The organism is Adhaeribacter sp. (genome assembly GCF_057359045.1).
Window position 1 is genome coordinate 1 of sequence record NZ_JBMQUD010000040.1, and the last position, 83,306, is coordinate 83,306.

72 protein-coding genes and 1 tRNA gene are annotated in these 83,306 nt (G+C 42.8%); 34 read left to right on the forward strand and 39 right to left on the reverse strand.

Going from position 1 to position 83,306, the window contains the following annotated elements; translation table 11 throughout:
• Positions 1 to 248 precede the first annotated feature (248 nt).
• Positions 249 to 869: a phosphoribosylanthranilate isomerase gene (gene trpF / locus ACO1R6_RS06760; protein WP_486263294.1), complete on the forward strand. Its 621-nt coding sequence runs from the start codon at positions 249 to 251 to the stop codon at positions 867 to 869.
• A 53-nt stretch (positions 870 to 922) separates the two neighbouring features.
• Here trpF and trmB read toward each other — a convergent pair whose 3' ends face one another.
• From trmB to holA, 9 genes are all read right to left on the reverse strand, one after another.
• Positions 923 to 1,585 carry a tRNA (guanosine(46)-N7)-methyltransferase TrmB gene (gene trmB, locus ACO1R6_RS06765; RefSeq protein WP_486263295.1) on the reverse strand — a complete coding sequence of 221 codons (663 nt, stop codon included), beginning with the start codon at positions 1,583 to 1,585 and terminating at the stop codon, positions 923 to 925.
• Positions 1,586 to 1,589: 4 nt separating this feature from the next.
• Complete coding sequence (locus tag ACO1R6_RS06770) at positions 1,590 to 2,855, reverse strand: bifunctional folylpolyglutamate synthase/dihydrofolate synthase (protein WP_486263297.1); 1,266 nt, start codon at positions 2,853 to 2,855, stop codon at positions 1,590 to 1,592.
• Between the two features lie 50 nt (positions 2,856 to 2,905).
• Complete coding sequence (locus tag ACO1R6_RS06775) at positions 2,906 to 3,778, reverse strand: energy transducer TonB (RefSeq protein WP_486263299.1); 873 nt, start codon at positions 3,776 to 3,778, stop codon at positions 2,906 to 2,908.
• A 2-nt stretch (positions 3,779 to 3,780) separates the two neighbouring features.
• A complete protein-coding gene (locus tag ACO1R6_RS06780; RefSeq protein ID WP_486263301.1) occupies positions 3,781 to 4,182 on the reverse strand; it encodes an ExbD/TolR family protein in 402 nt (133 codons plus the stop codon).
• Between the two features lie 3 nt (positions 4,183 to 4,185).
• Entirely contained in the window at positions 4,186 to 4,896 is a 711-nt protein-coding gene (locus ACO1R6_RS06785) for a MotA/TolQ/ExbB proton channel family protein (protein ID WP_486263303.1), read from the reverse strand.
• 1 nt (position 4,897) lies between these two features.
• Positions 4,898 to 6,118 (reverse strand): HU domain-containing protein, encoded by a 1,221-nt coding sequence (locus ACO1R6_RS06790; protein WP_486263305.1) that lies wholly within the window; start codon positions 6,116 to 6,118, stop codon positions 4,898 to 4,900.
• Between the two features lie 11 nt (positions 6,119 to 6,129).
• Complete coding sequence (locus ACO1R6_RS06795; protein WP_486263307.1) at positions 6,130 to 7,833, reverse strand: TonB-dependent receptor; 1,704 nt, start codon at positions 7,831 to 7,833, stop codon at positions 6,130 to 6,132.
• Between the two features lie 33 nt (positions 7,834 to 7,866).
• Entirely contained in the window at positions 7,867 to 10,899 is a 3,033-nt protein-coding gene (locus ACO1R6_RS06800) for a tetratricopeptide repeat protein (protein ID WP_486263309.1), read from the reverse strand.
• A gap of 183 nt (positions 10,900 to 11,082) precedes the next feature.
• Positions 11,083 to 12,126, reverse strand: a complete 1,044-nt coding sequence (gene holA, locus ACO1R6_RS06805) for a DNA polymerase III subunit delta (RefSeq protein ID WP_486263312.1) — start codon at positions 12,124 to 12,126, stop codon at positions 11,083 to 11,085.
• Positions 12,127 to 12,326: 200 nt separating this feature from the next.
• Between holA and tyrS the strand changes: the two genes are divergently transcribed.
• Positions 12,327 to 13,631 (forward strand): tyrosine--tRNA ligase, encoded by a 1,305-nt coding sequence (tyrS, locus tag ACO1R6_RS06810; protein WP_486263314.1) that lies wholly within the window; start codon positions 12,327 to 12,329, stop codon positions 13,629 to 13,631.
• A 96-nt stretch (positions 13,632 to 13,727) separates the two neighbouring features.
• Here the strand turns inward: tyrS and ACO1R6_RS06815 are convergent, their stop codons facing one another.
• Both ACO1R6_RS06815 and ACO1R6_RS06820 read right to left on the reverse strand, forming a co-directional pair.
• Positions 13,728 to 13,928: a histone H1 gene (locus ACO1R6_RS06815; protein ID WP_486263316.1), complete on the reverse strand. Its 201-nt coding sequence runs from the start codon at positions 13,926 to 13,928 to the stop codon at positions 13,728 to 13,730.
• A gap of 96 nt (positions 13,929 to 14,024) precedes the next feature.
• Positions 14,025 to 15,269: an aminotransferase class I/II-fold pyridoxal phosphate-dependent enzyme gene (locus ACO1R6_RS06820; protein ID WP_486263318.1), complete on the reverse strand. Its 1,245-nt coding sequence runs from the start codon at positions 15,267 to 15,269 to the stop codon at positions 14,025 to 14,027.
• 204 nt (positions 15,270 to 15,473) lie between these two features.
• Between ACO1R6_RS06820 and accC the strand changes: the two genes are divergently transcribed.
• The gene (gene accC, locus ACO1R6_RS06825; RefSeq protein ID WP_486263320.1) at positions 15,474 to 16,976 is read left to right on the forward strand and encodes an acetyl-CoA carboxylase biotin carboxylase subunit; all 1,503 of its coding nucleotides are present in this window, start codon (positions 15,474 to 15,476) and stop codon (positions 16,974 to 16,976) included.
• 2 nt (positions 16,977 to 16,978) lie between these two features.
• Here the strand turns inward: accC and bshB1 are convergent, their stop codons facing one another.
• The 8 genes from bshB1 to ACO1R6_RS06865 all read right to left on the reverse strand — a co-directional run bounded on the left by bshB1 (position 16,979) and on the right by ACO1R6_RS06865 (position 25,609).
• The gene (gene bshB1 / locus ACO1R6_RS06830; protein ID WP_486263322.1) at positions 16,979 to 17,698 is read right to left on the reverse strand and encodes a bacillithiol biosynthesis deacetylase BshB1; all 720 of its coding nucleotides are present in this window, start codon (positions 17,696 to 17,698) and stop codon (positions 16,979 to 16,981) included.
• 5 nt (positions 17,699 to 17,703) lie between these two features.
• Complete coding sequence (locus ACO1R6_RS06835) at positions 17,704 to 18,768, reverse strand: peptidoglycan DD-metalloendopeptidase family protein (protein WP_486263324.1); 1,065 nt, start codon at positions 18,766 to 18,768, stop codon at positions 17,704 to 17,706.
• Between the two features lie 121 nt (positions 18,769 to 18,889).
• Positions 18,890 to 19,828, reverse strand: coding sequence for a thioredoxin-disulfide reductase (gene trxB / locus ACO1R6_RS06840; protein ID WP_486263326.1), 939 nt, complete (start codon positions 19,826 to 19,828; stop codon positions 18,890 to 18,892).
• Between the two features lie 182 nt (positions 19,829 to 20,010).
• A complete protein-coding gene (locus ACO1R6_RS06845) occupies positions 20,011 to 20,874 on the reverse strand; it encodes a sigma-70 family RNA polymerase sigma factor (protein ID WP_026464485.1) in 864 nt (287 codons plus the stop codon).
• A 222-nt stretch (positions 20,875 to 21,096) separates the two neighbouring features.
• Complete coding sequence (gene pnp, locus ACO1R6_RS06850; protein ID WP_486263329.1) at positions 21,097 to 23,238, reverse strand: polyribonucleotide nucleotidyltransferase; 2,142 nt, start codon at positions 23,236 to 23,238, stop codon at positions 21,097 to 21,099.
• Positions 23,239 to 23,347: 109 nt separating this feature from the next.
• Complete coding sequence (gene rpsO, locus ACO1R6_RS06855) at positions 23,348 to 23,623, reverse strand: 30S ribosomal protein S15 (protein WP_486263331.1); 276 nt, start codon at positions 23,621 to 23,623, stop codon at positions 23,348 to 23,350.
• A 104-nt stretch (positions 23,624 to 23,727) separates the two neighbouring features.
• A complete protein-coding gene (locus ACO1R6_RS06860; RefSeq protein ID WP_486263332.1) occupies positions 23,728 to 25,146 on the reverse strand; it encodes an LptF/LptG family permease in 1,419 nt (472 codons plus the stop codon).
• A gap of 67 nt (positions 25,147 to 25,213) precedes the next feature.
• The gene (locus tag ACO1R6_RS06865) at positions 25,214 to 25,609 is read right to left on the reverse strand and encodes an START-like domain-containing protein (RefSeq protein ID WP_486263333.1); all 396 of its coding nucleotides are present in this window, start codon (positions 25,607 to 25,609) and stop codon (positions 25,214 to 25,216) included.
• A gap of 113 nt (positions 25,610 to 25,722) precedes the next feature.
• On the opposite strand from ACO1R6_RS06865, the gene ACO1R6_RS06870 reads away from it, so the two are divergent.
• Positions 25,723 to 25,796, forward strand: a tRNA-Met gene (locus tag ACO1R6_RS06870).
• Between the two features lie 138 nt (positions 25,797 to 25,934).
• Here the strand turns inward: ACO1R6_RS06870 and rplT are convergent.
• The 8 genes from rplT to ACO1R6_RS06910 all read right to left on the reverse strand — a co-directional run bounded on the left by rplT (position 25,935) and on the right by ACO1R6_RS06910 (position 36,209).
• Positions 25,935 to 26,279, reverse strand: a complete 345-nt coding sequence (gene rplT, locus ACO1R6_RS06875) for a 50S ribosomal protein L20 (protein WP_486263335.1) — start codon at positions 26,277 to 26,279, stop codon at positions 25,935 to 25,937.
• Between the two features lie 71 nt (positions 26,280 to 26,350).
• Entirely contained in the window at positions 26,351 to 26,545 is a 195-nt protein-coding gene (rpmI, locus tag ACO1R6_RS06880) for a 50S ribosomal protein L35 (protein ID WP_486263337.1), read from the reverse strand.
• Positions 26,546 to 26,607: 62 nt separating this feature from the next.
• Complete coding sequence (gene infC / locus ACO1R6_RS06885) at positions 26,608 to 27,138, reverse strand: translation initiation factor IF-3 (RefSeq protein ID WP_486263338.1); 531 nt, start codon at positions 27,136 to 27,138, stop codon at positions 26,608 to 26,610.
• A gap of 102 nt (positions 27,139 to 27,240) precedes the next feature.
• Complete coding sequence (thrS, locus tag ACO1R6_RS06890; protein WP_486263340.1) at positions 27,241 to 29,181, reverse strand: threonine--tRNA ligase; 1,941 nt, start codon at positions 29,179 to 29,181, stop codon at positions 27,241 to 27,243.
• Entirely contained in the window at positions 29,174 to 30,298 is a 1,125-nt protein-coding gene (locus ACO1R6_RS06895; protein ID WP_486263342.1) for a tetratricopeptide repeat protein, read from the reverse strand. Before ACO1R6_RS06895 ends, thrS begins: the two co-directional genes overlap by 8 nt.
• 489 nt (positions 30,299 to 30,787) lie before the next feature.
• A complete protein-coding gene (locus ACO1R6_RS06900) occupies positions 30,788 to 31,573 on the reverse strand; it encodes a tetratricopeptide repeat protein (RefSeq protein WP_486263344.1) in 786 nt (261 codons plus the stop codon).
• A 45-nt stretch (positions 31,574 to 31,618) separates the two neighbouring features.
• Entirely contained in the window at positions 31,619 to 34,342 is a 2,724-nt protein-coding gene (locus ACO1R6_RS06905) for a DNA gyrase/topoisomerase IV subunit A (protein WP_486263346.1), read from the reverse strand.
• Positions 34,335 to 36,209 carry a DNA topoisomerase IV subunit B gene (locus ACO1R6_RS06910; RefSeq protein WP_486263348.1) on the reverse strand — a complete coding sequence of 625 codons (1,875 nt, stop codon included), beginning with the start codon at positions 36,207 to 36,209 and terminating at the stop codon, positions 34,335 to 34,337. The genes ACO1R6_RS06905 and ACO1R6_RS06910 overlap by 8 nt, the downstream gene beginning before the upstream one ends.
• Positions 36,210 to 36,545: 336 nt before the next feature.
• Between ACO1R6_RS06910 and ACO1R6_RS06915 the strand changes: the two genes are divergently transcribed.
• From ACO1R6_RS06915 to ACO1R6_RS06925, 3 genes are all read left to right on the forward strand, one after another.
• Entirely contained in the window at positions 36,546 to 37,667 is a 1,122-nt protein-coding gene (locus ACO1R6_RS06915; RefSeq protein ID WP_486263350.1) for an AI-2E family transporter, read from the forward strand.
• 146 nt (positions 37,668 to 37,813) lie between these two features.
• Positions 37,814 to 38,287 carry a ferritin-like domain-containing protein gene (locus ACO1R6_RS06920; RefSeq protein ID WP_486263351.1) on the forward strand — a complete coding sequence of 158 codons (474 nt, stop codon included), beginning with the start codon at positions 37,814 to 37,816 and terminating at the stop codon, positions 38,285 to 38,287.
• A gap of 275 nt (positions 38,288 to 38,562) precedes the next feature.
• A complete protein-coding gene (locus tag ACO1R6_RS06925) occupies positions 38,563 to 39,963 on the forward strand; it encodes an exonuclease domain-containing protein (RefSeq protein WP_486263352.1) in 1,401 nt (466 codons plus the stop codon).
• A gap of 30 nt (positions 39,964 to 39,993) precedes the next feature.
• Here the strand turns inward: ACO1R6_RS06925 and ACO1R6_RS06930 are convergent, their stop codons facing one another.
• Positions 39,994 to 41,529 carry a hypothetical protein gene (locus tag ACO1R6_RS06930; protein WP_486263354.1) on the reverse strand — a complete coding sequence of 512 codons (1,536 nt, stop codon included), beginning with the start codon at positions 41,527 to 41,529 and terminating at the stop codon, positions 39,994 to 39,996.
• A gap of 376 nt (positions 41,530 to 41,905) precedes the next feature.
• On the opposite strand from ACO1R6_RS06930, the gene ACO1R6_RS06935 reads away from it, so the two are divergent.
• A complete protein-coding gene (locus ACO1R6_RS06935) occupies positions 41,906 to 43,402 on the forward strand; it encodes a hypothetical protein (RefSeq protein ID WP_486263356.1) in 1,497 nt (498 codons plus the stop codon).
• 105 nt (positions 43,403 to 43,507) lie between these two features.
• On the opposite strand, the gene ACO1R6_RS06940 is transcribed toward ACO1R6_RS06935, so the two are convergent.
• Positions 43,508 to 44,599 (reverse strand): DNA topoisomerase IB, encoded by a 1,092-nt coding sequence (locus ACO1R6_RS06940; protein ID WP_486263358.1) that lies wholly within the window; start codon positions 44,597 to 44,599, stop codon positions 43,508 to 43,510.
• 366 nt (positions 44,600 to 44,965) lie between these two features.
• On the opposite strand from ACO1R6_RS06940, the gene ACO1R6_RS06945 reads away from it, so the two are divergent.
• Both ACO1R6_RS06945 and ACO1R6_RS06950 read left to right on the forward strand, forming a co-directional pair.
• Positions 44,966 to 45,793 (forward strand): M48 family metalloprotease, encoded by an 828-nt coding sequence (locus ACO1R6_RS06945; protein ID WP_486263360.1) that lies wholly within the window; start codon positions 44,966 to 44,968, stop codon positions 45,791 to 45,793.
• A gap of 92 nt (positions 45,794 to 45,885) precedes the next feature.
• Positions 45,886 to 47,040, forward strand: a complete 1,155-nt coding sequence (locus ACO1R6_RS06950) for an App1 family protein phosphatidate phosphatase (RefSeq protein WP_486263362.1) — start codon at positions 45,886 to 45,888, stop codon at positions 47,038 to 47,040.
• 1 nt (position 47,041) lies between these two features.
• Here ACO1R6_RS06950 and mtgA read toward each other — a convergent pair whose 3' ends face one another.
• A complete protein-coding gene (gene mtgA / locus ACO1R6_RS06955; RefSeq protein WP_486263364.1) occupies positions 47,042 to 47,764 on the reverse strand; it encodes a monofunctional biosynthetic peptidoglycan transglycosylase in 723 nt (240 codons plus the stop codon).
• A gap of 374 nt (positions 47,765 to 48,138) precedes the next feature.
• Here mtgA and ACO1R6_RS06960 point away from each other — a divergent pair, with 374 nt between their 5' ends.
• Both ACO1R6_RS06960 and ACO1R6_RS06965 read left to right on the forward strand, forming a co-directional pair.
• A complete protein-coding gene (locus ACO1R6_RS06960) occupies positions 48,139 to 48,774 on the forward strand; it encodes an LON peptidase substrate-binding domain-containing protein (RefSeq protein ID WP_486263366.1) in 636 nt (211 codons plus the stop codon).
• Positions 48,775 to 48,819: 45 nt separating this feature from the next.
• Positions 48,820 to 50,010 carry a metallophosphoesterase gene (locus tag ACO1R6_RS06965; RefSeq protein WP_486263368.1) on the forward strand — a complete coding sequence of 397 codons (1,191 nt, stop codon included), beginning with the start codon at positions 48,820 to 48,822 and terminating at the stop codon, positions 50,008 to 50,010.
• A 175-nt stretch (positions 50,011 to 50,185) separates the two neighbouring features.
• On the opposite strand, the gene ACO1R6_RS06970 is transcribed toward ACO1R6_RS06965, so the two are convergent.
• Positions 50,186 to 51,124, reverse strand: coding sequence for a diacylglycerol/lipid kinase family protein (locus ACO1R6_RS06970; protein WP_486263370.1), 939 nt, complete (start codon positions 51,122 to 51,124; stop codon positions 50,186 to 50,188).
• A gap of 21 nt (positions 51,125 to 51,145) precedes the next feature.
• Positions 51,146 to 51,955, reverse strand: a complete 810-nt coding sequence (locus ACO1R6_RS06975; protein ID WP_486263372.1) for a M48 family metalloprotease — start codon at positions 51,953 to 51,955, stop codon at positions 51,146 to 51,148.
• 236 nt (positions 51,956 to 52,191) lie between these two features.
• On the opposite strand from ACO1R6_RS06975, the gene ACO1R6_RS06980 reads away from it, so the two are divergent.
• The gene (locus ACO1R6_RS06980; protein WP_486263374.1) at positions 52,192 to 52,386 is read left to right on the forward strand and encodes a hypothetical protein; all 195 of its coding nucleotides are present in this window, start codon (positions 52,192 to 52,194) and stop codon (positions 52,384 to 52,386) included.
• 74 nt (positions 52,387 to 52,460) lie between these two features.
• Here the strand turns inward: ACO1R6_RS06980 and ACO1R6_RS06985 are convergent, their stop codons facing one another.
• Positions 52,461 to 53,306, reverse strand: a complete 846-nt coding sequence (locus ACO1R6_RS06985; protein WP_486263375.1) for a murein L,D-transpeptidase catalytic domain family protein — start codon at positions 53,304 to 53,306, stop codon at positions 52,461 to 52,463.
• A gap of 171 nt (positions 53,307 to 53,477) precedes the next feature.
• On the opposite strand from ACO1R6_RS06985, the gene ACO1R6_RS06990 reads away from it, so the two are divergent.
• Positions 53,478 to 53,882 (forward strand): hypothetical protein, encoded by a 405-nt coding sequence (locus tag ACO1R6_RS06990; RefSeq protein ID WP_486263377.1) that lies wholly within the window; start codon positions 53,478 to 53,480, stop codon positions 53,880 to 53,882.
• Between the two features lie 61 nt (positions 53,883 to 53,943).
• Here ACO1R6_RS06990 and ACO1R6_RS06995 read toward each other — a convergent pair whose 3' ends face one another.
• The 3 genes from ACO1R6_RS06995 to ACO1R6_RS07005 form a co-directional block, all read right to left on the reverse strand.
• Positions 53,944 to 54,537 carry a hypothetical protein gene (locus ACO1R6_RS06995; protein ID WP_486263379.1) on the reverse strand — a complete coding sequence of 198 codons (594 nt, stop codon included), beginning with the start codon at positions 54,535 to 54,537 and terminating at the stop codon, positions 53,944 to 53,946.
• Between the two features lie 455 nt (positions 54,538 to 54,992).
• A complete protein-coding gene (locus ACO1R6_RS07000) occupies positions 54,993 to 56,597 on the reverse strand; it encodes a hypothetical protein (protein ID WP_486263381.1) in 1,605 nt (534 codons plus the stop codon).
• 502 nt (positions 56,598 to 57,099) lie between these two features.
• Complete coding sequence (locus tag ACO1R6_RS07005) at positions 57,100 to 57,582, reverse strand: DUF4199 domain-containing protein (RefSeq protein WP_486263382.1); 483 nt, start codon at positions 57,580 to 57,582, stop codon at positions 57,100 to 57,102.
• A 331-nt stretch (positions 57,583 to 57,913) separates the two neighbouring features.
• On the opposite strand from ACO1R6_RS07005, the gene ACO1R6_RS07010 reads away from it, so the two are divergent.
• Complete coding sequence (locus ACO1R6_RS07010) at positions 57,914 to 59,530, forward strand: ABC-F family ATP-binding cassette domain-containing protein (RefSeq protein WP_486263383.1); 1,617 nt, start codon at positions 57,914 to 57,916, stop codon at positions 59,528 to 59,530.
• A 187-nt stretch (positions 59,531 to 59,717) separates the two neighbouring features.
• The gene (locus ACO1R6_RS07015) at positions 59,718 to 60,461 is read left to right on the forward strand and encodes a hypothetical protein (RefSeq protein ID WP_486263385.1); all 744 of its coding nucleotides are present in this window, start codon (positions 59,718 to 59,720) and stop codon (positions 60,459 to 60,461) included.
• A gap of 168 nt (positions 60,462 to 60,629) precedes the next feature.
• Here the strand turns inward: ACO1R6_RS07015 and ACO1R6_RS07020 are convergent, their stop codons facing one another.
• Together ACO1R6_RS07020 and ACO1R6_RS07025 are read right to left on the reverse strand one after the other, a co-directional pair.
• On the reverse strand, positions 60,630 to 60,785 hold the full coding sequence (locus tag ACO1R6_RS07020; protein WP_486263387.1) for a lmo0937 family membrane protein: 156 nt from the start codon (positions 60,783 to 60,785) through the stop codon (positions 60,630 to 60,632).
• A 65-nt stretch (positions 60,786 to 60,850) separates the two neighbouring features.
• A complete protein-coding gene (locus tag ACO1R6_RS07025) occupies positions 60,851 to 61,003 on the reverse strand; it encodes a lmo0937 family membrane protein (RefSeq protein WP_486263389.1) in 153 nt (50 codons plus the stop codon).
• A 308-nt stretch (positions 61,004 to 61,311) separates the two neighbouring features.
• Between ACO1R6_RS07025 and ACO1R6_RS07030 the strand changes: the two genes are divergently transcribed.
• Together ACO1R6_RS07030 and ACO1R6_RS07035 are read left to right on the forward strand one after the other, a co-directional pair.
• Positions 61,312 to 62,205 carry a 3-hydroxybutyryl-CoA dehydrogenase gene (locus tag ACO1R6_RS07030; RefSeq protein ID WP_486263425.1) on the forward strand — a complete coding sequence of 298 codons (894 nt, stop codon included), beginning with the start codon at positions 61,312 to 61,314 and terminating at the stop codon, positions 62,203 to 62,205.
• A 14-nt stretch (positions 62,206 to 62,219) separates the two neighbouring features.
• Positions 62,220 to 64,391 (forward strand): outer membrane protein assembly factor BamB family protein, encoded by a 2,172-nt coding sequence (locus tag ACO1R6_RS07035; protein ID WP_486263391.1) that lies wholly within the window; start codon positions 62,220 to 62,222, stop codon positions 64,389 to 64,391.
• A gap of 199 nt (positions 64,392 to 64,590) precedes the next feature.
• Here the strand turns inward: ACO1R6_RS07035 and ACO1R6_RS07040 are convergent, their stop codons facing one another.
• The gene (locus tag ACO1R6_RS07040; RefSeq protein WP_486263393.1) at positions 64,591 to 65,403 is read right to left on the reverse strand and encodes a 2,3,4,5-tetrahydropyridine-2,6-dicarboxylate N-succinyltransferase; all 813 of its coding nucleotides are present in this window, start codon (positions 65,401 to 65,403) and stop codon (positions 64,591 to 64,593) included.
• A gap of 58 nt (positions 65,404 to 65,461) precedes the next feature.
• On the opposite strand from ACO1R6_RS07040, the gene ACO1R6_RS07045 reads away from it, so the two are divergent.
• The 16 genes from ACO1R6_RS07045 to ACO1R6_RS07120 all read left to right on the forward strand — a co-directional run.
• Positions 65,462 to 66,622 (forward strand): glycosyltransferase family protein, encoded by a 1,161-nt coding sequence (locus ACO1R6_RS07045; RefSeq protein ID WP_486263395.1) that lies wholly within the window; start codon positions 65,462 to 65,464, stop codon positions 66,620 to 66,622.
• 68 nt (positions 66,623 to 66,690) lie between these two features.
• Positions 66,691 to 67,689: a 3-oxoacyl-ACP synthase III family protein gene (locus ACO1R6_RS07050; protein WP_486263396.1), complete on the forward strand. Its 999-nt coding sequence runs from the start codon at positions 66,691 to 66,693 to the stop codon at positions 67,687 to 67,689.
• Positions 67,690 to 67,808: 119 nt separating this feature from the next.
• The gene (locus ACO1R6_RS07055) at positions 67,809 to 68,465 is read left to right on the forward strand and encodes a metal-dependent transcriptional regulator (RefSeq protein WP_486263398.1); all 657 of its coding nucleotides are present in this window, start codon (positions 67,809 to 67,811) and stop codon (positions 68,463 to 68,465) included.
• A 44-nt stretch (positions 68,466 to 68,509) separates the two neighbouring features.
• A complete protein-coding gene (locus ACO1R6_RS07060) occupies positions 68,510 to 70,390 on the forward strand; it encodes an Nramp family divalent metal transporter (RefSeq protein WP_486263399.1) in 1,881 nt (626 codons plus the stop codon).
• Positions 70,391 to 70,535: 145 nt separating this feature from the next.
• On the forward strand, positions 70,536 to 71,072 hold the full coding sequence (locus tag ACO1R6_RS07065) for a thioredoxin family protein (RefSeq protein WP_486263401.1): 537 nt from the start codon (positions 70,536 to 70,538) through the stop codon (positions 71,070 to 71,072).
• Positions 71,073 to 71,081: 9 nt separating this feature from the next.
• Positions 71,082 to 72,464: a tRNA uridine-5-carboxymethylaminomethyl(34) synthesis GTPase MnmE gene (gene mnmE / locus ACO1R6_RS07070; RefSeq protein ID WP_486263403.1), complete on the forward strand. Its 1,383-nt coding sequence runs from the start codon at positions 71,082 to 71,084 to the stop codon at positions 72,462 to 72,464.
• 427 nt (positions 72,465 to 72,891) lie between these two features.
• Complete coding sequence (locus tag ACO1R6_RS07075) at positions 72,892 to 73,401, forward strand: transposase (RefSeq protein ID WP_486263404.1); 510 nt, start codon at positions 72,892 to 72,894, stop codon at positions 73,399 to 73,401.
• Positions 73,402 to 73,921: 520 nt separating this feature from the next.
• On the forward strand, positions 73,922 to 74,245 hold the full coding sequence (locus ACO1R6_RS07080) for a metalloregulator ArsR/SmtB family transcription factor (protein ID WP_486263406.1): 324 nt from the start codon (positions 73,922 to 73,924) through the stop codon (positions 74,243 to 74,245).
• 6 nt (positions 74,246 to 74,251) lie between these two features.
• Positions 74,252 to 74,716 (forward strand): SRPBCC domain-containing protein, encoded by a 465-nt coding sequence (locus ACO1R6_RS07085; protein ID WP_486263408.1) that lies wholly within the window; start codon positions 74,252 to 74,254, stop codon positions 74,714 to 74,716.
• 4 nt (positions 74,717 to 74,720) lie between these two features.
• Complete coding sequence (locus tag ACO1R6_RS07090; RefSeq protein WP_486263410.1) at positions 74,721 to 75,104, forward strand: DoxX family protein; 384 nt, start codon at positions 74,721 to 74,723, stop codon at positions 75,102 to 75,104.
• A 7-nt stretch (positions 75,105 to 75,111) separates the two neighbouring features.
• On the forward strand, positions 75,112 to 75,690 hold the full coding sequence (locus tag ACO1R6_RS07095; protein WP_486263412.1) for a YdeI/OmpD-associated family protein: 579 nt from the start codon (positions 75,112 to 75,114) through the stop codon (positions 75,688 to 75,690).
• 101 nt (positions 75,691 to 75,791) lie between these two features.
• Complete coding sequence (locus ACO1R6_RS07100; protein ID WP_486263414.1) at positions 75,792 to 76,529, forward strand: hypothetical protein; 738 nt, start codon at positions 75,792 to 75,794, stop codon at positions 76,527 to 76,529.
• A 213-nt stretch (positions 76,530 to 76,742) separates the two neighbouring features.
• Positions 76,743 to 77,318 (forward strand): RNA polymerase sigma factor, encoded by a 576-nt coding sequence (locus tag ACO1R6_RS07105; RefSeq protein ID WP_486263416.1) that lies wholly within the window; start codon positions 76,743 to 76,745, stop codon positions 77,316 to 77,318.
• 137 nt (positions 77,319 to 77,455) lie between these two features.
• A complete protein-coding gene (locus tag ACO1R6_RS07110; RefSeq protein ID WP_486263418.1) occupies positions 77,456 to 78,493 on the forward strand; it encodes a FecR family protein in 1,038 nt (345 codons plus the stop codon).
• 303 nt (positions 78,494 to 78,796) lie between these two features.
• Positions 78,797 to 82,111 (forward strand): SusC/RagA family TonB-linked outer membrane protein, encoded by a 3,315-nt coding sequence (locus tag ACO1R6_RS07115; RefSeq protein ID WP_486263421.1) that lies wholly within the window; start codon positions 78,797 to 78,799, stop codon positions 82,109 to 82,111.
• A 50-nt stretch (positions 82,112 to 82,161) separates the two neighbouring features.
• A partial coding sequence (locus tag ACO1R6_RS07120; protein WP_486263423.1) for a RagB/SusD family nutrient uptake outer membrane protein occupies positions 82,162 to 83,306 on the forward strand: 1,145 nt, incomplete at its 3' end.

Genomic DNA, 83,306 nt, shown 5'->3' on the forward strand with positions numbered 1-83,306 from the left:
GAAAGAGATAAATAAAACATCTTGGAACCATTTTAATCCTATTACAATTGGTATAACTGTAAATATTGAAAGTGGTCAGAAGAGCTTTATTATCCGACTTCGCAGGGCTAAATGGTAGCTAATCTGCTAAATCTTAACTAAAGCAACTTTAGAATAGTTTCTGCAGAAAGGATATAATGTTAGGCTTTACTTTTATATTTGCCGGAGTAAAGTACCAAAACAAAGTTTAACTTAACCTAAATAAATCTATGGCGCTCAAAACCTTAGTAGCTGTTAATAACATTTCTAATTTAAGTGATGCCCGGTATTGTGCCGGCATGGGCGTAGACATTATTAGCTTTTGTTTAAGCGAAGGGCAACCCAGTTACACGTCGCCTGCGGCCGTGAAGGAAATGGCGGGCTGGGTAGCCGGAGTAAAAATTACCGGGCAGTTTGTAAACGAATCTACCGAAGAAATTAACCAATTGGTAAGTGAGTGCGGTCTGCAACTGGTGCAGTTAAATGCTGATTATTTACTCGACGAGTTAACAGAAATTTCGGTGCCGGTAATTTTACGGGTTAAAATTAACAAAGACACTGATGCCACCGAGTTAACCGATTTTTTAAAGTTATACCAGCAGAACGTCCATTATTTTTTACTTTCATCCGATGACTTTACATCTATCGACGAAACTAATAATAAATTCCTGACCAGCTTATCCGAACAATTTCCTCTTTTATTAGGTTTTGGCATACATAAAGCAAATTTACTTCTAATTTTGGAAAATATTAAGCCAGCGGGTATTGCCCTGCAAGGCGGCGAGGAAATTAAACCGGGACTAAAAAATTACGATGAGTTAGAAGAAATATTTGAGGCGTTGGAAGATTAATCAATTTTTTTTTAGACAAATTGTAGCCAAACCCAACCAGTAAAACCACTTACCTATTTTAACGGATTGGTATACTGCAAATATTTAATAGTTAAGCCTTCGGCTAGGAAACGCTTCTCGTAATTGGTTTGAATATTTAGTGTATGATGCTGCAAATCAGAACTGTAGAGATCGTGGGTATAAATTAAATCTGGTGTTTGCCGAACTTTGAGCAATTCTAATGTATATTCAAATAAATCGTCGTTATCGGTTTTGAAATGAATGATACCACCGGGTTTAACTAAACTTTCGTACAGATTTAAATAACGCGTTGAAGTAAGCCTTTTTTTAACATCGCCTTTTTTAGGCCGGGGATCCGGGAAGGTGATCCAAATTTCGCTAATTTCACCTTCCGCAAAATTTTCGGACAGGTGTTCGATAAAATTACGCAGGAACGCCGCATTGGATAATCCGCTTTCTTCGGCAATGGTGCTCCCCTTCCAAAGCCTGGAACCTTTAATATCTACGCCAATAAAGTTTTTGTTCGGAAACAAAGTGGCCATACCAATCGTGTAATCGCCTTTACCGCATCCAATTTCTACTATCAGGTCGTGCTCGTTGCCAAAATATTCCTTTGCCCATTTGCCTTTTAAATGGGTAAAAGCTTCGTCGCCGGCCTGAATAACGTTACTCCGCTCCGAAATTATTTTAAATCGTTCTAACTTAGATCGTCCCATTATTTTAAAGATTCGTTAGCTCAGCCACCACAAAGGTGCTACCGCCAATAAAAATTATATCGTTGTTATTTGCTTCAGCCTGTGCTGCCGCATAAGCTGCATTTACATTAGGGTAAATATTGCCGTATAAACCCACTTGGGCAGCTATTTGAGCTAGTTCTGAAGCTGGTAAAGCCCGCGGAATATCGGCCTGACAAAAATAATATTTATAATGCGGCGGCAGTAAAGCCAAAACCGGTTTTACATCTTTATCTTTTACCATCCCGAACACCAGGTGTACAACGGGAGCACCGTACCGCTCCAGTTGCTTTACTATTTGCCGGATGCCATCTTCGTTGTGCCCGGTATCACAAATAGTTAAGGGTTGGGTGTTTAAAATTTGCCAGCGCCCTTTAAATCCGGTTAAAGCGTTTACTTCCTTTAAACCCAGGTGCAACGCTTCTGCGGAAATCTTAAACCCTTTTTGCTGCAAAATTTCCGTTACTTTAATTACACCGGGTAAATTAAATTTTTGATAATCTCCCGCTAAGCCTAGTTCATACTGAACAGATTCAGGAGCATTCGTTTTATTAACCGCCACTATCTGGCAATCTATGCGGGATGCTACCGGTTGCACGGTTATTTCCTGATCGGCAAAAAATAACGGGGCCTGCTTTACGGCAGCTTTTTCCCTAAATACAGCGGCCACTTCCGGCTGAAATTTACTAATCACCACCGGAACCTCGGGTTTAATAATACCGGCTTTTTCAGCCGCAATACTGGGGAGGTCGTTGCCCAAAAGATTCTGGTGATCGAGGCTAATATTCGTGATTAAAGAAACCAGGGGCGTAATAATGTTGGTAGAATCTAACCGGCCACCCAACCCTACTTCAATCACAGCAATATCTACCTGGCTATCGGCAAAATATTTAAACGCCAGAGCCACCGTCATTTCAAAGAAAGAGGGCTGTACTTCTTTAAATAATGGCTGATATTGGGTTACAAAATCTACGATATAATCTTCCGGAATATCTATTCCGTTTATTTTAATGCGCTCGGTAAAAGATTTTAAATGCGGCGACGTGTAGAGCCCGGTTTTGTAACCCGCTGCCTGCAGAATAGCAGCCAACATATTGCTACTACTGCCTTTGCCATTGGTACCGGCAATGTGAATGGCAGGAAAACGTAGGTGCGGATTACCCACTGCCCCGACCAAAGCCACCGTTTTATCTAAGCCTTTGTTAAATGCACTGCTCCCTACCCGCTGAAACATGGGCAGTTGGCTATACATATATTCAAGACATTCAGGGTAAGTCAAAGGAAGAAATAAGATTTATTAACTTAGCGGGAGCGAATAATAAAAGTAATGGTACCGGTAGCGCCCCGATCGTTGGGCGTTTGGGCACTGGTCCGGCTAAAGGAGGTTTTATACACTTCGTCGCGGTACCATTTAACTACCTGCGGCGACACGTTGCTTTCTACTACCTGTACAGATTCAATTTCGCCGTCGGCATCAATGGTAATCCGAAAAACGACTTTACCACTTTCATTTTCGTAAGGGTCGTCTTTGGGTTTGATATCGTAACGCCAGCCCGGCATATTCAGGCTGGGGCCACCGGCACCACCACCAGGTTTGCCATAGAGGCTTTTAGCATCAACTTTACCTTTAGGGTCGCCTTTATCGCCCACGGCATTGTTGTCGTCGCCGTTGTTATTACCAGTGGCCTTGTTGCTGGTACCAGCCGTGCCGGTACCAGCATTATCAGTAACAGTTTTGCCGGGGTACAATGACTTTGGTTTTTCTACCGCTTTTACTTCTTCTTTAGGCGGCTCCGGTTTTGCTTTTACTTCTTCTTTTTTAAAAGATACCGGGTTGTCATTATCGGTGGTAAGAGCTTGTTGGGGCTCAGCTTTTACCGCAGTTTTCTGGGGCTGCACTTCAGGTTTAACTGGTTCGGGTGCTTTGGCTGCCGGCCGGCTATCTTCCCGGTTTGGCGACTCGTTGGCAACGGCTGTAGTTTGTACATCGCCGCTACCTACAGCTTCGGTACCAAAGTTCATTTCAATACCAAACTCCGGCGTAGGCGGATTAGGTGCGCGCCAAGCCATTATATAAAATAACAGCAATAACAGCAACGCATGAAAAATCACGCTGATTGCCATTGCTATTCTTTTATCTTTTTGTTCTTGTGCGTGAGCCTGTGTGCCTACCATATTTATTCTGTTGGCAATGTAGCCAAAGTAACTTTAGCTTTTAATTTAGTAGCAATGCCCGCTACCTTTACTAAATGTTCTACCGGTACGGTTTTGTCTACGTGTAATACAACAACGCCTTCGTTGGGAGTAGTTCCCGACAATAAACTTACCAGCTCCGGTTCTATGTTTTCGTAGCTGGTAGGCTTATCGTTTACAAAATATTTTAAATCCGGCGTTATGGTTACGCTTATTTTTTGCATAACGATGGTAGAGGCCGCGCTGGACGGCAAACTCACCGGTAAACCCGAAGGTGTAACAAAATTAGAAGTCAGCATGAAAAATATCAACAACAGAAATATAATATCTGTCATCGACGACATACTGAATTCCGGGTTAACTTTATTCTTTGAGCGAAAATTCATTTTCTATAATTGGGGCTCCTGTAACAAATCCATAAATTCAATGGCACTGTATTCCATAGCGTGCACAATTTTATCTATTTTAGATACGAGGTAGTTATAACCCACATAAGCCGGTAAACCGATAATTAAGCCGGTGGCAGTAGTTACCATTGCTTCATAAATACCACTGGAAAGCAACTTAGGGCTAACCGAGCCCTCAGCCTGGGCTATAGCAATGAATGCCTGAATCATACCGGTAACGGTTCCTAAGAAACCCAGCATAGGGGCAGCACCCGCTACGGTAGCCAAAGCCGATAAATTTTTCTCGAGATAACTTACTTCTATTTTACCCACGTTTTCGATAGCTGCCTCAATATCTTTCAGGGGATTTCCAATGCGGGAAATACCTTTTTGTAACATGCGTGATACCGGGCTATTGGTTTGAGCACATAATAACTTAGCCCCGTTAATGTCGCCGGCTAATACCATATTTTTAATCCTATCTACGAAACTGAGCGAACTGGCCGATTCGGCTTTTTTAAGAGACAAGAATCGCTCTACAAAAATATAAATGGCAAAAAGCGATAAAATTAAAAGCGGAATCATCGCCCAGCCACCACTCATGGCCAGATCTAACAAAGAAACCGATTCGGGTACACCGGCCGTTCCTGCTTCGGCAGTAGTGGTGGTGTCGGTTGGGGTAGTCGTAAATTGAAGCAGCAGATTTAAAAGCATATTAATAATTTAGAATCCAAATATTTTTTCCGTATTTACTTTTAAGTTGGGGCAAATAAGCAAGCGCTTCTTCTTTGTTACCGAAATCGGCAATAGAAACCCGGTAAAGTTTACTACCGGCAAATGGTAAAATAACTTTACCCTGTGCACCGTGCCGGTTAGCTACCTTGCGACTGTATTGGGCATTTTGCAAAGTAGAATACCCTCCGGCAATTACATAATACCGTTCGGTTTTGGTTTTAATGGTAGTAGCAATTTTACTGCCAACTGTTTCGGTAGGTACTACCGTTTTGGCTGTTATTTCATTTTTATTAGTTGCTATTGTTGCGGTATTAGCTGCAGGTGTTGCGGTAACCGAAGAAGTATTTTCTTTAACCACAGCGTTACTGGCCGGTGCAGGTACATTCCCAGTTAAAGTTGCTTCTGTAGGAGTTGCATTATCTGTAAAGCCTGGTTCTGTTGTTTTAACCTCTATTGCCGGCGTAGGTGCTGCCACCGGCGCTTCGAAATCCTGTTCGGTGCTGGCCGAAAAATCTTCGGTATAAAAACCTTCGTCTTCTTTGGGCTGGTTGTTATTTACAGCCTGGTTAAAAAAGGTAAACGGATTGAGTGAACTCTGGCTGTAATCGTTTTGTAAAGAAAGTACGTATAGCGCGGTAGCACTTAAACCCGCAATGGCCATTACCGCTACCGAGTCGTATACCCGCCGTAACCGCCGGCTCCAGGCTTTTTGCGGAGTAGCGGCCGGTACCGGTGTATTCTTTTCTTTTATAAAAGTACGTAAGCTTTCGGTTACATCCGGTGCCGGTACCGGACGAGAAATGATTTCGGGCAATCCAAAGCTATGATTCGAAAAATTTTCGACCGGCAGGTACTCGAATTGTAATTTTTGCTCCTGGTTGTACCGGAAAAGGCCGATACCTTTCATTTCGTACTGCTGGTTTGCCTGCAAAGCTTCCTGCATTTTTTGTACGTAGCGGGTTACCTGCGCCTGCGCTTCCTCGGCCGGCAATTTATTATCGTAGGCCAATGTGCTGATGAGCAGCCCATCGTTAAGCTTTAATTTTTCGTTAAAGGCTATCCGCTTCGACGGAGGAGAAAAAGTATGTTTTACCGGATGCACCCGCGCTGACGCATAATGCGTTATTAAACCGCCAAAATCCGGAATAATGACACAATCGTGGTCAAACAATAACTTATGAATTTGCTCCTCTACCATCATTGTTTTTAAATTTAAAAAATATAGGACGCTCCAAACAGCAACTGAATTCCTTTGTTGGGATAGTTTACAAACCGTTGGTATTGGTTACCCAGCAGATTGTTTCCCATTACAAATGTTGAAAATTTATTTGAGAATCTATAATCTACTTTCAAATTAAAGTCTACAATATTGTCGGTTTCCTTTAAAACCAGGTAATCCAGCCCCTCGGCATTGCGGCGGGTAACCTGCCCAAAGGTACTGCTGATGTAATATAAATCGGTGTGAAAGAATATTTTATCGGCGTAGTTGTAGCTACCAAAAATATTGGTTTGGAAATTAGGCCGGTGAAAAGGTTTTACCAACAAGTCGGTGGTATAACCATTGTATTCGGTTTTAAAACCTAAGCGCACCTTTTCTGAATAATTGTAAGTAAGCTCGCCCAGAATATTAATTACTTTGGTGGTGCCGTTATCGTACTGAATATCGAATTTGGTAGAATCGGTAGCACTGTTGTTAAAGAAATATAAGTTGCGGAAACTCTGGTAAGCCGCTTTACCGGTAAAACTGAAGTTTTTACCTACGTTACCGGTTATACCACCATAAAAATCCAGAATTTTATTTACATCGGCTACAGCCACATTCTGGTTTAAATACGGGTTCTCCTGGGTTAAATCATACAGGGTGGTCCGCTGCAGATCGCCTTCTACGCCACCAAAAATCTGAAGCTGGTCATCTACAATTTCGTAACCTAAACGTACCGAAGGGTAAAAGTTGAAGTTACGCGCGTTGTTTACATCGTCGTTGGTATAGGCTATTACAGCTCCCAAAGATAATTTTACCAAATCCGAAACACTCTCGTAAGAAGGGCGCAGGCGTAGGTAACTGCGGCTAATATTTTCGGCATCGCGGTAACCCACAAAAGAAGCCTGGGCATCTACGTTAAATTTAGCGGCATCATCTATTTTATAACCTATGCCAATATTGGTGGTAATATTTGATTCTTTCGCATCGAAACGGTTATTAAAATATTTAATACCAATACCCGCCTGGTACTCTAAATCGCTTTTGGCCAGTTTGTTGTTAAAGTAAATACCGGCTCCAACCCGGTTAAAGGTTTGCTTAATGGTATCTACATCTACTTTCTCAATAGCAGGCGAATAGCCATAAAAATTGTAACGGTCGTGCCCGTAAAACAAATTTCCCCCTATCGTTACATCGCGGGTGTAAGACTCTCCGGATAAATCTATGGAGGAATTGCTCACGCTGGAATTTTTGCCATCTACCGGCCCCCGGGTAGATGCTACGTGGCTTACATCTACCCCGTAGGCATATTGATTATCGCGTTTGTTATGAAAATATCCTTTTAAGTACGCGGTGTTGTAATTACCCAAAGCGGCTTTCAGGTAATTGCCGTACAGGGGCGGCAAATCATCTTGCTTTATGGTAAGCACCCGCATGGGCATATTTAAGCTCAGGTCGGTTAATTTATAATCGGCAAAGCGGTAAGTTACCTGCCGGGGCTTTTTTTCGGGCGGATTAATCCGGAATTTTTCGTAGTTCCGAACGGCTTCGGGTAGTTCATTTACCCGGTTTTTTTCCACTACAATTTCGGCATCTTCTAATTTATTGTTTTCGCCCCAACCGGTTTGCTGCGCAGTAGCCGGCAAGGCATAGCTTAAACCAATGCCGCAAAAAGTTATTAAGGTAATTTTTCTGAAATTAAATTTATTCATCATAATGCTAGCGCTTAGCTAATTTTTTAGGCCCGATTAATTGGTGGTATTTGCCGGTGTTGGCGTTACTACCGGTGCTTTTAAGGTTTCCAATTTCGCTTTGGCCTCGTCTACTAACTCTTTAATGGTGGCATTTTCAATAATGGAGTTAAGTGTAGCTTCGGCCTGGAAATTTTCCTTCTGGGCAATGTACACATCGGCAATTAACAAGAACGATTTTACCAGCCAATAATCGTAATTAGCGAAAGCCGTTCCTACTTTTTGCCCGGCCTCTAATGCTTCTTTATATTTGTTTTGCTTGTAATAAATTTCAGCAATAGAATATTGGGCCTCAGCGCCATTCACATCAGTAGCCGAAGTAGCCGTTGAGGTAAATTCTTTTAATGCTTCATCCAGGTTATTTTGCGCGTATGACGCTTTTCCTTTGTGTAACAGAGCCGAGTTGTATGCATTTAAAGAAGCATTCCCCATTGCAATTAATTCGTCGGCCACACGGCGGGTATTCTGATAATCGTTCGTTAAGAAGTAGCTGCGCATCATACCCATAAGGGCATTGGCCTGCTCTTTTTTATTAGCCGATACCTCTCGCAAACGACCATAAACTTTAATGGCCTCAGCGTAATTCTGGTTATCAAATTCCAGATCGGCGGTACGTTGCAGCGCCCGGTTTAAATATTCAGAGCGGTTTTCAGTAACTACCTGCCGGAACTGGGCAAGCGCTGCTTCCCGGTTGTTAGATTTTAAGTAGGCATCGGCCAGGAAATAACGGGCATCGCCGGCAAAAGCGCTATTCGGGTACGTTTTGATGTAGTTATCGAGCTTGGTAATGGCCTGTGCGTATTTTTCGTTAAAATACAATGATTTAGCTGCTTCAAACTCAATACTTTCTATGGCATCGCTCTGCGGATTGGCCGCTTTAAATCGCGCCAGATAAGGCTCAATGGCTTCGCTTTGGTTATTGGCACTTAAAGTTTCCTGTAAACTAAGCAAGGCGCTAGAAGCTGCTTTAGACGATGGATATTCGTCGAGCACCCGTTTAAAATCGGCAATAGCTTCGTTAGGTTTTTTTAGGTTGTTGTACGCCAAGCCTCTTTTTTGCAAAGCAAAAGGCACAAGCCGGCTGGAATTGCGGTTCTGAATTAAATCGGTAAAGCCCGAAATAGCCGTAGCATAACTGCCGGCTTCAAAGTCGAGTAACGCTTTCTGGTAAACGCCTTCATCGGCATACTGCGATTTTGGGAATTTAGCCAATAAACTGCGTAAGCTTTCGGCGGCTTCGGCCCGCTTACCCGTAAGACCATAAATAACGCCTTTCTGAAAATAAGCATAATCCTGATCTATAGCGTTTTGGGCAATGGCTTTGTCGTAATAATTTAAAGCCTGCGGATAATCTTTGGCAATATAATAGCAGTCGGCGAGCCGGATTAAGGCATCGTTTACATTCGGGTTGGTGGCTTTTACGGCATCGTCGGAAATAAATGCTCTAAAATGCGTTAAAGCTTTGTCGTACTGTTTGCTGTTGTAATATGCGTAGCCAATGCCGTAGCGGGTTTTCAGGTAATAATCGGTTTTATTCGCGTTCGTAGTCCGGAAAACCGCGCCATAGCTATTAATGGCATCGTTGTAACGTTGGGCAATCGAAAAAGCTTCGCCTTTCAGGAAATAACTCGCCGCTTTTATTTCGTTGTCGTACGGATGTTGCAACGACTTATCGAGCAATGTTACGGCATCCTGAAAGCGGCTATCGTTGTAAAAATTGATGGCCTGGTAGTAAGTAACCCGCTGGTACGTTTGGTTAATGCGTTCGCTCCGGTTACTCAGGGCCTCAATGTGCCGGATTGCCTCACTGTAATTATTTGAGTTCAGGTAAGATTCGCTTAATATATCATCGGCTTCGGAAGCAAATTTAGATTTGGGGAATTTTTTGTTAAACTCCGCCATGGCATTAATTACTTCGCTAAAGTTACCCGTTTCGTAGTTCAGCTGGGCATATTTCAGGTAGGCCGCTTCGGTTACCTGTTTGTCAAACTCCTGCCGGCGCGCCTGGTCGAAAGCGGTTAAGGCAAATTGTTTGTTATCTTCTTTTAAATAACTAAGACCCAAATGAAAAGCAGCGTTCTGACCAACGGCATCTTTCTGGCTGGCTACATTTTTGAGGTTATTAACGGCGCTTTTATAATCGCCTACTTTGTAATCGGTAAAACCAATTTTGTACTGCAGGGTTTTATCTAAAGTGCGTTTGCCTTTGGCGTATTCTTTAAAATATTTATTCGCGTTTTTATAATCGTTCTGCTGAAAATAAGCATCTCCGACCAAAGCCCTGATTTCGTCGGCATTTTGGGGCAAAGGTTTATTATTTAATGATTTTTCGCCGTAAGCAATTACCTCTTTCATATTACCTTCTTTGTAAATGATTTCGGTAAGCATGTAAGGCACAATGGGGCGATAGGCCTCGTTCTTTTCGGCTACTTGTAAGTCTTTTTTAGCGCCAGCATAATCGCCGTCGCGGTAAGCTAGGTAACCCGCATAATAATTAGAGGCATACACGTAATCATGCTCTCCGGTTTTATTCCGGTCGAACAAGGGCTTGGCCTTTTTAAAATCTTTTTTGGTAAAGTACGAATACGCTAACTTAAACTCGGCTTCTTTGGCTTGTTTATTATCCAGGCGGTTGGTGGGTACTTTCTCTAAATATTCTACCGCTTTGTCGTAATTCTTTTTGTTAAAGTAAAATATACCCAGTTCGTAATAAGCCAGCGAAGCTTTGGGGTGCGTGGGGTGCGTATTGGCGAAATCCAGAATTAAATTTTCGGCATCGTTGTGCAGCAGGTATAAACCACTTACCGCGTAATAATATTGGGCATCGGCCGTGCGGGTATCATCATGGTTGGCTTTTACGTAACGGGCAAAAGCCTGCTGCGCTGCCCGGTACTGCTGCCGATCGAACAACTCGAGCCCTTCCTGGAAAAAACGTTCTTTAGAAGTATAGGCCTGGGTGTGCTGGGCTTCGGCAAAATGAGCACCTCCCACCAACGCCGAGGTGATGATTAACTTATGGAATTTATTCATACCAATATTTAAAACCTGTTTTGATCAGGTTGTCTGAGCTTTCAAAAATAATAAAAAAACGGACGGGGTAAGTAGTTTTATCCGGAAATTACAAAAGACTTACGCAGTTATAGCCAAAGCTACAACCAGCATTTGATTTTTGGGGTGCGCTTTAATAACGCCGGCCCCTAAATTTTTATTGAGTTATACCGCCAAAACTTCTTCGGGCACCGGATGCAATATTTTAAATATTAATTCCCTTAAAATATCTCCGTCCGACTGGTTACCGCCCGTAATACCTTTGGCTTGTAAATCGGCGTGCCGGATAAAACCTATAACTTGCACCGTACGGGCATAATTATATATGCGCATAGCCTGAACATACTCTTTTACCAGAAAACTGCGGTTACCTAAACTCTTGCTAATGGCCGCTTCGGATTTATCGGGCGCCGCGTGCAAACACAATAATTTGGCAAAGAAGCTAAACAGCAGCGTTATACTGGGTATTAAAGGATTGTTTTTGGGGTTTGCCTCAAAATAATTAACAATGCGGTTAGCTTTAAGCACATCCTGGTTAATAAGCGCTGTTTGCAGTTCAAAAATGTTGTAATCTTTGCTAATGCCTACATTCTCCTGCACCAAATGCTCGGTAATGGTTTGTCCTTCTTTCAGGTTTAGAGCCAGCTTGTCTATTTCATTGGCTAAGCGCGAAATATCGGCGCCAATGTATTCGCTTAAAAGTAATACAGCTTTAGGGTTTATCTGCAAACCTTTGTTTTTCAGGTAGCTGTTTATCCAGCCGGGCACCTGGTTATCGTAAAGTTTTTTGGTAGTAAGCAGTACGGCGTGCTTGTTTACCGTTTTGGCAAAAGCTTTGCGGCCATCGAGAACCTTGTGCTTGTAGCAAAAAACCAATACCGTAGAAGGCAACGGGTTCTGGAAATAAGCTTCTAACTGCTTTATACCAGCTTCTTTGTCAATATCAGCGGTAGCCTGGGCTTCTTTTACAATTACCACCTGGCGTTCGGCCATCATGGGGTAGCGCTTGGCTTGCAGCAAAATAGTGGCTACATCTACATCTTTGCCGTACAAAACTACCTGGTTAAAACCTTTTTCGCTTTCCGAAAGCACATTGGCTTCAATATAATCGGCAATTAAATCAATATAATACGGCTCTTCGCCCTGCAAAAAGTAGATGGGCGCGTATTGCTTGTTCTTTAATTTAACTAAAATTTCATCGGCAGTCATAAAACAAAAATACGGCAGCTTACCCGAAGGTACAAGTAAAGAATTTTTCCGGGCCCGGATATTTCAGCAATTATGTGAATCCGGAAGCCCGCAGCAATTCTACAGGCAATAATTATTCCAAGCCTGAATATTTGTAATATCTTTGCGCAAATTTAAAATTATAGCAAAACAGCCTCTAAGGGCTGTCTCATAAATTAAGTATGAACCTGATAAGTGAATTAAAATGGCGCGGCATGCTGCACGATTTCATGCCTGGCACCGAAGAACAACTGGCTAAAGAAATGACCACCGGATATATTGGTTTCGATCCAACTGCCGCTTCTTTACACATCGGGAATTTGGCTACCATTATGTTGTTGGTGCACTTGCAGCGGGCCGGCCATAAACCTGTTGCCCTGGTAGGCGGCGCCACTGGTATGATCGGCGACCCTTCCGGTAAATCGGCCGAGCGGAATTTATTATCGGAAGAAGTTTTACAAGCCAACCAGGCTGGTATTCACAAGCAGCTTACCAAGTTTTTGGATTTTGATTGCGGTGCCAACTCGGCCGAAATGGTTAATAATTACGACTGGTTTAAAGAGTTTAGCTTCCTGGGCTTTTTGCGCGAAGTAGGCAAACACATTACCGTTAACTACATGATGAGCAAAGATTCGGTGAAAAAACGGATTAATGCCGACGAAGAAGGCGACCGGGCCGAAGGTCTCTCCTACACCGAATTTGCTTATCAGTTAATTCAGGGTTATGATTTTTATCATTTATATAAGAACAAAAACGTACGCCTGCAAATGGGTGCCTCTGACCAATGGGGCAATATTACCACGGGTACTGAGTTAATCCGGCGCATAGACGGCGGCAAAGCTTTTGCTTTGGTAGGTAAATTGGTTACAAAATCAGATGGTACCAAGTTTGGCAAATCCGAAGGCGGTAATGTTTGGCTCGACCCGGCTTTAACGTCGCCTTACCAGTTTTACCAGTTCTGGCTGAACCTGGCCGACGAGGAGGCTAAAAAGCTGATTAAAGTGTATACCCTTTTGCCGCAGGAAGAAATTGAAGCTTTAATAGTTCAGCACGACGAAGCACCGCATTTACGGACCTTGCAAAAAGCATTAGCCAAAGACGTAACTACCCGGGTACACTCGGCCGAAGATTACCTGGCCGCGGTAGAAGCCTCCGAAATATTATTTGGCAAAGGCGATATTAGTGCACTTAAAAAATTATCGGAAGAGATGCTGCTGGCCGTTTTTGAAGGGGTGCCACTCGTAAACATAAATAGAGCAGATTATGCCGACGCCGCTACCGTAACGGATTTACTCGCTGATGCGTCACAAAACCAGATTTTTGAATCGAAAGGCGAGGCCAAACGCATGATTCAGAACGGCGGTGTAAGCATTAACCGGCAAAAGGTTTCGTTAAGCGATGCTGGACAGGCCTACGAGCTATTGCACAACAAATACCTGGTGGTACAAAAAGGAAAGAAAAATTATTACTTGGTACAAGTAGGCTAATAAAAAAACCTCTCTGGCTGTTTAAAAGCAACCAGAGAGGTTTCTAAAGAAAGGGTAACTTATTTAGTTACGCCATAGGAAAAAGTTCACTGAAAACTACTTCGCTTTGTCGCCTTCGGCGCCATTGGCGTTTTTCATGTCCTGAACTTCTTTGCGGAGTTCTTGGGCTAAGTTTTTCAGATCCTGCATACCTTTACGCACCCGGGTGCCCGCTGCAGAATTACCTTTCTCATAGAACTTCTCGAAATCAGCCTCAAGTGACATTACTAAATCTCGAACTTTACTAAACTTGTTCATTAGGTTTGTTTTATGTGTGGAACATGTATTTGATCGCTCTAATATAGTAAAAATCTAATTGGGAGCAAAAAAAACGCTTTTTTTTAGCGATTTTAATTACAAAACAGGTACCGCCGTTGCTTTAGAGTACAATCCTTGGTCTAATTTCTGGGATATACTCTCAAAAGCAGTAATTGTTTCCTCAACATCGGCCAAAGAATGGGCTGCCGTAGGAATTAAACGAAGCATGATTACATCCTTAGGAACTACCGGATAAACCACTATGGAACAGAAAATATTATAGTTTTCGCGTAAATCGAGGGTGAGAGCGGTAGCATCCGGAATCTGGCCTTTTAAGATTACCGGCGTTACGCAAGATTGGGTAGTACCAATATTAAAGCCGCGGCTACGTAAACCGTTTTGCAGGGCATAAGTAATTTCCCACAATTTATCTTTTAGCTGGGGCTGGGTACGCAACAACTCCAAACGCTTAAGGGCGCCAATAACCAAAGGCATGGGCAAAGACTTGGCAAATATTTGCGACCGCATGTTGTAGCGCAAATATTCAATCACCTGCTCCGGTCCGGCTACAAAAGCCCCAATGCTGGCCATTGATTTGGCAAACGTAGAGAAGTAAACATCAATGCCATCCTGTACGCCAAAGTGCTCGCCGGTACCGGCACCGGTTTTACCCTGTGTACCAAAACCGTGGGCATCATCAATAAACAACCGGAAATCGTATTTTTCTTTTAAAGCAATAATTTCAGGCAAATTACCCAGGTTACCCGACATACCAAACACACCTTCGGTTATAACCAAAATAGCGCCTCCTGTTTCCGCAACCATTTTACTGGCGCGTTGCAGTTGCTTCTCCAGGTTATCCATGTTGTTGTGGGTATAAACAAAGCGTTTACCCTGGTGCAACCGTACACCATCTATAATACAGGCATGCGATTCGGCATCGTATACAATCACGTCGTGGCGATCTACCAACGCATCTATTATAGAAATAACGCCTTGGTAGCCAAAATTTAAAAGTAAAGCATCTTCTTTCTGCACAAAGGCAGCCAGTTCTGATTCTAGTAATTCGTGCTGGGTAGAGTTCCCCGACATAATACGGGCGCCCATGGGCGTAGCCATACCCCACTGGGCGGCGGCTTCAGCATCTATTTTACGAACTTCAGGGTGATTTGCCAAACCCAGATAATTATTCAAGCTCCAGGTTAAAACCGGTTTACCTCTAAAATTCATCCGGGGCTGAATTTCTCCTTCGAGTTTGGGGAAAGTAAAATAACCGTGGGCGTAATGTGAATGACTTCCTAAGGGGCCGCGGTTGGCCAATAATTTTTGAAATAAATCCACTATCTTTCTTATTAAATGAAGAAATTAAATAAAGTTAATACTTTAAAGGAAAGTACAGCTCCATTTTTATCGCGACAAATTTAAGGAATATCTGCTCATATCCAATCTAAACTGCCGGGCAATTATACTAATTTGTAGTAGCCGTGGTTTTTAGTTTCGCCGGAAAAGTGTTTCTTTGGCAGCAAAAATATTTTGGAAGCAGGCATGAAAAGCATAAATAAAATATTGGTGGCTAACCGGGGCGAAATTGCTTTACGGGTAATGCGTTCAGCGAAAGAAATGGGCATTAAAACGGTGGCCATTTACAGCGATGCCGACCGGAATGCCCGCCACGTACAATATGCCGACGAAGCGGTCTGGGTGGGTGGGTCTAAATCGGCGGACTCTTACCTGAAAATAGATGCCATTCTGGCTGCCTGTAAAAAATTAAAAGTAGATGCGGTGCATCCGAGCTACGGCTTTTTATCAGAAAACGCCGAGTTTGCTAGCGCGGTAGCGGCCGCCGGAATAATTTTTATCGGTCCCCGGCCAGATTCTATTAGTCTGATGGGGAGTAAGCTGGCCGCAAAAGCGGCAGTAGCCCAATACCATATACCCATGGTACCAGGTACCGAAACCGCCATTACCGACGTAGCCGAAGCACAAAAAATTGCGGCAGAAGTTGGTTTCCCTATTTTGATTAAAGCCAGTGCCGGGGGCGGCGGCAAGGGGATGCGCATTGTTAACGATGCCGACTCATTTACCGAAAGTATGCAATTAGCCGTTAACGAAGCACTTTCGGCATTTGGCGATGGCTCTGTTTTTATTGAGAAATATATTGGTTCGCCGCGCCACATCGAAATACAGGTACTCGGCGACGAACATGGCCACCTGGTACACCTGTTTGAGCGTGAATGCTCTATTCAGCGGCGCCATCAGAAAGTAATTGAAGAAGCGCCATCGGCGGTACTTACCCCGGCCTTAAGAGACGAAATGGGTAAATGCGCCGTTAAAGTTGCCCAGGCTTGTAATTACGTAGGGGCCGGCACAGTAGAATTTTTACTCGACGAAAACCATAACTTCTATTTCCTGGAAATGAATACCCGGTTACAGGTAGAGCACCCGGTTACCGAATTTATTACCGGCTTAGATTTAGTAAAAGAGCAAATAAAAATTGCCCAGGGCCAGCCTTTATCTTTCGGGCAGGAAGATTTAAAAATTAACGGCCACGCCATAGAGCTCCGGGTTTATGCCGAAGATCCGCAAAATAATTTTTTACCGGATATTGGCACCCTAACCACTTACAAAACGCCGCAAGGTCCGGGCGTGCGGGTAGACGATGCTTTTAGCGAAGGAATGGCTATTCCTATCTTTTACGATCCCATGATCGCCAAATTGATTACGTACGGACAGGATAGGTCCGAAGCAATTGCCCGCATGGTCCGGGCCATAGAAGAGTACGAAATTACCGGTATTCAGAATACTTTGGCCTTCGGGAAATTTGTAATGACACACGAGGCTTTCCGCTCTGGCAACTTCGACACCAAATTTATTCAGAATTATTTTGAACCAACCCTTTTAGCCCCTGCTCCTGCCGACGATGAAATGCAATTAGCCGGCGTATTGGCTGCATTTATTTACAGCCAGTCATCTGCTAATGTAGCAACCAGTACAACCGAAACCGGACCGGTTACTTCTAACTGGCGCAAAAACAGAACGCTGTTTTAGCTTTAAATTAAATCAAAAAGGTTGCGTACGCCAATATTGCGCTCTTTGGTAAACCCTTCGCCAAAGGTAACACCAATGGAGTGCCCCATTTCCCGGGCGCGGGCTTCAACAAAATTCAGAAAATCCGGCCCTGATATATACGTATTGGGGCTGGTATTTTCGGGATCAAAAAACTGCGATTTAAAGGCTTTAATAGTTTTTACCTTTTGCTCCCAAAAGTCGGTTATATCTACCACCAAATCGGGCTTAATAAAGCGGTCTTGTATATAATGGTAAACAACTTTCGGTCGCCAGGCTTCCTGTTCCTGCCCAGCGGCATCGTAAGTTTTTATCTGTTTTAAACCGGCTAAAAAACAAGCATCCGAAGCCAAAGCCGATCCGCGGCCGTGGTCCGGGTGCCGATCATGAATGGCATTCATTAAAACAATTTCGGGCCGGAATTGCCGCACGACCTTTACAAGCTCTAACTGATGTTCCCGATCGTTCATGAAAAAACCATCAGCTAAATTTAAGTTTACCCGCGCATGCAGCCCTAATAGCTGCGAAGCCACAGCCGATTCCTGGGCTCTGATTTCAGGTGTACCCCGGGTGCCTAGTTCGCCTTGGGTTAAATCAGCTACACCAACTTTTTTACCGGCTTGGATATGGGCCAGAATGGTACCAGAACAGCCTAATTCTACATCATCGGGGTGAGAGGCAAAGGCCAGAATATCAAGTTTCATTTTAATTATTTAATTCGGATGCTGCGGCCAGGCCGCAAAGTTGTTCGGGCAGAAATGCCATTTAACCGGGTTAATTGACTTACACTTACCCCGTAGCGTTTAGCAATGCCGCTGAGCGTATCGCCGCTGCGAATTTTATGCGAAACGACCGACCGGGTACGCACTTTTTTGGCCTGGTTGTAATAATTAAACAACGATGCAGTTACAGTAAATTGCTCCGACATTAAAGCATAATCGGGAAAATCGTATAACCGCTCCGGATCCAGGGGATTGCCTTGATAGCGTACTTCAAAATGCAAATGCGAGCCGGTACTGCGGCCGGTGTTACCGCCCCAGCCAATTAACTCGCCGGCTTTCACGTACTGACCTACTTGCACCAAACCTTGTTTTAAATGGCCATACAGGGTTTCTAAACCATTATAATGTCTTACTACCAGGTAATTACCATAACCGCCGCCATCGTATTTAGAAATACGTACTACGCCATCAAAAGCAGCGCGTACAGAATCGCCGGTTTCTAAATCCAAATCAGTACCGTAATGCCAGCGATATCCCCTAAATCCAAAATCAGAGGTTATAGGAGTAGTAATCAGGGGCATTTTGCTGAACCGCTTATTTTGAGCATCTACTAATTTTAAAGGAATTTCCTCTTTAATATTGCGGCCATCCATTTGGTAAGGATTTATATTGCGGGTATCCCAAATGGCATAATAACCGGCCACTTTTATCCAGGTACTGTCTACTAACACTTGCTCCGACATTTCTACAATACTTTGCTGCCCCAAATCTAAGGTAGAGGTATCTTCGCTTACAATAGACAGCTTTTTGGCCGGGTTAAAAGGAACTGATTTATTCGCGTCAGATTTACTGTCCGGAAATTCTTCGTACTTCAGTAAAATGGTGGTATCGGGCCGGACGTATTTTATTTCGGGCGATTTTACCTTGAAAAAATCTTTTGATTTAGAATTATTTTTGTTGCTGCCTTTTTTTTGGGCATACCCCGTTAAGGTGCCCAGCAGCAAAAATAAGAGGATAAATAAATATTTTAATTTTGTTTTACTCAATAACATCAGACTTTAAATTTAGCAGCGCCCCGGCCTTATTTAAAAGGCCGGGTTTATGGGTAATTAACCCTTTGCAGCTATTTTTATTGCTTAAAGTTTCGTTAAACCGCTTATCTGCGGCAATTGGTTAGTGTATTTCTTTGGCGGCTAAGTAGCGTTCGGCGTCCAGAGCGGCCATGCAGCCCGTGCCGGCGGCCGTTACAGCTTGCCGGTACACAAAATCCTGCACATCGCCGCAGGCAAATATTCCATCAATATTGGTTTGAGAAGTACCCGGTATGGTGCGTAAATAACCATTTTCGTCGTGGTTAATGTACTCTCTGAATATTTTAGAATTTGGTTCGTGGCCAATAGCCACAAAAAAGCCGGTTACCGGAATTTGCTGCGCGGTTTGGGTCTCCAGATTTTTAACCCTTACTCCCTCCACAGCGTGCTCGCCCAGAATTTCTTCTGTAACAGAGTTCCACAATATTTCTATTTTAGGATTGTTTTTAACCCGGTTTTGCATAATCTGCGACGCGCGCATTTCACTACGGCGCACAATCATGTAAACTTTAGAACATAAGTTAGACAGGTAGGTAGCTTCTTCGCAGGCGGTATCGCCGGCCCCCACAATGGCTACTTCTTGGTTGCGGTAAAAGAAGCCATCGCAAACGGCACAAGCCGAAACACCGTTGCCGTTCAGGCGAGCCTCCGATTCAATGCCTAACCACTTGGCCGAGGCCCCGGTGGCAATAATAACGGTATGTGCTTCTAAGGTAATATTATCATCGATGGTTACTTTATGGGGCTGACCGGAAAAATCGACGGCCGTGGCAATACCATACCGGATATCGGTACCAAACCGGAGTGCCTGGGCTTTAAAGTCTTCCATCATCTGAGGACCGTTTATGCCATTGGCGTAACCCGGATAATTTTCTACATCATTGGTTATGGTTAGTTGCCCGCCGGGTTGTAAGCCCTGGTACATTACCGGCTGCAGACCGGCCCGGGCCGCATAAATGGCAGCCGTATAGCCAGCAGGTCCGGAACCTATAATCAGACATTTAATGACTTGGGAATCCATGAGAATTAAGGTGTTTTTTTGTGGGTGCAATATTACAAAATATTCGGCAGCTTATTTACCTGCTTTTCTTTTTGCCAGTAGCCCCTCTTTCAGAAAAATAAATATACTAAACGGGCTAAGAATAATAGCCCAATAAAAAAGCCTTAACGGAAGGTTAAGGCTTTTAATTTTATTTTTGATAATTAGCCTAAATAAGGTTTTAAGGCTTTACTGCGGGATGTATGACGTAACCGGCGGATCGCTTTTTCTTTTATTTGCCGTACCCGTTCGCGGGTCAGGTTAAATTTCTCTCCAATTTCTTCGAGGGTTAAAGAATGCTCCCCGTTTAATCCAAAGTATAAGGTTATAACATCGGCTTCGCGTTTGGTCAAAGTTGATAAGGCCCGTTGTACTTCTTTACGTAATGAATCATTCATCAGGCCAGTATCCGGCGATTCTTCATCTTCATTTTCCAGTACATCTAATAACCGGTTTTCTTCGCCTTGTACAAAGGGGGCATCTACCGATACGTGACGACCAGAAATTTTAAGTGTATCTACTACTTCTGAAGTAGTTAATTCCAGCACTTCGGCAATTTCTTCAGGCGATGGTTCGCGCTCAAATTTTTGCTCCAGTTCAGAGAACGATTTTGAGATTTTATTTAAAGAACCTACCCGGTTTAAAGGTAAACGCACAATCCGCGACTGCTCGGCCAAAGCCTGCAAAATAGATTGGCGAATCCACCATACGGCATAAGATATAAATTTAAAACCACGGGTTTCATCAAAACGTTTAGCCGCTTTAATTAAGCCTAAGTTGCCTTCGTTAATTAAATCGCCTAAAGATAAACCTTGGTTCTGATATTGTTTGGCTACCGATACCACAAAGCGTAAGTTGGCTTTGGTTAATTTTTCCAACGCAAACTGGTCTCCTTCTTTAATGCGTTGGGCTAATGTAACTTCTTCGTCGGGAGTAAGCAAATCAACCTTGCCAATCTCTTGCAAATATTTATCCAGCGACTGGCTTTCCCGGTTGGTAATTTGTTTACTTATTTTAAGCTGTCTCATTTAGCGTATCTTTGAAATAATTCTATATTAATCTTTTACTTTCAGTTAGTTACCTATAAAGCTTTGTATTTAAACCGGACCAAACCAGGCAGAAGAAAAGTCTCTTCTGCATACAAAACCCTAATGTTAGAAACCAGCATCTGTTTTAATTCAGATGCCGGTCTTTGTAATGTTCTATTTGCTAACTGCTTTTCTACTTAAATTAGTTCGCTAATGCCCAGCTTAATTTTTTTGGCCGGCATTTTCCGGTTTCGGCAATAAAGCTTTCCGAGACAATTTGAATTTACCGGTTTTCTTATCGATATCCATCAGCTTCACTTTTATTTCTTCCCCTACTTCCAGTACTCCTTCCAGCGATTCCAGGCGTTCCCACTTTACTTCAGAAATGTGCAGCAGGCCATCTTTGCCCGCCATAAACTCTACAAAAGCACCGTACGGCTGAATAGATTTAACTTTACCTTCGTACACTTCCCCTATTTCGGGAACTGCCACAATGGCTTTTATTTTCCGAACGGCTTCCTGCATATTGTCGAGGTTAACGGCAAAGATATTTACGTATCCTTTTTCGTTTTTCTCTTCAATCTGGATGGTAGCACCAGTATCTTTCTGAATTTGCTGAATTACTTTTCCGCCCGGTCCGATAATTGCCCCAATAAATTCTTTGTCTACAATTAAGTTATGCGAACGTGGTGTATGAGGTTTGTAATCCAGATTAGGTTCGGCAATGGTTTTGGCCATCTCGCCTAAAATATGTAATCGGCCTTGTTTAGCCTGGGTTAAAGCTTGCGACAACACATCGTTGCTTAAGCTTAAAACCTTGATATCCATTTGGCAGGCAGTAATACCTTTTGCCGTACCGGCCACTTTAAAGTCCATATCGCCTAAATGGTCTTCATCGCCCAGAATATCCGATAATACGGCAAATTTACCGGTTTCGGTATCGGTAATCAAACCCATTGCAATACCAGCTACTGGTCCTTTTACTTGCACACCGGCATCCATCAGGGCTAAACTACCCGCACAAACGGTAGCCATAGAAGAAGAACCGTTCGATTCCAGAATATCCGATACAATCCGGATGGTATAGGGGTTTTCTTCTTCATTGGGCAACACTTTGCGTAAAGCCCGCATCGCCAGATTACCGTGGCCTACTTCGCGCCGGCCGGGTCCGCGGTTGGGTTTTACTTCGCCGGTAGAAAACGCCGGGAAATTATAGTGCAGAATAAATTTATTGTAGCCCGAGAACATCGCGCCATCAATCATCTGCTCGTCTAATTTAGTACCTAAGGTTACCGTGGTTAAAGATTGTGTTTCGCCGCGCGTAAAAACAGCCGATCCGTGGGTAGAAGGCAAATAATTTACTTCTGACCAAATCGGCCGAATTTCATCCAGCTTACGACCATCTAAACGCACGCGCTCATTTAAAACTACATTACGCACTGCTGCTTTTTCGGCATCGTGGTAATATTTAGAAACAAGCTCTTCGTTTACTTCCTGGTCGGCGCTTAAAGATTCCAGGTACTCTTTTTTAATGGCGCCAAAAGCTTTTTTCCGTTCGGCTTTTACCGGGTTAGCACTGTTGGCTACTTGGTAAGCTTTTTCGTAAGCAAATTGGTAAATTTCGTTCTTTAGATTTTCATCGTTGGTCTCGTGCGAATATTCACGCTTTTCGGTAGCGCCCACTTCCTGGGCAAATTCTACCTGAGCCCGGCACTGATCTTTGATAGCTTCGTGCGCAAACTGAATGGCGGCGAGCATTTCTTCTTCTGAAACCTCGTTCATTTCGCCTTCCACCATGGCCACACCTTCTATTGATCCGCCCACGATTAAGTCAATATCAGCCCGGCCTAAATCAGTTAAAGTAGGATTGATAATAAACTGCCCTTCAATACGTGCTACCCTAACTTCAGAAATAGGACCATTAAACGGAATATCGGAAACCGAAATGGCAGCCGAAGCCGCTAAAGCAGCCAAAGCATCCGGTAAAATTTCGGTATCAGCCGAAATTAAGCTAATCAGCACCTGGGTTTCGGCATGATAATCGTCCGGAAACATTGGGCGCAATACCCGGTCAACTAAACGGCTAATTAAAATTTCATAATCCGATAAGCGGGCTTCGCGTTTTAAAAACCCACCGGGAATTTTACCAGAAGAAGCAAATTTCTCCTGATAATCTACCGACAAAGGCAAAAAGTCTACGCCGGCACGAGCTTCTTTAGCCGATACTACCGTAGCCAGCAACATGGTATTACCCATTTTCACGACTACGGACCCATCGGCCTGTTTGGCTAGTTTTCCGGTTTCCAGGGTAATTTCCCGACCGTCGGCTAGCCTTATAGTTTTATTTACTACTTTATAAGACATTCTACATTAAATTAATAAACCAGGCAGGCGCCTGGCAAAGAAGTGATGGAGGAAAAAAGAAAAGGTCTAAAAAATATTAGGGAATCCGTGTAATGAATTCCCTAATATATTATTTTCTGATACCTAATTCGACTATAATAGCCCGGTATCTTTCAATATCAGTTTTAGATAAATAATTTAATAATCTTCTGCGCTTACCAACCAGCTTAAGCAAACCTAAACGAGTAGAAAAATCTTTTTTATTTTCTTTCAGATGCTCTGTCAGGTGGTTTATACGGTGGGTAAACAGACCGATTTGTGATTCTGGAGAACCGGTATCAGTTTTAGATTTACTTAAACTGTTTTTTTCAAAAATTTCTTGTTTCGCTTCAGTTGTTAATTTCATCGGGTATTACTACTTATCAAACTATTTCCGAGTATTTTTATATAAGCCGCAAAGATACAAATTTGTTTCATTATTATAAAGTTTTTTACAAATCTTTACAAGCATTATATATTCTTTTTTTTCAGCCGGAGACTTAATTTACGCCAGAAATCAATTTCGAGCAAGTTAGAATCGTTACGGGCCTGGTATAAAAAGAAAAAGCCAACCGGTAATAAAATCATGTTGGCCGCCCACATACCAGCCGGCACAATTACCAATCCTTCACGCCCCCATTTTTCACCTAAAATGGTGAGCACGTAGTAAATTATAAAAAATAAAATAGAAATAATTACCGGCATACCTAAGCCACCTTTCTTAATAATGGCTCCTAACGGCGCGCCAATTAAAAACATAATAAGGCAAGCCGCCGATTGGGTATATTTTTTAAAAATTTCGATTTCATAATTATTGGCATCGCGGTACGTTACTTTCTGCGATTCGGTAGAAGTGGTGGTAAAACTCCGGATATTGCGGGCTTTATTAGCTGCTTGGGCATATACATCACGCGAAATGGGGGGTATTTCGCGTTTAGCTACTTTGGCCTTTACAATGGGTTTGGCACGCCGGGCAGAATCGATGGGCAAGTACGTATAATACGGGCTAATCTGGTAACTCATGGCTTTCTTTTCCAGCCGCAGCTTGGTCCGGAGCGAGTCGGTTACATGCTTCAGTTCTTTTGTGTTCATCATCATCTTGCTGCCCTTGAACAATTCTTCGCGGGTACGGTCAAGGTTAAAAGATGATAAATTAAAAAGGATTTTTTGCGAATTAAATTTTTGCCGGAAAAAACCAGCGCCGCTATTACCGGGAGCAGTCATGGAACCTTGTGCCTCTTCGGCAAACATTTGCCCGTTAAATAAATCCAGCGCCAGAAACTGGTCGTTAAATTTGGTATACATCCGCCCTGAATCGGCCAAAATAACATTTCGGTTGCCATTCGCTTGCGAATGGTCGTAAATCATTACGCCTTTTAAGGTTGAGCCGTCATCAAATTTTTTATCGACCTTAATGCTGTAGCCCGGTATGCCGTTATAAAATATTTTTTCTCTGATATCTAACGAGGGTTTCTTTTGCCGGATATCCCACAACAAGCTATAAGCTTTCAGGTTTGCTTTGGGTACAATATTTTCGTTAAAGAAGAATGCCCCCACCGACAATAGCACCGCTATAAAAAACACCGGCCTTAAAATGCGCAGCAACGAAATGCCGGAAGTTTTAATAGCAGTAAGTTCGTGGTGCTCGCCCAGGTTACCAAACGTCATGAGCGACGACAGCAATACCGCCAGCGGCAAGGCTACCGGCACCATGTTTAAGCTAAAATAGCCCAATAATTGCAAAATAATACCCCCACCCAAATCTTTACCCACCAGGTCATCGAGGTATTTAAGCATGTATTGGGTTAGTAAAATAAATTCTACTACCGCAAACGTTAAGAAAAAAGGACCTAAAAAAGATTTTACAATTAATTTATCTAACTTTTTCATGTAAAGTTAAAGCAACATAATATTGCTGGGTTTAAACAGGCTTTTCCGCTATATAATCAAACGAAAATCAACCGCCAATAATTTCACGCAAACCCACAATTAACCCGTCCCATAATTCTGCCATTTCTTCCATATCTTCTTCTTCGGAATAGTCGATTACCCGCAAATACTGTTCTTGTGTCAGTTCGCTGGTCTCAATGGTAAAGTCCATATAATTGGGATCGGGCTCATGCTTTTTGCCATCGGCTAAGAACACAAACCGTACCGATTTATTTGTGCGATGACTATTCATTTCGGCAAAATGGTTTTGATTGTCCCAAACAAAGTTATAGTGTTTATCTTCATCAATCATAACTTTATCGCAAAACCATTGTTCTAACCCGCTCGGGGAGCTCAGGTACGGATAAATCATTCGGGGAGATGCATTGATAGGATACTCGCAGACAAATTTATGCTTATTCATAGCATGTAATTTAAGGTGTAGGGTAACAGATGATTACGGATTTTAGTAATTTTTTTTACGCTAAAAGTTGGGTACTTATTATCTTATTTATACATTTGCACTCCCAATTACACGGCGGGGTAGCTCAGTTGGTTAGAGCACAGGATTCATAACCCTGAGGTCAGGGGTTCAACTCCCCTCCCCGCTACACAAGCCTTAAGTTTATAACTTAAGGCTTTTTTTATTTTTGGTAATATATAAATACTAAAATATCGCAGCAACAAATTTGCCTATAATAAAAAAAGCTTAGCAGATAGCTAAGCTTTTTTTATTATAGAAGATAAAGTTATTTAACTTTCTCAATTATGCCTTTAAAAGCAGCCGGATGATTTAAAGCTAAATCGGCTAGCACTTTTCGGTTAAGGTTGATGTTGGCTTTTTTGAGACCACCCATTAATTGGGAATAAGATAAACCGTATTCCCGCGCGCCAGCATTAATACGCTGAATCCATAAAGCCCGGAAATCTCTTTTTTTCGCTTTCCGATCGCGGTAAGCATAAACTAAACCTTTTTCAATGGCATTCTTGGCAACCGTCCAAACGTTTTTCCGACGTCCGAAGTAACCCTTTGCCAGTTTCATAATCCGCTTTCTTTTATGTCGGGCAGCTACGACATTGACTGATCTTGGCATTTTAATTTAATTTTTGGAGATTGGTGATTCCATGGGAATTCTTTTTACCAGGCCCCGGGTGAAAAATAATTTTAGATGTTAAGCATGGCTTTAACACGTTTTTCGTCGGCTTCACTTACCAGACCTACGTGGGTTAAAGCTCTTTTCTGCTTAGTTGTTTTCTTCGTCAGGATGTGGCTTTTAAAAGCGTGTTTACGCTTAATCTTGCCTGTGCCCGTTAAAGAAAACCGCTTTTTTGCACCAGATTTAGTTTTAACTTTTGGCATTATTTAGAAATTTAAGAATTAATGAGAACTCTTACCCGGCAAAAAATTAACCGGGGCAATATTTATTTTTTTGGTTTCGGACTCAGGAATAAAAACATACGTTTACCTTCCAGCTTGGGCAGTTGCTCTACTTTGGCTACCTCTTCCAGGGCCTGGGCAAACTTCAACAGCAGTACTTCACCTCTTTCTTTAAATACAATGGTACGGCCTACAAAGTGCACATAAGCTTTAACTTTGGCACCATCTTCTAAAAAGGCACGGGCATGTTTTACTTTAAATTCAAAGTCGTGGTCATCGGTATTGGGGCCAAAGCGGATTTCTTTTGTTACCACTTTCTGGGTTTTGGCCTTCATTTCCCGCTGTTTCTTCTTTAAGTCGTATTTAAACTTAGAGTAATCAACAATACGACAAACCGGCGGCTCCGCTTTCGGTGAAATTTCTACTAAATCCAGGTTTTGCTCACGAGCCAAGCGTAATGCTTCATCGGTAGCATAAACCCCGGTTTCTATATTATCACCAACCAATCTTACCTGCCGAGCCAGAATCTTATTATTGATTTTGTAAGGCTCCTCAACAACTCCCCGTTGCGGCATCCGCTTGTTTGTATTTGTATTGATAATTTTGTCTCCTTTAAATAACGGTTTTACAATGAAGGTGCAAATATCGCACTTATAAAATTATTTTAAAAATAATTTCTAATTTTTACTTAAAATATCCGCTACCATGCTTTTAAAATCGGCAATAAAAGCATCTACCGAAATACTGCCCATGTCGCCCTGGCCGTGCTTACGTACTGATACCTCGTTATTTTCCTGCTCTTTTTCGCCTACAATAATCATGTAAGGCACCTTCTTTACTTCGGCATCGCGTATTTTACGACCTATTTTTTCGTCGCGCGAATCGATGAAGCCCCGGATATCTTCCTGCAATAAACGTTGGTATACAACTTCGGCGTATTCGTGGTATTTTTCAGAAATCGGCAAAATGGCAAACTGATCCGGACTTAACCAAATCGGGAAATTACCGCCACAATGTTCTATTAATACAGCCACAAACCGCTCTAAAGAGCCAAAAGGTGCCCGGTGCAGCATTACCGGCCGTTGTTTGGTATTGTCTGGGGCAGTATATTCTAACTGGAAACGTTCGGGCAAATTATAATCTACCTGAATGGTACCCAGCTGCCATTTCCGGCCCAAAGCATCTTTTACCATAAAGTCTAGCTTAGGTCCGTAAAAAGCGGCTTCGCCTAACTCGGTAACTGTAGGCAAACCTTTTTCCTGCGATGCTTCAATAATTGCGCTTTCGGCTTTCGCCCAGGCTTCGTCGGTTCCAATGTATTTTGCTTTATTTTCTGGGTCGCGCAACGATATTTGGGCGGTATAATCGGTAAAACCTAAAGCCTTAAATACATATAAAACCAGATCTATTACTTTTATAAACTCTTCTTTTACTTGGTCCGGCCGACAGAAAATATGTGCATCATCTTGGGTAAAGCCCCGTACGCGGGTTAAACCGTGCAATTCCCCGCTTTGTTCGTAACGGTATACGGTACCAAACTCTGCTAAACGCAAAGGTAAATCGCGGTAAGAACGGGGTTTGGTTTTGTAAATTTCACAATGGTGCGGGCAGTTCATGGGTTTAAGCAGGAACTCCTCCCCTTCGTTGGGTGTACGGATGGGTTGGAAAGAATCGGCACCGTATTTTTCGTAGTGACCAGAAGTAATGTAAAGCTCTTTGCTGCCGATGTGGGGCGTTACTACCTGCTGGTAACCAGCCCGGGTTTGGGCTTTGCGCATAAAATTTTCCAAGCGCTCGCGTAACATTGTGCCTTTGGGTAACCACAAAGGTAAACCCATCCCTACTTTTTCGGAGAAGGCAAATAATTCCAGTTCGCGACCCAGTTTACGGTGGTCGCGGCGTTTGGCCTCTTCCAGGCGCTCCAGGTATTCGGTAAGTTCTTTTTGTTTCGGGAAAGTAATGGCGTATACGCGGGTTAGCTGTTCCCGTTTTTCGTCGCCGCGCCAGTAAGCACCAGCCACATTCATGAGTTTGGCGGGTTTAATAAAGCCGGTATTCGGAATGTGTGGCCCGCGGCAAAGATCAACAAAATTGCCTTGGGAATAAAAGGTAATCTGGCCGTCTTCTAAACCTTCGAGCAAATCCAGTTTGTATTGGTCGCCTTTTTGGGTAAAATATTCAATGGCTTCGGCTTTAGGTACCGGCTTACGTATATAATCGCTTTTTTGGCGGGCCAGTTCCAGCATTTTTTGTTCAATAGCCCCAAAATCGTCTTGCGATAAAATGCGGCCACCCAAATCTATATCGTAATAAAAGCCGTTTTCAATAGCCGGACCAATGCCAAATTTTACGCCGGGGTACAAAGCTTCTAATGCTTCGGCCATTAAGTGCGCCGAAGAATGCCAGTAAGTAGCTTTACCTTCTTCATCGTTCCAGGTAAGCAGTTGCACGGGAGCATCATTTTCTATTGGCCGGTTAAGGTCCCAAACCTGGTTATTTACTTTAACGGCTAAAACATTTCGGGCCAAGCCTTCACTGATACTGGCGGCAATTTCCATACCGGTTACCCCAGCATTATACTGTCTTACCGAGCCGTCAGGCAATGTGATGTTAATCATTGATAATTATATTATAATTAGTAGTATCTCTAAAATTAAAATTGGGGTACCGCAAGCGGTTTACACTGTCGCGCTTTATTTTATACAAAGCATAATTAGAACGGCGTACGCCCCACATGGTACGGACATCGTTTGGCTTCCGCCGTAATATTTTATAATATTCGGCTAACGCCTCTTTGTACCGCCCTGTTTTTTCGTAACTCTCGGCCAATATTTCGGACACCATGGGCAAATTAGGCGCATTGGTTTTAACCTGGGTCATTTGGGCCGCGGCACCCGTAAAGTTGGCACGTTTATAATCCAGCAAACCTAATTGGTAACGGGCCAGGTACAAACCGGGGTCCTGCTGAATGGCCTGGCCAAAACAAACGTAAGCACTATCTGCTTTTTTAAGGCCACTATACCGCAATCCGCGCTGGTACCACAAAAACCCATTGGTACTATCCAGGCGGGCAGCGTTTTGTATATACCGGTTGGCTACTTCATAATTAAACTGCGCATTATATATACTACTCAGTTGCAGATACGGAAATACGAAATCCGGTGCCGCTCTTATGGTCCGGCGGTACAGCACCACCGCCGAAGCGGTATCGCCTAAAGAAGCCCGGGCAAGCCCTTTATAATATAAGCCAAAAGAATTATCCGGATCTTCGTTTAATACCTGGTTAACTTTATCCAATGCTTCGGCAAAACGTTTCTTCTTCAGAAGCAATTCTGCTTGCAACAAATAATTGTTCGGGTCTTTTAAACCTAAACTCTCTGCTTCATCGGCTAAGGCCAAAGCTTGGGTTAAGCGGTCACTCTCCCGCAATATTACTGCTTTCCAGAAATAAAACTCCTCCTGGTTGTGGTTTAACCGAATGGCCTGGTCAATATCGGTTAAAGCCTGTTCCAGTTCTTTTTGCTGCAAGTAAATTTTAGCCCTCTTGGCATAAAGTCCCGCATTATTCTGGTTTTGCCGCAACGCCTGGTTTAAATCGGCAAGTTTTATTTCGCCGGCCGTTATCCGGTTCAGGTTTACCATGGGATCCCGGTTAACCACCTCCGTAGTACAAGCCGACAACAGCAGCCAAAAAATGGCGTTCAGCCAAAAAATACTTTTTTGTGCACTGCTCATACCTATAACCAAAACGCAAAAATATTATTAATTCTGTTATATCCACAAAATAATATTAGGCCATACCTTATCAAAGCTGTAAAAGCAAACTATAAAACCACACCTTAACTGCCGCAAACACCTTATAATAAGGCATGGTTGTTTACATATTAAAGCCGGGCACTTTGCACTTCAGGTAAACCCTAACAAAACTTGTTTGGTGTTTTGGTAAAAGGTAAAATACCAGCCCGGATATTTCTGCCGGCAAGTAAATAGATGACTAAGTGGTAATAATATTACCTGCGGTGTTTTAGCCTTTTTTAGAGTTTTTACTAAACAAATTCTGTCCAAATGTAACCCTTAACCAATAAGCTATGCCTGGATAATATTAGGGAAGGAATATTTCTGAAAGCCGGAGAAAGAAAAGCTTTAAATTTATTACTAAATAGCTATCGGCCAAATGATAAAGGTGAAAATGGAGAGGCTAAAATATAAAAAGTAAAAGACTTTTTATGCTGGCTGTACGCCGTAGGAGTTCAGCAAGGCTTTGCACCGGCGGCTTAGTTCTAAATCGTCGGCGGTAACAAGTTCCAGCTTTACTGCTTTTTCCAGAATAGCAACGCTTTTTTCCTTGTCTTTCATATCGCGGTAAATAATGGCCAGGTCGTAATAACTGCTGATGTTCTGGGGATTAAAAAAAATAGCTTTTTGCAAAGCCTCTATGGCGTTATAGTTACTCGCGCCAACCGGTACACCACCAATAATTAATTTAGAAGCCGTACATTCTAGCACGTTTAAATTGGCCGCTTTGTAGTGCCAGCGCCCCATTAGCTGCCAGGCGGCAGCGTGTTGCGGGTTTATGGCTAAGGCTTTATCAAGATGCTTTTTTATGGTTTTGAGGTTGATAATCCGCTCTTTTAAACCTGTAACCATGGAAAGGTTGTTTAAGGAAGCCGCCATCACATAATGGGCATCGGCACCCATAGGGTTTACTTCCAGAGCTTTTTCGGCGTGTTCTTTGGCTGCTGTAAAAAACTGCAGCTTTTGGGTTTCATCGGTATAGCGCGAACCTATGCGTAAATCCAACAGACAAATTTTATAAAGCGCTTCGTAACTGTTGGGTTGTTCTTTTAAAACTAACTGAAATTTTTTCAGGGCTTCACCATCTTTATTTTCCAGATAAAGTTGGTTCGCTTCTTTTAAGAGCTCGTCAGAAGGTAAAGAGGCAAATACCTGGCTAGCAAAAGCCAGCCAGGTAAAGGCGCCTATAAATGCAATCTTAAACTTTGTAGACATATCAATTTATCCAGCCCTAAAAGTTAAATATGATTAAATCAATTTTTAAAATAAATTTAACTGCCTTTTTTCTTTCTTTGGCTTCTCGTCGGTTTCATCTATATTACTCATTTCCAGAGAATAGGTTGCTTCTTTTTCTACAATTACTTGTTTTTCAGCGGGCAGGTTTACCAATACTGGGTTTGGTACTTTTTTCACTTGCTTTGCCGGAGCAACCGGTTTAACTTCTTCTTCCGGATTATCCAGAATCTGGATGTTATGTAATTTAAAGTAATTTAATTTATTACCAGTTGCTTTCCAACCTTTTACATCAATAAAAATATTTAAATTAATGGTTTCGGTAATTTTTTCGCCTTTTTTATCTTTCTGGTACTTCACTTCGGCCATTGGTTCCGCTTGCGTTGAAAGGGCTACCAATTTAGAACCCTTTGAATCGTTCAGGTACGAGAATTTCTTGCCCACTGTGCTGGTCTCGATGCGGAAACGTTTAACGTAATAGTTTTTATTCTCGCCATCGTAATGTACCGCCGTAATTACTTTCTCGGGATCAAACTTCTCGATGATCTCAATATTCTGCACATCGTAGTGGTTTGTTAGTTCAAACGTAGTTTGCTCGTACGTTCCGTCTTTATACAGCACCAAAATGGTATCTTCGGTATTGAAGCTGCCCAGGTACCGGCCACGCGATTCAGTATTTAAACGACCAATAACCTCGTCGTAGTATATTTCGCGACCACCCAGCGTCGATTCGCCCCGGCTTTTCTGTACCACTTTTTTAACCGGGTACTTAGTAACCATGTTACCCTGTGAGCCTTTGCCTTTAATCATCAGCTCAGCAAAATCGTAATCGAAAGCTTTAATGCGAGCGGTAGCAGTTGGCACCAGGTTAAGAGTTACTACTTCCGATTCGCTGTTGGGATTGGCGGTTAAATAATGAACCTTAGAACCTTTATTGCCTTTGGTTAAATCATATTCCTTATCGCGGGTAATACCGTTTACCGAAAAGCGTTTGGCGTACGAAATACCCGTTTTACCATCTACGTAAATCATGTTGTACACCATGTGTTCATCATTTTTATTGTAGATACCAGCGTAAATAATATCCTTGCCCACAAACGTTTTTTCGGCAATTTTGGTAACCCTAAACTTCCCGTCTTTCGTGATGGCAATAATATCATCCATATCAGAGCAATCGCAGACAAATACCGCCTTCTCGTCCTTTTTAAGATTATACCCCACGAAACCATCAGCAGCATTTACATATAATTTCTGATTGGCTATGGCTACTTTCTGCGCCGATACCACATCAAACGTCCGGATTTGCGTTTTGCGGTCCCGGCCGGCACCGTATTTTTTCAATAAATTCTCGAAGTAAGCAATGGCAAACCGGACAATATTGGCCAGGTTATCTTTTGTCTCCTCCATCTCCTCTTCCAGTTTTTTAATATATTCATCAGCTTTAAAAGAGTCGAATTTTGATATGCGTTTAATCCGGATTTCGGTTAGGCGAATAATATCGTCTTGGGTAACCTCGCGGCGCAACAGGGGCTTAAACGGATTTAAACCTGTATCAATGGTGCTTAAAACATCTTCCCAGGTTTCGCATTCTTCAATATCGCGGTAAATACGATTCTCGATAAATATTTTCTCCAGCGACGACATGTGCCATTTCTGGTCCAGTTCTGCCAGTTTTATTTCGAGTTCGCGCTGCAGTAAATCTACCGTTTTCTGGGTCGATATTTTCAGCACGTCGTCTACCGCCATAAAGTGCGGCTTATCCTCGATAATGACGCAGGTATTCGGCGAGATTGAGATTTCGCAATCTGTAAAGGCGTATAGCGCATCAATGGTTAAATCGGGCGATACCCCAGGCGGCAATTGCACGTGAATTTCTACGTTAGCCGCTGTATTATCAATTACCTTTTTAATCTTTATTTTATTGTTCTCACTCGCTTTTACAATCGACTCCATTAAAGCCGTTGTTGTAGTACCATAAGGCACATCGCGAATTATTAACAAGGTTTTATCTACCTTTTCAATGGTGGCCCGAATGCGGATGCGCGAGCCACGGGCACCGCCTTTATAATCGGTTACGTCTACCATCCCGCCGGTTGGGAAATCGGGAAACAGCTGCGTCGGCTTTTTCTTCAGCACATCAATAGAAGCTTTTATTAGCTCCTTAAAGTTGTGCGGCATTATTTTGGTAGATAAACCTACGGCAATACCTTCTACGCCTTGCGCCAATAACAGCGGAAACTTAACCGGTAAGGTTACCGGTTCGTTTTTCCGGCCGTCGTAAGAAGCCTGCCAAACAGTGGTATCGGGATTGTACACTACATCTAAGGCAAACTTAGACAAGCGGGCCTCAATATAACGGGCTGCCGCCGCGCTATCGCCGGTACGCACATCGCCCCAGTTACCCTGCGTTTCGATTAATAAGTCTTTCTGGCCCAGGTTTACAATGGCATCGCCAATAGAAGCATCGCCGTGCGGGTGATACTGCATGGTTTGCCCGATTACGTTGGCTACTTTGTTAAAGCGGCCGTCATCCATTTCTTTCATGGCGTGCAGAATACGGCGCTGCACGGGTTTTAAGCCGTCTTCAATAGCCGGTACCGCCCGCTCCAGAATTACATAAGAAGCATAATCGAGAAACCAGTTTTGGTATAGCCCATCAATGGCAGTTACTTCGTGTATTTTCTCGTCCCCATCAAACGGCTCTTCGTCGTTCAATAATGCGTCGTTCTCGTTTTCTATATCGTTAAGCATAAACTTCCTCCTCTACGTCCTCAACAATGTCTTTCTCCACTTTAAGGTTATCAATAATAAAATTCTGGCGTTCCGGTGTATTCTTGCCCATAAAATAGCTTAATATTTTCGGGATAGAATTATCGGCATTTAAAATAACCGGTTCCAGCCGGATATTGTCGCCAATAAATTTACCAAACTCGTCCGGCGAAATCTCGCCTAAACCTTTAAAGCGGGTAATTTCCGGATTCTTGCCAAGTTTTTTAATGGCGGCTTGCTTCTCGGTTTCGTTGTAGCAGTAAATGGTTTCTTTTTTATTGCGCACCCGGAACAAAGGCGTTTCCAGAATAAATAAATGACCATTTTTTACCAAATCCGGGAAGAATTGCAGGAAAAAAGTCATCATCAGCAAACGAATGTGCATGCCGTCTACGTCGGCATCGGTGGCAATTACCACGCGGTTGTAACGCAAATCTTCGAGGCTTTCTTCAATATTTAAAGCGTGCTGCAACAAGTTAAATTCCTCGTTTTCGTACACTACTTTTTTCTTCAGGCCAAAGCAGTTGAGTGGTTTACCCCGTAAGCTAAACACCGCTTCGGTATCTACATTACGCGATTTGGTAATAGACCCACTCGCCGAGTCGCCCTCCGTAATGAATAAAGTAGAAAGCAGGTGCTTTTCGTTTTGCTCATCAGAAAAGTGTACGCGGCAATCGCGCAGCTTGCGGTTATGTAAATTTGCTTTTTTAGCCCGTTGGTTCGCTAGCTTTTTAATGCCAGCCATATCTTTCCGTTCCCGTTCGCTTTGCTCAATGCGGCGTTTCATGGCATCGGCAACCGTGGGGTTTTTGTGCAGAAAGTTATCTAAATGCTCTTTAACAAAGTCGTTAATGTAACCGCGCACCGTTGGGCCGTCGTGAGCCATGGCAATAGAGCCCAGCTTGGTTTTGGTTTGCGATTCGAAAACCGGCTCCTGCACCCTTATACTAATAGCCCCAATAATAGAGGCCCGCACATCCGATGCTTCGTAATCTTTCTTAAAAAATTCTTTAACGGTCCGGGCAATCGCTTCGCGGAAAGCGGCTAAGTGCGTACCGCCTTGCGTAGTATATTGGCCGTTTACAAAAGAATAATATTCTTCGCCGTATTCGTCGCCGTGGCTTAAAGCTAATTCAATATCATCACCCTTCAGGTGAATAATAGGATAACGCAGCGCCTCTACATCGGTTTTATGCGACAGTAAATCCCTTAACCCGTTTTCGGAGAAATATTTCTGGCCGTTGAAATTTATGGTTAAACCGGCGTTCAGGTAAACATAATTCCGGATTTGGTTTTCCAAATATTCCGGAATAAAGCGGTAATTCTTAAAAATGGTATCGTCGGGTGCAAACGTTACTGTGGTGCCGTTGCGCTGGGTTGTTTCTATAACCGGGTGATCGTGGATTAATTCGCCGCGCTCAAATTCGGCTACTTTCATTTGCCCGTCGCGTACTGATTGTACTTTAAAATAACTGGCCAGGGCGTTGGTAGCTTTGGTACCTACCCCGTTTAAACCAACTGATTTCTGGAACGCTTTGCTGTCGTATTTACCACCAGTATTAATTTTGCTTACGCAGTCGATTACTTTGCCTAGCGGAATACCCCGGCCATAATCGCGCACCTGCACCTTATGTTCCGAAATTTTAATTTCAATGGTTTTACCATTGCCCATCACGAATTCGTCGATGGAATTATCAATTATTTCTTTTACTAAAATATAAATACCGTCGTCCTGGCTGGACCCGTCGCCGAGCTTACCAATGTACATACCCGGCCGCAAGCGGATGTGCTCCCGCCAGTCGAGTGAGCGGATACTGTCTTCGGTATAAGCGTTATTTACCTCTGCCATTCGTTAAAAAAGGGTAATATTTTAAATTATTTAAAACTAAAGGTAAGAATTTAATCTGAGATGAAAAATTAGAGAAACGGCCATATACTGCCGGTTTACGTAGAGATTCACATAACTTTTTTATTTTGGTTTTACCTTTATTTTGGTATAAATGTAACCATTTTAACCTTACGCTGGTTCAATAAAAACTATTAAAATTAGGTAAATACTAAAAAAAAGAGCAAATATTAATTACTAAATTCGTGGGCAAAAAAGCAATACCTGCCCTAATATTGTTGTCTAATAAATTACATTTACATTATTCTATAGAAATATTATTCCTTTCTTAAAATCTACATGGAAATAAAATTACCTAATTATTTTAAGTATACGGTCATTATGTTGGGCCTTATCTTATTACTTTATTTGCTCCAGACTTTTCAGTCGATCTTGGTGCCGCTTTGTTTTTCTTTGCTGTTTGCCTTATTGCTACTGCCCATATCGGAGCGCTTAGAACGAAAAATGCCCCGGGTTTTTGCTATTTTAATTAGCATTATATTGGTTATACTTATTATTAGCGTACTTATCTGGCTGCTTTCTATGCAGATCATGAGTTTCTCCTCAGAAATGCAAAATATTGCCGATAAACTATTGGTGTTTGTTAATAAAGTGCAGCAGTTTTTATTTCAGCATTTCGGCATTCAGCCCACCTCTAAAAACGAGCTTTTATCTAAAAACTTAACAACCCTGCAGGAAACCGGAACCCGCTTTGTGGGCAGCACCATATCGATAACCACCGGGGCACTAAGTGTGGTAACATTAATCCCGATTTATATTTTTTGTATGCTGTATTACCGCGACCATTTCCGGCGGTTTATTTTCCAGTGTATTTCGCGCGAAGAACGCGATGCGTTTATAACCACTATGGATAATATCCAGAAAGTAGTGGCCAGTTATATATCGGGTTTAATGATTGTAATCGTGATTGTGGCCATACTAAATACCATTGGTTTGGTTATAATGGGCGTACCTTATGCTATTTTCTTTGGCGCTTTTGCCTCTATCCTAACCATTATTCCTTATATCGGGATTTTGATTGGGGCCTTGCTGCCGGCTTTATTTACACTGGTACAAACCGGCTCTTTACTAAATGCTTTAATCGTAATTGGGATATTTACTTTTGTGCAGTTTTTAGAAGGCAATTTTATAACGCCCAACATTACTGGTTCTAAAGTAAGTATAAACCCCTTTGCGGCTATCCTGGCTTTAATTATTGGCGGCGAAGTGTGGGGGGCTACCGGTATGATTTTGTCGATACCACTCATTGCTATCTTAAAAGTGGTTTTTGATGCCTACGAACCTTTACATCCGCTGGGTTTTCTGCTCGGCGACGTAAACCAGGACTCGAGTAAACCTGGCTTTTTCTCGAATGTACTAACCAAAATAAAGAACCGGTTTAAATCTGATAAAACGGCGTAAGCCAAAGCAAGCCGTACGTATAAATAACTGTTAGTTAAGTTTAATTGTAACTAATTCCAAAAGTTGTCAGTATATATTTAACATTCCTGCACAACCAATTTAATACCATTAACCGGGTTGTTCAGGTAAACGAACTGAATAAAACTATGGAAAATAACTTTGAAGAAAAAAACCTCCGCGCCATTAGCGACCTGGTTGAAACCTGCCGGGACGGCATGAAGGGATACGAAACCGCTGCGGAACACGTAGAAAACCCGCAGTTAAAATCGGAGTTTAGCCGTTTGGCGCAGCAAAGAGCTTCTTTTGTGAACGAACTGGAAAACCAGGCACGCCAATATGGTTTAGAACCCCGGCAAGAAAGTACCGTGGAAGGAGCCGTTATGGAAGCTGCCGGTGCCGTTCATCGGGGTTGGATTAATCTTAAATCTGCGATAACCGGTAACAGCACCAACGCTATTTTAAATGAATGCGAAAATGGTGATGCCGCCGCCCTTAAAACCTACGAAACAGCCCTGGAAGTAGATACGTTGCCCGTGGATGTGCGTAATGTAATTGAACGACAGCACCACGACATTCTGGAAGCTAAAAACCGCATAACTACTTTAAAAACGACCATTTAAACCTAGCATATAGTATAAGTTTAGTGTTTGTTAGAAAAAAGCAGCCAGCAAGGCTGCTTTTTTTTGTTTAAACTTTTGAAATTTAGCAGCTGCTAAATAAATTAGTATTGCTAAAACATGAAACCGTTTTACCCGCTTTTCTGTTTAGTAAATGCTCCCGGGCAATATTTTAGCACTTCTATTAAATGTCTTTAAAAATCTAATTTCTAGGCATTATAAAAAGGTAGCCGAAAGAGCCTGGCGTGCCAGAAAAATATTAAACGTAAACACAGGTTTTGTACGCAGTTATAGATATTGAAACCACCGGGGGGCAACCGGCGCAGGATAAAATTACCGAAATCGCTATTTTTATTCATAATGGCCAGCAAATTGTAGACCGTTACCACACTTTAATAAACCCGGAGCGGCCCATTCCTTTTTTTATTACCCAACTTACCGGCATAACCGACGACATGGTAAAAGATGCTCCTAAGTTTCATGAAGTAGCCAAAGACATTGTGCAATTTACCGAAGGCAAAATATTTGTGGCCCACAACGTGCGGTTCGATTATTCTTTTGTTAAAAAAGAGTTTGGCGATTTAGGTTATAATTACCAGCGCAAAACCTTGTGTACGGTACGTTTAAGCCGTTCTTTAATTCCGGGTTTGCCTTCTTACAGCCTGGGCAAGCTTTGCCGGAGCCTAAACATAGATTTACAAATGCGGCACCGGGCCATTGGCGACGCCCAAGCCACCGCTGTGTTGTTTGATAAATTATTAAAAATCAACCAGCCAGAGGTAGATGCCACTACCGATGTACAGGAAAAAAGCAAGAAATTGATTTCTTCGGCGGTTAAAACATCTTTGCTGCCGCCCCAAATAACCAAAGAACAGGTAGATGCCCTGCCTGATGCGGCCGGCGTGTATTATTTTTACGACAATACCGGCGAAGTTATTTACGTGGGTAAAAGTATCAATATCCGCAAACGCATTATTCAGCACTTTAACATTGATTACAAAAGCAAAAAATCGATTGAGTTTAAAAACAGAATTGCCGATATTACTTATGAACTAACCGGCAGCGAACTGGTAGCTTTGCTTTTTGAATCGGACGAAATAAAACGGCTGAAGCCGCACTATAACCGCCAGCAACGCCGCAGTATTTTTAGCTCCGGTATTTACGTTTACTTCGACCAAAATGGCTATAAGCGCCTGACCTACGATAAAGTAAGCAGCGACCGCATACCTTTAATTGCACTATCAAACCATCATAAATCCAAAAGCTTTTTATTTCATAAAGTAGAGAAATTTAACCTCTGCCAGAAAATGTGCAACCTGTATAAATCTAAAGGCGCTTGCTTCGATTACCAGGTGCACCGGTGCCAGGGCGCCTGCGTAGGCAAAGAAACGCCGGAAGAATACAACGCGCGGGTAGATGCAGCCATAGAATCCTTTAGTTTTGAGCACAACAGCTTTGTACTCATTGGCAAAGGCCGGGAACCCCACGAAAAATCAGTAGTTTGTATTGAGAACAACCGGTATTTAGGCTTTGGCTACATCGATGAAACTTTTTCGGCAACGGGTCTGCCCGATTTTAAAGCCGCCATTAAACGCTACAACGATAACAAAGATGTGCAGCAAATAATACGGGGCTACATGCGCACCAACATGCCCGATAAATTAATTGTTTTTAATTAGTGCGCTGGCAATAGAACAATTATTAGTAAATTAATGCAGCCGGTGGCGCAGTAACCAGCCTTCGCCGCTAAACTCCTTGGCTTGGGGCTGATAATGCTTTATTACCCGCGTGCGGCGGCCGGCTTTTATCTTATTACCATCGGCGCTGTCGTAAATCCATAATTTACGCCGCAGGCTTTTTCCCGTCGATTTATCCTGGATGCTATCCTGCCCTTCGCCATCGTAAATGCTGATTTTAACGCCTCGGGGCACCTCTCCTTTTATTGTAAAAACATCATCGCCGCCTAAGCCATAGATCTTAATTGCTTTTGTTTCGGACCGGTTAAAAATACGTTCGCCTATTTTAAGGCCGCTACAATGGTTTTTAGAAATGGAGTAAACCGAAATTTTGGTTTCCTTTTTATTCAAACGTTCAATTCTAAATTCCTCGGCTTTATCGGTGCCCGCCAGCAAAACCTCTTTGTTTATTATCTGATAAAATTTATCGGCAATAGCGGGTAATTGTTCGCGGCGGGCTTTTAGTTTTTGCTCAAACGCAGCTCCGGTTAAATTATATATTTGTTCTGGCCACACGTGCGTCGCGTTGGCAATGGCTTCATCGGTTAAATGTTGTTTTAAGCTATCTGCTACCTGTTTAAAATCTTCGCGGGTAAGGTACGTAAGCAAAGTTTCATCGAGCGGTAAAGCACTTTTGTTTAAGCCTTTAACATGCCGGATTTTTGGTCCAAAGGTTTGGTAATTGGTTTTGATTTTGCTGCCCAGCCAGGTTAAAAGCCCATCGTTAAACTTAAAAAAAGCATGGTCGCGGTCACGCGGAATGGCTTGGAGTACCGTTACGTTTTCGTGCTCAAAATTTGCCCAACGCCACTGATCTTCGCGCCGGCTCCAATCGCCGAGCCACATATCAAACAACCGGGCTTTTAAAAATTGCCGGCTGTCTACCTGCACACAGGCATCGTTTATTTTATTTTTCAGGGCCTTGGCCGAGCCATAAACTTTTACCGAATTCCCAAAGCTGCTTACCTTCGATTGGTCGCCATCAGGGCGTTCTTCAATAATGGCCAGCATACCGGCAAATTCGCTCCGGAATTCACCTAAAGCCGCATCGTTGGGTACTATAATTAGCCGGGGATTGGTATGGTAAACGCCGGCGGCCTGCGCCAGTACTGGCACAATTAAGGCACCATACGGATGAATAACGCTGGTTTGGTCTTGCATTAATTTGGCAATAAAGGTACGCTGCAAACGAAGCGGCAATGCTTTTACCGGGTTTTTATCAACCGAACGGATTACATACTGGTACCCATCTGGGTTTTCGAGCCGCAGATTTTTTGTCTGAAAACTGCCGCCCTTTTTAATTGGGTGCAAGCCGCCAGCTTCAGCTTGCAAATTTATTACCGGAGCTTCTACCGGCGTGGCCCAAACCTGCCGGTAATGCTTGCCCCAGATTAACTGGTGCAGTTTGCTGCGTTGGTATTTAGTACTGGCCACTACCTGCCGCACAGAATCTGGTAAAGTTACCGATGAAGTTAAATAACAACTGGAGGTTCTATTTCGGGCTTTCAAATGAGTTATTCCAACACCAAACAAAGCGAAAAGCAGAAACCAAAATAATAAAAACTTATGTAGAGCCGGTTTGTTCAAGTAAGTAAATACAATCATTATTTATATATAATATTTATTATACTTAATTTTATAGAATAGGTTTATTCCCGCGCCCAGCAAAATAGTATGTTCGGTTTAGTCAAATCTGGCACCAATTAATATTTTCAAAATCAAATAATTAATATTCAATTCTTTATAAAAACAGATTAAATTATTCGCTTGCGCCGGAAAATTATTTAAACTTTATACGTACGTAGTTATTGGTATACAGCAGAACCATTTGGGTTTAACTACTTAACATTCACCTGTAGGTATTAGCGCTTCCTTAAATAAATTTATGTTTTATAAATTTTTGATTGGCTTATATATTTTTATTCTGGCTGGCTGTTCTGCCCGGCCATTTAGTCAGCAGGATGCTCGTTATACTGGTTCGAGGGCTGATGCGCTGGCTCCGAAAAAAAGCAATTTGGTGCTGGTACAAGCCAGTACCAATTACCAGCGTAGCAAATTGCACCAATTAATCTGGGGCAAACATTACCGGCAGGTTTGGGCCGCCCCGGTACCAGTACCTGTTCTGGACCTGAATAATTTACCACAGAAACTTAGTCCCCTGAAATTAGGCGGTGGTCTTCAGACGACCAGTTTAAGTTTAACCGATCCGCAGGGCCGCACGTTTACGCTCCGGACGCTCGAAAAAGATCCAAGTAAATCTTTACCGCCGCGGTTAAATAAAACCTTTATCAGCAATATTATGCGGGATCAAACTTCGGCCATGAACCCGTACGGGGCATTTACGGTACCAGTACTGGCCCAGGCGGCCGGCGTTTTTCATACCAATCCGAAGCCTTACTATGTGCCACTTACCGCCCCAGGCCTGGGCACTTACCAGGAAAAATTTGCCGGCAAGCTTACCATGCTGGAAGAAAAATTTGAAAATAAAATTGACCTGACACCGGCATTTGGTGCTGCCGTAGCTGTTTTGTCTACCGAAGAACTATTTAAGCAATTAGATGAGTCGGCGCGGCACCAGGTAGACCAGAAAGCCATGGCCAAAGCCCGCTTACTGGATGTAATTATTGGCGATTGGGACCGCCACGAAGGTCAATGGACCTGGGCCCAATACACGGCTCCCCAAGGTGGAGCTCTATATAAACCTATTCCAAAAGACCGCGATTACGCTTATTACCGCTACGCAGACGGGGCGCTGACCTGGCTTTTAAGTCGCCGGCTACTCGCTGGCCATATTAAACCTTTTATTCATAATATTCCGGATGTAGGTGGGCTGGTATACAAAGGCCGCGCCCTGGACGAACGGTTATTAAATAGTTTATCGGCAAAAGATTGGCAAACTATTGCGGCCGAAATGCAAGCGGCCCTAACCAATGATGTGCTGCAAAAAGCAATGCAGATTTTTCCAGATACAATTTATAATTTAGAAGGCGAAAAAACTTTTAAGTACCTGCAAAAAAGAGTGAACCAGCTACCGGCAAACGCCCAGGAATATTACCGCACTTTAGCAAGACACGTAAAAGTGATGGGCTCAAACCAGAAAGAAAAATTTGTGGTGAGTGGCCTACCAAATAAAACTACTTTGGTCCAGGTTTTTACCACACCAACTACTCCGGGTACGGCGCCGATTTTGCTTTACCAAAGAACCTTTACCCGCAGAGAAACCAAATCTATTACGCTGGATGGGCTTGGCGACGCCGATGAATACGCCTTAGAAGGCGACCCGAAAAAAATACCTAAAATTACCATAATGTGGCAACCTGCCGAAGATTCTTTTTCGGGTAAAATCAAAAGCCGGAAATTTAAACTCCAGGAAAAGAAATAATTAGGGACTCTTATTTAAACCATCATCCCATTATTTTCTCCGGCATTCATCTAGATACATGAAGCAAAATGCGACTGATTGGGTACTAAATTTATCGTAAAACAATTATTTCTTTTGGCTTTCAGCCGCTACATTTTTTAGCATCGCCAATACCAGTTTTTCGGCGGCAGAAAGAAAAGGGTCTTCGGGGCCGGTAGCATCGTGGGTTTTAAGGTAATCGAATAATTGATCGTTGGTAAATAATTGTACCACCTGCGGATGCACGTAATATTTACTGCAAACCGTTGGGGTATTGCCCAAGCCTTTGGCCACTTGCTTTAAAGCTTCTTTTACCGTTTTTTCCTTTTTTTCTTCCGGGTTTTCGTCGAGTAAATTTTCGAGGCATTTCACCATTAATACGGTGCCGCCCCAGGTGCGGAAATCTTTGGCTGTAAAATCCTGCTGGCTGATTTCCTGGATATATTCATTTACATCGCCCGATTCCAGCGTTTGCCGATTGCCGTCTTCGTCGTAATACTGAAACAAATCGTAGCCCGGTATGTCTTTGCATTTTTTTACCAGTTGGGCCAAGCGTTTGTCTTTTATATCAATTTCGTGTTCTACGCCTTTTTTGCCCACAAAACTAAACCTGATATTGGCCCCGTCAATCTGTACGTGTTTGTCGCGCAGGGTGGTTAAACCGTAAGATTTATTCTCTTTCGCGTAATACCGGTTGCCAATCCGGATTAAAGAATTATCGAGCAGATTAAGTACAATAGCGGCAATTTTGCGTTTGCTTAGATCTTTCAAAGCCAAATCGGCCTGAATATTTTCGCGGAGTTTAGGCAAGCTTTCGCCAAAGGCTATCATCCGGCCAAATTTAGTCAGGCTGCGGGCGTCGCGCCACTTGGGGTGGTAAATATATTGCTTACGGCCTTTCTGGTCGCGGCCGGTAGCTTGGATGTGGCCATTCGGCGATGGACAAATCCAAACGTCAGTCCAGGCGGGCGGTATTTTAAGGTTTTGAATACGCGTAATAATTTTTTCGTCGGCAATAGGTGCCCCTTTGGTATCAAAGTAGGTAAAAGCTTTGTCTGTTGCCTGCCTGGTTAAGCCTTTACCGGTGTCGGGCATGTAACGTAAACCGGCTACCGAGGCCGTACTTTCCGGATCAGCGTGCAAGGCGTGTACATCTAACTCCGCTAAATTATTTTGCATATATAGATTTAATTATAAAATCAGTTTAGTTTATTAAACCGCTTCCGGATTAAAAAGTTATTATTTAAGCAGAATATCTGGACCGGTAAATTAAGTTTTATTTTAAGCCTGCTCCTAAAAGTGATAATAGGCTTTAAACCAGTATAATTCGGGCATTTGCCTCTTAAAATATTTTTTCTAAAATTAATAGTCTAAATATTCTTCGTAAACCAAGAGCCGTTTACCGAAACAATTCTCTTAAAATTTTTCAATTCATATTTCAGGTATTTTCGTAAAAAGCAGCAAAGATTCCCGGATGAATATTAATTTCGCGGCCAAGTTTAGCGGGTCTTTCTCTCTGGCCCTATTTTTATTAATTGACTTACTATGAAAAAAAATTATTTATTGCCCCTGCCCTATTCTTTAGGTTTGCTTTTCTTGATTTTGCTCCTGTCGGGTTGCGCCAAAGACAAAAATGGCGACCGCCTTTTATTTTCTATTGACGATGACATTGCTTTGGGTGCACAGGTAGCGCGTACCGTAGACTCTACATACCGGGCCAATGGGCAATTAATCGAAAGAAATAATACCCGTTATGCTACTGCTTACCAGCACCTCGACCGGATTGTTAACCGCATTTTAAATTCCGGACAGGTAGCTTACCGCAATGAGTTTGCCTGGGATACCAAAATTATTAAAGATGATAAGGTACTGAACGCTTTTGCTACGCCCGGCGGCCATATTTACGTTTACTCCGGGTTAATTAAATACCTGGATACCGAAGATCAGTTTGCCGGTGTGCTGGGCCACGAAATTGCCCACGCCGATAAAAGACATACCACCAAACAATTACAAACCCAATACGGACTAACTTTATTATTGGCCATAACTTTAGGGCAAAACCAAGGCTCGCTTACCCAAATTGCTACCAGCCTAACCACCTTAAAGTTTGGGCGCGATGCCGAGCGCGAAGCCGATGATTTTTCGGTGGTTTATTTAGGTGGCACCAATTATTATGCTTGCAATGGCGCCGCCGGCTTTTTCGAGAAAATACTACAGGAAAACCAGGGCGCGCGTACCCCGGAATTTTTAAGCACGCACCCCGACCCAGGCAACCGGGTACAGGCCATCAACAACAAAGCCCAATCTCAAAATTGCAGTACCAAACCGTCGGGTTCAACGGCCTACGCTCAGTTTAAGAGTAGCCTTAATTAGTAACCAAAAAATTAAGAATAGAGTAAATCCCGGTATACCACCGGGATTTTTTATTTCCGGCATATACCTAAACTGCTTTAAGCTTGTTTTTTATGCAAAAAAAATTCACTCAGATTGCGGCCTCTATCGAAGATAAAATCGATGATGTTATCTTTAATTTGCGCCGGCGGTTAAATTTATTTCAGCCTTTGCAAATTGTAATGTACCGCAGCTATGGTACGCGCAACCGCCTGTATGTAAAAGGCCGGATATTGGCCGACAAAGGCATAACAGCATCGGATGTAAAAGACAATGTTTTTCACAACCTCCTGAACATGTACCGCCGGTTTGAAAGCGACGAGATTCCGAATGCCCGTTTAAAAGTGATGTTTCAGGAGCAGGAATATTTTACTACTTCTGACGAAGAAGGCTATTTTGTGATTAACCTGGAGCCGGGCACGCCTCTGGAACCAACGAGTATCTGGCATAAGGTAACGGTAGAGTTAATAGATGCGCCCTTGGAAGTTCCGGCTGGTTTATCGGCGCAAGCCGAAGTATTGGTACCACCCGTTGATGCTGAATATGGCATAATCAGCGATATAGATGATACCATCGTTAAAACGGGTGCGACAAATATGCTGGCCATGTCGCGGAACGTGCTCTTAAATAATGCCCATACCCGCTTGCCGTTTGCCGGCGTGAGTGCCTTTTATAAAACGTTGCAGTTGGGTCAAAATGGCAAACGCAATAATCCGTTTTTTTACGTATCCAGCAGCCCCTGGAACAATTACGATTTACTCCACGATTTTTTAACCATTAACCAAATTCCCGAAGGACCAATTCTGTTGCGCGATTTTGGTTTAGCTAAAAACAAACTTTTCCGGAGCGACCACATGGGGCACAAGTTTAAAGAAATAGAAAATATTTTAATGACTTACCCCGAGTTGAACTTTGTGCTCATCGGCGATAGTGGCCAGGAAGATGCCAATATTTACCGTGAAGTAGTTAAAAAATTTCCGAACCGGATTTTGTGTATTTACATTAGAGATGTGCAACTGCCCGACCGTACCAAAATGGTGGTAGAGGTATCGGAGGAATTAAAGAAAGGCAAAGTAGAGATGTTGCTCGTAAACGATACCGTAGAAGCGGCCGAACACGCGGCAGAAAACGGCTTAATTTACGCGAGCGAAATTCCGGCCATTGCAGTTGAAAAAGAAAAAGACAAAAGTCCTGAACCTGACATCCCGACCGGCACCAAACCCGCTTAATTTATTCTTTGGCTGTGTTTGTAATGGCTTTAATATAGGTTATGCCGCCCAGTTGTTTCATGCTGCGCAATACCCGCCGCCGCTTTTTCAGGATGGCCGCAGACGGATTCTTAACCGAATATTTTATTGGGTTGGGCAACACCGAAGCAATTAAAGCGGCTTGTGAGGAAGTTAAATCGGCGGGTTCTTTTTTAAAGAATTTTTCGGAGGCGGCCCCAATGCCAAATACCTGATCGCCCATTTCGGCAATATTCAGGTAAACTTCCATTATCCTTTTTTTACTCCAGAAAAGCTCAATTAAAAAAGTAAAATACGCCTCCACGCCTTTGCGCAAATAACTGCGGCCGTGCCACAAAAAAACATTTTTAGCTACCTGCTGACTAATGGTGCTACCGCCGGCTATACGCTTGCCTTTCTGGTTACTTTTAAAAGCCCCTTTCATGGCATTAAAGTCAAAACCGTTGTGCTCCAAAAAAAGCTGGTCTTCGGCGGCAATCAAGGCCAAAGGCACCTTCGCCGATACGTCTTCGATGGCTACATATTTATAAGCAATTTTATTATTGGGCAAGTCTTTTTTGCCGGCTTCGGCTCTTTTTTTAAACATGTGCAGGGTAGCCGGCGGTGGTAACCATTTATAAACCAGCACCCACAAAATACTTGTTAAGAACAAGGCCAAAAACAACTTAAGCAACAGGAAACCAATATCTTTTAAATCTATTTTCATACCTGGCAAAACGGTTTTTTAAGCAGCTATACTGGTCTTATTCAATTAATGGTCTGGTTTAAAGTAGGGGCAAATTTAAGCTTTAAATTTTTCCTTTTACTGCCGGTTCATTAAAACTGTTTAGCATTATAATTTAAAAAACGATGAAAGTGCCAGGGTAAGGTTAACACCGCTCATTGTTTAATCTACCTGGGCAAACAACCGACGAGAGCCGCTGTTAAATATTAAAGATAATTGGTTATATACATGTGTAATCTTAATGGCCCGTATAATTCTTTTTTCCGGTACCCAAACCCAAACCAAGGGTATGAAAACTGGTAAAGAATATCTTTTTTTGTAACTTAAGCTTTTATCGTTTACTAAGTTTATTATTAATGCCCCGATTTCTGCCTTTATTTCCTTTAAACCTGGTTGTGTTTCCGGGCGAGAAGCTAAACCTGCACATATTTGAACCCCGTTACAAACAACTGGTAAACGAATGCTATGCCGCCCAAACTACTTTTGGTATTCCGGTTTTTCTGAACAACCAGGTAGCGGGCTTTGGTACCGAGGTAAAAATTCTGGCAATTGAAAAAACCCATACCAACGGCGAAATGGATATTAAAACACAGGGTTTGGGAATAATCCGGATATTAGATTTTTTTAAACAGGCACCCAATAAATTTTACCCGGCCGGCACCGTAGAAGATGTACCCATTCAAAAAGAAGAAGATGCTTTTTTAAAGCAGAAAATTACCGAAAGTATCCGGCAACTTTACAGCATTTTGGGTATTAATAAAATATTACTAACGCTGCCCAACCAATACCAGATTTTTGACATTGCTCACCATGTTGGTTTAACCACCGAACAAGAATACGAATTGCTGCAATGCCCCGATGAAATAAGCCGGCAGGAATTTGTATGGCTCCATTTACAAAAAATAATGCCGGTAATTCTGGAAACCGAAAGGTTGAAAGAACGCGTAAAAATGAATGGTCATTTTAAAAATATATTACCGCCCAACTTTTAAGCCCATTTTAAGGTATGAGGTAGCATAGCCAAGCCATTCCCTTGCATGGATTATTACTATTATTACCTTCTGTTAATATTTCTGATTATTTGCGGCGGATTTTTGGTAGCGTATTTAATTGAACGAAAACACCGTCGGCAACCTTATTTCCGGTACCCGGCCGATAACCAACCCGCCCACTTGCAGGATATACCCAAGCCCATTCATTCGGTGGCATTGCTCGGCGACCCCGGTAGTATTTCTGATGCAGAAAATGACCCCATATTAGGGTTGATCCGGCAATGGATGGAGCTAACTGGTAAAGAAGGTACATTGGTAATATTAGGCGATAATATTTACCCCACGGGTTTACCCCCCACCCCAGGTTTAAGGCGCGAACAGGCTATTCGTAAAATAATGGCCCAACTGCAGGTTTTTAAACAACATGCCGGTCGGGTTATTTATTTAAGCGGTAACCACGACTGGAACAAGGGCCGCTCCAACGGCTTTAACTACTTACTAGAGCAACAAAACTTTATTATAAAAGAACTAAATAAGCCCGATGCTTATTTACCTTTAGAAGGCTGTCCGGGACCGGTAGAACGGGAATTAGCGCCGGGGCTGCGGTTAATTGTTATCAATACGCAATGGTGGGTACAACGGGGTTTACGGCCGATTGGTAAAAACTTTAACTGCACCGTAGAAACTGAAGATCAGTTTTTCCTGGAACTAAAAGCCTTGTTAGACAAATACCGCCACGAGCAAATTATTCTGGCGGCGCACCATCCTTTGTACAGCAATGCCCAACACGGTGGCAAATCTACGGTAAAGCAACACGTTTTTCCATTAACGGCGGCGCACAAAAAGCTGTATGTACCGCTACCGGTAGCGGGGTCTTTGTACCCGGTTTATCGGCGCTATTTTGGGGCTTATGAAGATATGGCCCACCCCCGGTACCGGCGATTGCGTAAAAAATTATTAAAGCTGCTGCATACGCACCAAAATATTATTTACGCCGCCGGCCACGACCATAACCTGCAATATTTTCAGGTAAAAGGAAACCATTATTTGGTAAGCGGCTCCGGCTCTAAAACAGCTTTTGTGAAAAAAGGCGGTAAAGCCACTTTTACCCACGAGCACAAAGGCTTATTTACCGTTGATTATTATAGTCCGGATAAAGTCTGGTTGCGTTGTTTAGAACCGCCAACCCTGCTTGCCGCTAACCAGGAAGTTATTTTTCAGAAGAAAATCGTATAAATAGTAACAGGGCTTTCCGAAGAATATTTTTGGTCGGCAACCAGTTAAATTCTTTTGGAATAACGGCATCGGCAGAAATATTCATTTATTTTAATGCAAGATATAAAGTAGCATTTAACTTTTAAATAGCCCAGCATATCCTATGGGAGCTACCCAAAGAGATATGCTGTTTATGTTACTGAGTTTGCACTTCTTCTTCTACTTCTTTTTCGAGTTTTACATCGGGGGGCATAAGTACCGGTAAGCTTTTGGGGTGCATCCGGACTTCTAATATATCGTCTAATTCCACAGGTTCACCATCTATCTGCAACACATCATCGGGGCTTTTCTCTATAGTGGCCCATTTGCATTTTAAAATCCGGGAATAGACTGAATGCTGAATGCGCTCGGTATATAAACTTACGAGTAAACCTACCGCCGCTGCTTTTGGGAAAGGCTCTATAAGACAAATCTCAAAGTAACCGTCGTTAATTACCCCCGTTGGATTTATGCGGGCATTGCTGCCAAAGGCATTGGCGTTGGCAATAGTAACCATAAAAGCTTCACCTTCATAATATTCGGCATCGGTCTTGATTTTATACTTGTGGGGTTTATAGTTCAGGTATTCCTGCAATGCAATCCAGACGTAAGCGCCGGGGCCACGGGTTTCACCATCATTAAATTTCTTCACAATTAAGGCATTAAAACCCAAGTCGCTCAAATGAAAAACCGTTTGCCCATTAACATCCAACGAGTCAATTTTATTGATGGTACCTTCGCGAATTAAGGCAATGGCTGCTTCCAAATCTTGCGGAATACCGATATCTTTAGATAAACCATTACCAGAACCTAAAGGAATAATGCCCAACGGAATATTGCCATGGTTTAAAATATTGGCTACCAAACTAACAGTACCATCGCCGCCAATGGCTACCACCACATCGGGCTGCATTTTCCCAATGTGCTTTTTGATTTCGGCTTCGTCGTGGTTGCCGGTGGTGTTATAAAATTGTATTTCCAGGTTTTGTGTTTCGCAATAATGCTCCAATCTGGCTTGTACATCTTCTTTTTCGATATCACCCGAAATAGGATTGAGTACAAACAGGAGCTTCCGGAAATGAGGCGTATGTGCCATATTACCTAATATACTTTAATATTATTTAATTAACCCAGATGGTAAACCCTCCGGAAACTCGTTCTGTATAGCCGCTTCAATCCGGGCAATGCGGTTTTCAGGATTGGGATGGGTCTGGAAGAATTCTACCCCACCACCGCCGTTGCGGTTAGCACCTAATATTTGCATTACCCCCACCATGGCCTGCGGATCGTAGCCCGCTTCGGTTGTAAAGCGCACGGCCCAAGTATCTGATTCTAATTCATCATCGCGACCGTATTTTAACGTCATCAGCTTAGCAATGGCCGCGGCCGCTACAGCCCCGGATACACTGGCGGGCCGGTCCGGATCGTAGGTTGCAATGCCGGCGGCCCCGGATAAACCTTGGGTAAGTTTGGCTTTTGCTAACTGTTCGGCAGAGTGGCGGGCAATAACATGCCCTACTTCGTGGCCCAACACGCCGGCCAACTGCCCTTCGGTTTGGAGTTGTTTTAATAACCCGGCCGTAATAAATATTTGTCCACCGGGTAAGGCAAACGCGTTCAGGGTATTTTCGTCGGCGAGTAAATGAAAGTCAAATTTATAAGGGCTGGTGCCGGCTTTGGTTTGCGCTACTAACCGTTGCCCGATTTCTTTTACCTTGGCGGTTGCATTTTGGTCGGGATGTAAACCACCGTACTGCGCCGCCATTTGGGGAGCCGCTTGTAAGCCCAGGGCAATTTCCTGGTCAACGGTCATATCTATGTGCTGGGTTTCCCCGGTTATCTCATTTTTCTCTCTTTTACACCAATACGATATTAAAGAAAAGCCCGCAATGAGTAAGGCTATTACGTATTTTAAACCACCTCTCATATTATTCCATAGTAATTTATACAGATGGTCTAACGCTAAAAACATACCATAGTTACAAGCTAATATTTAAAACCTTTTTTGCCCTAAATCCGGCATTTTAACCACTGCTAAAAAGAGGATTGAGGTTAAAAAAAATTATAATTAAAAAAGAACTATATACCCAATAAAAAATTTAACGTAAAACAACTTGTGATTTTAAAAATCAAGGCAAAACTTAAAAGAATAAAACTATGAATATGAAAAGAACTTTTGGCGCTATCCTAACTATTCTGGGAATAATAGGGATTATTTGGGGCGCCTACGGCTTTATGACCGGTGGTGGCAGTGGCATACCAGGTGGTAAATTTAATTCGCTTATTCCGTTTGTAGTGGGTATAATATTTTTGTTTCCGGGTATTGGTTTGGTTAAAGGCACCAAAGACGCCGCTTAAACCAATATTTTAAAACAAAAAGCCCGCTGAAATAACTTTCAGCGGGCTTTTTGTTTGTAATTAGGTAATTACCCCTAAATGCTGGCTACTTTTAAGTTGTTTTCCGACGCATACTGGGTTAAGGCAATATCTTTATTTAAGTAAACCGAATTATACGAGTCTACTCCGCCATCAATAAACAGGCAAGTCCGGTTCTTGATGGTAGTTATAATGGCATCATTTAAGTCGGTAGGTACCGCCGGACAACCGTGGCTGCGCCCCAATCGTCCTTGTTTTTTTATAAAATCTTTACTTACGTAATCGGCGCCGTGTACCACAATGGCTCTTTGCATGGCGTTGGAATTAAACCCGGTGTCGCGGCCTTCTAATTTTAAAGATAAGCCGTGCTTGCCATAATACGTATTTGCCGTAACATAAAAACCTAAACTACTTTGGTGCGAATTTTCTTTATTTGAAAAAGCTACCGCCATATCGGCGCCGCTGCCTTGCCCGTGGGCCACCAAAGAATGGAACAAAAGCTTTTGGTCTTTTAAGTCAATTATCCAAAGGCGCTTTTGTTTACTCGATTTCGTAAAATCAATAATCGATAATATAGATTTGCTGGGAGCTAGCTGCTTGGCGTGTTTCAGGTTTTGGTAACCGATCAGGGCTTTGCGATACAAGCTTAATTTAAGGCCTGTTCCCCGTAAATCCATGCGATCAAAGCTATCTTCTACGTAATCGTCGAAAGCTTCTTCTATGGCTTTGGTTAAATTGGTATTAGTTGTGGTTTCAGGTTCTGCAACTTTACCGGCCTTTAAAGTAAATGCTGTTTCTGGCGCAGCAGTTTTTTCTATAGACAAACCCGGACTATAGCTTACAGCGGGCATGGTAAAGGCAAAAAGTGAAAAGCTGGTGAAAAATAAGATATATCTTCTCATATAACAAGCTAAAGCGGCGTACTTTGTGAACGTACAAAACTCTTTAAATTGTTCCGGGAACAGATTTTTTGAAGCATTTTAGGTATAATTCTTTAACTATATCCCATCTTTACGGGTAAATACCCAGCCCGCAAAGCCGGGGTTAGTAATGTGTTATTTAAAGTTAAGAAAATGCCTGGTATTCGCCTAAATTTTTTATTCTTATATTTAGTACTAACTGTAACTACATTTTTTTTTATTAGTTGCGGCCGTCAAAATATAGATATCAAAGGTTTCGACCAGTTGGCCTGGCGTAAAGATGTACGTAGTTGCCAGAACATTAGACCCAGTTTATTGCCTGCGCTCCAAAGTGGTATTCCCCAATTAATGGGCTTGAGCCATACCCAAATAATAGCTATTTTGGGTAAACCCGAAGGAAACTCTTTGGAAAAAAGCGGCGAAAGGGTTTATTACTATTTTGTAGAACCGGGCCAGCATTGTCAGAATAACAGTACCGTTAATGCAAATAAAATTTTAATCCGGTTCGATGCCTTGGATCGGGTATACAAAGTACGCCTGGCTGATCCTTTAAAATAATTTACCTATTGGTTTTAAGTAAAAAAAGAAGCGCAACTAAAATAATTGCGCTTCTTTTTTACTATTCCATATTTTTATTCTTCTTGTTTTTACCCCGGTCTTTTCGCTTTTCGCCGGTTGCTTTATTTACATTATCAGTATTGTTCAGCATCTGGGGTTTATTCGGCTCGGTGTTCTGATTCTGGTTCACGTTTTCATTGGTATTTACTGCCCCCCCATTAACCGATGTTCCGGTAGCCGCGCCACCTTCCAGCGAAGACCCACCGTAACCGGTTGCCTGGTAGCCCGGACTAGTGGCGCCCCGGCCCTGCGATTCCAGGTAGGCGGTAAATTGCTTTTGAGAAACAGTTTGGGCTAACTGGTCTTCAAAGCTTTTATCGATGGTTTTAATACGGCTTTTAAGCGCTGTAGCATCGTTGGCATACATATTATTGGCTTCGCGCAGCTGTTCGTTGCGGGCCCGGCTTAAATCGCGGAAACGAATATATTGCCCCTCATTAAGCTGTAATTGGTTGGCCATTTGGCGAATTTCATTATCGGTACTAACCCTGGTTGTATAGCCGGCGGTACTGGTGTTTGCAGCAGTGGTTCCAGTTTGGGCCGATACCACCAGCACACTCATGGCAAATGCAGTACTTAAGAATATCCTTTTCATAATCGTAAGCTTTATGTTTACTTTCATTTTATCAAATTCAAATTCTGTGCCTAATCTCTATATTTTACTGTATAGATTAAAATATTAAGTCTGGGCTACAACAGCCCTATATTTTATACGAATTTGATTCTGAAGGGGACAATAAAAAACAGAAAAAAACGCCTTAACAGCTAAATTTTAAACATTTTTTAAAAATATACCTATTAAATAGTAAACGCTTTGGTCGGTTTTAATAATTAATCCGCAAAAAAATTAACTACATAAATATCAAGTATTTAGCTACACAAAACCAATACCGCCAATCTGACATATTAAGCTGACGTTTATGTAGTTAACTTTTTATTTCAGGAAAAGAATAAATTAACTCTAGCTTAGTTGTACATAAACTGGCTACTGCTGAATAATTTCCAGATTGATTATCGGATTTAATAAAAGCTAGATAGTTATTTCAGGAGCTAAGGAATTGGTTTAAACCCATGGTAAAGGTAAAGTGCGCCATAAGTCCAGTTGGGGCCTTTTAAACCCGGATAATTGTAGCGGTCCATCATCAGGGCAATATACTTTACCGGGTAGCCATCGGGTAAGGTTACAAGGTTGGGCCAAACCCGCGTGCCGGCTTTTTCGTCCCAAGGCGGTAAATCCATTTGCAAAGTACCGGCGGGCTTTAAATCCGGATAGGTATAAATAAATATTTTTCTGTCGGCACTGCCCGAAAAGCAATACCAGCGGTTGCCTACTTTTTGCATGGAGGTACCCGTAGAATTCGATTGCACCGGTCCGGCAATGCGCTGGTAAACCCCATCCCATTGTTTTGACTCTAATATCACGGCCTTGTACCCGTTTATATTTTCGCAGGTAAGCATCCGCCATTTTTTGGCTGCCGCATCGTACAGCACATGCGAATCTTCTATATCGCCTACAATGTTGGTGGGTTTGGCTTTCATTACTGAAAAACCAAAACGCGGGTCTACTTTGCTTTCAATGGCCCAGATCTGTTTTTTTTCTGTTTTTGGATTGGCCGCAAAAGAAAAGCCGGTAGTAAAGCCACGCCACACCTGCTGATCGTCGTCGTAAAAAATATGCGACGAAATTTCGTTGCGTAAAATTCCGTCTTCGCGGTCAAACACAATAATCCCTTCCATTTTTAAATCAAAAGTTGTGGGATTCAGGCTAAATACGCCTTGCAAATGGTGGTCGAGGGCGCGGCCGCGCAGCGAGAGCGTATACCACAAGCGGCCTTTATCTAAATAAGGCGTGCCATCTTTATGCGTAATAACCCGGATATCTGCCTGGCCCAACCCGGTTGTAAGAGCAGCCTGCGCCTGGGTTATTCCTATTTCGCCGTTCTCTACCCGAAACAAAACCCGCGCCTGATAACTTTGTATAATCTTTTTTTGGCGTAAATCCAGATCTTGGTTAAAATTAGCCTGGGCCACACACACCGGTAAGCCCGTATCCTGGATAAAAACGTTCAGGCCACTGCCCAGCATTTGCAGTATTAAGGTTACTGGCCTGGCGGAGGCCGGAACGGGATTAATTAAAATAGATTTTTCCTGAATTAAAACCCCGTTGCGTATTATATGCAATTGGGCATCGGTAAAACGGCCGCCATTAAATTGCAGGAACACCATAAACCGCTCGGAACTACTGGCATTGGTGAATTCAAAACCCAACGCGCCCTTGCCTTTTAACGAAGCTACCTGCACCGAATAGGTAGCAAACGGATTACAGCCCCCTAACCAAATGCCGGTTTCGGTATATTTCTCTGATTTTAAAAGAAGCCGGTCTTTACTTACTGAAATATTGGCTGAGTCGGGGCTGTACACTTTTTGGGGATGCATGGATGCCAGACCAACCAGATTGGCTGGATCTAATTTTGCCAGCAAAATTGCTTGCTTTGGATCAAACACCAGCCTTTGAACGCCTTGCCGCACAAAATTTATTTCGGCGGGATTAATAGCTGCTTCTTTTTTTTGGGCAGAACTATCAGGAGAGGCCCAGGCCAGTACAAACAACAGGAAAAGAACTCTTAAGATAACCAGAACACCAGATAGTTGCATCTTTTGAAGGATAGTTTTGCCGGCAATTTAGCAAAAGAATATTCTTTTTACCGGCAACCTGGTTAATCAGTAAAGCTAGCTTTATAGCTAAAGGACTTTAGATAATGTAAATTTTATTCAAACAGGTCCTTCTGAAAGAACTTCCATACTTTCAGAAGAATATTAACGGCAAGTAATAGATTAAATTCCTCCGGAAGAACCGTGATGCAGGGTAAAGCTGTTCCTTCTTTTCTTTATCTAATAGGTCTTAGGCAGAAATACTGATGCCAATATCAAAGTTTAAACAGGCTTAATATATTTAAAAAATAATAAAACAAGGAATACATGGCCAAGAAGGTATAAAGGCTAACCAAATTAATACACTATAAGCTTATAAACAAATTGCAAGTAAAGTCTACATCAGCAGCAAAAAGGCATAAAAAAAGCCGGTAGTAAGCACCGGCATTAAATGAAATTTTATTGAAGTGATTTTGAAAGAAGCCTGGCTTAAATTTTACTTAAATCAAGGTACAAAATCTTTGCCTTTTTGGAAATTGCCCCCCGAGTTATCATAAAGCATCATGAGCACGTAGCTGGTAAAAGAGCCCACCACAATACCCAGTAAAGTTATAGAGCCAAACAAAGCGTACGGCGATAATACAGCCCCAAAATAATCCTGGGTCCGGAGCGAATCCTGGAAGCTTTGGTCGAAAAAGCTGGCGTACAGGAAAATAAAGCCGGCGTAAATAATAGAAGATACTAAGCCCACTACAAAGCCAATGCCCAGGCCGGGCAAATAAGGCATGTGGCCCTGCCGCGACCTTTTGTAGGTGCCTATAGCCAATATTACCGCAATAATGATAAACAAATGGCTCAAAAACCGGACAACTTCAACGTTAGCTAAGCCAATTAAAACTACTATAATAAAATAAATAATCATTAAAATACTGGCTACAATGCCGTAGCGTAAGCCAATACTGGGTATGGATATTCTTTCTGTTGCCATTTTAATAGGTTTAGTTTTTCATCGTTTTATTTAGGTACATTCAGAAGCGTGAGCATATCCGGAAGCTAATTACCCGAATATGTTTAAATTAATATACTTAATTATACCGTATTAAGCCCTTTCGTGTTTTATAAACTAAATACTTTTTCTAAAGCGTTAGGTTGTACCGTTTAGCTGAATATCATGAAAAAGCGGCATAAAAAGATAAAATACAGTTTATTAGCTTATTTTTGAACCTGCTCCTGCCCCCTGCGGTTAAGGCATAATCTGGTATAAAAAATATTTCTCCAAATAATTTTTATACCTTTGTGGCCGAAAATTCAACACTGTTATGATTAGTACCTCCAATGTTAGTTTGTCGTACGGCAAGCGTACATTATTTGAAGATGTTACCATAAAATTTGTTCCGGGCAATTGCTACGGCCTGATTGGGGCTAATGGTGCCGGTAAATCTACCTTCCTGAAAATATTATCCGGCGAAATAGATCCCCGTACAGGTCGGGTAGAAATACCGGCCGGCATGCGTTTGGCCGTACTGCGTCAGAACCATTTTGAGTACGACGAATATCCGGTATTGCAAACGGTAATTATGGGGCACAAACGCCTGTTTGATATTATGCAGGAAAAAGATGCCATTTACGCCAAAGAAGATTTTACCGAAGAAGATGGTTTGCGGGCCTCGGACCTGGAAGCAGAATTTGCCGATTTAGAAGGTTGGAACGCCGAAAATGATGCCGCTACACTATTGAACGGTTTGGGCATTAAAGACGATTTGCATTACTCGTTGGTGCAGGACTTAAGCGGTAGCGAAAAAGTACGGGTTTTATTGGCCCAGGCTTTGTTTGGCAACCCCGATATTCTACTGCTCGATGAGCCTACTAACCACTTAGATGCCGAATCTATTTTGTGGCTGGAGAATTTCCTGGAGAACTTTACCAACACAGTTATAGTGGTATCGCACGACCGCCACTTCCTGGATGCGGTTTGTACGCACGTAGCCGATATTGACTTTGGTAAAATTCAGTTGTACGCCGGTAATTATACTTTCTGGTACGAGTCGAGCCAGTTGGCTTTAAAGCAACGCACCGATGCCAACAAGAAAACCGATGAAAAGCGAAAAGAACTGGAAGAATTTATCCGGCGGTTTAGTGCCAATGCTTCTAAATCTAAACAAGCTACTTCGCGGCAAAAATTATTAAATAAATTAACCCTCGAAGATATCAAACCTTCTTCGCGGCGTTACCCTTACATTCAGTTTAAGCCCGAGCGCGAAGCCGGTAACCAATTACTAACCGTCGATAACCTAAGTAAAACCCTGGAAGACGGCACCGTATTGTTCAAGAATATTTCTTTTAGCGTCGAGAAAAAAGATAAAATAGCTATTCTGGGACGGAACGACTTATCGGCTTCTACTTTTTTTGAGATTATCATGGACGAAACCCCGGCCAACACTGGCACTTATAACTGGGGAACCACCATTACTACCGCTTTTTTCCCGAAAGACAATGCCCAATTTTTCGAAACGGATTTAAACCTGGTAGATTGGTTGCGCCAATACTCCGTAGAAAAAGACGAAAGTTTTATCCGGGGCTTTCTGGGACGAATGTTGTTTTCGGGCGAAGAATCACTTAAAAAATCTAACGTATTATCGGGTGGCGAAAAAGTACGTTGCATGCTTTCGCGCATGATGCTGCAATCCGGTAACTTTCTGGTGTTAGACGAACCTACCAATCACCTGGACCTGGAATCGATTACGGCTCTGAATAATGCCCTGAAAGATTTTACCGGTACGGTCCTGTTCTCGTCGCACGATTTACAGTTTGTAGAAACCATTGCCAACCGCATTATTGAATTAACGCCAAAAGGTGTAATTGATAAACGGATGAGCTACCAGGAGTACTTAGAAGACGAACAAATTAAAGAACTTCGTCAGAAAATGTATAGTTAGTACCCTATATACTTTTAGCAGAATCGTTTCGTTTTGAGTAAAACTGTTCTAAAATATTCCTAAACTTTGTTCGGCGGTTGTTTTTAGCCGGCAACCGCCGAAATTCTTTTCCACAACAAGTGCAACCAAAGTTGGCATGCGTTTGGTTTTAGAATAGTTGTTTTACAAGATAACTTAAACCAAAAATATGCAACCTGTTTATAAATTACACCACAACTGGTACCGCCTGGTTCTGGTTTGTTTTTTTACATTAGCGTTTTATTATACTGGTCAGGCCCAGGTTATTGATACCCTAAACCAAAAGCCCCAGTTAGAAACTTTACCGCCGGCCAATCCTAGCCGCCAACCGGCACGGCCAACGCAACCAGCCCCAATGGTTAAACCCGAGCCTACTGTCACCCCAGCCCCTACGCCACCGCCAGGCCCAGAAGAAACAGAGGAGCCATATACCGAGAAACCATCTTTCCTGGAGAAAATGTTTGTGGGTGGCAGCGGCGACTTAGGTTTTAGCAGCAATAGTTATTACGGCTCTTATTTTAATATCGGGGCATCGCCATTATTGGGCTTCCGGATAAACAAATTTATATCGCTGGGTCCGGGTGTAGTGTACAATTATTATAACTTGGGCGGAAATTCGTATAGCGACTACGGGGTAAAAGCTTTTACCCAAATAATGGTGTACAAAACTTTTTTTATTCATGCCGAGCACCAATTATTAAATGCCCAGGCTTATACAGTAAATTCGCAGGGGCAAATATTAAATGAATATCGCTCTACGGTTCAGTCTACTTTAGCGGGCCCCGCTTATCGCCAAATGGCTTCCGACCGTTTTGGTTTTGATTTGTATTTACTGTTTAATGTGGCTAACTCTACCGGCGACACCAGTTCGCGTCCTATTTTCCGGGCCGGTATAATTTATAATCTTAAGTAGCCATCACTAATATTTTTTGATTGGTTCATCAAACTAAAAAATGAAATGCCTAAACAGATGATAAAGCTTTTAATACTTAAAACTGCTTAACCTTTACTAAAGGGCTACAAAGCAAAAGAGCACCAAATTTGGTGCTCTTTTGCTTTTATATTATTATCAGTGCTGGTCTTAAGCAGCTCCACGTATCAATCTCAAAATAACTGCTATTACGGCAATCACCAACAAGATATGAATAATACCCCCAACGGTGTCACCAAAGCCTAAGAAGCCAATTAGCCAAAGAATAATTAATACAACAGCGATAATATACAATAAATTTCCCATAGTTTTAAATGTTTAGTATGTCAATTGTTTAGTGAAAAAAATATAAATTAATCCTTATACGTAATTTAAGCTCTTCTGATTAATCGTAGAATAACTGCTATTACGGCAATAACCAATAAGATGTGAATAATACCGCCAACCTGCGACGGAAATCCTAAAAAACCAATTAACCAAAGTATAACCAGTATTACTGCAATTATATAAAGTAAGTTTCCCATTTTTTTAATTTTTTTTATGATTTTAATTTAAGCGCATAAAATTATAATGCTGTTTAAAACAGCCGTTTACAAGCTAATTACAGCCATTTAAAAGAATTACAATTTATGATTTTTCCTTGTACGCAGGAATATTTTAAAAGATTTATATAGAGATATCTTTTTTAAGAAAAGATCTTTATTTTGTTTTAAAACACGGCCTGTTCTAGTCAGCCTTTTACTTAAAAAATCTAAAATTGTTTTAGAAAGATTTTTCTTTATTTACTTACCTTTAAGGTTTGTATAATTTAGTATTATCCACCCGAATGAATATCCAAGAGATAGCCGTAATTGGTTCAGGCACCATGGGCAACGGCATTGCCCACGTGTTTGCCCAGCATAATTTTAAAGTAGCTTTAATTGATGTAGCCCCCGCTGCCCTGGAAAAAGCCATCCAAACCATTTCCAAAAACCTGGACCGGCAATTAGCTAAAGGCACGCTTACCGAAGAGCAAAAAAACCAGACTTTAGCCAATATTACTACTTACAGCCAGTTAGAAGCCGGCGTAACCAGCGCTGATTTAATTGTAGAAGCCGCTACTGAAAACGTTGATTTAAAACTAAAAATATTCCGGACCCTGGACCAGTTGGCTAAACCCGCCGCTATATTGGCTTCTAACACCTCGTCTATTTCTATTACCAAAATTGCCGCTGCTACTAACCGACCGCAACAAGTTATTGGTATGCACTTCATGAACCCGGTACCGGTTATGAAACTCGTAGAAATAATCCGGGGCTATGCCACCAGTCAGGAAGTTACTGCCACCGTTATGGCAGTAGCACAACAGCTAGATAAAGTTCCTACCGAAGTAAACGATTATCCGGGTTTTATTGCCAACCGCATTTTAATGCCCATGCTCAACGAAGCTATTTATGCTTTGTACGAAGGCGTAGCCGGTGTAATCGAAATAGATACGGTTATGAAACTAGGTATGGCGCACCCTATGGGCCCGTTACAACTAGCCGATTTTATTGGTTTAGATGTTTGCCTTTTTATTTTAAAGGTCATGCACGAAGGATTTGGCAATCCTAAATATGCACCTTGTCCTTTATTGGTAAATATGGTGCAAGCTGGCCATTTGGGTACCAAAACCGGCAGTGGTTTTTATACCTATCAGGCCGGTTCTAAAGAGTTAATCGTAGCCGACCGGTTTAAGAAATTTTAAATAATAACCAGTTTATGCGTTGGTACAAAGCCGTTTTTGCTCAAACATTATTATTTTTTTTACTGGGTTTGGGCAGTTGCACCCAACCAAATCAAGCTAAAAACCACAATTTACCCCGGACGGCTAATAGTAAGGAATGGCGGGTTTACGGTGGTAATGCGGCAGCCAACCGGTATTCTGGCTTAACACAACTAAATACGAGCAATGTAAAGCAATTACAAGTAGCCTGGACTTACCATACCGGCGATAATACTGGCCGCGGTACCGAAATGCAAAGCCAACCCATTGTGGTAAACGGAGTTTTGTATACCACCTCGCCTAAGTTAAAAGTACTGGCCCTGGATGCGGCCACCGGAAATTTACTTTGGCAGTTTGATCCATTCAAAGACAAAGAACCAACACTGCATGTTAACCGCGGGGTTACTTATTGGGAACAAGGCTCCAATAAAAGAATATTGTTTACGGCTGGCCCGGTGCTTTATGCATTAGATGCCTTAACGGGTTTGCCGGTACCGGAATTTGGCCAGAATGGTCAGGTAAATCTTTACGAAGGTTTAGGCCGGGAGGCCAAAGGGTTTTATTTAGTAGCCACAACTCCCGGTATTGTTTACCAGGACCTGTTAATTCTGGGCTCACGGGTTTCAGAAAATGCCGATGCCGCACCGGGTTTTGTGCGGGCTTACAACATCCGGACGGGCGCATTGGCCTGGGTTTTCCGGACCATTCCGCAGCCCGGCGAGGCAGGTTCCGACACTTGGCCGGCTGAAGCCTGGAAAACCGCCGGAGGCGCCAATGTGTGGAGCGGCATGAGCCTCGACGAAAAAAGAGGATTGGTATTTTTACCGACCGGCTCCGCTTCTTTTGATTTTTACGGCGGCAACCGGCCCGGAAAAAATTTGTTTGCCAACTGCATTATAGCCTTAAAAGCCGCCACCGGCGAGCGGGTCTGGCATTACCAAACCGTGCACCATGATATTTGGGACCGCGATTTACCCTGTCAGCCTAACCTGGTTACCGTAACCCACCAGGGCAAAAAAATTGATGCAGTGGCCCAGGCTACTAAATCGGGCTTTATTTTTTTACTCGACCGCGATACTGGCAAGCCTTTATTCCCGGTAGAAGAAAAACCCGTACCAGCTTCCGATTTACCCGGCGAATCGGCGTGGCCTACGCAACCCGTTCCTACTAGACCGGCTCCTTTTGCCCGCCAGCATTTTACTGTCGCCGATATTACTGATATTTCGCCGGAAGCCCACGCTTATGTAGCAGAACGCTTTAAACAAGTACGATCCGGCCAAAACTTTATTCCGCCCAGCAAAGCAGGTACGGTTATATTTCCAGGATTTGATGGCGGAGCCGAATGGGGCGGCAATGCTTTTGATGCGCAAAGTGGTATTTTGTACCTGAACGCTAACGAAATGCCCTGGATTTTAACGATGGTAGATGCGCAACCTAAAACCAATGCCAAGATATCGGCCGGCGCACGATTATACAGCCAACATTGCGCTAGCTGCCACGGCCCGGATCGTTTAGGGGACCAGCATAATTATCCGGCTTTAATTAAAATTCAGGATCGGCTTAGCCTGACGGCCATAGAGGCAACGATTAAAAACGGCCGGGGCCGCATGCCGGCTTTTAGCCATTTGCCCGCATCAGATAGAGAAGCCATGGTTAACTTCCTGGTAAATCCCGAACAGAAACCGGCCGGCGAATCTGTGCCACCTAAACCGGCCAAAAACAATGTTCCCCAATTGCCCTATACCCATACCGGTTACCACCGGTTTTTAGACAAGCAAGGGTATCCGGCTGTTAAGCCGCCTTGGGGAACCTTAAATGCAGTTAATTTAAATACCGGCGAATACGTGTGGCGGGTAACCTTAGGCGAATTTCCTGAACTTACTAAAAAAGGTATTCCGCCTACGGGTACCGAAAATTACGGGGGCCCCATTGTTACCGCCGGCGAATTATTATTTATTGGTGCTACCAAAGACGAAAAATTCCGGGCATTTGATAAAAAAACCGGGAAGGTACTCTGGGAAAGCCAACTACCCGCCGGGGGCTACGCTACCCCTTGCACTTACCAGGTAAATGGCCGACAATATGTGGTTATTTCGGCGGGTGGTTCTAAAATGGGTACTAAAGCCGGTGATGCTATTGTGGCCTTTGCGCTACCTTTGGAACGTTAGTCGTTGTTCGTTGTTGGGGATACAATTGTTCTAAAATCAATCATAAAGACTGTTTTTGGTAGCATCCAATGATATTTATTTTTCCTAATTGGAAAAAATAAAAGCCGCTGGCGTGATATTTCACGCCAGCGGCTTTTTTAAAATAAATATAACTACACTTATTTTTCCTGATCTAAAATCGAACAATAAATAATGAAACCTAAACGGCTACGGCATTATCCCGCAGGGCGTCGTTTAAAGAGGTTTTCAGGTCGGTGCTTTCTTTCCGCTGGCCAATAATTAAAGCGCAGGGCACCTGGAATTCGCCGGCAGGGAATTTTTTGGTGTAAGAACCCGGAATTACTACCGAACGCGGCGGAACATAGCCTTTGTATTCTTTGGGCTCACTACCGGTAACATCAATAATTTTAGAGCTGCCGGTAATGGTAACACCCGCGCCAATTACAGCTTCTTTACCAATGCGGCAACCTTCTACCAAAATACTTCTGGAACCAATAAACGCACCGTCTTCTACAATAACCGGGGCCGCCTGTACGGGCTCCAGCACGCCGCCAATACCTACCCCACCGCTCAGGTGAAGGTTTTTACCACTTTGCGCGCAACTTCCCACGGTAGCCCAGGTATCTACCATGGTGCCAGAATCTACGTAAGCGCCAATATTTACGTAAGAAGGCATCATAATTACGCCGGGAGCTAAAAATGCACCGTAACGGGCAATCGCATGCGGTACCACGCGTACGCCTAATTCGGCATAATTTCTTTTTAACGCAATTTTATCGTGAAACTCAAAAGGGCCCGCCTGAATGGTTTCCATTTTCTGAATCGGGAAATACATCAATACGGCTTTTTTGATCCATTCATTCACTTTCCAATTTTCACCATCGGGTTCAGCCACCCGCAGGACTCCTTTATCCAACTCGGCAATCACATTCCGGATGGCTTCGGTAGTTTGCACTTGATTTAATAAGGAACGATCTTCCCAGGCTTGTTCTATAGTTTGCTGCAACGACATATAAGGCATTAAGCTAGTTTAAGTATAATTTAGGTGTAAAAGTAGTAGTTTTACCTTAATGAATAAAACGAGAATTTTGCTAGCCTCGGTCCTGAAGCCGATTAACGATACCCGGATGTATGGCAAACTGGGTTTATCGCTGGCGAAATTACCCGGTACCCAAATGCACGTGGCCGGTTATGCCGCCCCGGTTCCGCCGGCACCGGACAACATGCATTTTCATCCTATATTCTGGTTTAAACGCTTAAGTATCAGTAGGTTTTTAGCGCCCTTACGGTTCCTGAAATTATTATTTCGGCTAAAGCCGGACGTAGTTATTCTGGGTACCCACGAACTGTTATTGATTTCCCTATTCTATAAGCTTTTCCGGCCCTGCCATTTAGTTTACGATATCCGGGAAAATTATTACCTCAACTTGCAGAGTCAGGGTGTTTACCGGCCGGTAACCAGTTGGCTGCTGGCCAACGCCATTAGATTAACCGAATGGATAAGTGCCCCTTTTATTCATAAATATTTTCTGGCTGAAAGCAGCTATGCCCACCAATTACCTTTTTTGCGCGGCAACTATTTAATATTAGAAAACAAATATCAACCCAAATACCCGGAGCAGCCAGCGCCGCCCAACCCACAAGCGGTAAAAGTGCCCGCCCAAAATATTAAACTGTTGTATTCCGGCACCATTTCAGAATTATACGGGGCTTTCCGGGCGGTGCAATTGTGCGAAAAACTTAACCAGGTAAAGCCGATTTATACCCTAAACATTGTAGGCTATTGTCCGCAGGCGGCAACTTGGGAAAAATTAAAAAGCATAATTGCTAATAAGCCCTATATACAGGTACTGGGTGGCGATCAATTGGTACCGCACCACCAAATTTTACACGCCATTGCTACGAGTAATGTTGGTTTATTGCCTTATTACGCCCATACTAGCCTGAGCACCTGCTTACCCACCAAATTATACGAGTATATTGCCCAAACCTTACCGGTATTGGTTCAGCAAAACCCACTTTGGCAAGCCCTAACCAAAGAACTAAATGCCGGTTTGGTTATTTATTTTGACCAGACGCCAGCCGCCACCATTCACGCCAAATTACAAACAACCTTATTTTATGGCCACGATGTAGCAGTAGCTTACTGGCAGTCAGAAGAAGTTAAATTGTTTAGTTGGGCCCAAACAACTATTTTACCGAATAATCGTATTAGCTTAGGCAATTCATAAATTTATTTTTAGACTTGTCTAAATTTATACAAAATATTTATATCTTTGTTCTGCTATAAATTTGTTCTATGCGCAACGCTAAAATTGCTGGGGTAGGTCATTATGTACCCGAACGTGTGGTTACCAACCACGATTTAGAAAAAATTATGTCTACGACCAACGAGTGGATAATAGAACGCACCGGTATTGAAGAACGCCGGTACTTTACGCCAGGCACTGATACCACTGCCAATATGGGTACCAAAGCAGCACGAAAAGCCTTAGAAATGGCCGGCCTGGAACCCGAAGCATTGGATTTAATCGTTTTTGCCACGCTTAGTCCTGATTATGTTTTTCCCGGCTCGGGGGTATTGGTACAGCGCGAATTAGGCCTGAAAAATATTCCGGCTTTAGATGTGCGTAACCAGTGTTCGGGCTTTGTTTATGCCTTATCGGTGGCCGACCAATTTATTAAAACCGGCATGTACAACAACGTACTGGTTATTGGCTCCGAAATTCACTCCTCGGGATTAGATTTTACCGATCGGGGCCGGGCGGTATCGGTAATATTTGGTGATGGTGCCGGCGCTGTGGTGCTTACCCCTGCCGATTCGGCAGAACAGGGTATTTTATCGACGCACCTGCACGCCGACGGGGAATTGGCCGAAGAACTGGCTTGTACTGCCCCCAGCAGCAATGCTCAGGAAAGACTAACGAAAGACATGATCGACGATGGCTCGATTTACCCTTACATGAATGGCCAAACCGTATTTAAGAATGCGGTAGTGCGCTTTCCGGAAGTAATTATGGAAGCGCTGCAGAAAAATAATTTACAGCCCGCCGATATTGATATGCTCATTCCGCACCAAGCTAACCTGCGCATTACCGCTTTTGTTCAGCAAAAAATGGGCTTACCTCCGGAAAAAGTATTCAGCAATATTCAAAAATATGGCAACACCACTGCTGCATCGGTACCCATTGCCCTGAGTGAAGCAGTGGAGCAAGGAAAAATTAAATCGGGTGATTTGGTTTGTTTGGCTGCTTTTGGTAGTGGCTTTACCTGGGCCTCGGCCCTTATACGGTGGTAAGATATGCAGTAAATTAATGCTTAAATGAATGAGTAAATAATAATGGATGGTGGTTGAGTACTTATCAATCCGAACAGGAAATCTAATTACTCACCATTAAAGACAAATAATTAAAACCAGTGCACAGCCAAACCGAAGAAAATTACATCAAGACCATATATAAACTATCAGCCGGCGGCACCGAACCGGTAAACACCAATGCCATTGCCGATATGCTGCAAACCAAAGCCGCGTCGGTAAGTGATATGCTGAAAAAACTCAGCAGCAAAAATATCATTAATTATGTAAAATACCGGGGTGTAACCCTAACCTCTGAAGGCCAGAACAAAGCGCTGCAGATTATCCGGAAACACCGGCTTTGGGAAGTATTTCTGGTGAAGAAACTAAATTTCACCTGGGACGAGGTGCACGATGTAGCCGAGCAAATGGAACATATTGAGTCGCCGCTGCTTATTAAAAGGCTCGACGAATATTTAGGTTTTCCCAAGCACGACCCGCACGGCGATCCTATTCCTACCGAAACCGGCATAATAAACCAAAAACAACAACGCCTGGTTTGCGACCTGGAAGTAAACGAAAGCGGCATTGTGGTGGGGGTTAAAGATTCGCAACCATTATTTCTGCAACACCTGAATAAAATTGGCATTTCGCTGGGTACTGAGCTTAAAGTTCTGGACAAAGTAGAATACGATAAATCGCTGGAAATTAATTTATCTTCAAGTAAAAAGATGATAATTTCTTACGACGTAGCTAAAAATATTTTTGTATCGGCCTGATACATGTACCAAAACAAAATAAAGCTATAAAATAGCTATTAACCATGTTAGACCGCACCAATACCGATAGCAAATCCTTAGAAGAAGTACACGCGTCGGTGGATACGACTACCCAAAAAGGTTTCTGGAAAAAGCTTTTTTCCTTTATGGGGCCCGCCTACCTGGTTAGTGTAGGTTACATGGACCCGGGCAACTGGGCTACCGATATTGCCGGGGGCAGCCAGTTTGGCTACCGGCTTATTTGGGTGCTTCTGATGTCGAATATTATGGCTTTACTGCTCCAGAGTTTGAGTGCCCGTTTGGGGGTAGTACGGGGTAAAGATTTAGCCCAAGCCTCGCGCGAAACTTACCCCAGATTTATAAATATACCACTCTATATTCTGGCTGAGATTGCCATTGCTGCCTGCGACCTGGCCGAAGTGCTGGGTATGGCCATTGGCCTGCAGTTATTGTTTGGCATGCCCTTACTTTGGGGTGTTACACTAACCGTGCTGGATACGTTCTTACTCTTGTTTTTAATTAACCAGGGCATGCGCAAGATGGAAGCTTTTATTCTGGTGCTGGTAAGTATTATTGGGGTTGCCTTTGTAATGGAAATGATTTTTGCTAAGCCCGATTTAAGTGCCCTGATGCAAGGCTTTGTTCCTTCTTTACCCAACAACGAGGCGCTTTATATTGCCATTGGTATTATTGGCGCTACCGTAATGCCCCATAATTTATATTTGCACTCCTCGCTGGTACAAAGTCGTAAATTTGAGCGCAGTGCTGCGGGCATTAAACGGGCTTTAAAATTTAATTTTATCGACTCGGCGATTGCTTTAAACCTAGCTTTTTTTGTAAACGCAGCCATTCTTATTTTAGCGGCGGCGGCTTTTTACCGCAATGGTTACTTTGCGGTTTCGGAAATAAAAGATGCGCACCAGTTTCTGGCCCCGTTGCTGGGTAATAAATGGGCACCTATTCTGTTTGCCGTAGCTTTAATTGCCGCCGGACAAAGTTCTACCTTAACCGGTACGCTGGCCGGCCAGATTGTAATGGAAGGGTATTTAAACTTGCGCATACAGCCGTGGTTGCGCCGCATGATTACCCGCTTAATTGCCGTGGTACCGGCACTATTTGTAATATTATACTACGGCGAAGATGAAACCGGCAAACTCTTGATTTTAAGCCAGGTAATTTTAAGCTTACAATTAGGTTTTGCCGTAATTCCGTTAATCCATTTTGTAAGCGATAAAGCCCGGATGGGTGAGTTTACTATTGGGCTTAAAACCCGTATTGCCGCCTGGCTGATTGCCACTACCATTGTATTGTTAAATATTAAGCTGGTTTACGAAGAAATTGTCAGTTGGCTCGGTAGCACCAATCACCCGCTGCTAATTTCTTTGGTGGTTTTGCCTTTAATAGTAGCGGCCTTTTTATTGCTGCTTTATATAACTTTTCAGCCCATGGTTACCAAAGTAATGAATCAGCGGCTGGCCGGAAACGAAATACCCCTGCCCTACCAGCACCAGCAAGTGGCCGCTTACCGCCGCATTGCCATTTGCCTCGATTTTTCTAAAGTAGACGAAAACGTTATTAATCGGGCTTTGGCCATCGGTACGCAGCAAGCCGAATATTTGCTTATTCATATTGTAGAAACGGTAGGTGCTCACGTAATGGGCAACGAAACCCACGATTACGAAACCCATACCGATAATATTCATTTAGAACAATACGCCCGGCAACTCCGCCAACAAGGCTTTAGTATTAGCATAAAATTAGGCTTTGGTAGTCCTAAAAGGCAAATTCCCAAGTTAACCCAAGCCTTCAATGCCGATTTGGTGGTAATGGGCTCACACGGGCACCGGATGATGAAAGATATGATTTTTGGTACGACCATTGGCGCTGTGCGGCACGCCGTTAAAGTACCGGTATTAATTATTTAAACTTTTTTTACATGCGCAGCTAAAAACCCGAACTTTCCGGGCTTAAAAAGTTTTAATAACCGCCGGCTTTGCTCGCTTGTGTATGCGAATTGCTCTTTATTTTCGTTAATTTAATAGTTGGTGTTAGCTGCGGTAATTTAAAGGTATGCAATCGAAAATATTTTTAATATTTATTTTATTTAGTTTTATCCAGTTCGGCTTTGCTAATCCGGCTCCTAAACCTAAAAAAAAAGGTAAGGTAAACTGGATAAGCCTGGAAGAAGCTGCCCTTAATATAAAAAAAGCGCCCCGCAAAGTTATTGTGGACGTGTATACCGATTGGTGCGGCTGGTGTAAAAAAATGGATCAAAGTACGTTTACCGATCCGGCGGTAGCCGACTACATCAACAACAATTTTTACGCGGTAAAACTCAATGCCGAAGATAAAGAACCCATCACCATCAACGGCAAAACGTATAACTTTAATGCTAAATTTCGGTCGCACGAGGCTGCTATTGCTTTGCTGAGCGGCCAGATGAGTTATCCGTCTACCGTTTACCTCGACGAAAGAATGGCTATATTGGCACCGGTACCGGGTTACCTGGATGTGCCCACCATGAAAAGTTTATTAACTTATTTCGGCGAAAACCATTACCAGAAAAAAACTTACCAGGAATACTCCGCTGCGGCGGCTAAAAAATAATAAACCTACTTGCCTGTTTTAACCTCATCCGCCGACACCATTGTAGCCCTGGCCACTGCCGCGGGCAAAGGTGCCATTGCCGTAATCCGATTATCGGGTCCTGAAGCTATTTCGCTCACCGAGAAAATTTTCAGTGGAAAAAAATTATCGGAGCAACCTTCGCATACCTTGCATTTTGGTACTATCCGCGATGCAGACCGGGTAATCGATGAAGTAGTGGTTTCATTATTTAAAGCACCCCACTCCTATACCCGCGAAAATGTGGTAGAAATATCCTGCCACGGCTCTGATTATATTGTGGGGCAAATCATAAAACTAACTTTAAAACACGGTGCCCGGCTGGCCCAGGCCGGCGAATTTACCAAACGTGCTTTTTTAAACGGCCAGTTAGATTTGGCCCAGGCCGAGGCCGTAGCCGACCTGATCGCTTCGGATTCGCAGTTGTCGCACGAAGTTGCTATGAAACAAATGCGGGGCGGCTTTAGCCAGGAAATTAAAAACCTGCGGGCGCAGCTTATTCATTTTGCGTCGATGATAGAACTGGAGCTGGATTTTAGCGAAGAAGACGTAGAATTTGCCGACCGCGAAGCTTTACAAAATCTAATTCATAACATTCAGGCACTTATCCGGAAGTTACTGCAATCTTTTGAGTTCGGGAATGTAATTAAAAATGGCGTACCAGTGGTAATTGCGGGCAAACCCAATGCCGGTAAATCTACCCTGTTAAATATACTCCTGAACGAAGAAAAAGCCATTGTTTCGGAAATAGCCGGTACAACCCGCGATTTTATTGAAGACGAAATCAATATCCAGGGCATTAATTTCCGGTTTATAGATACCGCCGGCTTACGCGAAACCACCGATAAAGTAGAAGCCATGGGCGTGGCGCGTACCCTTAAAAAAATAGGCGAAGCAGCCCTGGTATTGTATCTTTTTGATGCGGCTACCACTACGCCTGCACAACTGGAAACTGAAATGGCGGCGCTGGCCCTGCCGCCCAACACCAAATTATTAGCAGTAGCAAATAAAATTGATACTGTTCCGGATTTTACCCCGGAACCTTACCAAAATATTGCTTCATTAATAGCTATTTCGGCAGCGAAAGGTATTTACGTTGAAACTTTAAAAGAAAAATTGGTCCGGACCGTACAAACCGACAACCTCGATACGCAAAACCAAACCATTGTTACCAATCTGCGCCATTACGAAAATCTGCGGCAAACCTACACCGCCCTCGATGATGTGCTCAACGGAATCAGCGGCGGTATAAGCGGCGATTTTCTGGCCGCCGATATTCGCCGGGCACTTTATGCCCTCGGTGAAATTACCGGCGAAATTACCACCGATGACTTATTAGATAATATTTTTACTAAGTTTTGCATTGGGAAGTAATTAACTGTTTTAATAATTTATCAGATTAAGGGGCTTTACCGCCCCTTACTTTTTTGATTTCTTCTTAATTTCTGATGATTGATAATAATCAGAATCAGTACTCCATCTGAACCAGGCTGGTATTTCGGGATTATGATGAACAGCGACTTTTCCGGTGTGATTATATTTATGACAAATATTTTCACATTACGGGTGTGGTACCGGGTGAATGCTTTGGGAAATAGAGAACAACAACTTCTTCTGATGACCAAAATTAGAGCAGCGAGTCTCAAAAATTAACTCAGTACTACTAGTATTTGTTAATAACAATCACTGGTAGCGTAACCTGCAGAACTGCAAACACCGTTGCCAAACCCGCTGCTCAGCTATTGGCACTCCCGCCAAGTTGAGTAATGCCAAAGTTCTCTTTGTTTTAGTAAGTGCCTGCTTGGAGTACGGGGGCAACTACCACTCATCCCTACAGGCCCATAAACGCCATGGCAACATCAAACAAGTGCTCGACAAGTCCCAGTTCAACCGGCGGCTGCACCGACAGCAAGCAGTGATAGAAGAACTCATTGTCCTTTTCTGCAGCATGGCTGCTGTGGCAGGTGAACACTACGTCTTAGATTCCTTTCTTTTGCCGGTCTGCCAGAATATCCACATCCAGCGCTGTAAGTTGGTACAAGGGTCGCAATATCATGGCTTTTGTGCCTCTAAGCAGCAATACTATCATAGCTTTAAGGTACACCTGGTAACGGCAGCGGACGGGCGCATCGTTGCGTTTGAGTTATCGCCTGGCGCTAGTGCCGATACAGCCGCTTTCAACCTGTTTGCTTTTAACTTGCCGGTTAAAAAAAACTTAATGCCGATAAAGCTTACTACAGCTATAACCAAGAGCAAACATTGCATCAGGATGAACTTGTGCGGTTACGGCCATTCGCAAGCAGAATTCTAAAAACAAGATAATACGTATGTGAGCAACTAGCTCAGAAAATACTTCCGTAAGCATATCGGAAGCGACATCAGCTCCTTACAGGTGCTCTTCCCCAAAGTCTTAGGCTTTTTCTTGGCTCATCATTGCTCTTTCTTCCTCTAAACACTGCCATGCAACTTAGTTATTAATATATACTGCTAAAATAGTTGAGGCGAAAAGCAGAAAAACAGCCGCATATTTGAATATAGCTAAATTAGGCCAAAGCTTAATTACTTTAGAGCTGTTTAAATTTAGTAAAATGATTCCCAAACGGTCATTCCACAGGAAGCTAACCGGTTATCTGCTGGTTAGATTCCTGTGGAATGACCGTTATTAAGGGCCGCAAGTAGCTTTAGTTATTATTTCTTTCAAATGATTACTAAAATTTAAACATGCTCTTACTGGCCTTTAATGATACTGCTTCTTTTTTCTTCCAAAATAATTTAAATAATATTTTGTAGTTAAATAGCTACACATATATTTGTAGCCAAATAACTACACAATGAATTTAAGACGGGACGTTTTTCAAGCCATTGCAGACCCAACCAGAAGGGCTATACTTTTGTTGGTTACCACCCAATCCATGACGGCGGGTGCCATAGCCGCTAACTTTGATACTGCGCGGCCAACCGTTTCCAAACACCTGCAAATTTTAACGGCATGCGAATTATTGAAGCAAGAGCAAAGCGGCCGGGAAATTTACTACCACCTCAATGCCATAAAAATGAAAGAAGTAGCCGACTTTATCCAACCGTTCCGCCAAATGTGGGACGAGCGGTTTAATAAACTGGAAACGGTTATGAAAGAGTATCAATCTAAAAAATAACCCTACATGGAATTAAAAACCAAAATACTGGCCGAAAACGGCCAACAGGATCTGGTAATTACCCGGGAATTTGAGTTACCCCTAGAATTACTCTTTAAAGCGTATGTAGAACCCGCGTTAGTGGAGCAATGGATGGGTACCAAAGTGCTGAAGCTGGAAAATAAAAAGCACGGTAGCTGGCACTTCGAAACAACTGATCCCAAAGGTAACAAGCACGGGTTTAATGGTACCATCCATGAATTTATTCCGAACGCGAAAATAACCCGGACATTTGAAATGGAGAATACGCCCTTCCCGGCCCAATTGGAGTTCCTGGAATTCCAAATGCTAACCCAACACACCAGCCAACTCACCATGCATATCGTGTATAAATCTGTAGCCTACAGAAACCAAATGCTGGAGTTGCCCTTTGCCCAAGGCATTAATATGGCGCATAACCGTTTGCAGGACATTGTAAAAAACTTAAACTAATCCCATGACTAAAAGAAACAAAATTATTTATTGGGTATCCACCATTTGGCTTTCGTTAGGCATGCTCTCGAGCGGCATTGTACAAACCATTAAGTTGAAAGAAGAGGTGGATATGATGACCCATTTAGGTTATCCAGGGTATTTTATGACTTTACTGGGTATCTGGAAAATATTGGGCGTAATAGCCATACTTATGCCTAAATTTCCGCTGTTAAAAGAATGGACGTATGCCGGCTTTTTCTTTGCCATGTCGGGGGCGCTCTTCTCGCACGTAGTAAACGGCGATGAGGCCGTAGAACTTTTCGGGCCGACTTTATTGCTCATTTTAATAGTAATATCGTGGTATTTCAGGCCAGCAGATAGAAAATTAGTTTTAACACTAGCCTAACCTGAACATGAATCCTACCGTTGATTTCTTCTTTTATAAAGCTCAAAAGTGGCAGGAAGAATATAATAAACTAAGAACGATTGTACTTGATTGCGGGCTAACCGAAGAGCTCAAATGGGGCGTTCCTTGCTACACATTCCAGAAAAGCAACATTGTACTCATACACGGGTTTAAAGATTACTGTGCCCTTCTATTCCACCAAGGAGCCTTACTGAAGGATGGACATGACCTTCTGATTCAACAAACCCGGAATGTGCAGGCCGCCCGGCAAATCAGGTTTAAGCATGTTGAAGAAATAATTGACTTAGAACCAGTTCTGAAAGCTTATATTCATGAAGCCATAGCAATAGAAAAAGCCGGTTTAAAAGTAAGTTTTAAGAAAAGCACAGAATTTGTAATGCCGGAAGAATTTAAAGATAAACTAGATAATATGCCTGCTCTTAAAACGGCTTTTGCAGAATTAACGCCAGGCCGCCAGAGAGGTTACCTTCTTTACTTTTCACAAGCCAAACAAAGCCAAACCCGCGAGCAAAGAATAAAAAAATGCTTGCCGCAAATACTTAACGGACAAGGCTTAAATGACTAAACTCCTTTTAAGAAGGGCCTTAATCGCTACTTACCCCTGATCATCACAAATGCATTGGCTTCTTTAGCAGAACTTTAATACGTAAAGAAATAATTAACGAAATGCACACTGCTGATTCCGATGATGAAATTAACCGGGAATTTTGGTTTCCCGGACCTTGGGTTGGAGGCTTTTCTTTAATTCTGGCCCCTATTGCACTGCTTACCGGCGTGCTACTCCGCATCCGGTTTAACTTTTTCTTTCCGGATCAACTAGCTGCTTTTCAGGAGCACCCGGTATTGTTGGTTACAGCTTATAACTTTTTTGCCGCCGGAAATATACTTTTGTGGCCAGCCATCATAACCCTGGCCACAGAAGTAGGAAAGAAAAGGCGCCAACTAGCTTTATGGGGCGGAACTTTGGTAATCTTCGGACTATTTGCCCGAACTTTTCATGCCGGCATCGATCACCTCTCCTTTCAGTTGGTTCGGGTGCAAGATCTGGATACGGCCACCAAAGCGGTGGCCGATTCTTATGGTGCGTTTAATCTTATAGCTACCCTAAATGGTGCCATTTTATCCGGATGGATAATAATCGCAATCGGCACGTATCTTTCCGGTACTTTAGGGGCAGTTCGGGCTGTTTGCCTGGGCCTTATGGCTGCCTTAATGCTGGGTATACTTAAAGGCAGTTCCTGGGTATCGGTTATCTCTACAGCGGGGCTTTGCTTGGCCCTTGTACCCTTGGGTATTCAAATTCTGAAAGCAATACCTGCACCGGGGTTTAAAACTACTGTTAGCTGGTTATTGCTGGTTTTGGCTGTAGTTATTATATTTTATTTCCTGGGTCAGGCCGGATAAACTAAATTGCATTGGCTTTATAATGCAATTTAGTTTATTAACGGGCCACAAAAATACCACTCGTAACGCTTTAAGGATAAGCCAGAAATCTTCCCAGAAAATTACTTATCAATTCTCTTGCAGTTAATAAGTTGAAGTTAAAACAATTGGATTTATATTTTATTTTTTTATATTTAGAAACCTGTTTCCCTTTAATTAATTTATCTATTAGGCATGAACTTAAAAAATGCTTTTAATGAGTGGGACGATAGTGCTTTATGGGATAGTTTTAGAAACAATAACCTGGAAGCTTTTACGGTTTTATTCTTCCGCCATTATGCTTTTTTATTCCGTACCGGCAAGCAAATGCAGCTTGAAGAAGAACTGGTGAAGGATACTTTGCAGGAAATTTTCGAATATTTATGGTTGCACCGGCAAAACTTAAGCGAAGCCAAATTTCCTAAATTATACCTGGTAAAATCGTTTAAACGACTGCTTTTAAATAAAATTAGCAAAGCTTCTTTTTTGGTGTCCGTTTCGGATATAGACGAATTAAATTTACGGGACCAGGAACCTTCTGTCGAAAAATCACTGATTGAGCAACAAGAAAATCAAAGGCAATTAATCCGGCTCCAAGAAGAAATTAAGAAACTGCCCGAGCGCCAGCAGGAAGCCTTGCATTTAAAATATTTCTGCGAAATGGATTACGATCAAATCTCCTCAACCTTAAATATCAGCTACCAATCGAGTCGTAATCTGATACATAAAGCGGTACAAAAACTCAGAGAAAGTTTTACATTGCGTTTTTAAAATTCAATAAAGCCCCATTTCTTATTTACTTTCCTGGTAATTAATTATTGCTGCCAATAATTTAAATCTAAAAACCAGGGTACAAAATTAAAAATACCTCTCTTTTAAGTTACTTTAGCATTTATAACCGGATAGAAATGCCCTATTCAGATTTCAGTACCGAAGATTTTGTGAAGGATCCGTATTTTCAGGCGTGGGTGTTGCAAGACGATCCGGAAGTAAATTCTTTTTGGGAACTATGGATAGAGTTATATCCGGAAAAAGAAAAAACAGTTTCGGCGGCCATGGAAATTCTCCTGCATAAGAATATTCAAAATGTGCCCGTGGTGCCGGAGAAGGAAGTTAAAAAAGCCTGGGAACAATTAAATAAAATTATAGCACCAAAGGTAATTCCACTTGCTAACGCCTCTTATGCAGGTGCGGCACCCAAAAAACGAGCTAGCTGGCGGTTAATGGCGGCGGCCATAACCGGTTTACTAATGCTAACCTTTGGCTTTTTGTATTACCGGGAGCAGCATAAAACAATTACGTATACTTCTGTCAATAGCCAGGTTTTGCCCCTTACCCTGCCCGATGGCTCGGAAGTAATTTTAAATGCCAATTCGTCGGTTGCTTTTAAAAAACACTGGACTAATAAAAGCCAACGGGAAGTTTGGTTAAAAGGCGAAGCGTTCTTTTCGGTAACGAAAAAACCGTTAAAAGGCCAGCCCACCTTTACGGTACACGCCAACAAAGTGCAGGTGCAGGTGCTGGGCACCCAATTTAACGTTGCCGATCGGGCAACCAAAACCCAGGTAATTTTAAATTCCGGCAAAATTAAATTAATGGTTAATAATATCCGTAAACCCACGGCTCTAACCATGTTACCCGGCGATTATGTGGCTTTGGCTAAGAGCGACGAAAAAATTACTAAATTAAAGGTAAATCCGGAAGCTTTTTCGGGGTGGCGTGCGCAAAAGCTGGTTTTTAAAAACACGCCATTAGCCGAAATTATAGCGCAAATAGAACAGACTTACGGCACCAAAATTAACTTAACCGATACCCATTTATTAAACCGCACTTTTACCGGCACTTTCCCCAACAATAATTTACCCGTACTGCTACAAACCCTGGAAAAAGCCTTTCAGTTACAAATAAGCCAAGAAGGCCAAACCCTTACCTTTATTAAGAATTAATAATTCCTATCCAGTTTTATAACGGCATATTACGCTTGTACCCTCTATTTCGGATAAATATTAAAAATAATTAAAAATTTATCATAAACGAAGGGTACAAAAATCTACCTGCGCTCTCTTTATATTCAACCCAACATTATTTAAAGTAATCCGACCTGGTTGAGCGATACTTTCATAAAGCAGCGATTCTTTAGGTATAGGCTACATATTTAAGCAGCTAATATTTATTAAAGTATTGGCTACCTGGCTCCAGACTTTGCTGAGTTAATATAAACTGTTAAAAACCCTTTATCCACCATTTTTATGAAAAAAAACTACAAACTTGCCTTAGGGGTTTGTATGATAGCACTTTTTTCTCAAGCCGAAATTCATGGCCAGGAATTAGCACTTTCGCAACTCGAAGTAAGCAAACCGCAAAAGAGAGCCCAATCAGCCCAATCTCTACAGAAAATTCTTTCGGCACTAGAATCGCAGTATAAAGTAAATTTTGCCTACGAAGAAGCCCTCATTGCCGATAAAGTTATTCATCTGCCGGCCGGGCGAATATCGAATCTGGCAAAAACTTTAAACGAACTTTTAAATCCTTTAAACCTGAAGGTTGAAAAAATTAATGATAATTTATTTTTAATCGTTAGCCAGCCCGAAAAAGGTAAACCCCAAAGTAAAACCAACACCCAACTAAATACGAACGCTGGAGTGAATGCTACGGCCATAGCTGCAGATTTCTCGGTTAGCGGCAAAGTAACCGACGAAAATGGCACCGGCTTACCCGGGGTAAGTGTATTGGTGAAGGGTACTACGGTTGGCGCAACTACTAACTCCGACGGCACCTTTTCTTTATCAGTGCCGGAGAGAAACAGTATTTTAATATTTTCTTTCATTGGTTTTTCTTCGCAGGAAGTACCCGTAAACGGCCAGGCTAATCTTTCTGTCCGGTTAGCGCCCGATGCCAAAGCCCTGGACGAAGTGGTGGTGGTAGGCTACGGCGTCATGAAGAAAAGTGATTTAACCGGTTCCTTATCGCAGGTAAAGGCCCAGGAAATCCGTTCTTTCCCCACCAATAATGTTTTACAAGCTATATCCGGTAGGGCCAGCGGCGTACAGGTGCTGCAAACCACGGGCGCGCCGGGCGCCGGCTTAAATGTGCGCATCAGAGGTACTAATTCTATCCAGGGCGGCAACGAACCACTTTATGTGATAGACGGCTTTCCTTTTTCGGGCAACCCAACCAATTTAAATAATGCCGACATTGAAAGTATAGAAGTGTTGAAAGATGCTTCGGCTACGGCTATATACGGCTCAAGGGGCGTCAATGGGGTGGTTCTGATTACGACCAAACAAGGCAAAGCCGGCCAGACCCGCGTAGAGTTTGAAACCACTTACAGCACGCAGACTTTACGCAAGAAGCTGGATTTAATGAACGGACAAGAATATGCCATCCTGAATAACCTGCAGGCTGCCAACGATAAAATTGCGCCTTATTTTACCCAAGAACAAATAAATAATTTCAGCGAAGGTACCGATTGGCAGGATGTGGTATTCCAGAAAGCACCCATGGCTTCTTCGTCTTTAAGCGTAAACGGTGGCAATGATAAAACGCAGTTTTCTATAACCGGCAGTTATTTAGGGCAGGAAGGCATTATTAAGGGCAGCGATTATAACCGGTACGCCTTAAGCACCAAGATCAATCACAAAATCAGCAATAAATTTCAAATAAATTTCTCTAATAATTCCAGCCGTTTAACCACCGAAAGAAAAGATAGTGAAGGCGGTTCGCGGGGTAATTCCATGATTGGGGCCGCCATTTCGGCCGCGCCCATTTCTACTCCTTACCGCGAAGATGGTTCTTACTCTATCTTGTCGCAGGATTATCCTTTTGTGGCGGTAGATATCAGAAACCCGCTGAACTACATTAACGAGCAATTTAATACCATTAAAGCCAATGTAATATTAACCAATGCCTCGTTGTTGTTTAACCCCATTCCGGAACTAACAATTAAAATATCCGGGGGCATAGAAAACCGCGACGACCGTACCGATAATTACACTACGCGCAAATTTTTAAACTCCGAAGGCCGGGCCAGTGTAAGTACCAGCCAGTTTACGAGTTTATTAAATGAAAACACTATTAGTTACCTCAAAACGCTGAACGAAGATCACCAGCTATCGGCGGTGGCGGGTTTTACCTACCAGGATTTTTTAACCACTTCTTTATCGGGTAGCGGCACCGGGTTCCTGAGCGATGCTTTTGAAACTTATAACCTGGAGGCATCGGCCACGCCCGGCATCCCGAACTCCGGCTATGCCAAATCGGTTTTATTATCGTATTTAGGCCGGGTTAATTATTCCTTTAAAAATAAATATTTACTTACCGTAAGTTTCCGCACCGATGGTTCTTCCAGGTACAGCGAAGGCAAGAAATGGGGCAGCTTCCCATCGGCGGCCCTCGCCTGGCGGGCTTCCGAAGAAGAATTCCTCAAGTCCAGCAATATTTTCTCGGACCTGAAGGTACGCGCCAGTTGGGGATTAACCGGCAGCCAGGCCATCAGCCCCTACACCACCCTTAGTCAGTTATCATCCGGCAATACTGTTTTTGGCAATTCGCTGTATACCACTTTTGCGCCCAGCACGGTTTTACCCGGTAATTTAAAATGGGAAACCACCGAGCAAATAAATTTTGGTTTCGATGTAGGTATTCTGAAGAACCGCTTGTACCTGACCACCGACTATTACATTAAAAATACCCTCGATTTGTTAAATACCGTGCGCTTACCTAACTCATTGGGCTTTACCACCACCATCCGGAACGTGGGCGAAGTACAAAACAAAGGTTTGGAATTAGGGCTGGATGCAAAAGCGATTCAGGGAAAATTTAATTGGGATTTATTCGGGAATATTTCGTTTAACCGCAACAAGGTAGTTAGCTTAAACGACGGAAAAGATATTTTAGGCACCTCTATTAACGTGCTGGTTTTGTCCGATAATCTTACCATTCTGCGCGAAGGACGGCCCATTGGCCAGTTTTGGGGCTACCAGGAAGATGGCTATACAGATAAAGGACAGATTAAATTTAAAGATTTAAGCAACGATGGCGCCATTTCCGCAGATGATAAAACCTACATCGGCAATCCCAATCCTAAATTTATTTACGGCCTGAATTCCCACATGTCGTTTCAGAATTTTGAGTTAACCGCCTTCTTCCAGGGCTCATACGGCAACGATATTTTTAATGTAAGCGCCATTCCCAGCACCCTCGATTACGGCCAGGGCCTGAATATGCCCCGCGAAGTGTTTCAAAATCACTGGACCCCGGAAAATCCCAATGCCAAATACCCGATTATTAGCCGTACCACTTCTGCCCGCGCATCCGACCGTTGGATTGAAGACGGTTCTTATTTGCGCCTCCGGAATATTCAGTTAGCCTACAACCTTCCCATCGAAAAGTTAAGCCTGGGCTGGATTAAAAATGCCCAGGTAAATATTAGCGGGCAAAACTTAGTTACCTGGACCAAATATTCCTGGTGGGACCCCGAAATTAACTCCCGCGGGGCCGGTATCGATTATTACAGCTACCCCATTTCCAAAGTGGTTACCGCCGGCATCCGGATTGGATTTTAAGCCTTTGGTTAATAGCTAAATAAGTTAAATATTATTTAAAGCGAAAAGAAATGAAAATTCTAAATATATTTTCAGTTAAACCAGGAAGAAGTTTAAAAAGAGGGACTTATGGCCTTTTAACCCTTTCCCTACTTTTAACCTTACCAGCCTGCGAAGATGTTCTAAAAGAAGCACCAAAAACCGTAGCCGTCGAGAATTTCTACAACACTGCCGAGGAAGTAGAAACTGCCACCAATGCCATTTACAGCCCATTGCGCTCCTCACGGGCCGAGCAAATTGCCGTGCTGGATGCCCATACGGATTGGGGCTACGGCCGGGGCAGTCGGGCCCAGTACAACGACTTTGCGGGTTTAAATTCGGGTAACATGAACGCGGCTACTGCTCGTTGGAACTCTTTTTACCAGGCCATCCGCAATGCCAACCTGGTTATTAGTAATGCGCCCAATGGTAAATCTATTAGTGCTACCGATATTGCCAAATACGTAGCGGAAGCCAAATTTTTGCGGGCCTTAAGTTATTTTGATTTGGTGCGTAACTGGGGGGGGGTACCCATCCGGACCGAAAGTAACTTTACCGAAATCGGCGTAAAAAGAGGCACCGCACCGGAAGTTTATGAGCTGATATTGGCCGATTTAACAGAAGCCGAAAAGAACTTGCCCGACGAGCCCAAGCATGTTGGCCGGCCAACCAAATTAGCCGCCAAAACAATGCTCGCCGATGTTTATTTAACCCTGAAGCGCTACCCCGAAGCCCGGGACAAAGCCAACGAAGTAATTAAAGCAAATAAATATTCTTTGGTGCCGGTAACCAAAAAAGAAGATTTCCAGCTAAAGCTTTTTGGGCCCGATTTGCTCACTACTTCCGAAGAAATATTTTATTTTAAATATGCGCGTCAGGTAGGCCAGGGTAATTTTATGCTCTGGATCTTAAACCACCCCAACACCAAGCTTTTCAATTTTGGCGGCGCTTACGCCCATTATTCTGATCAGAATAACCCGTTTTACAAAGCCTGGGATAGCAGAGATATTCGCAAGTCGTTGTGGGATGTGGTAAACTTTGGTTTGGGTGCTACTACGCTGGTGAGCAGCAAGTACGTAGAGCCCGCCGCCGTTAGTCAGAACGATGCCGGCAACGATTTACCTATTTACCGCTACGCCGAAGTATTATTAATTTTTGCGGAAGCTGCCAATCAGGC

Excerpts from the sequence above, each read along its gene's own strand:
- trpF (WP_486263294.1), top strand. The coding sequence starts at position 249 with ATGGCGCTCAAAACCTTAGTAGCTGTTAATAACATTTCTAATTTAAGT.
- trmB (WP_486263295.1), bottom strand. The coding sequence starts at position 1,585 with ATGGGACGATCTAAGTTAGAACGATTTAAAATAATTTCGGAGCGGAGT.
- ACO1R6_RS06770 (WP_486263297.1), bottom strand. The coding sequence starts at position 2,855 with ATGTATAGCCAACTGCCCATGTTTCAGCGGGTAGGGAGCAGTGCATTT.
- ACO1R6_RS06775 (WP_486263299.1), bottom strand. The coding sequence starts at position 3,778 with ATGGTAGGCACACAGGCTCACGCACAAGAACAAAAAGATAAAAGAATA.
- ACO1R6_RS06780 (WP_486263301.1), bottom strand. The coding sequence starts at position 4,182 with ATGAATTTTCGCTCAAAGAATAAAGTTAACCCGGAATTCAGTATGTCG.
- ACO1R6_RS06785 (WP_486263303.1), bottom strand. The coding sequence starts at position 4,896 with ATGCTTTTAAATCTGCTGCTTCAATTTACGACTACCCCAACCGACACC.
- ACO1R6_RS06790 (WP_486263305.1), bottom strand. The coding sequence starts at position 6,118 with ATGATGGTAGAGGAGCAAATTCATAAGTTATTGTTTGACCACGATTGT.
- ACO1R6_RS06795 (WP_486263307.1), bottom strand. The coding sequence starts at position 7,833 with ATGATGAATAAATTTAATTTCAGAAAAATTACCTTAATAACTTTTTGC.
- ACO1R6_RS06800 (WP_486263309.1), bottom strand. The coding sequence starts at position 10,899 with ATGAATAAATTCCATAAGTTAATCATCACCTCGGCGTTGGTGGGAGGT.
- holA (WP_486263312.1), bottom strand. The coding sequence starts at position 12,126 with ATGACTGCCGATGAAATTTTAGTTAAATTAAAGAACAAGCAATACGCG.
- tyrS (WP_486263314.1), top strand. The coding sequence starts at position 12,327 with ATGAACCTGATAAGTGAATTAAAATGGCGCGGCATGCTGCACGATTTC.
- ACO1R6_RS06815 (WP_486263316.1), bottom strand. The coding sequence starts at position 13,928 with ATGAACAAGTTTAGTAAAGTTCGAGATTTAGTAATGTCACTTGAGGCT.
- accC (WP_486263320.1), top strand. The coding sequence starts at position 15,474 with ATGAAAAGCATAAATAAAATATTGGTGGCTAACCGGGGCGAAATTGCT.
- bshB1 (WP_486263322.1), bottom strand. The coding sequence starts at position 17,698 with ATGAAACTTGATATTCTGGCCTTTGCCTCTCACCCCGATGATGTAGAA.
- ACO1R6_RS06835 (WP_486263324.1), bottom strand. The coding sequence starts at position 18,768 with ATGTTATTGAGTAAAACAAAATTAAAATATTTATTTATCCTCTTATTT.
- trxB (WP_486263326.1), bottom strand. The coding sequence starts at position 19,828 with ATGGATTCCCAAGTCATTAAATGTCTGATTATAGGTTCCGGACCTGCT.
- ACO1R6_RS06845 (WP_026464485.1), bottom strand. The coding sequence starts at position 20,874 with ATGAGACAGCTTAAAATAAGTAAACAAATTACCAACCGGGAAAGCCAG.
- pnp (WP_486263329.1), bottom strand. The coding sequence starts at position 23,238 with ATGTCTTATAAAGTAGTAAATAAAACTATAAGGCTAGCCGACGGTCGG.
- rpsO (WP_486263331.1), bottom strand. The coding sequence starts at position 23,623 with ATGAAATTAACAACTGAAGCGAAACAAGAAATTTTTGAAAAAAACAGT.
- ACO1R6_RS06860 (WP_486263332.1), bottom strand. The coding sequence starts at position 25,146 with ATGAAAAAGTTAGATAAATTAATTGTAAAATCTTTTTTAGGTCCTTTT.
- ACO1R6_RS06865 (WP_486263333.1), bottom strand. The coding sequence starts at position 25,609 with ATGAATAAGCATAAATTTGTCTGCGAGTATCCTATCAATGCATCTCCC.
- rplT (WP_486263335.1), bottom strand. The coding sequence starts at position 26,279 with ATGCCAAGATCAGTCAATGTCGTAGCTGCCCGACATAAAAGAAAGCGG.
- rpmI (WP_486263337.1), bottom strand. The coding sequence starts at position 26,545 with ATGCCAAAAGTTAAAACTAAATCTGGTGCAAAAAAGCGGTTTTCTTTA.
- infC (WP_486263338.1), bottom strand. The coding sequence starts at position 27,138 with ATGCCGCAACGGGGAGTTGTTGAGGAGCCTTACAAAATCAATAATAAG.
- thrS (WP_486263340.1), bottom strand. The coding sequence starts at position 29,181 with ATGATTAACATCACATTGCCTGACGGCTCGGTAAGACAGTATAATGCT.
- ACO1R6_RS06895 (WP_486263342.1), bottom strand. The coding sequence starts at position 30,298 with ATGAGCAGTGCACAAAAAAGTATTTTTTGGCTGAACGCCATTTTTTGG.
- ACO1R6_RS06900 (WP_486263344.1), bottom strand. The coding sequence starts at position 31,573 with ATGTCTACAAAGTTTAAGATTGCATTTATAGGCGCCTTTACCTGGCTG.
- ACO1R6_RS06905 (WP_486263346.1), bottom strand. The coding sequence starts at position 34,342 with ATGCTTAACGATATAGAAAACGAGAACGACGCATTATTGAACGACGAA.
- ACO1R6_RS06910 (WP_486263348.1), bottom strand. The coding sequence starts at position 36,209 with ATGGCAGAGGTAAATAACGCTTATACCGAAGACAGTATCCGCTCACTC.
- ACO1R6_RS06915 (WP_486263350.1), top strand. The coding sequence starts at position 36,546 with ATGGAAATAAAATTACCTAATTATTTTAAGTATACGGTCATTATGTTG.
- ACO1R6_RS06920 (WP_486263351.1), top strand. The coding sequence starts at position 37,814 with ATGGAAAATAACTTTGAAGAAAAAAACCTCCGCGCCATTAGCGACCTG.
- ACO1R6_RS06935 (WP_486263356.1), top strand. The coding sequence starts at position 41,906 with ATGTTTTATAAATTTTTGATTGGCTTATATATTTTTATTCTGGCTGGC.
- ACO1R6_RS06940 (WP_486263358.1), bottom strand. The coding sequence starts at position 44,599 with ATGCAAAATAATTTAGCGGAGTTAGATGTACACGCCTTGCACGCTGAT.
- ACO1R6_RS06945 (WP_486263360.1), top strand. The coding sequence starts at position 44,966 with ATGAAAAAAAATTATTTATTGCCCCTGCCCTATTCTTTAGGTTTGCTT.
- ACO1R6_RS06950 (WP_486263362.1), top strand. The coding sequence starts at position 45,886 with ATGCAAAAAAAATTCACTCAGATTGCGGCCTCTATCGAAGATAAAATC.
- mtgA (WP_486263364.1), bottom strand. The coding sequence starts at position 47,764 with ATGAAAATAGATTTAAAAGATATTGGTTTCCTGTTGCTTAAGTTGTTT.
- ACO1R6_RS06960 (WP_486263366.1), top strand. The coding sequence starts at position 48,139 with ATGCCCCGATTTCTGCCTTTATTTCCTTTAAACCTGGTTGTGTTTCCG.
- ACO1R6_RS06965 (WP_486263368.1), top strand. The coding sequence starts at position 48,820 with ATGGATTATTACTATTATTACCTTCTGTTAATATTTCTGATTATTTGC.
- ACO1R6_RS06970 (WP_486263370.1), bottom strand. The coding sequence starts at position 51,124 with ATGGCACATACGCCTCATTTCCGGAAGCTCCTGTTTGTACTCAATCCT.
- ACO1R6_RS06975 (WP_486263372.1), bottom strand. The coding sequence starts at position 51,955 with ATGAGAGGTGGTTTAAAATACGTAATAGCCTTACTCATTGCGGGCTTT.
- ACO1R6_RS06980 (WP_486263374.1), top strand. The coding sequence starts at position 52,192 with ATGAAAAGAACTTTTGGCGCTATCCTAACTATTCTGGGAATAATAGGG.
- ACO1R6_RS06985 (WP_486263375.1), bottom strand. The coding sequence starts at position 53,306 with ATGAGAAGATATATCTTATTTTTCACCAGCTTTTCACTTTTTGCCTTT.
- ACO1R6_RS06990 (WP_486263377.1), top strand. The coding sequence starts at position 53,478 with ATGCCTGGTATTCGCCTAAATTTTTTATTCTTATATTTAGTACTAACT.
- ACO1R6_RS06995 (WP_486263379.1), bottom strand. The coding sequence starts at position 54,537 with ATGAAAAGGATATTCTTAAGTACTGCATTTGCCATGAGTGTGCTGGTG.
- ACO1R6_RS07000 (WP_486263381.1), bottom strand. The coding sequence starts at position 56,597 with ATGCAACTATCTGGTGTTCTGGTTATCTTAAGAGTTCTTTTCCTGTTG.
- ACO1R6_RS07005 (WP_486263382.1), bottom strand. The coding sequence starts at position 57,582 with ATGGCAACAGAAAGAATATCCATACCCAGTATTGGCTTACGCTACGGC.
- ACO1R6_RS07010 (WP_486263383.1), top strand. The coding sequence starts at position 57,914 with ATGATTAGTACCTCCAATGTTAGTTTGTCGTACGGCAAGCGTACATTA.
- ACO1R6_RS07015 (WP_486263385.1), top strand. The coding sequence starts at position 59,718 with ATGCAACCTGTTTATAAATTACACCACAACTGGTACCGCCTGGTTCTG.
- ACO1R6_RS07020 (WP_486263387.1), bottom strand. The coding sequence starts at position 60,785 with ATGGGAAATTTATTGTATATTATCGCTGTTGTATTAATTATTCTTTGG.
- ACO1R6_RS07025 (WP_486263389.1), bottom strand. The coding sequence starts at position 61,003 with ATGGGAAACTTACTTTATATAATTGCAGTAATACTGGTTATACTTTGG.
- ACO1R6_RS07035 (WP_486263391.1), top strand. The coding sequence starts at position 62,220 with ATGCGTTGGTACAAAGCCGTTTTTGCTCAAACATTATTATTTTTTTTA.
- ACO1R6_RS07040 (WP_486263393.1), bottom strand. The coding sequence starts at position 65,403 with ATGTCGTTGCAGCAAACTATAGAACAAGCCTGGGAAGATCGTTCCTTA.
- ACO1R6_RS07045 (WP_486263395.1), top strand. The coding sequence starts at position 65,462 with ATGAATAAAACGAGAATTTTGCTAGCCTCGGTCCTGAAGCCGATTAAC.
- ACO1R6_RS07050 (WP_486263396.1), top strand. The coding sequence starts at position 66,691 with ATGCGCAACGCTAAAATTGCTGGGGTAGGTCATTATGTACCCGAACGT.
- ACO1R6_RS07060 (WP_486263399.1), top strand. The coding sequence starts at position 68,510 with ATGTTAGACCGCACCAATACCGATAGCAAATCCTTAGAAGAAGTACAC.
- ACO1R6_RS07065 (WP_486263401.1), top strand. The coding sequence starts at position 70,536 with ATGCAATCGAAAATATTTTTAATATTTATTTTATTTAGTTTTATCCAG.
- ACO1R6_RS07080 (WP_486263406.1), top strand. The coding sequence starts at position 73,922 with ATGAATTTAAGACGGGACGTTTTTCAAGCCATTGCAGACCCAACCAGA.
- ACO1R6_RS07085 (WP_486263408.1), top strand. The coding sequence starts at position 74,252 with ATGGAATTAAAAACCAAAATACTGGCCGAAAACGGCCAACAGGATCTG.
- ACO1R6_RS07090 (WP_486263410.1), top strand. The coding sequence starts at position 74,721 with ATGACTAAAAGAAACAAAATTATTTATTGGGTATCCACCATTTGGCTT.
- ACO1R6_RS07095 (WP_486263412.1), top strand. The coding sequence starts at position 75,112 with ATGAATCCTACCGTTGATTTCTTCTTTTATAAAGCTCAAAAGTGGCAG.
- ACO1R6_RS07100 (WP_486263414.1), top strand. The coding sequence starts at position 75,792 with ATGCACACTGCTGATTCCGATGATGAAATTAACCGGGAATTTTGGTTT.
- ACO1R6_RS07105 (WP_486263416.1), top strand. The coding sequence starts at position 76,743 with ATGAACTTAAAAAATGCTTTTAATGAGTGGGACGATAGTGCTTTATGG.
- ACO1R6_RS07110 (WP_486263418.1), top strand. The coding sequence starts at position 77,456 with ATGCCCTATTCAGATTTCAGTACCGAAGATTTTGTGAAGGATCCGTAT.
- ACO1R6_RS07115 (WP_486263421.1), top strand. The coding sequence starts at position 78,797 with ATGAAAAAAAACTACAAACTTGCCTTAGGGGTTTGTATGATAGCACTT.